This is a genomic window from Xanthomonas albilineans (genome assembly GCF_002939705.1).
GTDB lineage: Bacteria > Pseudomonadota > Gammaproteobacteria > Xanthomonadales > Xanthomonadaceae > Xanthomonas_A > Xanthomonas_A albilineans.
This window is the reverse complement of record NZ_MDCB01000010.1, coordinates 57,672-157,634: the sequence shown is the minus strand read 5'-3', so window position 1 is coordinate 157,634 and position 99,963 is coordinate 57,672. Positions and strand designations below refer to the sequence as shown.

Genomic DNA, 99,963 nt, shown 5'->3' with positions numbered 1-99,963 from the left:
TGTCCGGACAATCTGGCTTACGTCATCTACACCTCCGGTTCCACCGGCCAACCCAAGGGCACCTTGCTCACCCATGCCGGTGCCGCGCATTACCTGCAATGGGCTGTGGAACACTATCGACCAACTCCCAGCGCGGTGGTGTCTTCGTCGCTGTCCTTCGATGCCACCTTGACCAGCCTGTTCGCCCCGTTGCTATGCGGTGCGCAGGTCGAATTGCTGCCCGAACACGACACCCTCGATGCCTTGCGGCAACGCCTGTGCGATCCGACTCCGCTGGGCTTGGTCAAGCTCACCCCGGCGCATCTGGAAGTGCTCGGTCAGCAGTTGGCCGACCATCCAACACCGCTGAGCCCGTCAGTGATGGTGATCGGCGGCGAAGCGCTGCCGGCGGCCACGCTGGCCCGTTGGCAGACCCTCGCGCCCCATACCCGGCTGATCAACGAATACGGCCCGACCGAGACCGTGGTCGGTTGTGCGGTCCACACGACCACCGCAGACGATGCGCATGCGCCGAACGGGCGCGTGCCGATCGGTCAACCGATTGCGCATCTGCGCCTGTACGTCCTCGATGCCTACGGACAACACGCGCCGATCGGCGTTGCCGGTCACCTGCATATCGCAGGGCCACAGCTGGCGCGCGGGTATCTTGGCCGCCCCGATCTGACCGCCGAACGTTTCGTCCCCGACCCGTTCGCCGAACAGCCCGGCCAACGCATGTACCGCAGTGGCGATATCGCCTGCTGGCGTCCCGACGGCACGCTCGATTATGTCGGCCGCAACGACGACCAGGTCAAACTACGCGGGTTCCGCATCGAACTGGGCGAAATCGCCGCCGCGCTACGCGCCTGCGCGGGCGTGCAGGATGCCGTCGTGTTGCTGCGCGAGGACCACCCGGGCGAACCGCGATTGGTGGCCTATGTGGTTGGCGATGCCGACGTGCACAGCGCCGAGCGCCTGCGCAGTCAATTGGCCAATCGCCTGCCCGAGGCGATGTTGCCGACGGCCTATGTGCACCTGGAAACGCTCCCGTTGACTGCCAATGGCAAGCTGGATCGTCGCACCCTGCCAGCGCCGGACGCCGACGCGCGCGTAATGCAAGCATATGTGGCGCCCGAAGGCGAACGAGAAACACAACTGGCCGACCTTTGGCGCGAGTTGCTGGGTGTCGAACAGGTCGGTCGCCACGACAACTTCTTCGCCCTCGGTGGACATTCGTTGCTGGGCGTGCGGCTGATCTCGCGCATCCGCAGCGCGCTGGGATTGGAACTGCCGCTGGCCACGTTGTTCGCCCAGCCACGTCTGGCCGAATTGGCCCAGGCGCTGGACAACGCCGCCACCAGCACGCTGCCGTCCATCGTGACAACCGACCGTAGCGCGCCATTGCCACTGTCCTTCGCGCAGCAACGGCTGTGGTTCTTGAACCAGCTCGACCCACGCACCGGCACCACGTACCTGATGCATGGCGGCGTGCGCTTGAGCGGCATGCTGCATGTCCCGGCATTGCGCCGTGCATTGGATCGCATCGTCGCCCGCCACGATGCCTTGCGCACACGCTTTTCAAGCGTGGACGACGTCCCATGCCAGATCGTCGCGGCGCCATTTGCATTGGATTTGCACTTGATCGACTTGAGCAAAAAGCCAGATGCGGAAGCCGCCGCGCGTGCGCATGCACACGCCGAAGTCAGTACCGGTTTCGACCTCGCCAACGGGCCACTGATTCGTGGCCGCCTGCTGCGCCTAGCCGAACACGAGCATGTGCTGCTGCTGAGCATGCATCACATCATCTCCGATGGATGGTCCATCGGCGTGCTGATCGAGGAACTAGGCACTTTGTATACGGCGTTCGTCAGCGATTCGCCCGATCCACTGCCGCCATTGCCGATCCAATACGCGGACTACGCCGCCTGGCAACGTCGCTGGGTCGATGGCGAGCAACAACAGCGCCAACTGGAGTATTGGTGCGCCCAGTTGCGCAATGCCCCAGCGGTGCTGGAATTGCCGACGGATCGTCCACGCCCGCCAGTACAGGACACGGCTGGCGACGATGTGGAACTGGTACTGGACGAAGCCCTGAGCATGCGTGTGCATGCCTTGGCTCTGGAGCAAGGCACCACGAGCTTCGCGCTGCTGCTGTCGGCGTGGGCCGTGCTGTTGACGCGCTACAGCGGCCAAACCGACCTGGTGATCGGCACACCGTCGGCCGGCCGTCGCCGCAGCGAACTGGAACCGCTGATCGGCTTCTTCGTCAACACCTTGCCACTGCGCATCGACCTGTCGGCTCGACCAAGCTTCGTGGCATTGCTGGAGCAGGTTCAAAGCAACCTGCTGGCGGCGCAGGCCAACGAGAATATCCCTTACGAGCGCATCATCGAAGCGGTACGCCCAGTGCGCAGCCTGGCGCATGCACCGTTGTGCCAAGCGATGTTCTCGTCCGATACCACGCCGTCCCGCGCCCTCGATCTGCCAGAGCTGCAACTGCGCGCCTACCCGAACGACCATCGCGTCGCCCAATTCGACCTGTCGCTGGACATGCAGATTGCACCCTCGCGGATCGGCGGCATGCTGCGTTACGCCACGGCACTGTTCGATCGCAGCACCATGCAGGGTTATCTGGCGCATTACGCACGCTTGCTGGCCGCACTGGTCGATGCACCGACATTAGCGGTGGACCGACACCCGCTACTGGATGCGACGCAATGGCACTTGCTGCAGCAATGGAACCGCACGACATCCCCGTTGCAGGCACCGACGACGCTGCATAGCGCGTTCCAGGCGCAAGCCCACCGCACACCGGACGCGGTCGCCGTCATCGACGGCACGCACCACCTGTGTTACGCCGAACTGGACGCGTACAGCGACAGGATTGCACAACAATTAGTGCAGGCCGGCGTAAGCCCGGGCGCGTGCGTGGCGACGCTACTGCCGCGCAGTGCCGCGCTGGTGGCCGCGCAACTCGGCATCCTCAAGGCGGGCGCGGCGTATGTGCCGTTGGATCCGCAGCAACCGGCGGCCAGACACGACCAGTTGGCCGATATCTGTCAGGCGCGCGCCATCGTGCACGCACCCGGCGAGGCGCCACCATGGGCGAACGCGCCCTGTGTGCCGATCGTTCTGGACACAATGGCGGCTCTACCGTTCGCGGCGCCGCCGCTACCGGCCTGCGCGCCAGCCTATGTCATGTACACCTCCGGCTCGAGCGGTACGCCCAAAGGTGTAATGGTTCCGCATCAAGGCGTCCTCAACCTGGTGCGCGATCCGAACTACGCCAGCTGGCAGGCGAACGACCGCTTCGCGTTCGCGTCCAACCCGGCCTTCGACTCCAGCACGCTGGAAGTGTGGGCGCCGTTGTTGAGCGGTGGCAGCGTGGTCGTCGTGCCCCAGGAAGTGATGCTCGACCCGAGTGCACTGGCCAACTTCGCCCGCCACCACGCCATCACCGTGCTAATCCTGGTCGCCGGCGTGCTGCGTGCCTATGCGAGCGAACTGGCGCGCGAATTGCCGACGTTGCGCTATCTGATCACCGGTGGTGACATCGCCGATCCGCAGGCGCTCGCCACACTACTGCGCGACACTCCACCACAAACCTTGCTGCAAACCTACGGCCCGACCGAAACCACGCAGTTCGTCACCGCCGTGGCGCTGACCGACGTGGCTGACGATGGCCGGCGCATTCCGATCGGCAAACCGATCGGCAATCTGCGTGTGCATGTCCTCGACCGACATCGTCAGGCATTGCCAGTGGGGATGCAGGGCGAGCTGCATATCGCCGGCCTGGGCCTGGCGCTGGGTTATCTACGGCAACCAGGGTTGACCGCCGAACACTTCGTCCCCGACCCCTTCAGCGAGGAACCGGGAGCACGCATGTACCGAACCGGCGACCTGGGCCGCTGGCGCGTCGACGGCCTGCTCGAATGCCTGGGCCGAGGCGATGCGCAGAGCAAGATCCGCGGATTCCGGCTGGAACCCGGCGAGATCGAGGCAGCGCTGCAGCGCCATCCGGAGGTCAGTCAAGCGCTGGTGCACGTGCGCGAGGACGTGCCCGGGCAACGCCGTCTGGTGGCGTATGTGATCGGCACCCACGCCGATGCCACATCGGTGCCCGATCCGAGCGCACTGCGTCGCCACCTGGCCGCCACATTGCCCGAGTACATGTTGCCGGATGCCTACGTGGGCATGCAGGCCTGGCCACTGACCCCCAACGGCAAGGTGGATGTGCGTGCGTTAGCCATCCCCGACGACGCCCAGCGTGGCATCGCCGAGGTCGAACCACCCCAGGGCGAGAGCGAATGTGCACTGGCGCAGATCTGGTGCGAATTGCTCGGTGTCGGCAACGTCAACCGGCACGACAATTTCTTCGACATCGGCGGCCATTCGCTACTGGCAGTGCAACTGACCACGCGCATTCAAGCCAGACTCGGACGCCGACTGCCACTGTCGCGACTCTTCGCCGAGCCCACACTCGCACGCATGGCCGCGGCGATGGCCGACAGCAACGTCGCGTCCAGCGCCCCGATCGCCGCATTGGTGGACCGTAGCCGTTACTACGAATGATCCCGAAGACCCGGACACGCACTTGCTTGGCATGCATCCTATGCCAGGCAAATGCGTGTCACGTTGAGTCAAGCGCGCCCGCTCGGCAACGGAGAAAAAGCGTAATCACAATGCGCTTCGACACATCGCACGAATTCATCTACGCGAGGGGCAGCGCTGGCGCCGCTTCTTCGAACTTGGCGAATATTCGCCGACAGCGCTATGGTTGACGCTGATTGCCAATCGCCCACCACTTTTTCCATCACATGCTCGCATATCCCACTTCACGTCAGCAGGCCGATCCTCTGGTCGGCGGCACCCCCGCACGGGACAGCCATGCGCTTGCCGTCCGCTCCCAAGGGACACGTCCGCCGCTATTCGTGGTGCCGACCGACGCCGCAGATATCGCCTACGCCTTCGCGCTGGCAGATCATCTCGACGCAGACATCCCGGTCTATGCACTGCCCTGGTCAGACCCGTTACCGACCATGCTGGAAACGCTGGCTGCACAGATGGTCGACATGATCCAGGCGGTGCAGCCGCACGGACCGTATCACCTGCTCGGCTACTCCTCCGGCGGCTTGCTCGCCTATGCCATCGCCCAGCACTTGGGTATGCACGACGCACCGGTGGCCTTCCTGGGTCTGATCGATTGCGACTACCCTGACCGCGCGCCGGATCCCATGACGTTGGAGGACGCGTCCAAACAGCACCTGCTCGCACGCATGAAGCTGCTATTGCAGCGCACACCGGACCACGACGCTGCCCTCCAAGCGGCGTTCGACGACCTGCTTGCGAAAGCAGGACAGGCATCGTTGCAGGAACTGGCCGCGCATGCTCACGGGGATCGACTGTTGAACGAGCTGGCCGCTCGCGAGCAGACCAGCCTGGAGCAGCTCTTCACCACCAGCCGGATGCGCGCAACGTTCGAACGGATGTGGCCCACGTATTGGGCACAGCGGCTTGCCCCGCACTATCCACTGACGGTATTCCATGCGTCCGAGCCCTTTCCCGAGGACACGACGCTCGGCTGGACACGACTGTTACCGCCACGCCAGGTGCAATCGGTGGCCGTCCCCGGCACGCATGTCTCGCTGATCGAAGCCGAACATCTACCGGGCCTGGGTCAATGCATCTCGGCCACGCTCTGCGCGTGCGAATCCACGGTTACGACATCGGCATACGAACCCGCATTCACGCTGCAACTGGGGCGCGCGACGGCGCACGTGGTCGTCTGTGTACCGGGTGCGGGCGACAGCATGACCGGTTTCGTCGATCTGAGCAGCGCGCTGGGACAGAGCTGCCATGTGATCGGCATGCAGCCGCGCGGCACCGATGGCAGTTGCCCGCCGTTCGGCTCGGTGGAACTTGCCGCACAGCACTATCTCGATGCCTTGCCCGGCATCGCGAACAGCGCCTCTGCGCTGCATTTGATCGGTCATTCGTTCGGCGGCTGGGTGGTGTTGGAGATGGCATTGCGTCTGCATGCCCTCGGCCGCCCGCCAGCCAGCCTGACCCTGATCGACACCCGCCCCCCGCATCGCGCCCTGGCTCCGCACGACTGCAAGCGCGACATCATCGTGGACTATTTCCTCGACGCGTTGCAGATGCGTGTACGGACGCCACTGAACATCGACCGCCAGGCACTGCATCGTCTAGGCCAGGATGCATTGATTCAATCGGTGCATCGGGTCATGGTCAAACACGGCCTGATGCCGCAGCGCTCACGCAGCGAGGCCATCCGTGGCAGCCTGACCACGTTCGCCCATTGCTGCCGGACCACCTACACTCCTGCCAAACCCTATCCAGGGACCTTGCATCTGGTCCTTGTCGACAACGCCCAACACGAACAGACGCAGCTGGCCGACACGTATCAAGGCCTGAGCGAAGCCTGGGCCGCGCATGCCGCCGATCTGCGCCCTTGGCGCGGCCCAGGCAATCACATGACCGTGCTTGCCAAACCGCATAGCCAGACCTTGGCCGAGTGGTGGATGTCCAGCGTGCGCGACACGCCGAGCGCCACAACCGCCTCCACTCTCCCTAGGGCAGCCCCAGGCAGGTGATCGCATGACTGCGCACTTGGCGTTGCCGGCACGGCACATCCGCCCCCCCCCCACCGGCACAGCAGGAGATCGTGATCGCGTGAGGCAGGATGGAAACGCATCTGTGAACAGTGCAAGCATGTCCGCAACAGCTTGGCCTCCGCGATCAGGGGCAGCCACCACGTGCAGCGGCGCGGACGATGACGAAGCGACGATGCCCAAAGCATGCAATCGCCGCACAAGCGCGGTTGCCGCACGACCTTCATGACCTGGGCGTGCGGAAACCGCGAGCGCGAGCCTTGCGTCCAAGGCGACACTGCACCAGCTTCGTGGCAATCAGGTTGCCATCGGCGACTCGCGCTGACTCAATGATCGCCGCGACGATACCGCAGCGGCGAGGCGCCCATGTGCTGCTTGAACAAGCGGCTGAAATGTGGAGAACTACTGAACCCGAACGAATAGGCTATGCCGGTGATGCTCTGGTTACCAGGCCCGCGCAACTCCTGCGCGCACTGTTCGACCCGTCGTCGCCACAGATAACTGTTCAGACTCTCGCCGTCACTGCCCTTGAACGCCCGATAGACCGTGCGTTTGCTCCAGCCCAGCGCACGCGCGATGCTCTCCGGAGAAAGCTCCGGGTCACGCAAATTGCGTTCGACGAACTGCACTACCATCTCCCGCGACGGCCGGTTGGGTTCCAATTGTGGCTGCACGTCGTTGGACTCTTTGAACGTCAGTTCCAGCAACTTGGTCAGGGCTTGCGCAAGGAATTGCTCGCTGTCGGAATTGCATAAACCCGGTTCGCTGAACAGGCGCTCGATCAGACTACATGCCAGCCGCTGCATCGGCGCGGGTCCGCACAGACGCTGCAAGGCAACTTCATCGACCAGCTTCATCGCATGCCGCGGCTGCGCAAACCAGACAAAGTAGTTTTCGACATTGGCTTGACTGGCGAAACAAAACTGCCGATTGACCTGCAACACCGCCAGCTCGCCCGCGCGCAGTGCGGTCGAGACGCCATCGCACACCATCCGGCTCGCGCCTTTGTGCTGCAGGGCCACCAGGATGCGCGGCCGCTCTTCGTCGTTGTCGGCCAAAGTCAAATGGAATTCATGCCCTGTCGCCAATACCTTGGCAAGGTGCACATTTCCCAGGCGTAGCTGGTTGATACACCCGTCGAATACCGGTTGCAGAGGCGAAAAAGAAAATTTGCGCCGCGCCCGTACGCCAGGCCGATCCACGCCGATCGAGCGCGCCATCCAGTCAAGCCAGCGCGGCACGCGTTCGCCAGGATGCACTTGCGAAGTAAAAAATGAATCGAAGGGGCGCGACTTAGAAGCAGGTCGTGCTTCCACCACTCCACGAAAAGGCTCCATCTGCACTCGCTGCACTCGGCATGTCTTCGCCATCTCATCCGGCCTCAGAAGTCAGGTTCTGGGCGGCGGATGCTATACAAAAATTGCGTCTCTCTTATGACAAGTTTCGCACAAGAAATTTGTACCGAAACACAAATTTCACTATATAAATATAAATTCCATAAAAATAAAATAAATTATAAATGTTTCCGCATATCCGACTGACCCTGTCTTGCTGCTCCTGGCAGGATTTCGTCAAGCCGCGCTACGACTGACATGCGGTACGCCACCGATCCGACAATGACAGTTGCGTATGCACAGAAATCCAGGCGCACTTGTCATCGCAGCTTGACATTGGCGAAGCAGACTGGCTCAGTGAATCCCCCCGGATTTCGAGGAGGCTCCTTCGATTGAGAATGGAGCCAAGATGAGGAAGTCACCGAAGTATTCCCCCGAGGTGATCGAGCGCGCGATGTGTATGGTCTTTGACACCAAGGACCAGCACCCATCGTAGCGGTCGGCGGGCGAAGGCGAGCTCGTGCATCACAGTGACCGCGGCAGCCAGTACGTCTCCATGCGCTACAGCGAACGCCTGGCCGAGACGGACATCGAACCTTCCGTGGACAGCACAGGCGACAGCTGCGACAACGCGCTGACCGAGACAAAGACAGAACCCAAGAACCGTCAGATCATAGCGGCCTGACTCAAGCCAACAGGCCTCCTCGAATCTCGGGGCGATTCAGATGCTTATCATCGACAAGACTAAAGGGCACCCCGAACGCTTGGCCGCACGCGGGCCCAGGATCTCGCCATTGGCCAGATCAGCCCCGCCAATCCGGTGGGCCCCAGCACAACCGGCATGCTGACTTGGCAACCCAATATGCACGCAGCAGTGCTGCGTCGCACAACATCGCAACCGATAGGTTTACGTAACATAAACCTATCGAAGTCACGATGGTTGGCATGCAAGGTCGCCTACGACAAGCGACCGGCATCCAAGTAGTCGTTAGAACATGCGCGGCACGTGGCGTTGCGTAAAGGCTTTCGAAAAAACGGCTTCCCGTCATATATCGGTCAATGCATGGACTGATACTTGGCACAGTAAGCATAGTGAAAACGTCGGACGGAGTACCACTGGGGTAGCAGCGACTGGAGCCGGACACCCGATCCGGGCAGAATCTGCAACGCCGTTTTCACAACACCAAGCGTATGCACGCACAAGCCACTTTCGCTAAATGATCGAGACCCGCATGAACGATCCCCGCCTGATGTTTCAACGCCACGAATCCAACGTGCGCAGCTACTGCCATTCGTTCGATGCTCTGTTCGTCCGCGCGGCGGGAAGCCTGATGTTCGATACCCATGGGCACCGCTACATCGACTTTCTGGCCGGCTGCGGCTCGCTCAATTACGGCCACAACGACCCGGACATGGCCGAGGCGCTGATCGCGCACCTCCGCAACGGCGGCTTGGCGCTATCGCTGGATATGTACTCGCAGACCAAGCACGATTTCATCGACGCCTTCGTCGAAAGGATCCTCAAGCCGCGCGGACTTGCCCACCGCCTGCAGTTCACCGGCCCGACTGGCGCCAATGCGGTCGAAGGCGCACTCAAGCTGGCCCGCAAGATCACTGGTCGTCACAACGTCATTGCCTTCAGTAATGCCTATCATGGGCTGTCGATGGGAGCGCTGGCGGTGACCGGCAATCGCCACCATCGCATGGAACTGCCGCACGCCGGCGTTACCCGATTGCCCTACGATGGCTATCTCGGCGAGAGCGTGGATAGCGCCGCCTTGCTGGAGGGCATGCTCGACGACCCCTCCGGCGGCATCGATCCGCCCGCGGCGATCATCCTGGAACTGGTGCAAGGCGAAGGCGGGCTCAATGTGGCGTCCACGCCCTGGCTACGTCGGATATTCGCCGCTGCCCGCCGCCACGGCGCGCTGGTCATCGTCGACGATGTCCAGGCCGGTTGCGGACGCAGCGGAGGCTTCTTCAGTTTCGATGGACTGGACTTGGTCCCCGACTTGATCGTACTGTCTAAATCCCTGTCCGGCTTCGGCCTACCATTCTCTCTGCTGCTGGTCGCGCCCGAGCATGACCAATGGCGTCCCGGCCAACACAACGGCACCTTCCGCGGCAACAACCATGCAATGCTCACCGCCAGCGTCGCACTGCATAAATTCTGGGCCGACGACACATTCGCCACACAAGCGGCAGCGCGTGGCCAGCGCGTGACCGAAGCACTGACCCGGATCGCCGCACAGGTGCCGGGGGCACGCGTCAAGGGACGCGGCATGTTCATGGGGTTGGACGTCGGGACGGGGCAACTTGCAGCCTCAGCGCGCACGCATGCGTTCAAACATGGCCTGGTGATCGAAAGCGCTGGCCCGAACGACGAAGTGCTGAAAGTGATGGCTCCGCTGACCACACCAGACGCCCTGCTGGACGAGGGTCTGGACATTCTTGCGCGCGCGGTGCTACATGCATACGAGGAGTCGCAACGGCTCAAACTGAGCCGAGTTGCATAAAAGCCTCTGCGCCCCAACCTGCCAGATGGCAATGTTGCTGCGGTTGATGCCCCGGTCTTGAGCGTTATCGGGGCCACTGACCATCACGTTGGCACTGGTTTCTGCACCAGTGGTTCGTATGCATCCACACCAGCCAGCCATCGCCTACACTTTAAGACACCTTGAACACGGCCTTGTCGGTGCATGCGCCGGCTTCACCTTCACTGTGATTGACACGCGGATCCAGACAAGGCAGCTGCACGCGATCCAAGCACTGGCCCAAAATGAAAAGCCCCGCAAAGCGGGGCTTACTGGAAGAGCGGCCGAGGATCGTTTCAAAAATCCTCGCTCAAGACTAAATCACCGATTTTCAAATCCTATCAGCCCCTCCAGGACATGCCCTATAGCGGGCGGCGCCAGACAACCCCATCGCCAGCACCCAACTGATCCACAGCATTCATGGCACGCAATATCGTCGGCATGCCGAGCCCCTTCTTCGAGAGCCCGCCATTTTTCTTACTTATCAGTGACTTGGCGCTTTTTTCTGTTTTCCCTACAGAAATCCCTGCGCCCTAATTGATCCACATCAATAAACTCGCCGCAGTCTTGATTTAACCTCAACCCTACTGGGCTAGGTCGGCTGAAGCATGACGTATATCTCGCCGTGTGCTTTGGACCTTACCCATTTTTCGTTCTCTTAAAACGATGGACTAGTCATTGCATCATCTGCATCCGCCGAAGGGGCCATGAAACATCGCACTCTGCCTTTTGACCCAATGGATTTGCGTCAGCTCAAGCGCAGTTGCAGCCATTGCGCGTTAAACAAAATTTGCCTTCCGGCAGGAATCAACCAGGCCGATCTGGAACGCCTGGATATGGCTGTGCGCGACAAACGGCTACTTGAACGCGGCGACTACCTGTATCGCCAGGGCGACGTATTTCACTCACTGTATATCGTGCGATCAGGCTCGCTCAAGACCGTAGTGGAAAGCAACGAGGGCGACGTGCAGATATTGGGATTTCATTTGCCTGGCGAATTGATCGGCGTTGACGCAATGGCTAACGAATATCATCTTTGTGCCGCCGATGCCTTGGAGCGAACCAGCATCTGCGAGCTACCTTATACGCAGCTACAGAAAGTAATGGCCGAGGTTCCATCGCTGCAACACCAGCTGATACGCGCAATCAGCCGGGAGTTGGTCGCCGAACAGCATCATCTGGTGATGATGGGGCGCCCGCAGGCGCAGGAGCGTCTGGCTATTTTTCTGCGCAGCCTCTCAGGATGTCGCGCTACGACATCGCCAATTATCTCGGCCTAGCCGTTGAAACGATCAGCCGCCTATTCACCCGGATGGAAGCAGGCGGCATACTGGCGGTCAATCGTAAAACCGTGTCCATTCTCAAAGTCGATATGCTCGTGGCCATGTGTGGCACTTAGGAAAGTGGGAAAAAGGAACGGGTATCTAGAAAGGAAAAAATTACTCTGGTTTCGATCCGATAATTGGAGTACATCCATGTTCCCTCCCCTGATACTGGACTTGGCAGTCATGCTAAATACGTTTCCGGTCGTCCAATAAGCATTGGATTGAATAGCCTAACGAAGGAAGCTATATACACATCCGTCCGTTCCACCAGTAAAATCGGCAGCGCGAGCCTGAATCCATCTGTCACCTTTAACCTTGCACTCATCGATCAGATGATCTAGCAAGCAAGCGAAATCAAGTCTTGAGCTTGTCGATTATGCTAGCAAACTCGGCGCTGGCAATGTCCGGTGAGCGATGGAAAAAATCGTTGCCGCGTAAACTATTAATTAGCCGAGCACCTGGCACGACGTGGCTATCGTCGAGAAGGAAATAGTCACCGTCGATCGCGGATCCTGGCTATCGAGAGCAATGCGGAGCAGCCGCCTCGACAGCTCGTTAGGCAGCGAAGTCCAGTACTACCCTGCCCTCGATGTTGCCTTCACGCATACGTTTGAATACATCGTTGATGTTGTCCAGTCTCTCTCTAGAGACCGTGGCCACCACTTTGCCATCCTTCGCGATATCCAGCGACTCCTGTAGATCCAGGCGGGTGCCGACGATCGAACCGCGCACAGTGACTCCGTTGAGCACCATGTCGAAGATCGACAGGTCGAATTTTCCAGGCGGTAGGCCATTGAGCGACACGGTCCCGCCACGGCGCACCATGTTCATCGCCTGACTGAATGCACTAGGCGAAACGGCAGTCACCAGTGCGCCGTGCACACCGCCGATTTCCTTCTTAAGAAAAAGCGCTGGATCGATGTTCTTTGCGTTGACCGTGATCTCCGCGCCGAGCCGACGCGCCAGATCTAGCTTGGCATCGTCGACGTCCACCGCTGCAACTTTGAGTCCCATCGCCTTCGCGTACTGCACTGCCATATGGCCCAGGCCTCCAATGCCGGAAATAGCTACCCACTGGCCAGGCCGGGTGTCGGTGACCTTCAGCCCCTTGTATGTAGTGACGCCCGCACACAGCACCGGCGCGATCTCGACAAAGCTCACGTTATCCGGCAGATGGCCCACGTAATCGGCAGCAGCGAGAGCGTATTCGGCAAAAGCGCCGTTGACCGAGTAACCGGTGTTCTTCTGCGTTTCGCACAGCGTCTCCCAGCCGCCCAGACAATGCTCGCAATGACCGCAAGCCGAGTATAGCCAAGGCACGCCAACGCGGTCCCCCTCTTTCAAGTGGATGACGCCAGGCCCGAGCGCAACGATGTAGCCTACTCCCTCATGACCCGGAATGAAGGGCAATGTGGGCTTTACCGGCCAGTCGCCATGCACCGCATGCAGGTCGGTGTGGCACACGCCACAGGCCTCGATCTTCACTAGTATCTCGCCCAACCCCGGTTGCGGTACCGTTACCTCCTCGATTTCCAGTGGGCCACCGAATTTACGGACAACCGCTGCTTTCATGGTCTTGCTCATAAGTAAATTCCTCGTATCAAGATGTAGATGGTTTTGGAGACCAGGTGTAACAGTCAGGCTGATATGCCGTCGGTTTCCTCAAACACAGTTGTCGCCCTGGAAAGCCGAAGCGAAGTTTTTCGCTCTGGCATCGCTGCCACCGTTCAAAACGTGCCGTTGATGTCGGTTACGGCAATCAACTTGCGATTCACGAATTCCTTGATGCCTGAATCCACTAGCTCACGCCCATAACCAGAGCGACGTATACCGCCAAAAGGCAGATCGGCAGCTACGCCAGTGGGATGGTTGATGTAGACCATGCCGGTGGATATCTTCCGCGCTACCTCGATACCGTGCTTGATATCCGTAGTGAATACCGAGCCGCCGAGCCCATAAGGAGAGTCGTTGGCGATACGAATGGCATCAGCCTCGTCCTTGGCTCGGATCACTTGCGACACCGGGCCGAAAAACTCCCAAGCATGCGCCGGATTGTCGTTACTTATGTTGCTGAGTAGCAGTGGACGAAAAAACGCACCGGTGGACGGCACTTCCGCTCCGATGAATTCGGCTTTGGCACCATGCGCTACCGCATTTTCAACCTGCATCTTTAAGTCGTCCACAGCGCTTTGTGAAGACAACGGTGCCAACGTAGTGGAGGGATCCATCGGATCGCCCGCCTTCAACTTGGCTACACCCATCTTGTACTTTTCCAGGAAAGCGTCGTAGATCGCGTCGATCACAATGATTCGCTTGGACGAACAACACACTTGGCCTGCGTTCCAATGACGGCCGGCGACCGCCCATTGCACCGTCTTGTCCAGATCGGCGTCGGCCAGCACCACGAAAGCATCGGCGCCTCCCAGTTCCATCGTTGATTTTTTCAATGCCTGGCCAGCCTGGGAAGCGATTACCGCGCCAGCACCCTCCGAACCCGTCAAGGCTATGCCCTGCACACGCGGATCCTCGATGATGGTCTTGAGTTGATCGTGGGTGGCATAAAGGTTGGTGAAGCCGCCCTCTGGCAGACCCGCTTCGCGAAAAAGGCGCTCGAACGCTGCTGCACATTGCGGCACGTTGGAGGCGTGCTTGAGAATGATCACATTACCTGCCGCCAGTTGCGGCGCAGCGATACGTACGACCTGATAATACGGGAAGTTCCATGGCTCCACGGCCAACAGGATGCCTTCCGGCACGTATTCGACCCACGACTCGACATAGGAAGTATGCTTACTAAACAGCCTCTCCGGCGCAAGCAATTTTTCAGAATTATCGACGTAGTACTCGAGAATCTTCGCGGACAATTCCACCTCAACCTCAGCCTCACCGATCACTTTACCCATTTCGAGAGTGAGGATCTTCGCGTATTCGGCATGGCTCTTACGCAGCAGGTTTGCGGCTTTTCGAAGAATTTTTACCCGCCCGGCAACGCTGACATCTTTCCATGCATCGAACATGGCTTGCGCCCGATCCAGAGTCTTCTCGATCTTCGCATCGGTGGCATTTTGGAACGTTTTGACGACTTGGCCAGTATAGGGATTGGTGGTCATGTAAGGCATATTTGACCTCTTTGTGGTGCGCTCGCATCATCGATGATGAGAGAGGCGGAAATATTGAGTAGGAAAGTAGATGGCCTACGGCCTTGCTCAGCGGGAAGCAAGCTCCTTAACCGCTTGGACCATAGCCGTCAGCACAGCCAGCGCATCCCCGTAGACCATGTTGCAGTTGTCGCCATAGAACAGGAGGTTCTCCACACCGGCATAGCCCTTGCCCTGGCCACGCTTGATTACGTAGACCTGATGCGCCTTGTCAGCATTGAGGATGGGCATACCGTAGATAGGCGAACGCTTGTCGGTGCGCGCGGCAGGATTCACTACGTCATTGGCACCGATCACCAGTGCTACGTCTGTGCTGGCGAAACTGTCGTTTATATCTTCCATGTCGTCGATAAGGTCATAGGGCACGCCTGCTTCGGCCAACAACACGTTCATATGTCCCGGCATACGCCCGGCCACCGGATGGATGGCAAACTTCACGTCCACTCCACCGCCCTGTAGCAGCTTTACGAACTCGTAAAGCTTGGCCTGTGCCTGCGCTACAGCGAGGCCATAGCCAGGTATTACGATCACGCTGCCGGCGTAACGCATGGTCACCGCCGCATCGGATGGATCGGCGGGCTTGAGCCCGCCGGCGATGTCTCCCTGTGCCGCGGCAGTCGTTTCGCCGAAGCGGCTGAACAGCACGTTGGTCAACGAGCGGTTCATTGCCTTCGCCATCAGCACGGTCAGCAGAGTGCCGGCTGAACCGACCACCATACCGGCAATCATCAGCGCCGGATTGTGCAGGGCGTAACCCTCCAGCGCCACCGCCAAGCCGGTGAAAGCATTGTACAGCGAGATAACCACCGGCATGTCCGCACCACCGATCGGCAAGGTCATCAAGAAGCCGAAAGCCAACGCACAGAGAAAGAACAGGGCAAGCCATGTCGTGGCCTCGCTGCCGAAGTCGGTCAAAGTCAGGGCGCCGAATATCAGAGTCGTGATTAACACCAATGCATTGAAGACGCTCTGCCCCTTAAAGCGCCAAGCGCTACGCATACGTCCATCCAGCTTGGCCCAGGCGACCATCGAACCTGTCAGCGACACCGAGCCAATCAGTGCACCTAACGTAGTTACGGTCAATTGCAGAATGCTGCCGTTATGTGGTTCGGTCAGTTCCATCGCGGCCACCGCCGCCGCGGCACCACCGCCCATGCCGTTATACAGCGCCACCATCTGAGGCATGGCCGTGATCGCCACCCGCTGGCCGCGGTACCAAGCCCAACCAATGCCGATAGCCAGCGCCAGCAGCGCCAGCCCCACGTTGGCAAGCCGATGTGGTCCTGCTGCGGTGTCCACGTCGGCCAGATAACCGAAACTGGCCAGCACCGCGACTAACATGCCGAAACCCGCCAATACGATGCCGTGCCCCGCTGTCGCCGGCGACGACATCCGTTTCAGGCCCAAGATGAACAACAGGGATGCCGCAAACCCACTGACTTCGACAAGCAACTGCCACATGGGTTTACTCCTTCCCGCCCGGCGCTGGCGTGCTAGGCTTGAACATTGCAAGCATGCGATCGGTTACCACATAACCGCCAGCTGCGTTGCCGGCACCAAGCAGCACGCCAAAGAAGCCGATAACCTGATCGATTACGGTGCTGGCATTGAACAATGCATGCAGCGCACCTACCACCACGATGCCGTGAACGAAATTGGATCCGGACATCAACGGCGTATGCAGGATGGATGGCACACGACTTATTACTTCGTAGCCGGTGAACGCTGCCAGCATGAACACATAAAGCGCGATCAGCCAGCTCATCGACAAATCGATGCTCATGTTTAGACTCCTCAAGCTATGGAATCTGGGGACGAAGAGTTAATAAGTTATTAAGTGAAAGCTGGGTCACCGAATGACGGATCTCTCCGGCATGCGCCAGCAGGGTTCCCGCCACCACTTCGTCGCCCAGATCCAGTGACAGCACACCGTCCTTGATGATCAATTCGAGCAGGTTCAGCAGATTCTTCGCGTACAGCTCGCTAGCGTGCTGGGCCAGCAGTGATGGCACATTTAACGGCGCGAGGATCGTGGCAGGCCCCACCCTCGTGACCTGACCAGGCAGCGTGCCTTCGCAGTTGCCTCCACTTTCCGCCGCCAAGTCGACGATGACAGAACCAGCTTTCATGCCCTCGATCTGCGCACGCGACACAAGCTGCGGCGCGGTGCGTCCCGGCACATTAGCGGTTGTAATGACAAGATCGGCTTGCTGGATGTGCCGGGTCAATACTTCCTTGGCCTGCGCCTGCTCTTCGGCGGTAAGTTCACGTGCATAGCCACCTTTGCCACCTGCGTCCACACCCGTGTCGACAAACTTCGCACCCACCGATTGCGCTTGTTCCTTTGTCTCAGGTCGCACGTCATAGCCTTCGGTAATCGCACCTAGCCGATGTGCTGTCGCCAATGCTTGCAATCCGGCCACACCCAGCCCCATCACCAGCACATGAGCGGCGCGCAGTGAGCCGACAGCAGTGGTCATCATCGGCAGGATGCGCTGCAAGTGCACTGCACCCAACAACAGTGCGTAATAGCCAGTCAATGTTGACTGGCTGGACAGCGCGTCCAGCGCCTGTGCGCGGCTGATGCGTGGGACGCTTTCCAAGGCAAAAGCAGTGATGCAGCCATCGCGCAGAGGTTTCAGAAGATCGGCATTTTTTTGAGGATAAACGAAGCTGACAAGCACTGCGCCAGGCTTCATCGCTACGATCACCTCAGCTGGCGGCGCCTGTACCGCAAGCACGATGTCTGCATCAGCCACCATGCGCTGTGGATCGTCCATTATCTTGACGCCAACGTAATCCGCGTCGGCGAACCCCGCGGTGACACCAGCACATGTCTGCAGGGTGATGTTCGCCCCTAGCCTCATGAAACGTGCAACAAGCATAGGCACCATTGCAATACGGCGTTCATTTATGCTTGTTTCTTTTAGTACGGCAATCTTGAGCGACATCCCGCAGCTCCATGTCCATGTTGGAGAAAGAGTGTCAGTCTTACGGCAAACACCACTTGATCTGCGTCAATTTCCTCTACTAAATCGGATTCGAGCTGGAGGCCACTGGCTACGTCGAACTCACACCTGATCGGCCGATCGTCGCCGAGGTCCGCATCATGCTCTGAGGAGATTACCCATGGAAAAACGCACTGCCCGTGTCATCACGGTTGCCGTCACGCTAGGTGTACCCGCCATCGGCGCTAGCGCGCTCGTCTGTTCGGGCCTATAAAACATTGGTATCGACGATCACCACACCATGCCGCTATTTACGATGCTCCGAATTTTGCGCGCCCGCTCAATTCATTTGTGCTGGAACGATCTGATCGTGCCGAACCTCGACAACCTGCAACTGCCCCTCAGAGGCGCTGGCCAATACTGGAAGATGTGCATCACCTACCGCCTGTCCCCCGACGTCGACGAATCCGAACTGCGTGCTGGCATGTCCCCACAGCCGCCCAATCTCTCCTAGGTACATTGTCGTCCCCAAGGATGCGTTCTGGATGATCACGCACGACATCAAGATGAGCGCCATGCCGATCTGGGACAAGGCGGATCACGACGACCCCACCATCTGGATCATGGTCGTGTTCCATGAAAAACTAACCGGCATGAGGCCGGCCGAATACATGGCCATCGCGACCAAGTCGCCACCAGATAAAGACACGGACGAAGACGTCGGCCACCGTCATGAGGAGGGCGATGCACACCCCTACGGTGTAGCCGAAATGAGGAACATGGAAATGCCCAAGCAAAGACGCCGTTTCCGCAACACCGCCTGCGACGACCAGTTCGGCCGGGACAACGCCGGCCGTTGGTTTACCTGTGCATCCTTAACTGGCGCGTAGGCTAGCAGTTGCTTCATGCCCCTCAATTAGCGCCGCGCATCCTCGAAAGCGTAGATATCTCGGCGATGACCGCAGGAGCGCACGCACCGCCAACTGCAAGGCATGGCGAGGGGATTACCCTATAGTTCCGCAGTGGCTTACGCGCTAATTCGCCGCAGCCCCTCTACCGGATCTTTGCGACACAGACGAAACCATGTCGTGTACGTCAGAACGGAATGTCGTCGTCCGCGAAATCATCCATCGGCGCGGAATGCGACGGCGACGGCTGCTGGCGCCGCGGGGCGTAGTCCTGCCCGCCGCCGCCCATGTCGGAACGCTCCTGACGCGGCGGCGCCGAACGCGACGGACGGTCGCCGCCACTCATGCCCCCACCCCCGCTACCTTCGCCACGGCCGCCGAGCATCTGCATCTCATCGGCGACGATGTCGGTGGAGTACTTCTCCACGCCGTCCTGGCCGGTGTACTTGTCGTAGCGGAGCGAACCTTCGACGTAGACCGAACTGCCCTTGCGCAGGTACTCGCCGGCGATCTCGCCCAGTTTCCCGAAGAACACCACACGATGCCACTCGGTGCGCTCCTGCTGGTTGCCGTCGCGATCCTTGCGCACGCTGGTGGTGGCCAGACTGACGCGGGTGATGGCCATGCCGGACTGGGTGTACTTGGTGTCGGGATCGTTGCCGAGATTGCCGACGAGGATGACTTTATTGATGCCGCGGGCCATGAGCTGCTTCCGTCTGGGGTCTCCACGGCCAGACGGCGCGCGGAGCGGTAAAGAACACGATTAGGAACTCCTAATTCGGCAATCCTAACATTGCCGGGCTGGCCCCAGCCGCGCCGAACGCGCGCAGACGCCTCGGAAACCACCGCGCCACAAGATCGGAATGCCGGCAATGCAGCACTGGCGCGGTTCTCCAACGCCCCCCCACAAGGCCAGACCAGCCCGATCAAGCCCAGCGCAGGACGAATGTCGTCGCGCAGCCTATACTCAGCGCACGCATTCAGCCCAGTCCGCATGAGCATCGCCGAAGACCTCCCCGCCCTGGGCCTGCCCCAGATCCAGATGCTCGCCGCACCCGACATGGCGGCGGTCGATGCCTTGATCCGCCACCGCCTGGCGTCAGATGTCGTGCTGATCAACCAGATCGCCGACCACATCATCTCCGCCGGCGGCAAGCGCCTGCGGCCGATGCTGGTCATGCTGGCCGGCCGCGCCTGCGGTAGCCATGGACCGAAGCACCACCAGTTGGCGGCGATCATCGAATTCATCCACACCTCGACCCTGCTGCACGACGACGTGGTGGACGAATCGGATCTACGTCGCGGCCGCAGCACCGCCAACGCGCTATGGGGCAATGCGCCCAGCGTGCTGGTCGGGGATTTCCTGTACTCGCGCAGTTTCCAGTTGATGGTGGAGCTGGACAGCATGGCGGTGATGCGCTTGCTTGCCGACACCACCAACCGCATCGCCGAGGGCGAGGTGCTGCAACTGCTGCACGTCCACAACCCCGATACCGACGAGGCCGCCTACCTACAGGTGATCGAGCGCAAGACCGCGGTGCTGTTCGCCGCCGGCACCCGCCTGGGCGCGCTGGCCGCCGGTGCCACCGACGCGGTGCAGCAGTGCTTGTACGCATACGGCATGCACCTGGGCTACGCGTTCCAGATCGCCGACGACGTGCTCGACTACACCGCCGATGCCGCCGATCTGGGCAAAAACCTGGGCGACGATCTGGCCGAAGGCAAAGCCACGCTGCCGCTGATCCACGCCATCGCCCACGCCGACGCCAGCACCCGCGCACGCCTGCGCCAGATCGTCGAACACGGCGATGCCGACGCCATGCCGGAGGTACTGACCGCGATCCAGGCCAGCGGCGGACTCGACTACAGCCGTCGCCGCGCAGCCGAGTACGCCGCGGCGGCCGAGCGCGCGCTGGACAGTCTGCCGGACAACGATGCGGTGGCCGCATTGCGCGGGCTGGCCCGCTACGCGGTCGAACGCAAGCACTAAGCCGCGCGTGGTACGCCGCTCGGCGCGACCACCGACAGCACCGTCCCGCTGCCGGTGAAAAGCACGCCACGACCAGAGTCGCGCACGCAGGAAAATATCCGCAAGCTACCGCCCATGCGGCACGTGCCGCATCGCTGGATCAGGCGATGCCCAATCCCGCAATCGCACTGATCGCCTGCGGATCGAACCCGGCCAATTCGGCGAAATGCCGGCCACGCGCCACGTAGTCGCGATAGGCACCGAAGCTCGGCGCGCCCGGTGACAACAGCACCACGCCTCCCGCCTCGCCCAGCGCATCGCACGCCAGCGTCAACGCGTGCGCCAGATCGGCGGCGGCATGCAGGCCAAAGCCGACCTCGGCGGCCAATGCCACCAGCAACGCATGAATACGCGGCCCGTTACTCCCCATGGTCACGATCTCCAGCGGTGCGCCATGCCGCATGCGCTCGGCGAAGTCCTGCCAATCCAGCCCACGGTCATGCCCACCGACCAACAACGCGATGCGACGCCCACGAAAACACTCCAGCGCCGCCAAGGTGGCGTGCGGGGTGGTACTGATCGAGTCGTTCACGTAGGTCACACCGTCTCGCGTACCCAAGGTTTGCAGCCGGTTGGGCAATGGTCGAAACGTGGTGGCCGCTGGCGCCAACGCCGTCGCATCCAGGCCCAGCGCCTCGATCGCCGCCAGCACCGCGCACAGGTTGCCGCGGTTGTGCTGGCCCGGTAGCGGGGTCTGCGCACTGTCGTACACCACCGTGGAGCCGCGGTACACCACCTCGCCGCGCAGATGCCAGCCGTCCTCGCGGTTGAACCAGCGCACCTCGCTCTGCGGCAAATGCAACGTCGCCAACTGCGGATCGGCGGCGTTGAGCAGGGCGATGCGTGGCCGCGCCTGCGTCACCAACGTCAGCTTATCGGCGACATAGCGCGCCTGGCTGCCATGCCAATCCAAATGCTCGGGAAACAGGTTCAACACCATCGCCAAGTGTGGACGCGCACCGCTGCGGGCGACATCGCCGGTCTGGTAACTGGACAATTCGATCGCCCAATACTGCGGCGGTTGCGGCGGCGCCAACACGTCCAGCAGCGGCACGCCGATATTGCCGACCAGACCGGTGCGATGACCGCCGGCGCGCAGCAGATGCGCCAACAGTGCCGTGGTAGTGCTCTTGCCCTTGGTGCCGGTGATGCAGAGGCTGCCGGGCACAACGCCATCGGTGTCGGCATGCTCGGCGAACCACAACGCGGTGCCGCCGACAAAGCGCGTGCCACGCGCCGCCGCCGCCTGCGCCTCGGGGAGGTACGGGCTGATGCCCGGCGATTTAATCACCACTTCGAACGCCGCCAAGCGCTCGGCGCTGGCCTCGGTCTCCACGCGCAGGTGGGGATCACGCACCGCGGCGACCTCGGCGGCATCATCGGCGGAACAGAACAGCGTCAGCGGCAGGTGGGCCGTGCTGCGCGCATCGCGCAACGCGCGATACGCCGCCCGACCCTCGCGGCCCCACCCCCACAACGCGACACGGCGGCTCTCAAGCTGCGAAATTCGCACGCACACGTTCCCACAGCGCGGCCGGAATCCGGTGCTGCTCGTCCAGCGCCAACAGTGGCTCCATCCGCAGTTCGGCGGGATCGAGCTGCGGCTGGATGTCGCGGATGAAGCGCGCGACCAGCGCATCCTCCTTCCATTCCGCGCGCGTGGCCAACGTCGCCATCGCCGCGCGCGATTCGCGGCCTTCGCCGACGCATTCGAATGGTTTGTGATCCTGGAATTCCAACAACGCGTCGAAGCCCGGCGCCTGCGTCGCGTCATCGAGCAGATTGCGACCGAAGATCTGCACCAGCCGCGTCTTGGGCATGAACGGCGCCAATGCCAGGAACACGAAATGGCACTTCGGACAGATCCCGCACCAGCGGTGCGCCGGGCGCTCGCCGAGAATATGGAAATTGCGGTTGCAACTGGAAAAATGCGCGTCGTAGTGATCGTTCTTGGCGAACTGCCGCGCCACCGCCAGTTCCGACAGCGGACGCAACAACGAGTAATAGCGCAGGTCCGCGGCCACGTAGCGCTGCACGTGCGCGCCGAACGCCTGCTCGAAGGCCCAGCCCTTGGACCACTGGTGATTGACCTCACCGGTGCCGGCGATCTGGCTGCCGTAGCTGGCCGAGCGCTCGTTGGAGAACACCACCTGCCCGGCATCGTGCAACAAGGCGGCGAACACCAGGATCGCCGAGTTCACCGCCGTCACCGGGATATGTCCGTTCCACGCACCCTGCCGGTTCAGTTCGAACAGTTCCGGCGCCAGCGCACGACCAATGCTCAGGGTCGGCAGACCAGTGCGCTCGGCACAGGCACGGATCAGTTGCGAACCGCCGATCCAGGCCACGGTTTGGGCCACGCCGGCCGCACGCAGCGCTTCGATGCTGACCAAGGAGTCCTTGCCCCCGCCGATCGCCACCAGCGCACGATCGCTCAACCCCAGATCCAACGCCTCGGCGTCGCTGCTGGCCGAGGCCGGAAAGCGAATGCGCGCACGCAGGTCCAGGCCGTTGCGGTAAGCGAATTCGCCCAGCCCATGCAGATACACGCTATCCAGCAATGCAGCGGTCTCGGCGTCGATGGTGTAATCGTCGATGACGATGCGCTCCGGAACCGCCGCCTTGTAGTAGCTGATCCCCGCCACCAGATGCAACAGACGCAAAGCGCGCTGCAGCGCCTGCGCGTGCTGCGGATCGAGCGCGAACGGCGCACCGGGGACGCTGATGGTCTCCACCAACTCCGGACCATCGTCGAACGCATAGACCAGACGCGCCACGCCGCTGGCGGCATCAAAGCCACAGCGCACGAAGCGGAAAGTGGCGACCTGCTGTTTGTCGAATGCGCTCATGGACGTCCTGCCAAAACACCGGCGTGCCGCACGTCGCGGCGGCACAGGAAAAATTCGCTCATCGAACACCGCAACGCCGCGCGCAGCGGCGGCAAACCGCCACGCACGTCTGCCATCGGCAAGCGCGGCCTATGCGGGTGCATCTCAGCGTGCGGGCGCATCGATCACTTCCTCGCGGGGCAACTCGCGCTGGTTGTAGGTGCTGGCCATGACATAACCGTAGGCGCCGGCATCGGCGATCAGCATCACATCGTCCGGCACGGTCTCCGCCGGCAGGCGACGGCGATGACCGAACACGTCGCTGGACTCGCAAACCGGCCCGACCACGTCGAACACCGTGTCGGCCTCTCGCTCCAGACGGCTGAGGTTGACCACATCGTGCCAAGCGTCGTACAGCGCCGGGCGGATCAGCGTGTTCATGCCGGCATCCAAACCAACCCGGCGGATGCCGTCCTTCTCGATCACCTGGGTGGCGCGCGACAACAGCACTCCGCATTCGGCAACCAGATAGCGACCTGGCTCGATCGCCAGGCGGAATCCCGGATGCACCTGCTTGACCTCGGCCAGACCCTGCGCCCAGGCATCCAGGTCGAACGGTTCGTCGTCGGCGCTGTATGGGATCGGCAGACCGCCGCCGATGTCGATGACCTCGACACTGCCGATGCGCCGCGCGAATCCGGCCAGTTCGTCGCAGATGCGTCGCCAGTGCTCCGACGTCTCCACGCCGCTGCCCAGATGCGCGTGCACGCCGACAATGCGGATGTCCAACGCGCGCGCGGCCTCGACGAACTCGTCCACGCGGGTGGCCGACAAGCCGAACTTGGAACGCTTGCCGCCGGTGTTGACCTTCTGGTGATGACCGTCGCCGTGACCCAGATCGATCCGCAACCACAGGCTTCGGCCACGAAACAGCGCCGGCCAGCGCTGCAGCGCCTCGACGTTGTCCAAGGTCACGGTGACGCCCAGGGCGAAGGCGGCCTCGTATTCGGCCCTCGGCGCGAAACTGGGAGTGAACAACACGCGCCGCGGCGATAGCTCCGGCAGCGTCTCGAACACCCGGCGCAGCTCGCCGTGCGAGACGCATTCCAGGCCAAAGCCCTCCTCCACCAGCGTTTGCAGGATGGCCGGATGCGTATTGGCCTTGATCGCGTAATAGCGCTGATCCACCGCGGCGATCGCCTTGAGCGCGCGTGCGCGTTCGCGCAGGGTCGGCAAGTGATAGACGTAACGCGGCGTACCGGCTTCGGCCAAGCGCAGCAGATGCGCGCGCTCGCCATGCCACCAGGGCGTCGGCCGCGAGCGCACGCTGCCGGCGATCTCGCGCCAGCGCGGACCGAACACCTCGGTCTCTTCCACCGGCATCGCACCGCTGTCGATCAGCGCGGCGTGCAGGATCGGCAGCAGCCCGTCGGCGGCGGCCTCATCGATGACGAAGGTCAGGTTCAAGTCGTTGGACGACTGCGAGATCATGTGCACGCGCTCCTTGCCGAACGTGGCCCACACGTCCGAGAGCTTGTGCAGCAGCGAACGCATGCCGCGCCCGACCAGGGTGATCGCCGCGCACGGCACGATGATCTTGACCCGGCACATCTCCGCCAGATCGGCTGACAACGCCGCCAGCACATCGGTGTTGACCAGATTCTCGCTGGGGTCCAGCGACACGGTGACATTGGTTTCGGCCGAGCCAATCAAATCCACCGACAAACCGTGCTTGGCGAAACGCGCAAACACGTCGGCCAGGAAGCCGACCTGCTGCCACATGCCGATGCCTTCCATCGACACCAGCACGATGCCGTTGCGGCGACTGATCGCCTTGACCCCCGGCACAGTAAGCGCATTGCCATCGATACTGGTGCCGGGCAAGTCGGGCCGCTCGGTGTCCAGGATCGCCATCGGCACGCCGCCGTCGCGACAAGGCTTGATCGAACGCGGGTGCAGCACCTTGGCGCCGGTGGTGGCGATTTCCTGCGCCTCGTAATAATCCAGCCGGGTCAGCAGACGCGCATCCGGCACCTCGCGCGGGTTGGCGCTGAACATGCCCGGCACGTCGGTCCAGATCTCCACCCGGCTGGCCCCGAGCAGCGCGCCGAAATAGGCGGCAGAGGTGTCCGAACCACCACGACCGAGGATCGCGGTCCCGCCGTCCTGATGGCGTGCGATGAAACCCTGGGTAATCAGCATGCGCGTAGGCTGGGCAAGGAAACGCTCGCGCCAGGCCGCATCGGCCTGCCACTGGCAGGACACCGATAGGCGCCGCGACCAGGCACTCTGGTTTGGCTGCGGCGGCAGCGCATCCAGCCACTGGCGCGCGTCCATCCAGCCGATGTCCAGGCCGTTGCTGCGCAGGTAAGCCGCGCCCAGGGTCGAGGAAAGCAATTCGCCCTGACCCAGTACCTCGGCCTGCCAATCCAGCGTGCGGCTGGCCGCGCGTGGATCGTCGAGCAGGCCACGCAGCACCGCCAGACGTTCGCCAAGCACGGCATCGGCATCCAGTTCCAACTCGGCCAAGAAGGCGCGATGGCGCTGTTCCAGCGCATCCACGCGCTGCGCGCTGTCGGCGCTGCCGTCGGCGATCGCGGTCAGTTCGTTGGTAACGCCGGACAACGCCGAGACCACCACCAATACCCGCGCACCAGTCTCTTCCGCGCGCTTTTTCGCCAGCGTCCCAATCGTGTCCCAGCGATGACGACGCGACACCGATGTGCCACCGAACTTGAGAACGATCCAACGACCGGCAATAGAAGGAACTGACATGGAATGGGGTATCTAGAAATGTTGGGGGAGACGCCGGGATGACCGGGCGCAGCCATCGATTCTACTGCCAACCGGCCAGCACCAGAACGATGAGCGCGGCGCACCCGATCCAACAGGGACGCTTACCCGGCCACGCCAGCCGCGCACTCGACCTCGACAGCGACCACATCGCGCTCCAGATCGACGAGGCCGGCGAGGTTCGGATCGGGCTCCTGGTGCATGTGCCGACCGATGACTGCATCGCTTGGTAAGCTCCCCCTCTCACACCGAGATGCGGAATAGATTGCGATGAGCAAACGCCGTTTCATACAAGTTGACGTGTTCTCCCCGCGCGCCGGCAGCGGCAATCCGCTGGCCGTGGTACTCGATGCGGATGGACTGGACGAGGCCACGATGCAAGCCATCGCACGCTGGACGCGCTTGCCGGAAACCACCTTCGTCTTCGCACCGACGCGACCGGAAGCCAGCTATGGCATCCGCATGTTCAGCCCGCAGAAGGAAGTGTCGTTCGCTGGCCACCCCAGCGTCGGCACCGCGCACGTGGTGCTGGAAAACGGCATCGCCACCCCGCGCGATGGCCTGCTGGTACAGGACGGCATCGCAGGGTTATTTCCATTGCGCTTGGAAGCAGATGCCGGGGTACCCAGCATCGCCATCCGCACCCCGCGCGCGCAGGTAGCCGAAATCGCCGACCCGGCGGACGCGCGCCTGACGGACGCACTGCGCAACTGGTCGTTGGGTGCGCTGCCACCGGTGCGTATGGACGGCGGTCGCTGCTGGTGGCTGGTCGAGGTCGCCGATGAAACTGCACTGCGCCAACTAACACCCGACTGGGACGCGATCGCCGCCCTGGCCGAAAACACCGCCAGCATGGGCGTGTTCGCCTATGCACGCGCCAGCGGTCAACCCTATGCGCTGGCGGTACGTGCCTTCGTCGGCAACGGTCGGCGCTTCGAGGATGCCGCCTCGGGCGCGGCCAATGCGGTGCTGGCAGCGTGGCTGGATCACCGCGGCGCCCTGCCTGGGCGCAACGGCCGCTATGTGGCGAGTCAGGGCCGCGAAGTCGGCCACGATGCGCTGCTGACGCTGAGCGTGGATGCTGCTGGCGAGGTCTGGTCAGGCGGCCAAGTGCAGACGGTGATCCAGGGCCAGATCGACTGGCCCTGATCGCCAGGAGGGTGAGGAAAATGGACGCTGCCCTATAACGCAGGGGCCAGCGGCAAAAGAAAAGGGCGCCTGCCGAGCAGGCGCCCTGTCTCCATTTACGTGACGTAGCAATTAGTAGGGCAACACGTCCACACGCACGCGGATGCGATCACCCGGAGGCGAGGCCGTACGGGTGTGGTAGTAACGACCGCCGTACTCGTAGGTCACGTCGTAGCCGTCGACCCGGTCGTAGCTTTCGGTCCGGTAGGACACCGGCTCGCACTCCCTGACCACCCCGCCGCTGACATAACCGCCGCCATAGGAACGGGCATTGGAGTCGTAGATCGAACGTCCGGCCAAGCTGCCGAGCATGGTGCCGACAGCGGTGCCGACGAAGCGACCATTGCCGCCACCGACGCGGCTACCGAGCAACGCACCGGCGATACCACCGGCCACGGTCGAAGCCGTCCGGCCACCCTGGGTGCCGCCATAGCCGCTGACGTAGGTGTCAGGAGCCTGCCGGTCGTAACAGCGCTCGGTGGTCTCGCGTGGGCCATTGACCTGCACCATGATCGGATCGACGCGTATCACACGCGCATATTCGTAGGTGCCGAGACCGTTCTGGTAACGGGTATAACCGTAATCCTGCGCAGCGGCGGAGCCGATCACGCCGATCGTCAGCGCAGCGGTCAACAAATGGGTCGAGAGCTTGTTCATGGCGATGATTCCAAGCGCGTGGATCGCGCGAATACATGCTCGATCCTCCGCGGTGAAACCAAACTGAATTGGCACGGATCGGCCATGCGCGTTTAGCGTCGCGACAGCTGGACGCCATCGCCGGCATCTGCATCCACCGAGCCGACCAAACGGCGCTCATACAGCCGCCACCCGCCACAGCCACCATGCCGGACCACACGACAACTCCACCTCCAAAACATCTAGTGCCCTGGAAACCCCTGAGGCGCTGCATGCCTCCATCGAGCAGGACGTAGAAATGCGTAACGTCCTTTATCGGCAGCAGCGTACTGAAATTTAGCGCGAGCCATGCACTCCCAAACGGAATGCGTTGCTCGTCGACCATGCGCAATGAGGAAACCGCCCGCCTGCGCGGTGGCGATCCACGCTTCGGGATGTACCCCGTCTCGCCACCGAAGCAGCGATTGATCCGTCGGCAGTGCATCCCGGCAAATTCGTGCTGCGGGGTATTCGAGCATCTTTCGCAGGTCCTGAGATGGGCTTCCCAGCACCCGACGACACAACACGCCCCCGTTAACGAGTCGCGCCCCTCAGGACAGGCAATGCGCCTTCGCTGCGCTGCGCGACAGCATGGTCATCGCATCGCAGACGGGGCGACAAAACCCGGCATGCACCCATGTTTTTGCCATCGAGAACGCCCTTCCAGGAAAAAAATCACTACAAAGAGGGTTTTTTCCGCTTTTTTTGCCGATTACCTATTGGCGCGGCGTAACACATGCCCTACATTTCGCCATGCCGACGGGGTCGGCGCGACCCACACCACTCATTTACGGAATCAGGACATCATGGCAAAGACCGCAAAAAAGGCTGCCCCGAAGAAGGCAGCGAAGAAAACAGCAACCAAGACCGCCGTCAAACCGGCAGCCCCCAAGCCCATCAAGGACGTGCTGAGCAAGTCGGCTCTGGTCGCGCATATCGCCGAAACCAGCGGCGTGATCGCCAAGGACGTGCGCGCCGTGATGGCCTCGCTGGAGCACGCCGTGGCGGGTTCGATCAGCAAGAAGGGCGCTGGCTCGTTCACCTTGCCGGGCCTGCTGAAGATCAGCTCGGTCAGCGTGCCGGCCAAGCCGAAGCGCAAGGGCATCAACCCGTTCACCAAGGAAGAGCAGTGGTTCGCGGCCAAGCCGGCCACCACCAAGCTCAAGGTGCGCCCGCTGAAGAAGCTCAAGGACGCCGCGCTCTGAGCCGCGTCGCCTGATCCAGGCAAACGTGTACCGACGAGACGGCCCAGGCCGTCTCGTTTTTTTGTGCCGTCTGGACGAACGCAACGACAGTCAGCCACATGCGTTGCTGACACCACGGCGTCCAGCGCTGGAAACGTTGCGGCTCTACAGCTCGCAACAGCACCACCGCACGACCCGATGAGCGTTCATTCCCAAGTTGCGCGCGACGCAGCCGATTGCGCTAATGGCACATTCACCGGCAGCGGTTATGGTGAAGACCCAACTTCAAGCAAGGCGCTCATCGATGACATTTCGCCAGTGGACCCTGCGCACCACGGTGCTGTTGACCTTGATCGCCACGCCCTACGCGCAAGCCACGCCGACGATCCAAGGCCGGCAGATCAGCGTCGGTGCCGCCGATGTCCAGCACTACCTCGACGGCAGCTTCCCGCAGACGCACAAGGCGCTGGGCGGGCTCATCGAGATGACCATCCGCGATCCGAAACTGACCCTGCCACCAGGCAATCGACTGAAGATGAAGTTCGATCTGAGCATGGCCAGCGGTGGCGGTGCGCCCGCGCCATTGGGCACGGTGCTGCTGACCAGCGGGCTGCGCTACGAACAGCAGAGCCAGGCTTTCCATCTGCAATCGCCGACCATCGACGATTTCCGTCCAGCCGCCAATGGCGACAAGCTCGACGCCAACACCCGCGAGCTGCTCAACGTGTGGCTGGACGATTACGCCCGCCGGGAACCCATCTACAAACTGGACCCGCGTTTGGCCACCGCGATGGGCAAGCTGCAGATCGAATCAGCGGGAGTGGAGAACGGCGCGCTGGTGGTCCATTTCAATCAGGACATCGCCAACTTGGTGCCGGCTGGCTTGTTATCGGGCCAGTGAGACGACGGACGGCAGGGACGGCGCGTGCCCTTCCGCCACACGTCTACACGCAATAACGGCGGCCTGCGAGCCGCCGTTTTGCGTAATAGACCACAAGAGTACATCGGACTCCAGGCAGCAACTCAGCGCTTGGGTTGCAGCATCGTGCCGGTGCAGTTGATGGCGCCGCAGCGGCAGGCCCAGACCTTCTTCAGCCTTGGCGTATGCCGCTCGGCCAGGACGATGCCGTAGTTGTAGGTCAACTCCTCGCCGGGCGCGATGTCGCGCAGCGCTTCGATCACCACTTTATCCTTGCGCCGGTCCTTGCCTTCGGCCTCGACAATCACCGCCTCGCAGTTCGGCGCGCAACTGTGATTGATCCAGCGCGCATCGTTGCCTTCGTAATTGGCGTCGATCACGTATTCGTCGCTGAGAGTGAAAAGGAAGGTATGGCCGGTCTCCACGTCGCCGGCATCGTCGCGGTCAACCTCGGCATGAGTCCGCAGGCGTCCCTTGTATTCGATGATCCGCTCGCCTTGTTTGAGCGGTACCAGGGCGAAGACGCCATTACCATGGATGCGGGATTTGCGCGCGGCGATCTTGCGAGGCATACAGCAATCCAAACGGGAAAGTGCTGATTCTGAAGCACATCGGGCGCGATCCCAAGCCCACCCCCAACCGGCGGCACGAACGACACCGGCGAGGACATTGCGCCAACGCATCGCTGCGATAGAAACCATCGCACACGGCACGCTTGGACACCACGCCGTAAAAGCGTACAATTTTGGTCCGCTTTGACATCGCCGCTTCCGCCATGCTCCGCGTCACCAAGCTGACCGATTACGCCACTGTCGTGTTGACCGTGCTCGCCGCACGTCCGACCGAAGTGCTGAGCGCGACCGAACTGGCCGAACAGGCCGGTCTGGAACCGCCCACCGTCAGCAAGCTGCTCAAGCCGTTGGCGCAGGCCGGGCTGGTCGAGGGCCTGCGCGGCGTGCATGGCGGCTACAGGTTGGCGCGCCCGGCCAATGCCATCACCCTGATCGAGATCGTCGAGGCCATGGAAGGGCCACTGGCGATCACCGAATGCAGCCACCACGGCAACCAGTGCAGCATCGCCCATACCTGCGGGGTGCGTTCCAACTGGCGGCTGATCAACGACGTGGTTGCCGATGCGCTACGCGCAGTGAACCTGGCGCAAATGCTCCATCCCCTTCCTCCTCCCGGCGATCCCAAACGGCGCCCGATTGCCGTGCGCTTCGCGACCACCTGACCCTGTAGGCAGCCCCATGGCCACCGAAAACGCTGAAATCCTGGAACGGCTGGGACGTCGCTACGACGCCGGCTTTGTCACCGACATCGAATCCGACGCGTTCCTGCCCGGCCTCAACGAAGACGTTGTGCGCGCCCTGTCCGCGAAAAAAGACGAGCCGGCGTGGATGACCGAATGGCGCCTGGCAGCGTACCGGCACTGGTTGAAAATGCCGATGCCGCATTGGGCCAAGCTCGACATCGCCCCGATCGACTTCCAGGCGCTGAGCTACTACTCCGCGCCGAAAGGCCCCAAGTACGCCTCGCTGGACGAGGTGCCGAAGGAATTGCTGGACACCTACGACAAACTCGGCGTGCCGCTGCACGAACGCGCCCGGCTGGCCGGAGTGGCGGTGGACGCGGTCTTCGACTCGGTCTCGGTCGGCACCACCTTCCGCAAGGAACTGGCCGAAAAGGGCGTGATCTTCTGCTCGATGTCCGAGGCGATCAAGGAACACCCGGAGCTGGTGAAGCAGTATCTGGGCAGCGTGGTGCCGGTCGGCGACAACTTCTTCGCCGCGCTCAATTCGGCGGTGTTTTCCGATGGCAGCTTCGTCTTCATCCCCAAAGGGGTGCGCTGCCCGATGGAACTGAGCACCTACTTCCGCATCAATGCCGGCCATACCGGCCAGTTCGAGCGCACCCTCATCGTGTGCGAGGACAAGGCGTATGTGTCCTATCTGGAAGGCTGCACCGCACCGATGCGCGACGAAAACCAATTGCATGCGGCAGTGGTCGAGCTGGTCGCGCTTGAGGATGCGGAAATCAAATATTCCACCGTACAGAACTGGTACCCGGGCGACGAGGAAGGCCGCGGCGGCATCTATAATTTTGTCACCAAACGCGGCGAATGCCGTGGCGCGCGTAGCAAGATCGCCTGGACTCAGGTCGAAACCGGCTCGGCGATCACCTGGAAATACCCATCGTGCGTCCTGCTCGGCGACGACTCGGTCGGCGAGTTCCACTCGGTGGCGCTGACTCACCACCGCCAGCAGGCCGACACCGGCACCAAGATGATCCACGTCGGCAAGCGCACCAAGAGCAAGATCGTCAGCAAGGGCATCAGCGCCGGCCACGGGCAGAACACCTACCGCGGCCTGGTCAAGGTGGAGCGTAGCGCCGAGGGCGCACGCAACTACACCCAGTGCGATTCGTTGCTGATCGGCAAACGCTGCGGCGCACATACCTTCCCGTACATCGAGGTCAAGCACCCGACCGCGACGGTAGAGCACGAGGCAACCACCTCTAAGATCAGCGACGACCAACTGTTTTATTGCCGCGCCCGCGGCATCGATCAGGAGAATGCGGTATCGATGATCGTCGACGGCTTCTGCAAGCAGGTGTTCCGCGAACTGCCGATGGAGTTCGCGGTGGAAGCGAAAAAGCTGCTGGAAGTCTCGCTGGAAGGGTCGGTCGGATGAGAACGCTGCTCGCTCTGGCGCTACTGGTCAGCGTCGCCGCGCCCGCCCGGGCCGACAACGTCGGCTGCGATCCCGCAGGCGCACAGGCACAGCTCGACGCCTGCGCCGCACAGGATCTGCGCAAGGCCGATGCCAAACTGAATACGGTTTACCGGCAGATCATGGCCAAGCTGGTCAAACAACCGCTGGCGCTGGACAAGCTCAAGACTGCGCAACGGCTGTGGGTGCAACTGCGCGATGCCGACCTGGAAGCGCGCTATCCGGCCGGCAACCATCGGAGTCCACAGATGCTGTACGGCTCGATGTACCCGACGCTATACGCCAGCGCCAAAGCCGAACTGACCGCTGCGCGCACCGCCTATCTGCGCGCCACTTTCCTGGAGCGCCGCGAAGGCGACCTCTGAGTCGCACCGCGCCCCTTCTCCCAATTCGACAAGACGAACATCGCCATGCTCAAGATCGACAACCTCCACGCCCGCATCGGCGGCAACGACATCCTCAAAGGCCTGTCGCTGGACGTGCAGCCCGGCCAGGTACACGCCATCATGGGCCCCAACGGCGCCGGCAAGTCCACCCTGGGCAACGTCCTGGCCGGCCGCGACGGCTACGAGGTAAGCCAGGGCAGTGTGCGCTTCGACGGCGCCGACCTGCTCGCGCTGGAGCCGGAAACACGCGCCGCCGCCGGCCTGTTCCTGGCCTTCCAGTACCCGGTGGAAATCCCCGGCGTCAACAACACCTATTTTCTGCGCGCCGCGCTCAATGCCCAACGCAAGGCGCGCGGCGAGGCCGAACTGGATTCGATGCAATTCCTCAAACTGGTCCGGCAGAAGCTGGCCGTGCTGCATCTGAAGGACGAACTGCTGCATCGCGGTGTCAACGAAGGCTTCTCCGGCGGCGAGAAGAAGCGCAACGAAATCTTCCAACTGGCGGTACTGGAACCGAAACTGGCGATTCTCGACGAGACCGACAGTGGCCTGGACATCGACGCACTCAAGACCGTCGCCGCCGGCGTCAACGCACTACGCTCGCCCGAGCGTGCATTTGTGGTCATCACCCACTACCAGCGCCTGCTCGATTACATCAAGCCGGACGTGGTGCACGTGCTGGCCGACGGGCGCATCGTGCAGACCGGCGGCCCCGAGCTGGCGCTGGAACTGGAAGCGCACGGTTATGCCTGGCTGAAGGAGCGCGTGGCGCCCGAGGCGGCACTGCGATGAGCACCCTGCTCGACTCCCTGGCCGCGGCATTCCACGGCGACAGCGTGCGTCGCGTACCGCTGGAGCAAGCACTGCGCGATGGCCTGCCCGGTCCGCGCAGCGAGGCATGGAAATACACCTCGCTGCGGGCGCTGGAGCGGCGTCGCTTCGTCCCGGCAGCAGACGCCACAGCGGACGTGAACGCCGCCGTGATCGCCAGCATTCCGGCGCCACGGCTGGTCTTCGTCAACGGCCGCGCAAGCGATGCGCTGTCGGAGCTGAGCGGCCTGCCCTGCGGTGTGGCACTGCAACGCCTGTCGGCGCTGCTGCGCGGTGGCGAGGATGCGATGCGCTTCCTTGGCCGGCGCTTCGAGCGCGTCGACGAGGTATTCGCCCGGCTCAACGCCGCGCTCGCCGACGAAGGTTGCGTGTTGCGCGTGGATGCGGGCGTGCGTGTGGAAACGCCATTGCACCTGGTGTTCCTCTCCACTGCGGCGGCGGCCGATCTCGCCTGGCACCACCGCCATCTGATCGAACTAGGTCAGAACGCCTCGCTATCGCTCGTGGAACATCACCTGCATCTCGAAGACGCACCGCACCTGAGCAACAGCCTCGCCCACATCCACCTGGCTGCCGGCGCGCAACTGATACATGCACGGGTGCAGGAGGACGCGCCCGGCATCACCGCGCTGCTGCGCACCGACGCGGTGCTGGCACGCGAGGCGCAGTACCAACGCGTGGACCTGGAACTGGGCGGCGCGCTGGTACGGCACGAACTCAACGTCCGCCTGGAAGGCGACAACGCACGACTGAGCGCCAACGGTGTACTGCTCGGCAACGGCCGGCGTCAACTCGACACCCGACTGGGCATCGAGCACATCGCCCGCGACACTGCCTGCGAACTGCTCTGGCGGGGCATTGCCACCGCGCGCAGCCGGGTCGCATTCCACGGTGGCATCCACATCCGCCAGGGCGCCGACGGCAGCGATGCCCAGCTATCGAACAAGAACCTGCTGTTGTCCACCGATGCCGAGATCGATACCCAACCGGTGCTGGTGATCGATGCCGACGAGGTCAAGGCTGCACACGGTGCCACCGTCGGTCAACTCGACGCCAACGCACTGTTTTACCTGCGCTCGCGTGGATTGCCGCAAGAACGCGCGCAGCAACTGCTGACCGCCGCGTTCTGCCGCGAACCACTGCGGCTGCTACCGACGACATTGGGCGAATTACTGGCGACACACTTGGAACGCGCGCTCAGTGACGCAGACGTGACATGAACGGTACCGCTACGCACATCACGCCAGCGCAGGCACCGGACTGGGACAAGGTCCGCAGCGACTTCCCATTGCTGCAGCGCAACGTCCATGGCAAGCCGCTGGTGTATTTCGATAACGCCAATACCGGGCAGAAACCGCTGCCGGTCATCGCCGCAACGGACACGTTCTATCGTCGTCACAACGCCAACGTCAGCCGTGCAGTGCACGCGCTCGGCAGCGAGGCCACCGAAGCCTACGAGGGCGCGCGGTCCAAGTTGGCCCGCTTCCTCAACGTGCGCGCCGACGAACTGGTGTTATGCAGCGGCGCCACCTTTGCGTTGAATCTGGTGGCGTATTCGTGGGCGCTGCCGCGCCTGCAGGCCGGCGACAGCATCCTGGTGTCGCGCATGGAACACCATGCCAACATTGTTCCCTGGCAACTGGTCGCACAACGCACAGGCGCCACGCTCAAAGTCGCCGAGATCACCGCCGAAGGCGCACTCGACCTGGACGCACTGCGCGCGGCCATGACCGGCGAGGTGAAACTGTTGGCCCTGACCCACGTCTCCAACGTGCTGGGCACCGTCAACCCGGTTGGCGAAATTTGCCGCGAAGCGCGCAAGCGTGGCATCGTCAGCGTCATCGATGGTTCGCAGGCGGCACCGCATCGACCGCTAGACGTGGCCGCGATCGGTTGCGACTTCTATGCAATTACCGGACACAAGATGTGCGGCCCCACCGGTACCGGCGCACTGTGGGCACGCCGCGAACATCTACACGCGATGCCACCGTTCCTCGGCGGCGGCGAGATGATCAAGGAAGTCAGTTTTGACGGCACCGTGTTCAACGACCCACCGCACAAACTCGAGGCCGGCACACCGAACATTGCCGGCTTCGTCGGCCTCGGTGCGGCGGTGGATTACTTGCAGACACTAGGATTGCAGCATGTAGAAGCGCGCGAAGCCGAGTTGCTCGCGCACTTGACCGAAGAATTGCAGCAGATCGACGACCTTCGCCTGATCGGTACCGCGCCGGGCAAAGCGGCGGTGGTCTCGTTCCTGATCGAAGGCGCACATGCCCACGACCTGGCCACCCTGCTCGACCTGGAAGGCGTGGCAGTCCGTTCTGGCCAACACTGCGCACACCCGCTGCTACAGTTCTACGGTGTCGCCGCCACCTGCCGTGCTTCCATGGCGTTCTACAACACGCATGCGGAGATCGAACGCTTCGTGATCGCGTTGCGGAAAGTGCGAACACTGCTTGGGTGAAGCCAAGACGGATGAAGTTGAAAGACCAAAGCAAAAAGCACCTCGCCGTTGGACAAGCGAATAGCACAACCGGGCCCTGCGGCGTTGCCGCACCGCTTCCCGCATTGCAGCCTTACGACATAATCGCCCCATGCACGACCTCGCCTTCCGCAATGCCAGCCTCGACGATCTAGACGCCATCACCGCTCTGGTCACATCGGCCTATCGTGGCGACAGCAGCCGTCGCGGCTGGACCACCGAAGCCGATTTACTCGACGGCCCGCGCATCGACCGCGACCTGCTGCGCGCCGACATCCTGCGTCCACGCAGCACGGTGTTACTCGCCGAACACGAAGGTGCGCCGATCGCCTGCGCACACATCGCCGCCGCCGACAATGTCGGCTACTTCGGCATGTTCGCAGTGCAACCGCAGGCGCAAGGCCACGGGCTGGGTAAAGCCGTCCTGGCCGAAGCCGAGCGCATCGCCTGGAAGACGTGGCGAGCGCCCATCATACGCATGAGCGTGATCGACGTGCGCGACGAATTGATCGCGTTCTACCAACGCCGCGGCTACCGTCGCACCGGGATCAAACAGCCGTTCCCCTACGGCGATGCACGCTTCGGCCTACCCAAGCGCGATGACCTGCGTTTTGAAGTACTGGAAAAGCCGCTGGAGGGTGCAGCATGAGCGAGACTTGGACCTTCGTCTGTGCCGACGGCGAACTACTGCCCAGCGAAATGAAAACGGTGTGGGACGAAGTGACCGCCACACCGATCGTCGTGTTCAATTTCGATGGACACTTCTATGCGCTGGAAGATCGCTGCAGCCACGAAGACTACGAACTCTCACCAGGCACCTTCGACGGCGCCACGGGCAGCATCGAATGCGTGCTGCATGGCGCGCGTTTCGATGTGCGCGATGGCCGCGCGCTATGCGCCCCGGCTTACGGCCCGGTCACAAAGTTTCCAGTGAAATTCCAGCACGGCGGCGTGTGGACCCGCGACGATCGTGGCTGAGCGTTGACTCGGCGCTTTACCCCAGATCAGGCCCAGCGCATCCGTGCGCACCGGCGCCCGCGGTCAACGCATCGGCGCCGACCGCATCGCAAAGATGGAGATATTGTTGACCCAGGACTTCAGTCCGGAGCAGATCACCGGTGGCATCGGCGATTGGGTGCTGGATAGCAGCCGCTCATCGGCGCATTGCCGCTGCATTGCAGACGATGTTTACTTCGCTGATCCATATTGTGCTTGGTAGCGAGTCAACAACGAGAACGTCATCAGATTGACCCGCCAATAACTGCAACGCACACCGCTTTCAGCACCATTATCGATACACATATGCGATTAATCGAGCAAAGACTGTGCAATCGTCCGCACAAGAGACTCGGATTCAAAACGCATCTGGAAATTTTCCCCGAGCTTCCTAGACAGCATTGCGAATCGGATTTTAATCCGCCGAAATGACGCCAATGGTCATCGCGTAAATCGGCCCAACCATATCCGCACAACGCCGACGACATACCCACCTTCATACTTCACCTGAATATATCCCATACCCACGGATATAACGTATTAATGCGCACCCGAACATCGACGCCGTTAGCACACACAGCAACTCAAGCGCAATCACTTACACATGCGATGAATATCGTAAAACCCAGATGCATTCGCGCGCGGAGATGACAAGAGTGGAATGCGATACGCCCCCGCACCATGCAAACCAATCTCGGTCAATTCTTCGGAAATCACTTGCATCAGCGCTCCAAAATTGCGCAATTTTTCGCCTGGAATCGCTTTCAATAGCAATATACACGCACAAAGTGCGCGATTGCGCAACCCATCATCACACATGAAAACGCGCGCCACTGCCTCGAACAAGGCATGGCGCGCGGACAAGCTTCTTGACGGCATCGATTAACGTGGCGCTTAGTCCACTCCGCATGCAAGATATCAGCGCCCATGCCACAACCTGCGCTTTACGGGATCGATAGCGCGACGCAGAACCCCACGATGGCGCGGCGAAAGCACATTAGCGCGCACGAAATACGAATTCTTTCGTGCCGCAGCGCAACTGCGCCCACATGCAACGACACTGGTCCTCAATGACCGCGAAATAACCTAACAGCACTATTACAGCACGCAGTGGTGACGTTACCTTCGCCATCAAGCGCAGCTGCAGGAAGAGCGCCTTTTTAAATGGCTTTCCGTTAATCGTTCATCGAATATGACACTGTCTACCACGCATGCCGCAGAGCGCGGTTATGGTGTTGATGAGGTCATGCCTGCCCGCCTAGTGCCTGCACTTGCAGTGCGAGCTTCAGTTCGGGAAACGAAATGCAACACGGCATTCGATCGGACAACAACATCACCGAGCACGCATGCGAAAAATCGCATCGCGCGCGAACGTGGCAGTTTCCGATTGTGCCGCGACCGCACCGTTTCCAGATCCGTGCCGGCATGTTTCTCGGCTCGTGGCGCACATCAGCGTCGCGGCATATGCATCCCATCGCATCACCAAGCACATCCACACTTTGCAGTTATTAATCCATCCCCTTCCCCCCGCAATCGCCAAGGAGCGCCATCAATGGCACATAGCAGTTCCAATGTGTCCAACCCCCATATGAGCCAGACCCTATCCAACGACTCTCACCGTTCGCTCGGTGTCACACCCAGCGTGTTCGAGCGCGACGATCCACTCTCGATCGCGCAATCACTCAAACAATCAGCCGATCAGAATGCACGGCGTCGCACCGGCCCCTATCGATCGGCGATGTCGATGCTCACCTTCTACATCAATCGCACCGGCAATCAGTTGTCGGCGCATCGCCGTAAGATTCTCGAACAAGCCAAGGACGAACTGCGCAGCCTGTATGGGAAACCGCGCAAGGGCAGCGACAGCAACGGCTGAGCCCCTCCCCTCGCAGCGTGATGGACGCCGTTCCACACGCTGCGACACCACACATGCACCGACGTATCGCCGCACTCCAACGCATTTCCACATGATGCGAACATGTCACAGGCACCCGACACTCCGGACGAGGTCCAGCAACCCACCCCCATCGCGGCGAACGACGACGCGGTGCTGCTGTCGCGCATCATTCTGGCGCAAGGCGAGATCGCCGCCGCCGGCGCAGATCCGCTGCAGGTCGTCGACGTGGTAGCACGACGCGCACAGGAGTTGACCCGCTCCACCGGCGCCGTGGTGGAAATGTGCGACAGCAGCGACATGCTGTACTGGTCGGCAAGCGGCATCGCCGAGCCCCATCTGGGCTTGCGCCTGCCCAGCATCGGCAGTTTATCCGGCCTGTGCATGCGCAGTGGTCAGGTGCTGCAATGCGATGATTCGGAAACCGATCCACGCGTGGATCGCAGCGCCTGCCGCAAGATCGGACTGCGGTCGATGCTAGTGGTTCCACTGTGCTACGGCGAACGCGGCATCGGCGTACTCAAGGTGATGTCGCCTTACCGCTTCGCCTATACCGCACAGGATGTACGCACGCTGGAGATGCTGGCGACGCTGGTCGGCGCGACGCTGGCGCTGGCGATGGACCGCGCGGCGCTGCAAACCGATATCGAGCGCCGTCAGAATGCCGAGAAACACGCGTTTCGCGAAAAAGCGGCGATCGCCACGCGCATTCGCGAGACGGTCGCCAACGCACGTCTGCAGATCGTCACCCAACCGATCTTGGCGCTACCGTCGCAACGCATCGTCGGAGTGGAGGCGCTGTCGCGGTTTCCATCCAATCTCGCTCTGCCGCCACTGCGCTGGTTCGACGACGCGACTCGGGTCGGGCTGGCACTGGAACTGGAGTTGACCGCGGCAAGGCAGGCGCTGGAGTTGCTGGCACAGTTACCGGCGCCGCTGTACCTGGCGATCAACGTGTCCACGCAAACACTGCTGCATCCGCAACTGCAGGAGGTGTTGCATGGCCACGATCTGTCGCGGCTTGTCCTGGAGATCACCGAACAACTGCAGGCGCCGGATTATCCGCGCCTGTCCGAGCAAATCGGCACACTGCAACGCCAGGGCCTGCGTATTGCCCTGGACGATGCCGGCACCGGCTTCGCCAGCCTGCGCCATCTGCTGCATCTGGCACCGGACATCATCAAGCTGGACCTGACCCTGACCCGTGGCATCGATGCCGAGCCCCGACGTCAACGGCTCGCAATGGCGATCCTGTCCTTCGCCGCCGAAACCGCCGCCGACGTGATCATCGAGGGCATCGAGACCGAAAGCGAATTGATCACCCTGCAGGCGCTGGGCGCACGCTACGGACAGGGTTACCACCTGGCACATCCGGGTCCACTGTCGGCGCATCTGGCGCGCTATCCAACGATCGACGATGACGCACTGAACTGAGCTGCGATCAGACCGCCTGCAGCCGCTACGCGGCGATACGCACGCCGTTCCGACAATGCGCGAGCGCAACGTGATCTTACTCTGGACACCTCCTGCTGCATTCAGGACGAACGCCTGCCTCACAGCGCGCGGCCCATGAAAAAAGCGGGCCGAAGCCCGCTTTTTCTTGGAACCGCAATGGAGGTCGGCGACTTACTCGGCCGACACGCCCTCGCCTTCCTCAACCGCCTTCATCGACAGGCGAATACGGCCCTGCTTGTCGACTTCCAGCACCTTGACCTTGACCACGTCGCCTTCCTTCAGCTTGTCGCCGACCTTCTCCACGCGCTCGCTGGAGATCTGCGAAACGTGGACCAAGCCATCCTTGCCCGGCAGGATGGTGACGAATGCGCCGAAATCCATGATCTTGGCGACCTTGCCTTCGTAGATCCGGCCCGGCTCCACGTCCGAGGTGATCTGCTCGATGCGGGCCTTGGCGGCCTGCGCGGCGATCGCGTTGACCGAGGCGATGACGATGGTGCCGTCATCCTGAATATCGATCTGGGTGCCGGTTTCCTTGGTGATCGCCTGGATGGTCGAACCGCCCTTGCCGATCACTTCGCGGATCTTGTCAGGATGGATCTTGATCGTCAGCAGGCGCGGCGCGTAGTCGCTCAGTTCCGCACGCGGGCTGGTCAGCGCGCTGGCCATCTCGCCGAGAATATGCAGGCGACCCGCCTTGGCCTGCGCCAGGGCCTGTTTCATGATCTCCTCGGTGATGCCTTCGATCTTGATGTCCATCTGCAACGCGGACACGCCTTCGGCAGTACCAGCGACCTTGAAGTCCATGTCGCCCAGGTGATCTTCATCGCCCAGGATGTCCGACAGCACCACAAAGTCGTTGCCTTCCTTGACCAGGCCCATGGCGATACCGGCTACCGGCGCCTTCACCGGCACACCGGCGTCCATCAGCGCCAGCGAGCTGCCGCACACCGAGGCCATCGACGAGGAACCGTTGGATTCGGTGATTTCCGAAACCACGCGAATGGTGTACGGAAACTCTTCCATGCTCGGCATCACCGCCAGCACGCCGCGCTTGGCGAGGCGGCCGTGGCCGATTTCGCGACGCTTGGGCGCACCGAAGCGGCCGCACTCGCCCACCGAGTACGGGGGGAAGTTGTAATGGAACAGGAAGTTTTCCTTGTATTCGCCGGAGACCGCATCGATCACCTGACCGTCGCGGGCGGTGCCCAGCGTGGTGACCACGATCGCCTGCGTCTCGCCACGGGTAAACAGCGCCGATCCATGGGTACGCGGCAACACGCCGGCTTTCACGCTGATCGGACGCACGGTGTCCAGCGCACGACCATCGATACGCACCTTGGTGCTCAGTACCGAACCGCGCATGGTCTGGTATTCCAGCTCACCGAATTCCTTGGCCAGGTCGGCAGCGACCCAGTTCTCGGCGGTGGCGCGCGGCGCCAACTGCGCCAGCACGTCCTTCTTGATCGCGGCAATCGCATCGCGACGCTGCAGCTTGTCGCGCACCTGGAACGCCGCGGCCAGTTGACCGCCGACAGCCTCCTTCAGCGCGGCGATCATGGCCGCGTTCTTGGCCGGGGCGACCCAATCGGACGGCTTGGTGCCGGCTTCGGCGGTCAGTTCGTTGATCGCGTTGATGACCTTCTGCATCTCGCGGTGGCCGAAGGTGACCGCACCCAGCATCACGTCTTCCGACAGCAGCGCGGCCTCGGACTCGACCATCAACACCGCGTTGCTGGTACCGGCCACGACAAGTTCGAGTTGCGAGTCCTTCAGGTCCGACACCGTCGGGTTGAGAATGTATTCGCCATTCTTGTAGCCGACCTTGGCGGCGCCGATCGGCCCATTGAACGGGGTACCCGCGAGCGACAACGCAGCCGACGCGCCGATCAGCGCGGCAATGTCGCCGTCGATATCCGGGTTCATCGACATCACCGTGGCGATGATCTGCACTTCGTTTTTGTAGTCTTCCGGGAACAACGGCCGGATCGGGCGGTCGATCAAACGCGAAATCAGCGTCTCCTTCTCGGTCGCACGGCCCTCGCGCTTGAAGAAGCCACCGGGGATGCGGCCGCCGGCGTAGAACTTCTCCTGATAGTCGACCGTCAGCGGGAAGAAGTCCTGACCTTCGCGCGCGCTCTTGGCGGCGACGGCGGTGACCAGCAGTACGGTGTCGTCCATCTTGACGATGACGGCACCGCCAGCCTGGCGGGCGATCTCGCCGGTTTCGAGGGTGACGGTGTGCTTGCCGTACTGGAAGGTTTTGGTGATTTTTGCCACGGGGGTTCCTTGGAAGATGCTATCTGCAAATGGACCGCGAACGGCCCATGCCGTTGGCGGGTGGCCGGGGGGGTCCGGCCGGTGGCGCGGAGCATTCCCCGGACCACGGTACTACCCAAAACAAAACCGCGGCGCATCGCTGCGCCGCGGTCGGGTTTGGTTGACTCAGCGGCGCAGGCCGAGCTTCTCGATCAGCGCCTTATAGCGCTCGCCATCCTTCTTCTTCAGGTAGTCGAGCAGACTGCGGCGGCGGTTGACCATCTGCAGCAAGCCACGACGGCTGTGGTGGTCCTTCTTGTGGGTCTTGAAGTGGCCGGTCAGCAGCTCGATGCGCGCGGTCAACAGCGCGACCTGGACTTCCGGCGAACCGGTATCGGCGGCGCCGCGCTTGTTTTCTTCGATGACTTTCTGGGTGTCGATGGACATGATGCGTTTTCTCTTGAGATGCGGGGCCGGCAGGAACGTGCGGAAGACGCACCACCTGGCTCGCCGATTGCGAAGGATTGCGCCGAAGCGCGGTGTGCCTGGAAAGGCTGCGGAATTGTACCGGCCCCGGCTTTTCCGAACAAGACGTTAAGACAGCGTCATGACAGCTCGCCCCGTGACGTATCGGATTGGATCACAGATTAAACATCCGCTGCGGCGCCAACAGTCCACCGGCATCGACTTGACCCAATCCCAGCGGCTCGCCCTCAGCGTCGAACACCGCCGCCAGACCCGGCGTCCACGATGCATCGCGCAGGCGCTGCCCCATTCGAAACCGCTGCGCCGCAGCGCCATCCAGCCGCAGCGGCGGAAAATCCGCCAGACCGGCCGCCAGCGGCAATAGCAGCGCGTCCAAAGCGGCAGGATCCTGCGCGGCAAGTTGCTGCAACCGCTCCAGGGGGACCATCTGCGGCGTGCGGAACGGCTCCACCCACAAACGCCGCAGCGCGGCAATGTGTGCGCCGCAGCCCAGCGTCTCGCCCAGGTCGCGGGCCAAGCTGCGGATGTAGGTGCCGGAGCCGCATACCACATGCAATCGCAGGCGCTCGCCGACATGGGCGAGTACCTCGATGGCCTGTACCTCGACCTCGCGTTCCGGTGCCTCGATGGTTTCGCCGCGGCGCGCCTTCGCGTACAGCGGCTCACCACCCTGTTTGAGCGCCGAATAGATCGGCGCACGCTGACGGATGCGTCCGCGCAGCGGCGCCAGTGCCGCCCGCAGCGTGGCCGCGTCGAGCGGCGGCAGCGGACGGGTGCGCAACACCGCACCATCGGCATCGTCGCTGTCTGTCGTCACCCCGAGCACGATCTCGGCCTCATACGCCTTGGCCGAGCCGAGCAACAACCCGGCCAGCTTGGTCGCCTCGCCGAAGCACAGCGGCAGCAGGCCGGTGGCAAGCGGATCCAGGCTGCCGGTGTGACCACCTTTCTCCGCGCGGAACAGGCGTCGCGCCGCCTGTAGCGCCGCGTTGGAACTCATGCCGGCAGGCTTATCCAGCAGCACGATGCCGTCGAGACGGCGGAAGGCAATGCGCGGCAATCGAGGGCCGATGAGGGGCATGATGACGGGACTCGGGACTCGGGATCCGAGGACCCCGGAAAGCAGAAACTACGGCACCGGATGCGCGCGGCAGGGCAACGATGCGCGAGGCGTGTCTCTCAGCGCATAAGGACAATCCGCGCGGCTGCACAGCATGCCGCATGTAGCGGTGACGCCCTCAGTGCTTGGGGGAATCCGGCGCGTCGGTGGGGTCACTGCCTTCGGCCTCGACGCCGGATTGAAGTTCGGGCATATCGCGCAGCAAGGTGTCGATTCGCTCGCCGCGATCGACCGAATCGTCGTAATGAAAATGCAATTCGGGGACGTGGCGCAACTTCATCGCCCTCGCCAACTCGGTACGCAGTTGCGGGGCAAGTTCTTTCAGCCCCTTGACCGCCTCGCCCGAGCGTTCCGGCATCAACGCGGTGACGAACACCTTGGCATGGGCCATGTCCCGGGTGACTTCGACATCGGAGACGCTGACCGACGGCAGGCCATGATCGCGCACGGCCGCATGCACGATCGTGCCGAGATCGCGGCGGATCTGCGCGGCAACGCGGTCGGTGCGGCGGAAGGATTTGGTGGGCATGGGTCCGGAATCTCGTTATTCGGGACCCGTGACCCGGGATCGGGAACCCGGAAAAGCAAAAGCCGTTGCACTTGGCTCTCGCGTTTCCCGGACCCCGGGTCCCAGGCCCCGGGCCCCTGCTTTCAAAGCGTGCGCTGCACTTCGATGCGCTCGAAGCACTCGATCTGGTCGCCGGCCTTGACGTCGTTGTAGGCCTTCACGCCGATACCGCACTCGGTACCGTTGCGAACCTCCTCGACGTTCTCCTTGAAGCGCCGCAACGATTCCAGTTCGCCCTCGAACACCACGGTGTTATCGCGCAGCACACGGATCGGCTTGTTGCGCTTGACCACGCCCTCCACCACCATGCAACCGGCGACCGCGCCGAACTTGGAACTGCGGAACACATCGCGTACCTGCGCGATACCGATGATTTCTTCGCGGATCTCCACGCCCAGCAGACCCGATGCCACCTGCTTCACCTGGTCGATCACGTCGTAGATGATCGAGAAGTAGCGCAGGTCGATGCCGTTGGTCTCGATGATGCGCCGCGCCGAAGCATCGGCGCGCACGTTGAAACCGATCACCGTGGCTTTGGAAGCCAACGCCGAATTCGCATCGGATTCGGTGATGCCGCCCACGCCGGAGTGAATCACGTTGATGCGGATCCGCTCGTTGGACAGTGCGGTCAGCGACTGTTTCAGTGCCTCCACCGACCCCTGCACATCGGCCTTGATCACCAGGTTCAACGACAACTGGCCCTCGCCCTTGCCGAGCTGGGACATGATGTCTTCCATGCGACTGCCCGCCGAGGACACCAAGCGCGATTCACGACGCTTGGTCTCACGCTGCTGCGCCACGTCCTTGGCCAGACGCTCGTCGTCGACGACCACGAAATCGTCGCCCGCATCCGGCACACCGGACAAACCCAGCACCTGTACCGGAATCGACGGACCGGCTTCGCTCGGCTGCCGGCCGGTTTCGTCGAACAACGCGCGCACACGACCGTATTGCACGCCGCACACCAAGTAATCACCCTTCTTCAGCGCGCCCTGCTGCACCAGCACCGTCGCCACCGGGCCACGGCCCTTGTCCAGCGAAGACTCGATCACCACGCCGCTGGCGCGGCCTTCTGCCACCGCGCGCAGTTCCAACACTTCGGCCTGCAACGAAATCGCATCCAGCAGCGTGTCGATACCCTGACCGGTCTTGGCCGAGAGTTCAACGAACTGGGTGTCGCCACCGAATTCCTCGGCCACCACGTCCTGCGCCAACAGTTCGTTCTTGACCCGCAGCGGATCGGCCGCGGATTTGTCGATCTTGTTGACCGCCACGATCAACGGCACGCGAGCCGCTTTGGCGTGCTTGACGGCCTCGATCGTCTGCGGCATCACGCCGTCGTCGGCCGCGACCACCAGTACCACAATATCGGTGAGCTTGGCGCCGCGCGCGCGCATCGAGGTGAACGCGGCGTGGCCCGGAGTATCCAGGAAGCTGATGACGCCACGGCCGGTCTCGACGTGATACGCACCGATGTGCTGCGTAATGCCACCGGCTTCGCCGGTCGCGACCTTGGTGCGGCGGATGTAGTCCAGCAGGGAGGTCTTGCCGTGGTCGACGTGGCCCATGATGGTGACCACCGGCGGCCGCGGCCGCTTTTCGCCCTGATCATCCTCGGTGTGCGCCAACAGCGCGTCCTCGGCATCGGCACTGCCGGCACGCAGCGGCTTGTGGCCGAGTTCTTCGGTGACCAGCGCCGCGGTGTCGTGATCTATCGTCTGGGTGATGGTGGCCATCACGCCCATCTTGAACAACGCCTTGACCACATCGCCGCCCTTCAGCGCCAGCTTCTGCGCTAGATCGGCCACGGTAATGGTGTCGCCGATCGCCACCTCGCGCACCACCGGTGCGGTCGGACGCTCGAAGCCGTGCGAGCCCCCACCGCTGCGCGACGGTTCGCCCTGACGGCGTCCACCGGCATTGCCACCGCGCGGCTTGCTACGGACGTTGGAACGGCGCGCACGATCAGCCGCAGACAAGTGCAGCTGACCAGCGAAACGACTGGTGCTGTCGTCGTCCTCGACCCCGGCCACCATCACATGCGAACCGCGGGTCTTATGCTTATGCCCGGCAGTCCGGTCATCGCCACGCGGGGCGGATGGCTTCGGCGAATGATGCGGCGCAGGCGCCGGACGCGGCGTAGCGGCCGGACGCGGCGCGCGCGGGGCGGCAACGGTGCTCGGCGCAATGGCTGGCGTGGACGCCGCCACTTCCTCGATGTCGGCTTCCTGCTCGGCTTGAGCGGCCTTGCGCTCGGCTTCGGCACGTTCGAGCACGTCCTGCTCGGCCTTGCGCTTACGATCCAGTTCGTCGGCACGCGCACGATCCTGCTCGGCCAGACGCTGTTGCTCGGCCAGATTGCGCTGTTTGGATTCCTCCAACTTGCGCAGGATCTCGGCGCGTTCGTCGTCCACCCGTCCACCCGATGCGGCAACGCCCACCCGACCGGCCGCCAGATCCTCGGCCGACTTCACGTAGGTACGCTTCTGCCGGACCTCGACATTGACCGTGGTCTTGCTGCGCCCGGCGCTGACCGTCACTTCCTGCAGCTTGCGGCGGTTCAGGGTGATCTTCTTCGGCGCCGCCTGGGCCTCTTCCTCGACCGGCTTATCGGTCTTGCCGTGGGTACGGCGCAGGAAGCCCAGCAGCTTCATCTTTTCGGTACTGGTAACGACCTGGTCAGGCCCGCTGAATTTCATCCCGGCCTCGGCCAGTTGAACCAGCAGTTTTTCGACCGGCGTATTCACCAGTTCGGCCAACTTACGGATGGTGGTTTGCTGCGACATTCGGATCCTATGATCTGGTTGGCGCCCCCTCGACGCGTGCGAAGGTAGCGCGGATTCTAAGCCCTGATCGGGTCAGGGCGGTGGTCATCGCTGACTCATTCGCCGCGCTCCAAACGGGCGATCTCCTCGGCGCGAGCAGCCAGGATCAGCACCGCGGCGCGCTCGTGATCCATGTCCTCGATACCGAACTCGAGGATTTCGTCGGCCGCCAGATCCGACAGATCCTCGCTGGTGCGCACACCATGGCCAGCCAGCGCATAGGCGGTGGCTTCGTCCATGCCCGGCAACGACAGCAGATCGGCCGCCGGCACGCCACCGTCGTCGCTCTCTTCGGCGGCCAGCGCCTCGTTGAGCAGCGCATCGCGCGCGCGCGCGCGCAGTTCCTCGACGATGTCCTCGTCGAAGCCTTCCACCGCCAGCAGCTCGCCGACCGGCACGTAGGCGATTTCCTCGACCGAGTTGAAGCCTTCGGCGACCAGGATCGCGGCGATTTCCTCGTCCACTTCCAGTTTGTCCATGAACAACTGGCGGGCGACGGCCTGTTCGGCCTCGGACTTGGCCGCGACCTGCTCGGCAGTCATCACGTTGAGCTGCCACCCGGTCAAGCGGCTTGCCAGACGCACGTTCTGGCCGCCTTTGCCGATCGCCTGAGCCAAGCGATCTTCCGCCACCGCCAGGTCCATCGAGTGTTTCTCTTCGTCGACGATGATCGACTGCACCTCGGCCGGCGCCATCGCATTGATGACGAAGTTGGCCGGGTTGTCGTTCCACAGCACGATGTCCACACGCTCGCCGTTGAGCTCGTTGGAGACCGCCTGCACACGCGAACCGCGCATGCCGATGCAGGCGCCGATCGGATCGGTGCGGGTGTCGTGGGCGAGCACCGCGATCTTGGCGCGGTCGCCCGGATCGCGTGCGCACGCCTTGATCTCGACCAGGCCCTGACCCACTTCCGGCACTTCCAGCTTGAACAGCTCGATCATGAACTCCGGCGCGGCGCGACTAATGAACAGCTGCGGGCCACGCGGCTCCGAACGCACTTCGGCCAGGTAGCCGCGCACGCGGTCGCCAGCGCGCAATACGTCGCGCGGAATGCCCTTGTCCTTGGGAATGAACGCCTCGGCATTGCCGCCCAAGTCCACGTAGATGTTGCCGCGCTCGGCACGCTTGACCACACCTGTGACCAGTTCGCCGACACGATCTTTCCAGGCATCCACCACCTGTTGGCGCTCGGCCTCGCGCACGCGCTGCACAATCACCTGCTTGGCGGCCTGTGCAGCGATACGACCGAAATCCGGGTTCTCGATCTGCTCTTCGATGTAGTCGCCGACATCCACGCCTTCGGCTTCGTCGACCGCATCCATCAGACGGATCTGCCGATCCGGCGATTCCATCACCACATCGTCAGCCACCACTTCCCAGCGACGAAAGGTCTCGTAGCTGCCTTCCTTGTGATCGATGGTGACACGCGTCAGCACGTCCTGATCGGGGTAGCGTTTTTTCGCCGCCGAGGCCAGCGCAGCCTCGATCGCATCGAAGATCACCTCGCGTGGCACGCCCTTCTCGTTAGCGACCGCATCGACTACCAGCAACAGTTCCTTACTCATTCTTTCGCTCCGCGCGCAGCCGTATCGGCCGCCGGTTCGTTGGATGGTTTCTTATTGGATTTTGCGTTTTTGCCGGCAGGCTTTGGCCCCTTGCCCGGCTTGGTCGGCGCTAGGCCCAGTGCTGCCCAGTCGGGCAGAATCCGCGCCTTATCGATATTGTCGAAATCCACCGTCAGCTCGGCGCCGTCGACCTCGAACACGATCCGACCGGCGTCCAGCTCGACCTGGACGATACGCCCCTGCAGACGCCTGCGACCCTGCTGCGGCAGTTTCAGCACCACTTTCACCGATTCGTCGCGATGGCGCGCAAACTGCTCGGCGGTGAACAACGGGCGATCCACACCCGGCGAGGACACTTCCAGCGTGTAATTGCCGCTGATGGGATCCTCCACGTCCAGTTGCGCCGACACTTCGCGGCTGACCCGTTCGCAGTCGTCGATGTTGACCATGCGCTCGGGCTGTTCGCCCAACGGCACGTCGATATACAAGCGCAACGTGGCACCACCGGACGCTGGCAGATACTCCGCGCCCAGCAACTCCAGACCCAATGCATCCACGGTCGGACCCAGCAAATTCGCGATTTCGTTTGCTTTGTCGCTCACAGACTGCCTTGCATCAGAATGAAAAAGAATCGGTTTAACGCAGTTCCCACTCCCCGGAAACGACAAAGGGCCCGCTGGGCCCCTTGTCCGGTAAGACTCCGGTCACGCTGGATTCCGGTTGCGACGACGGGAACATACGTCATCGCGAAGCCCAAACTTATCTCTTACAAACAACCGTTGTGCTGATTGTTGCAGAAAACAAATATGGTAGCGGGGGCAGGATTTGAACCTGCGACCTTCGGGTTATGAGCCCGACGAGCTGCCAGACTGCTCCACCCCGCAGCAGAAGCGGAATTATGAAGACTTAGCGACGCACTTGCAAGCCCTGATCGCATTTTGATGTGACCTAGATTCCAGCCGACCGCAGGGCACATACCAAACACCTGCGCTCGCAGGCGAAACAGCGCTCACATCGCCGTATGCGTAAAACGACAACGCCGCCTTTCGGCGGCGGCGTCGCGAACAGTTTTGAAAACCGGGGCCGCTGCCCTCTCAAGCCAAATGCGCAAAGGCGCGCTGGCACCATGCCATCAACGGGCTCCACGCCATACCGAACGCCAACAAGCCCAGCGCATTGACGCACAGCGCAACCCCCAGCACACGGTCGTCGTTGGCCGGCAACGGCGCGCCGACCGGCTCGTCGAAATACATCACCTTGATCACGCGCAGGTAGTAGAACGCGCCGATCACCGCGCACAGCACCGACAGCACGGCCAAGCCAGTCCACCACAGGGTTTGGTCGGGCACCGCGACCACCGCGCCCAGCACAGCCATTTTGGCCCAGAAACCCAGGAATGGCGGCACACCGGCCAACGAGACCATGATGCACAGCACCAGCAACGCCATCCACGGGTTACGCGCGTTCAAGCCCTTGAAATCGTCGATCTGCTCAGCCTCGAAGCCCTTGCGCGACATCGCGATGATCGCGCCGAACGCCGCAGTGGACATCACCGCATAACAAATCGCGTAGAACAGCCCCGCGGCATAACCACGCTCGCCACCACCGGCCACACCCAGCAGCAAGAAACCGATATGCGACACCGTGGAGTAGGCCAGCATACGCTTGAGGTTGCTCTGCGCCACCGCCATCAAATTGCCGACCACCAGCGACAACGCCGCCAGGCCACCAATCACCCAGTGCCATTGCGTTGACAGCGGACCGACGCCCACTTCCAGCAAACGGTAAGCCATACCGAACGCCGCGACTTTCGAGGCGGAACTGATGAACAGCGCGACCGGCGCGGGCGCGCCTTGGTACACATCGGGCAACCACATGTGGAAGGGTGCGGCACCGAGCTTGAAGGCAATGCCGGCGATCAGGAACACCGTACCGGTGAGCAGCAAAGTGCGCTCGTGACCGCTGCCGATCGCGTCATGGATGGCACTCAAACTCAACGTACCGGTCGCACCGTAGATCAGCGACATACCGTAGAGCAGCAGGCCGGAGGCCAGCGAACCGAGCACGATGTACTTCATCGCCGCTTCGGCGGCCATGCCGTTGTCGCGACTGGAGGCGACCAGCGCATAGGAACACAGCGCCAGCAACTCCAGTCCCAGGTAGACCATCAGCAGGCTACCGGCCGAGACCAGGATCATCATGCCGACCGTGGCGAACAGCACCAACACCGGGATCTCGCCCTGGTAAAGCTTGCGCTCGCGCAGGTAGCTCCAACCGTAGATCAAGGTCAGCGTACTGAGACCGACGATCACCGTCTTCATCACATCGGCAGCGGCATCGCGCACGAACATACCGTTGAATACCGTGCCCTGCCCGCCAACGCCGGCCAGCAACATGGCGAACACCGCAAGCAGGATCGCCACCGAGACGATGTGGGTCCAGGCCTTGTTACGCTCACTGATGAACAGATCGAGCATCAGCAGGGCGAAAGCACCGGCCGTCAACGCCAACTCAGGGAGCAAGGGCGGCAGGTCAACGGTAGTCAGGGGCAGCAGCGCAGGGGTGGTCATCATCAAGTCTCTGGAATCAATACGCTCGACAGCCGCTTACAACTTGCTGGTGGCAATCTGCGCCGCCAGCTTCGCGATCGAGGGCTCCATCAGGTCGGTCAACGGCTTCGGATACAGGCCAAGGGCGAGCACGCCGAGCGCAAACACGCCCAGCACCAGCGCCTCGCGGCCATTGATGTCCTTCAACTCGGCCACGTGTGCGTTGGCAACCTCGCCAAAGAACACGCGGCGATACAGCCACAGGGTGTAGGCAGCGGTGATCACCAGCGTGGTCGCAGCCCCAAAGGCCAGCAGCGGATGCGTCTGGAAGCTGGCCATGATCACCATGAACTCGCCGACGAAACCGCTGGTGCCGGGCAGGCCCGCGTTGGCCATGAAGAACAGCATGGCGAAGGTGGCGAACCACGGCATCACGTTGACCACGCCGCCGTAGTCGGCGATGCGACGACTGTGCATGCGGTCGTACAGCACACCGACGCAGGAGAACATCGCGCCGGACACGAAACCGTGCGAGATCATCTGCACCATCGCGCCTTGCAAGCCCAACCGCGCGGCATCCACGCTCCCGAACCCGACCAGGGCGAAGGCGACGAACGCGCCCAGGGTGACGAAGCCCATGTGCGCAATCGACGAATACGCGATCAGCTTCTTCATGTCGTCCTGAACCAATGCGACCAAACCGACATAGACCACCGCGATCAACGACAGCGCGATCACCAGCCACGCCCACTCGTTGCTGGCGTCGGGCAGGATCGGCAGATTGAAGCGTAGGAACCCGTAACCGCCGATCTTCAGCGCGATCGCCGCCAGGATCACCGAACCGGCGGTCGGCGCCTCGACGTGCGCGTCCGGCAACCAGGTGTGCACCGGGAACATCGGCACCTTCACCGCGAAGGCGATCAGGAAGGCAAAGAACAGCCAAGTCTGCTCCTTGGCCGTCAATGACAGATGATACAGGTCGGCGAGCTGGAAGCTGCCGCCCTTCAGGTACAGGTAGATCAACCCGACCAGCATCAGCACAGAGCCGAGGAAGGTGTAGAGGAAGAACTTGACCGCCGCATAGATGCGACGCGGGCCGCCCCAGATGCCGATGATCAGGAACATCGGGATCAGCATCGCCTCGAAGAACACGTAGAACAGCATCGCATCGGTGGCAGAGAAGATACCGACGGTGACGCCTTCCAGGATCAGGAATGCGGCCACGTACTGGTTGACCCGCTTGTCGATCGAAGTCCAGGCACCGATCAGCGCCAGCACCGTCACCAGCGTGGTCAGCACGATCAACGCCACCGCGATGCCGTCGGCGCCGAGGTTGTAGCCGATGTTGTAGGCCGGGATCCAGGCGTGGGTCTCGACGAACTGCAACGCATCGCTGGCGTAATCAAAGCCGGTGAGCAGCGGAACGCTGAGCGCGAAGGTCAGCAACGCCACCAGCAGCGACGCCCAACGCGCCGCGTGCGCATCACGCAAGGCGAGGATCAGCGCGCCGCCGACGATCGGCAGCCAGATCAAAAGAGAGAGTAGAGGCCAGTTCGACACGTGATCTTATTCCGTACAGGTCAACGCCAGAAATGCATCAGCACGCCCAACAGGGCAATGAGACCGATGATCATCGCGAAGGCATAGTGATAGAGGAACCCGGACTGCGTGCGGCGCAGCAGATTGGCCGCCAGGTCGACCACGCGCGCGGCGCCGTTGACCATGACGCCGTCCACGAGATGGGTATCGACCGCGCGCGACAGCTTGCCCAGGCGCAGGCCGCCACCGGCGAAACCGCCGATCCAGAGCTTGTCGAAGCCGTATTTGTTCTCAAGGATCCGCACCGGCAACGCAAAGCTCTTGCGCGCCTTTGCCGCCAGCTCGGGCTTCCACAGGTACAGGCCCCAAGCCAGGAAGAAACCGGCCACGGTCAACCAGAACGGAGGCTGGGCCAGCCCCGCCAATGCGGACGCGACCGGCCCATGAAACTCCTCGGCCAGCGCGCCGATGGTGTCGCGCGCCGGATCATAAAAATCGACAATGCCGGTGAAAAAGCTGACCGTCTGGCCCTGGATCGCCTCCACGGCCGGATGCCCCGCCCAGTCGGTGCCGTACAGCATGGGGCCGATGGTGAAGAAACCGATCGCGATCGACGGGATCGCCAGCAATACCAGCGGCAGCGTCACCACCCACGGCGACTCGTGCGGCTCATGTGCGCCGTGATGACCATGCCCATGATCGTCGTGCGCATCGTGTGCATGTGCATCATGCGCGCTGCCGTGATGCGCGTGATCGTCGTGTGCCGCATGCGCGTCGCGGAAACGCTCCTGGCCGTGAAAGGTCAGGAATAGCAGGCGGAAGCTGTAGAAGCTGGTGATCAACACGCCACCGAGCACGGCCCAGTAACCGTAGCTGGCGATGCTCCAGAACGCAGCGCCCTCGGCATGATGCTTGGCGGCTTCGATGATCGTGTCCTTGGAGTAAAAACCGGCGAAGAACGGCGTGCCGACCAAGGCCAGGGTGCCGATCACGCTGGTCCAGTAGGTGATCGGCATGTATTTGCGCAGGCCACCCATTTTGCGCATGTCCTGTTCGTGGTGCATACCGATAATCACCGAGCCGGCAGCCAGGAACAGCAGGGCCTTGAAGAAGGCATGGGTCATCAGGTGGAACACCGCCGCCGAATACGCCGACACACCCAGCGCCACGGTCATGTAACCCAGTTGCGACAGCGTCGAATAAGCGACCACGCGCTTGATGTCGTTCTGCACGATACCGATCAGACCGGTGAAGAACGCCGTGGTGGCGCCGATGCACAACACGAAGTTCAACGCGGTCTGCGACAATTCGAACAGCGGCGACATCCGCGCCACCATGAAGATGCCGGCGGTCACCATAGTCGCGGCGTGGATCAGCGCCGAAATCGGCGTCGGGCCTTCCATCGAGTCAGGCAACCACACGTGCAATGGCACCTGCGCCGACTTGCCCATCGCGCCGATGAACAGGCAGATGCAAATGATGGTGGCCACGTTCCATGGGTGGCCCTGCAACAGTTGCACATTGGCCATGCCACCAGCAGCATCGCTGCCGAGCACGGCGGTGGCATTGGCGAACACGGTGGCGTAGTCCAGCGTACCGAACCACAGCAGCACGCCGGCAATGCCGAGGATGAAGCCGAAGTCGCCGACGCGGTTGACCAGGAACGCCTTCATATTGGCGAACACCGCGGTCGGGCGCTTGAACCAGAAGCCGATCAACAGGTACGAAACCAGACCCACCGCTTCCCAGCCGAAGAACAGCTGCAGGAAGTTGTTGCTCATCACCAGGCTCAACATCGAGAAGGTGAACAAGGAGATGTAGCTGAAGAAACGCTGGTAACCCGGATCGTCGGCCATGTAGCCGATGGTGTAGACGTGCACCAGCAACGACACAAAGGTCACCACTACCATCATCATCGCGGTCAGGCGGTCGACCATGAAGCCGACATGCGCCGAATAGTGGCCCACCTCGAAGAAGGTGTAGAGGTTCTGATTGAACGGCGCGGCGCCCTGCCCGACCAGCTGATACAACGTCCAGCACGACAGCGCGCAGCTGATCGCCACGCCGAGGATGGTCGCAACCTGGGCACCCTTGCGGCCGACCTGACGGCCGAACAGGCCGGCGACGATGCTGCCCACGAGCGGTGCGAGCACCACTGCGATCAACAAACTCTTGGAGAGAGTGATATCCATCTGCGGGTCAGCCCTTCAACGAATCGACTTCGGCCACGTTGATCGTGTGGCGGGTACGGAACAGCGTCACCAGGATCGCGAGGCCGATGGCGGCTTCGGCCGCGGCCACGGTCAAGATGAAGAACACGAACAACTGGCCGGCGGCGTCGCCGAGTTCGCGCGAAAACGCGACGAAGTTGATATTGACCGACAACAGCATCAATTCGATCGACATCAGCAGCACGATGACGTTCTTGCGATTGAGGAAGATGCCGGCCAGGCTGATGCAGAACAACACCGCGCCAAGCGCCAGCAGATGGCCTAGGGAGATCATGGCTGGCCCTCCTGCGATGCCGGTGCCGGGGTGTGGAGCGTGGGCTTCTCCGCGTCCATCTTGACCATGCGCAGACGATCGCCGGCCTTGACGCGGGATTGCTCGCCCGGGTTCTGGGTCTTGATACCAGTGCGCTTGCGCAGGGTCAGCATCACCGCCGCGACCACCGCCACGGTCAGGATGATGGCCGCGAACTCGAACGGCAGCAGGAACTGGGTGAACAATGTCTTGGCCAGCCAAGCGATGTTCGAGGTATCAGCCGCCTGCGCCGCGGCGTTATCGGCCGGGAACGGCGCCACAGTGCGCGCCTTGACCCCGATCAGGGTGACCATCTGCACCAGCATCGCCACCGCCACCACCAACCCGACCGGCAGGTAGCGCACCCACCCCTCGCGCAGGCGGACGCTATCGATGTCGAGCATCATCACCACGAACAGGAACAGCACCATCACCGCGCCGACATAGACCAGCACCAGGGTCACGCCGAGGAACTCGGCGCCCACCAGCAGCCACACGCAGGCGATGGAGAAGAAGGTCAGGATCAGACACAACACTGCGTACACGGGGTTGCGCACGCTGATCACCGCGCCGGCGGCAACCGCGGCGATGGTGGCGAAGATCCAGAAAGCGATATTGACCCAATCCATGTCGGAACCTCAGCGGAAGGGAGCGTCGGCGGCGCGGCGCTCGGCGATCTCGGCCTCAAGCCGGTCTCCGATCGCCAGCAACTGCGGCTTGGTGACGATGTTCTCGCCGCGCTTTTCGAAGTGGTATTCCAGCACCTGGGTTTCCACGATCGAATCCACCGGGCAGCTTTCCTCGCAGAAACCGCAGTAGATGCACTTGAACAGATCGATATCGTAGCGGGTGGTGCGGCGGGTGCCGTCCTCGCGCTTGGTCGAGTCGATGGTGATCGCCAGCGCCGGACACACCGCTTCACACAGCTTGCAGGCGATACAGCGCTCCTCGCCGTTGGGATAGCGACGCAGCGCGTGCAGGCCGCGGAAGCGCGGCGATTGCGGGAACTTTTCCATCGGGTACAGCACGGTGTACTTGGGACGGAAGGTGTACTTCAAGGTCAGCCACAGGCCGCCGAGCAATTCCAGCAGCAACAGACTCTTGAAGTAATGGGTGATTTTATTCATCGCTTACACGCCCTTGTGGATCACGCCATAGAACACCATCAACGCCGTCACCGCGATCCACACGATCGTCAGCGGGATGAACACCTTCCAGCCCAGGCGCATGATCTGGTCATAGCGGTAGCGGGGAAAACTGGCGCGGAACCAGATGTACGCGCTTGCGAAGAACAGCACCTTGCCCAACAGCCAAGGCCAGCCGCCCTTCCAGATCCAGTCGATCCACGGCGAGATGTCGGCCTGCACCCAACCCTGGATTGGGCTCAACCAGCCGCCCAAGAAGAAGATCGAGACCAGGAAGCTGACCAGGATCATGTTGGCGTATTCGGCCAGGAAGAACAGCGCGAACGCACCACCGGAGTATTCGACCATGTGCCCGGCAACGATTTCCGATTCGCCTTCGACCACGTCGAACGGCGCGCGGTTGGTCTCGGCCACGCCAGACACCCAGTACACGATGAACAGCGGGAACAGCGGGATCAAGAACCAGTCGAAGAAGCCAGAATTGCCAACCTGGGCCTGCACGATCGTGCTGAGATTCAAGCTGCCGGCTGCGATCATCACCCCGACCAGGGCAAAACCCATCGCGATCTCGTAGCTGACCACCTGCGCCGCCGAGCGCATCGCGCCGAGGAACGCGTACTTGGAATTGGACGCCCAGCCGGCCAGGATGATGCCGTACACGCCGAGCGAGGTCATCGCCAGCAGATACAGCAAGCCGGCATTGGCGTTGGACAAGACCAGCTTGGCGTCGAACGGCACCACCGCCCAGGCCGCGAACGCCGGGGCCAGGGTGATCAGCGGCGCGATCACGAACATCGCCTTGTGCGAACTGCTGGGCTGGATGATTTCCTTGAACAGCAGTTTGAACACGTCGGCAAAGGCCTGGAAGATGCCCATGCCCACGTACATCGGACCGTGGCGCACGTGCATCCAACCGATCAGCTTGCGCTCCCAGACCACGTAGAACGCCACCGCCGTGATCACCGGCACGGCGATCACTAGGATCTTCAACACGATCCACAGCACCACGCCGAGGGCGCCCAGGCCAAGGAACCACTGATGCAGCGGATCGACCACGTTCAACAGCATCTCGTTCATGCAGCCACCACCGTCACCCGACCGGCACCCAGCGGCGCGGTCGCGCCATGCCCCGTTTCGATCCAGGCCGCGCCCGACGCGACCCGCTTATCCGTTTCCAGCGGCAACGTGGCGCTGCCCGCGGCAGTCCCGACCTTGACCATCTGCCCCGGGTTCAGACCCAGTCGCGCCGCGTCCTGCGGATGCAGAGTCACGCTGGGCGCACGATTGAGCGGGTGCTGCTGCAACGCCTGCGCGCGACGCACCACCGCGTCGGTACGGTAGATCGCCGGACTTGCGGCCAGTTCCAGGCCATCGTCCTGCCGTACCGGCTGCGCCGAGGTCGCCGCGGCGACCTCGCGCGGCTGCAAGCTGTCGCGCAGCCCGGCCAGATCGATGAATTCAAAACCAGGCAGCCCCAACTCGCCACCGAGCGCACGCAGCACACGCCAACCTTCGCGGGCCTCGCCCGGCAAGGTGCCACCAGCGCGGGTGCGCTGGTCGTTGCCATCGAGGTTGGTCAGCGTCGCTTCGATTTCCGGCAACGCGCCGATTGGCAGGATCACATCGGCCACATCGCGGGTGGAGGCGCAGGCGAAGTGGCTGAAGGCGACCACCTTGGCGCCTGCCAGCGCGCGACGCGCCGCCGCCGCGTCGGCGAAGTCCAATCCCGGCTCCAGGCCGTACAGCACATACGCGCTGCGCGGCTGGTCGAGCATCGCCGCGACGTTGCGGCCACGCGGCAGCACACCATAACGGGCCAGGCCGAGCGCGTTGGCACCCTGCGGAATGCGGCACAGCGCAGCACCGGTGGCAGCGGCGAAGTCGCGCGCGGCGGCACGCAACGCGGCGGCCTGCGGATGGTTCTCGACCAATGCACCGACGATCAGCACCGCGCGTGCGGCGCCCTGCACCGCCTGACGCAGCGCGCCATCGGCCAGTGCCTCGGCAAAGCGCGACGGCGCCACGATCTGGCGACCCGCCAGATCGAAGGCGAACTCGAAGTCGACCGGATTGATCGCATACACCTTGGTCTGGCGCTGCATCTGCGCCTTGCGGATGCGCGCGTGCAGCAGCGGCAGTTCATGGCGCAGATTGCTGCCCAGGATCACCACCACATCAGCCTGTTCGATCTGCGCCAGCGGCAGCGCGAACGGTTCGGCGAGCGCGGCATCGGAAAAATCGCGGTTATACACCCGGTGATCGAGATTACCGCTGTCCAGGCCATCGGCCAGACGCGCCAGCAGCGCGCCTTCTTCGTTGGAGGTGGACGGATGCGCCAGCACGCCCAGCGCATCGCCACGGTTGGCCTTGAGGATGTCGCCAGCGGCGGCAAGTCCTTCGGACCACGACACTTCGCGCCACTGTCCATCGACCTTGCGCAACGGCCGCAGTGCGCGATCCTCGGCGTACAGGCCCTGGTGCGAATAGCGGTCGCGGTCGGACAGCCAGCACTCGTTGACCGCTTCGTTGTCGCGCGGCACGGTACGCAGCACTTCGCCACGACGCACGTGCAGGAACAGGTTCGAGCCCATCGCGTCGTGGTAACCCAGCGACTCGCGCGCGGTGAGTTCCCATGGGCGGGCGCGGAACTGGAACACCTTGTTGGTCAGCGCGCCGACCGGACACACGTCGATGACATTACCGGACAACTCGGTGGTCAGCGGCTTGCCATCGTAGGTGCCGATCTGCAGGTTCTCGCCGCGGTACATGCCGCCCAGCTCGTAGGTGCCGGCGATGTCCGCGGTGAAACGCACGCAGCGGGTGCACTGGATGCAGCGGGTCATCTCGGTGGCGACCAACGGACCGATGTCCTCGTCCGCCACCACGCGCTTGCGCTCGTTGAAGCGGCTGACCGAACGACCATAGCCCAGCGACACGTCCTGTAGTTCGCACTCGCCGCCCTGATCGCAGATCGGGCAGTCCAACGGATGGTTGATCAGCAGAAATTCCATGACACTGCGCTGGTACTTGAGCGCCTTGTCGCTGCGGGTCTGCACCTTCATGCCGTCCATCACCGGCGTGGCGCAGGCCGGCGATGGCTTGGGCGACTTCTCCACGTCGACCAGGCACATGCGACAGTTGGCCGCGATCGGCAACTTCTCGTGGTAGCAGAAGCGCGGAATCGGGATACCGGCCTTGTCGGCGGCCTGGATGATCATCGCGCCTTTCGGCACGACCAAGGACTGGCCGTCGATCTCGACGGTGACGTGTCCCTCCGGCACCACCGCGGGAGTTGCGCCGGGATTGCTGGGTTGTGCGCTCATGCGGCGGCTGCCTCCACCTTTTTGCCATCGACCATCGAATGACCGTTGACGATGTAGTACTCGAATTCGTCCCAGAACTGGCGCAGGAAGCCTTGAATCGGCCAGGCCGCCGCTTCGCCGAAGGCGCAGATGGTGTGGCCTTCGATCTGCCCGGCGACGGTGCGCAGTTGATGCAGGTCTTCCATGGTTGCCTTGCCGGCGACGATGCGCTCCAGCACCCGGTGCATCCAGCCGGTGCCTTCGCGGCACGGAGTGCATTGACCGCAGGATTCCTTGTGGAAGAACTGCGAGATGCGGCAGGCGAACTTCACGCAGCACACGCTGTCGTCCAGCACCACGATCGCGCCAGAGCCCAGGCCTGTGCCCAGCGCGCGCAGGGTGTCGTAATCCATCTGCAGGCCCTTGAGCTCCTCGGCCTTGAGCACCGGCATCGACACGCCGCCCGGGATCGCGCCCTTGAGGGTGCGGCCCGGCTTCAGCCCGCCAGCCATCTCCAACAATTCGTCGAAGGTGGTGCCCAGCGGCACCTCGAAGTTGCCGCCCTTCTGCACGCAGCCGGAGACCGAGAAGATCTTCGGCCCGCCGTTCTTGGTCTTGCTCAGCCCCAGGAACCATTCCGGGCCGTTGCGAATGATCGCCGGCACCGAGGCGTAGGTCTCGGTGTTGTTGATCGTCGAGGGCTTGCCGTACAGACCGAAGTTGGCCGGGAACGGCGGCTTGTAGCGCGGTTGGCCCTTCTTGCCTTCCAGCGACTCCATCAGCGCGGTTTCTTCGCCGCAGATGTAAGCGCCGGCGCCCAGCGCACCGTAGATGTCGATATCCACGCCGCTACCAAGGATGTTTTTGCCCAGCCAGCCGTTGGCGTAGGCATCGGCTAGCGCCTGCTCGAAGTGCTCGAACGGCTCGTGGTGGAACTCGCCGCGCAAGTAGTTGTAGCCCACGGTCGAGCCGGTGGCGTAGCAGGCGATGGCCATGCCCTCCACCACCGAATGCGGGTTGTAGCGCAGGATGTCACGGTCCTTGCAGGTGCCTGGCTCGGACTCGTCCGAATTACACAGAATGTACTTCTGCGGCGCGTTCTTGGGCATGAACGACCATTTCAGCCCGGTCGGAAAGCCGGCACCGCCACGGCCACGCAGGTTCGACTGCTTGACCATCTCGATCACCTGCTCCGGCGGGATCTTCTCGTCGAGGATCTTGCGCAGCGCGGCGTAGCCACCGGTTTTCAGATAGCTCTCGTACGACCACGGGGTGTCGTAGTGCAACGTGGTGTAGACCACTTGGTGCGGCAGTGGAGCAGGGCCGACCGGACCTGTGGGGGCGTGGGGATGCTGTGCCATGACCGTTACTCCAACCCATCCAGCAATGCGTCGACCTTGTCCTTGGTCAAATGCTCATGGTAATGGCCGTTGATGACCATCATCGGCGCGCCGGCACAACCGGCCAGACATTCTTCCTCGCGCTTGAGGTAGACGCGACCATCGGCGGTGGACTGACCCAGCTTGCAACCGAGTTTCTTCTCGGCATGGGCGACCAGATCTTCGGCACCGTTGAGCCAGCAACTGATGTTGGTGCAGAACGCGACGTTGTGACGACCGACCTTCTCGGTTTCGAACATCGAGTAGAAACTGGCCACTTCGTAGGCCCACACAGGCGGCAATTCCAGGTACTTGGCCACACCGACGATCAACTCGTCGGTCAACCACCCCTGATTCTGTTCCTGCGCGGCATGCAACCCTTGCAGCACGGCCGAACGCTTGCGCTCCGGCGGGAACTTGCTCAACCAGTGATCGATGTGCGCGCGCGTCTTATCGCTCAGCACCACCATCGGATCGACGTCGCGCGCCGTTTCGAAATTACCTGTCGCTTTCATGCCAAAACCTCCGGGACTCGGAACCCGGGACCCGGGACCCGTGAAAGTCCTCTCCCGCTCACCGCTGCCGCATCAAAATTTGCAGTTCTACTTGCCGGTACGGCCGCCACAGGCCCGCTCTTGGCGGGCCGCGGACCCAGGGCTCCGAGTCGCGGCCTCATCGATCCACCTCGCCGAACACCAGGTCGTAGGTGCCGATCATCGCCACCACATCGGCCAGCATGTGACCACGCACGATCGCATCCATCGACGACAGATGGACAAAACCCGGCGCGCGCAAATGCACGCGGAACGGCTTGTTGGCGCCGTCGGACATCAGGTAACAGCCGAACTCGCCCTTCGGCGCTTCGACCGCACAATAGGTCTCGCCGGCTGGCACGCAGTAGCCTTCGCTGAACAATTTGAAGTGATGAATCAACGCTTCCATGTCGTCCTTCATGTCGGCGCGCTTGGGCGGCGCCACCTTGAAGTTCTCGACCATCACCGGCCCGGGATTGGCTTTGAGCCACTGCACGCACTGCTTGATGATGCGGTTGGACTCGCGCATCTCCGCGACACGGACAAGATAACGGTCGTAGCAATCACCGTTGCTACCGACCGGAATGTCGAACTGGACGCTGTCGTACTTGGCGTAAGGCTGCTTCTTGCGCAGATCCCAGGCGATGCCCGACCCACGCAGCATGACGCCGGTCATGCCCCAGGCATAGGCCTTCTCCGGCGTGACCACGCCGATGCCGACGGTGCGCTGCTTCCAGATGCGGTTGTCGGTGAGCAAGGTTTCGTACTCGTCGACCCGGCCTGGGAAGGTGTTGGTGAAGTCTTCCAGAAAGTCCAGCAACGAGCCTTCGCGCGCGGCATTGAGCCGCTTCAGCGCATTGCCCTTGTGCCAGCGCGATTCCTGATACTTGGGCATGCGGTCAGGCAGATCGCGGTAGACGCCACCGGGACGGTAGTAGGTCGCGTGCATGCGCGCGCCGGATACCGCCTCGTAGGCGTCCATCAGCTCTTCGCGCTCGCGGAACGCGTATAGCATCACCGCCATCGCGCCCAGATCCAGGCCATTGGAGCCGACCCACATCAGGTGATTCAGAATGCGGGTGATTTCGTCGAACATGGTGCGGATGTACTGCGCACGCTCCGGCGCCTCGATGCCCATCAGGGTCTCGATCGCGCGCACGTAGGCGTGCTCGTTGCACATCATCGACACGTAGTCGAGGCGGTCCATGTAACCGATCGACTGGTTGAACGGCTTGGACTCGGCCAGCTTCTCGGTGCCGCGATGCAACAGGCCGATATGCGGATCGGCGCGGACCACGGTCTCCCCGTCCATTTCCAAGATCAGGCGCAGCACGCCGTGCGCGGCCGGATGCTGCGGGCCGAAATTCATCGTGTAGTTGCGGATCTCCTGCCTGGCTTCGGCAGGATTGCTGGCGAACCCGTCGTGCGCCTGCTGGTACTCGCTCACTTGGCGGACTCCTTCTGTGCTTCGCCCGCCGCGGTCTGGTAGCGCGCATCGTCGCGGATCACCCGCGGCACGCCCACGCGCGGCTCGACCGAGGTCACCGGCTCGTAGATCACGCGCTGCTTCGCTTCGTCGTAGCGCACTTCGACATTGCCGATCAACGGGAAGTCCTTGCGGAACGGATGGCCGACGAAGCCGTAGTCGGTGAGAATACGCCGCAAGTCGGGATGGCCGGCGAAGACCACGCCGAACAAGTCAAACGCCTCGCGCTCGAACCAGTTGGCGCCGGGCCAGATATCGGTGACCGAGGCCACCACCGGCAAATCCTCGTTGGGCGCATAGCAGCGCACCCGCAGACGCTGGTTATGGCGGTAGGACATCAGTTGCGCCAGCACCGCGTAGCGCTGCTGCGGCACCGGCAACGGCTGAGCGCCGCCATCGGCCTCGCCGCTGGGGAACTCGCCCCAGGCGAAACGTCCCACGGCCTTGCCTTCGACCCCGCGACTGAAGCCATGCGAGGACACGTCCGAGGTATCCCACTCGTCGCTGCCGTACCCCAGATAGTCGACGCCGCACAAGTCGGTCAATTGTTCGAAACCGAACTCGTCGCGCAGCACCAGACAGGTGGCGTGCCAGGCATCGGCCGCCACTTCCAGGGTGACTTCGCCGCGCGGAAAGGCCACAAACACCCGGCTGCCCGGGAAACGGGCACCGAGTCGGTCGCTAAAGGAAGATGCTTGCTCTGCCATGGGGACTTGGCGTGCTCTCGAAGAAATGAGGAATCAGCGCGCGATGGTCTGGGTTCGCCAGATCTTCTTCTGCAGCTGCAAGATGCCGTAGACCAGCGCCTCGGCGGTCGGCGGGCAGCCCGGGACGTAGACGTCCACCGGCACAATGCGATCGCAGCCACGCACCACCGAATACGAATAGTGGTAGTAGCCGCCGCCATTGGCGCAACTGCCCATCGAGATGACCCACTTCGGGTCCGGCATCTGGTCATAGACCTTGCGCAGCGCCGGGGCCATCTTGTTGACCAGGGTGCCGGCGACGATCATCACGTCGGACTGGCGCGGCGAGGGACGGAACACCACGCCATAGCGATCCAGATCCAGGCGCGCGGCGCCAGCGTGCATCATCTCTACCGCGCAGCACGCCAGACCGAAGGTCATCGGCCACATCGAGCCGGTCCGCGCCCAGTTCAGCAGCGCATCGACACTGGTGGTGACGTAGCCCTTTTCCAGCAGCGGGTTCTCGCCTTCGGGGCGCAGGATGTCGTCCACCCGCCCTTCCGGAATCGGGTTGGTCATCAGCCGATCCAGGGTCTGAATCACTCCCATTCCAGCGCTCCCTTCTTCCACACGTATACAAAACCGAGGAACAACATGCCGACGAACAGGCCCATGGTGACCAGGGAGCGAGCGCCCAGGTCCATGAACACCTGCGTCCACGGCACGATGAAGATGATCTCCAGATCGAAGACGATGAACTGGATTGCGATCAGGTAGTAGCGCACGTCGAACTTCATGCGCGCGTCCTCGAACGCCTCGAAGCCGCACTCGTAGGGCGAGAGCTTCTTCAGGTCAGGACGCCGGGGACCGAGGAACCGCCCTATCAACATCAGCGCAACGCCGATACCGGTAGCCACGATCAGAAACAGCAGGGTCGGCAAATATTCGGCCAGCACTCGCGATTCTCTCTTGCCTTTGCCCACGCGCATAACGCGCAAGCATGGGGTAGACGATTTCCTGGGCAAAGGCGCAACGCCCCTTCGCACAAAAAACCGCAGCCAAACAATGGTGCCCAAGAGGGGACTCGAACCCCTACGACCTAAGTCGCTACCACCTCAAGGTAGTGCGTCTACCAATTCCGCCACCTGGGCCTGCATCACATGCGCGGCAATCCCGCCGCGCAGCATAGTGTAACCGTCTTCAGTGTTTCTGCGATGGGGCGGGCGACTTTTCTTGCACCTTCCCCGCTGCCGGGGCGGCGGGCGGCGCCACGGCCGGCGCCGACGATGGCGCCTGCGGAATCTGCAATTCGCCGGCCGGCGCGGCCGGCACCGGGGACGCGCCCTGCGACATCACGCCCAGGTTGGCGTCGGCCGGTTGCGCGCTGTGAGCAGCGTACCAAGCCATGAACAGACTGATGGCAAAGAACGCCACCGCCAGCCACTTGGTCGTCTTGGACAAGAAGTTGGACGCACCACGCGACCCGAACACGGTGCCGGACGCACCCGAACCGAACCCCGAGCCCGCCGCCGCACCGGCACCGCGCTGCATCAGGATCAGCGCGATCATAGCGATCGCCACCAACACGTACACCACATTGAGGATGACAATCAGCATTTCGAGATCCGTCCAGACAGTACGACTAGAAGTACGAGCGACAGCCAGCGGCGACAGCTCGGTTAACAGGCGGCCGCCGCTTGCACGATGGCCAGGAATTGCGCGGCAACCAGCGAGGCGCCGCCGACCAGCCCACCATCCACATCGGGCTGCGCGAACAGCTCCGCGGCGTTGTCGGGCTTGACGCTGCCGCCATACAGGATGGGCAACGAATCTGCGATTCTAGCATCGCGGGCAGCCACTTCGCCACGAATGAAGGCATGTACCGCCTGTGCCTGCGCCGGGCTGGCGGTGCGCCCGGTACCGATCGCCCACACCGGCTCGTAGGAGATCACCGCGTTGGCGAAGCCCTCCCCGCCGACCAGGGCCAGCACCGGCGTCAGTTGCGCGGCGATGGCCGCCTCGGTCTGCCCGGCCTGACGCTGCTCCAGGGTCTCGCCCACGCACAGGATCGGGCGCAGCCCGGCAGCAATGGCCGCGGCGAACTTGCGCGCCACCAGCTCACTGCTCTCGTGTTGATACTGGCGCCGCTCCGAATGCCCGACCAACCCATAGTCGGCACCGACATCAACCAGCATCGCCGCCGACACCTCGCCCGTATAGGCACCCTGCACGTTGCAGCCGACATCCTGGGCTCCGAAACGCAACTCGCGACGCTGGAACGCCTCGATCAGGCCAGCCAGATACGGCAATGGCGGCAGAATCACCACCTCCACCGCATCACCGGACAAGCCTGCGACCACCGCCTGCAGCAGCGCGTGAGCGCCCTGGCGAGTGCCATGCAATTTCCAATTTGCAGCTACGATCTTGCGTCGCATCGGCGCATTTCTCGGCTAAAAGTGCCCAGAGAATAGCCGATGCGGCACCAAGGTCAGCCATCCTCCCGTCCCCGCCCCGAGACCGCCATGCCCACGCCTCCCGGCTACGCCCTGATTACCGGCGCATCCAGCGGCATCGGCCGCGAAATCGCCCGCGAATACGCCAGACGTGGCATCCCGCTGATCCTGAGCGCACGCAGGGAGGCACGGCTACAGGCGCTGGCCGAGGAACTGCGGCCACAGGTGCCGGTGGCAGTCCTGGTCGCCGACCTCGCCGACCCGACAACGCCAGCTGCGCTCGTCGCGGAACTGGAACGACGCCGGCTGCCGGTACGGATCCTAGTCAACAATGCCGGCTATGGCGTACCGGGACGCTTCCCCAATCAGGACTGGACGGTACACGCCGCATTCCTGCAGGTGATGATCGCTGCGGTCTGCGAACTGACTTGGCGCCTGTTGCCGACACTGCGCGCCAGCGGTCATGGCCGCATCCTCAATGTGGCCTCGTTCGCCGCCCTGGTCCCCGGCGCCGACGGCCACACCCTGTACGCGGCAGCGAAGAGCTTCATGCTGCGCTTCAGCGAATCGCTGGCGCTGGAGAACGCCGACCGCGGGGTCAAGGTCTGCGCGCTGTGCCCAGGCTTCACCTGGTCCGCGTTCCACGACGTCACCGGCACCCGCGAACTTATGGACAAACTGCCACGCTGGGTCTGGCTGCAGACCGCGACCGTGGCCCGTGCCGGGATCGATGGCGCCGAACACGGCAAGGTCCGCGTGGTGCCGGGCACGCTCTATCGCGCACTGCTCGGCATGACCGCGCTGCTGCCCAACGCCCTGCTGCTGCGCCTGATGCGCCGCGGCTCGCGGCGCATCAGATCGGTGGAATAGCGCACGGCCTGCCCGTGCGGCGGCGGCCGCCACCGAATACTGCGCCGGGCAGCGGGAAGCCCGGCACGACCCTAGGGCTGGTTGACGATATCGCCGTGCAGCGGCGCCAGCCTTGCTAGCAGCCGGTTCTGGGTGCGGCGTGGGATGCCGCGCTGGTCCATCGCCCACACTAGGTCCTCGACCAGCGCGTTGAAGTCCGCCTCGTGGATCGACAGATGCTGGTGCGCCTGCTTCATCGGCTTGGCAGTGTCGGCGCACGGGCCGTCGCTGAGGTAGCAGAACTTCTGTACCAGGCGCTGGTTCAGCATCACGATGTTGACCCGAGCGAAGTGCTGGACGATCCGCGGGTCGTCGGCGATGCGCGACAGCAGCGTCTCCACCAGCGCATCAATGCCAGGCTGGCCGCCCAGGTCGGCGTACAGCGTGCGCGGCGGCGGCGGAGCGCTGGCGCAGCCAACCAACAGCGCCGCCGTCGCCAGCAGGATCGGGATCAGTACACGCATCGGCCGGACCATGTCAGAACGCCACCTGCAGGGAGAGATAGGGCCCGCGCTGATCGCGCAGGGTGGCCACGTCCCCGAGCTCGGCCCAGGCGCCGACCACGGACACGCGCTTGTTCGGGAACCATGCCACAAACGCGTCCGCCCAGGCGTGCTCGCGGGCGAATCCGAGGTTGTCCGGCTTCTGTCGGTATTCCAGACCCAGCACCCAGGACGGATCCAGCACTACCGCAACGCTGGCCTCGGCCATCAGCCGGTACGCATTGCCGCGGTCGCCGCCGAAACCGAGCAATCCGGTCTGGTTGGCGCGGGTGGCGCGCACCGTGCCGTTGACCAGCAACTGGTAGCCGCCGGCCGCGTCCAGCCACAGCTTGGCGGCGCTGAGATAGACGTCGGTGCCATGGTCGGCGCGCGCGCCGATCGCCAGCGGCAGCGTGCCGTCGCGCAGCCGCTTGTACTGCACGCCCAGCGCCACCTGCGGCGCGGCCCCGTAGACCAGGTCACCGCCAAGCCGCAGCTTGGCGCCGACCACGTCCTGGCCGAGCGCGTTCCACGGCAGCGCCAGGCGCCGCTGCAACGTGCCCAGGTCCAGGCGCTGCCGGGCCAGCGACAGTTCCAGGCGGTTGCCCAGGGTCAGCGCCGCACCCTGCACGTCCAGCCGGTAATCGCCGCTGTCCACATGCGTGGCGAACAGCACCGCACCATCCTGATCGCGCGTGCCGTAGCCGGACAAGGTCGCCCACGGCACGATGCCGCCGCCGCCGCTGCCCTCCACGGTGGAGGCGCCGCCGGTGGCCAGCAGGCGTCCCTGCCCGGCCCAGGCCAGCCCCGGCAACAAAGCCGCAACCGCAAGCAACACGCTTCGTGGAGGTCGGGTTCGGGTCATCGGGACATCTCCATGATAGGAGCCGGCGTTACCGCGCCCGCCTCCGCGCGCTGCGCGCACCAGGCCAGCAACGCGGCCTGGTCGAGCGGCTTAGCATACAGATAGCCCTGCGCTACGTCGCAGCCGTAGCTGCGCAGCAAGGCCTCGGCCGCGGCATGCTCCACGCCTTCGGCAACCACTTTCATACCCATGTTGTGTCCCAGGTCGATGGTACTGCGCACGATCACCGCGTCGTCGCTGCCCGCAGCCAGCTGCAACACGAAACTCTTGTCAATCTTCAGCTCCTGGACCGGCATGCGCTTGAGCTGCGCCAGCGACGAATAGCCGGTGCCGAAGTCGTCGATGGACAGGCGCACGCCGCAGCGGCGCAGTTGCTGCATCATATGCAGGGCGTGCTCGACATCGCGCATCAGCGCGCTTTCGGTCAACTCCAAGGTCAGGCGCGGCGCGGGCAGACCGTGCCGCGCCAGGCAGCCGCTGACGAAGGCCGGCAGGCCCGGATCGTTGAGGTCCAACGCCGACAGGTTCACCGCCAGGCCAAGATCCAGGCCCTGGCCACGCCACAGCGCCTGCTGGCGCATCGCCTCGTCGAGCACGAACTGGGTGAGCTGCTGGATCATCCCGGAGTGCTCGGCCAACGCAATGAACTCGTCCGGCCCGATCAGGCCGAGCAGCGGATGCTGCCAGCGCAACAACACCTCCACTTGTTCGACCTCGCCGCGCGCCAGGCCGATCTTCGGCTGGAAGCGCAGCGACATCTCGCCGCGCGCGATCGCCTGGTGCAGGTCGCCGGTCAGGCGCAGGCGGCGCAGGTGCTGCTCGTCCTGCCCGTCGCGGTACACGGATGCGCCACTGCCGAATTGCCGCGCCTGCTGGCGGGCGATGTCGGCGCGGCGCATCAGTGTGTCGGCATCGGCGCCATGCGCGGGAATCAGTGCGATGCCGATGCTGGCATCAGCCAGAATCCCCGCCTGCGGCAGACTCAGCGGTTGCCGCAGTTGCGCCAGCAACTCGGCGGCGTAGGCGTCCACCACGGTGGCATCGCAGCGCGCCAGCACCACCATGAATTCGTCGCTACCGAGCCGGCCGACCCGGTCCGGCGCACGCACCGCCTGTTCCAGCCGGCGCCCGGTGTGGACCAGCACCTGGTCGGCGAAATCGTGGCCGAAGCTGTCGTTGAGTTCCTTGAAGCGTTCCATGTCCAGCACCAGCACGGCCGCAGTGGTGCCGTCGGCCTGGCACGCCTCGACCACGCTCTGCAGGTGTTGTAACAGCGCCGTGCGGTTGGGCAGTCCGGTCAGCGCATCGTGCCGCGCCTGGTGCAGGATGTCCTGTTCGCGGCTGGCGATGCGGCGCTGCATGGCGCCGAAGCTGCTGGCCAGTTCGGTCAACTCGGCGCTGGCGTGCAGCGGCAGCAGCGTCTGGTAGTCGCCGTGCTGGATGCGCCGCGTCGCCGCGACCAGTTGCGCGACCGGGCGGCTGACCCCGCGCGCCAGGAAGATCGCCGCCACCAGCGCGGCCAGCGTGGCCACGCCGGCCAGGATCAAGATGCGCAGCTTCAGCAGGCGGTATGGCGCATCGGCACGGTCCAGCGAGGCCTGCAGCGCAACCATGACGCGGCCGTCGTCAGACGCCGGCCGCACCCGCACGAGGTACCGCGCCTGCCCGAGCAACAGTGGCTGCGCGGCCGCCGGCGCCAGCGCCGTGTGCCGCAACTGCTGCTGGAACTGCGCGGCCCGCAGCGGATCCAGGGTCGAGGCTAGCACCTGCTGCGCGCCCTGGGTGGTGAAGAAGGTCGCGTCCAGCCCGGTGGTGCTAATGAAGTCCTGGCCGAGCTCGGCACCGGATTCCCCGCCAATCGCGACCCAGCCGACCCGTTGCGGCGCCAACACCTGCACCACCGCCAGACGCATGAGGCGCCGGTCCAGCACCACGAAGCCGACCGCGCTGCCGTTGCGCTGCGCCTGCCGCAGCAGCGGCTGCACGGTACGCAGTTGTTGCGCCTGCGGTAGCGCCGACAGCCCAGCCAGGAACTGGCCGTCGGCCGACAGCAGCAGGGCACTGGGCGCGCGCACGCGCGCGGCATGGTTGCGCAGCGCCGACTGCATGGTCGGCACGTCGCCGCTGGTCACCGCGGCGCGGAAACCGAAATCGTCGGCGAGCACCGAGGCGGCCTGCAGCAGTTGCTCGTCGCGGCGCTGGTCGATGCGCTGCCACACACGCTCGCCGGTGCGCAGTTCGTCGTCCAGTTGCGCGGCGACGCTGCGCTGGGTCGCCACGTGTACGGCCAGGAACGTCAGCGCCTGTGCCGCCAGCACCACCAGCACCAGCAGCGCGGCGATGCGGGTGTGCAACCGCAAAGGCTTCATCGCGTCGGCGCCGTCTGGCTGCGACGAAACTTGTCCTGCAGCGCGCGAATGCGCGGATCCTCCGGGACGACCGGCGCCGGCCCGTGCGTGGACAGCAGCACGGCTTGGCGCAGCGGCGCGCGCGCCACCTGCAGCGGCTGCGAATAGCTGGCGCCGCTCAGGCGCGGATGCCACACCCGCAGTTCGTATGCGCCGGGCGGCACATCCAGTCGCACCTGCGCATCGGCGCCGGTCACCGCGAAATACGGGGTATCGAGCACCATCACGTAGCCGACCATCCAGTCATGGATGTTGCAGCCCACCGTGACCAAACCCGGTTGCTCGAAGCGCACCGGCTTGGCAGTGCTGCCCTGGTACAGCGGCAGCTCGAAGCGCTTGGCCGGCGAGAAGGAATAAACCTGGTGGCGGATCTGATCGCGGTTGGGAAAGCGCACCAAGCTACCGACCTGCACCGCCAGCACCGCGGGTACGAACTGCGAGTTGACCTGATCCATCGTCGCCGTCACCGACGCCGCCGGCGAGGCCTGGCGTACCGGCGCGGCCGGTTGCAGGCTGACCACGGCGTCGGCCAGCGGCCCGGCGGCATCGGCTACGACCACCGTGACCGGCGTGGCCGCTGCCGGCAACGCGGCCAGCCCAAGCACAACTGCGAGCCAGCAGCGGCGGCCCTGCCGCCAGAAGGATCCCGTCCGCCTTGTCATCGTAGCCTCTCTACGTGCCCGGCTGGCAGCGCCCGGACCACCCGGACGGCGCATCGAGGGCGACCTGCAAGCGATATCGGCATTGACCGGACCCGGCTTGAGGCCGTTTCCGGCCGGCGGGCGTCCCGACAGCGGCACGGAGCGTTGCGGGCGGGGTTACTTCAACTTGATCTCGCATAAGCGCTCTTCCAAATAGCCCTGCGCGGTGATCGGCTCAGGATAGCGATTGGGATTGTCGGCACTGACGCACGCAGGCAGCACGTCGATCAGGAAGTCTGGGTTAGGATGCAGGAAAAACGGGACCGAGTAACGCGGCGTGCGTGCCTGCTCCCCCGGCGGATTGACGACGCGATGTGTGGTTGAGGGATACACATGATTGGTCAGCCGCTGCAACATGTCGCCGATGTTGACCACGATGGTATCGGCATCGGAGGTGAACGGCACCCATTCGCCCTGCCTGGACTTCACCTCCAGACCGGCGGCACTGGCGCCGACCAACAGCGTGATCAGATTGATGTCTTCATGCGCGCCAGCGCGCACGTTGGGGATGTCGTCGGCGGTGATCGGCGGATAATGGATCGGGCGCAGGATCGAATTGCCCGAGTCGGTCTTGTCCACGAAATAGTGCTCGGGCAGGCCGATATGCAGCGCCAGCGCGGACAGCACCCGCGCGCCGAGCCGATCCAGCGCCTGGTACAAGCCATACCCATGTGCGCGGAACCCCGGCACTTCGCTCGGCCACAGGTTGGGCGGCATCACCAGACGATGCTTGGAATCGTCAGCGATCTCGCGACCGATATGCCAGAACTCCTTAAGGTCGAAATGCTGGGCACCCTTGGCGGTCTCCACGCCAAAAGGGGTGTAGCCGCGAGCGCCGCCAGCACCAGGCACTTGGTATTTGCGCTTGACCGCTTCGGGCAAAGCAAAGAACGCCTTGAATACAGCATAGGCGGCATCGATCTGCGCCTGTGCGATGCCGTGGTTGCGGATGCCTGCAAACCCCCACTCGCGATACGCCGCGCCCAGTTCGGCGACGAAGGCGTCGCGGTCGCTGTCCAGACGGGTGATGTCCAAGATGGGAATGCGTGCGGTCATGGCAGCAATGGTCATCGTCGCAAAATTAAGGAGACAAACACCGCCATCAACGCAATAGGCGATACAGCAAGTAAAACGTGGCCGCCTTGGCGATCACCACGACGATGGCGATGAGGATCAACTCACGCCGCGTCACGGACCGCCTCGACGAGCGCATCCAAGGTGTGGCGCATCAACCCGACATCGTCGGCTTCGACCGTGACCCGCACCACCGGCTCGGTGCCGGAAGCGCGCAGGAAGGCACGTCCATGCCCCTGCACTGCCGCCTGCGCCGCCGCCAGCGCCGCCTGCACGCTAACCGCCTCCAGCGGGCGCGCCCCCGGCTGCAGGCGTACGTTGATCGTCTGCTGCGGCACTTTGCGTAAATTCTCCAGCGCCTGGCGCAAGGTCTGGCCGGAGCGCTTGAGCACTTCCAACACCTGCAGTGCACTCACGATGGCATCGCCGGTGGTGGCCCGATCCAGACACAGCATGTGCCCGGACGTTTCGCCACCGAGGATGCCGCTGTGTTCGACCAGCGCCTGATGCACGTGACGGTCGCCGACCTTGGCGCGCAGGAACGGCAACTGCAACTGCGCCAGCGCCTTCTCCAGTCCATAGTTGGTCATCAGCGTACCAACCACCGGTCCGCGCAAGCGACCACTGGCGTGCCAGCCGCACGCCAGCACATACAGCAGATCGTCGCCATCGACCGGATTGCCCTGGTCGTCGGCCATCAGCACGCGGTCGCCATCACCGTCGAAGGCGATGCCCAGGTGTGCGCCGTGAGCGCGTACATTGTCGGCGAGGGTGTCGATGTGCATCGAGCCGACGCCGGCGTTGATGTTGAGACCGTCCGGCGCCGCGCCAATGGCGATCACCTCCGCGCCCAGTTCGCTAAACAACAGCGGCGCGATGTGGTAAGTCGCGCCATGCGCGCAGTCCAGCACCAGCTTCAGCCCGCGCAAGTCAAAACCGCGCGACACGCTGGCCTTGCAGAATTCGATGTAGCGGCCGATCGTATCGCGTGCGCGCACCGCCTTGCCCAGACGCTCGGATTCCACCGTGGCGAACGGCGCGTCGAGCGCCGCTTCGATCGCCTGCTCGGTCGCATCGTCGAGCTTCTCGCCCTCGGCGGAAAAGAACTTGATGCCGTTGTCGTAGTGCGGGTTGTGCGAGGCGCTAATCACGATGCCGGCATCGGCGCCGAGCGTGCGGGTCAGGAACGCCACGGCCGGCGTCGGCATCGGACCGAACAACTGCACGTTGGTGCCTGCCGCGACCAGGCCAGCCTCCAGCGCCGACTCGAACATGTACCCGGAAATACGCGTGTCCTTGCCGATCACCACGGTCGGCTGCGCATTGCCCGCGGCCACCAATACCCTGCCCAGCGCGTTGCCCAGGCGCATCACGAAATCGGCAGAAATCGCCCCTTGCCCAACCCGACCACGGATGCCATCGGTGCCGAAATACTTGCGCACGCTCATAAAGCCGGGACTCGGGACTCGGAACTGGAGACCCAGCGGGAAAAGCGCACAGCGCTGCTAGCGATGAACGCGCGTGCGCTGTTTGTGCGATGCATCCGCTGCGAGAAACCGCCGCCCCCGGGACCCGGGTCTCGGGTCCCCACCTTCATGCGGCCTCCGTCTTCGCCGGCGCCGGTTGACGCATCAGCATCGCCAGCAGTTCGGCCAGGCGGTCGCGCAGTTCACGGCGGTCGCAGATCTGGTCGATCGCGCCATGGTCGAGCAGGAACTCCGCACGCTGGAAGCCTTCGGGCAAGGTCTCGCGCACAGTCTGCTCGATCACTCGCGGGCCGGCGAAGCCGATCAACGCATGCGGTTCGGCGATATTGATGTCGCCCAACATGGCGAAACTGGCCGACACGCCACCGGTAGTCGGATGGGTCAGCACCGACACATACGGCAGACCTGCCTCGCGCAGGCGCCCCAGCGCAGCGGAGGTCTTAGCCATCTGCATCAGCGAAAACAGCCCTTCTTGCATGCGCGCACCGCCACTGGCGGAGAAGCACACGAACGGCGCACCGATCTTCAATGCGGTCTCGGCGGCCAGCGCGAACCGCTCGCCCACCACCGAGCCCATCGAGCCGCCCATGAAGGCGAAATCGAACGAAGCGGCGACCAACGGCTGCGACTTGAGCAGGCCCTGCATCGCGACCAGCGCATCGTATTCGCCAGTGCTCTTCTGCGAGGCCTTGATGCGCTCGCCGTACTTCTTCTGGTCCTTGAACTTCAGTGCATCGGTCGGCCCAAGACGGGCGCCGATCTCGATGGGCGCGGTGTCGGCATCGAATAACGCCGCCAGGCGCGCACGCGCGCGGATCGGCAGGTGGTGGTCGCACTTGGGACACACCTCCAGATTCTCTTCCAGCTCCGGCCGGTACAGCGCAGCGCCGCAGTTGGGGCACTTCTCCCACAGACCTTCGGGAACACTGCGTTTTTTGCCGGGCGTGTTATCGGTACGGATGCCCGAAGGCATCAATTTGCTGAGCCAACTCATGCGGAATGACGATCCAGTCGCGCGGCCCGTCGGGCCGCCAAGGGGCGACAGTCTAGCGCAGGGCGCGGACCTGGGTGGCACGCCCCCCGGCCGGACCCGCACGGATCCGGCGGTAATACGGCGGTCTAGCCGTGCGCGTCCAACGCCTGTCGCAAGGGCGCCAGGAACGCCAGGGCGGCGGCGCGCGCCGCCTGCGGAGTCGCGGCCTCGGCCAGGGCGGCAACCAGGGCGCTGCCGACCACCACACCATCGGCATCGCTCGCCATGGCCTTGGCGCTGGCGGCGTCCTTGATGCCGAAGCCGGCCACCACCGGCACCGGACAACGCGCCCGCAACTGGCGCAACCGATCGCCGGCGGCATGCGTATCCAGCCGGTCGGCCCCGGTCACGCCGGCGAAACTGACGTAGTAAAGATAGCCACGCGCCTTATCGCACAACAGCTTCAGGCGCGCATCGCTGGTGGTTGGCGAGGCCAGCACGATCAAATCCAGACCGGCATCGGCGAACACCGCCAGGGTCTCGACCGACTCTTCCGGCGGCAAATCGACCAACAGCACGCCATCCACGCCAGCAGCGACCGCCTCCTCGGCAAAACGCGCAGTGCCGTGAATTTCGACCGGGTTGAGATAGCCCATCAGCACCACTGGCGTGACCATGTCGTCACGGCGGAATGTACTGACCGTATCCAGCACGTAGCGCAGCCCGGCACCGCGCGCCAACGCGCGCTCGGAACTGCGTTGGATGGTCGGACCATCGGCCATCGGATCGGAAAACGGCACGCCCAATTCGATCACGTCGGCACCGGCCTCGACCAAGGCATGCATCGCCGGCACGGTCGCCTCCAGCGACGGGTCACCGGCGGTCACGAACGGAATCAACGCCTTGCGCCCAGCCTGACGCAACACCTCCAACCGCGCGGCGATGCGCCCCACCGCGACGCTCACGGACGGCCTCCGACGCACGCCACAACGTCCTCAATGCTGCAACACCTCGTTTCCACGTTGCCTTCTCCCGGCATGTTCTCGTTCTCCGCACCATCGCCAATGATCGACCACGCGGCACAGTGCGGCATCGCGGCAAGCGCGCTCACAGCGTCAACCCTTCGCGCGCGGCGATGGTGTGCACATCCTTGTCGCCGCGACCGGACAGGTTGCACAGCACCAGCGCGTCTTTAGGCAACTCCCGCGCCAGCTTGATCGCTTGTGCAACCGCGTGGCTGGACTCCAGTGCAGCGAGGATGCCCTCCGTATGCGCCAGCAGATGGAACGCGGCCAGTGCCTCGTCGTCGGTGATGCCCTGATAGGTGGCACGACCGCTGTCGGCCAGAAAGGCATGCTCAGGACCGACGCCCGGATAGTCCAGGCCGGCGGACACCGAATGGGTCTCGATGATCTGCCCATCGTCGTCGCAGATCACGTAAGTGCGATTGCCATGCAGCACACCGGGACGCCCAGCCGCGATCGAGGCGGCATGGCGACCGCTGGCGATGCCGTCGCCAGCGGCTTCGGCACCGTAAATTTTCACCGAAGCATCGTTGAGGAAGGCGTGGAACAGACCGATGGCATTGCTGCCGCCACCGACGCAGGCGCTGATCGCATCCGGCAGGCGACCGTAGTCCTGCAACATTTGCGCGCGCGCTTCGCGCCCGACGATGGCGTTGAAATCGCGCACCATGCGCGGATACGGATCGGGACCGGCGACGGTACCGATGATGTAGAAGGTGTCCTGCACGTTGGTCACCCAGTCGCGCATCGCCTCGTTGAGCGCGTCCTTGAGCGTGGCCGAACCGGAAGTCACCGGCACCACCGTGGCGCCAAGCAACTTCATCCGGTAGACGTTGATCTTCTGCCGCTCGATATCGGTGGCCCCCATGTACACCACGCACTCCAGCCCCAGCCGCGCGGCCACGGTGGCGCTGGCCACACCGTGTTGGCCGGCGCCGGTCTCGGCGATGATGCGGGTCTTGCCCATGCGACTGGCCAGCAGGGCCTGGCCGATGGTGTTGTTGATCTTGTGCGCGCCAGTGTGATTGAGGTCTTCGCGTTTGAGCAGGATCCGCGCACCGCCAACTTCGCGACTGAGCCGCTCGGCATGGTAGATCGGGCTGGGCCGGCCGACGTAATGGGCCAGATCCTTGTCGTAGGCGGCGATGAACGCGGGATCCTGGCGCGCGGCATCGTAGGCCGCGGCCAACTCCTGCAGCGGGCCGATCAGGGTCTCGGCGACGAAACGACCGCCATAGCGACCGAAATGGCCGGCGGCATCGGGATAGGCGTGGAAGTCACTGACGGGAACAGAGGCCATGGCAGTAGCTGGGCAGCGGGAGCAAGCGAACACTTTAACGCACATTTCAATGCACAAAAACCTATAAAATCTGACCATATATGTCAGGAAAATTCACATGAATACCCCGCGCCGCCTGCCCTCGCTCAACGCCCTTCGCGCATTCGAGGCGACCGCAAGACTGTGCAGCGTCGGTGCCGCGGCGACAGAACTGCACGTCACCCATGGCGCGGTAAGCCGCCAGGTGCGCTTGCTGGAGGAGGACCTGGGACTGGCACTGCTGCGCCGCGAGGGGCGCGGTATTCGCCCGACCGCCGCCGGCGAACGCCTATGCGAAGCAGTCGGCACCGCTTTCGCCCATTTGCACGACACCGTGGCCGAACTGCGCCAGCCGAGCCGGCCGTCGGCGCTGGTGCTGGGCTGTCCAGGCAGCATCCTGGCCCGCTGGATGATCCCGCGCCTGCAGGCACTGCAGCGCGACTTGCCCGCTCTCACCCTGCACTTGTCCGCACACGAAGGCGAATTCGCCACCGATCTGGAGGGACTGGATGCAGTGCTGTTGCTGGGTCAGGCACCATGGCCGCAGGATTGGCAGGTTCACGTACTGGCGCCGGAACGGATCGGTCCGGTGCTGAGCCCGGCGCTGCCGCAGGCACAGACGCTGTGTGCAGCGACACCGACGGCACTGCTGCAGTGGCCGCTGCTGCATACCGCGTCGCGGCCACAGGCCTGGCCGGCCTGGGCTCAAGCGCAAGGCATGAGCGCGGCGCAGTTGCGCTACGGCACCGGCTTCGAGCATCTGTACTACCTGCTCGAAGCGGCATTGGCCGGGATCGGCGTGGCAATCGCGCCACAACCACTGGTCGCCGACGACTTGGCCAACGGACGCCTGCTGGCACCATGGGGCTTCGTCGAAACCGCTGGACAATGGGCGCTGTGCACGCGACACGAACGGCAAGACCCCAGAGTGGAAGCATTGGCCGGCTGGCTGACCGCCGAACTGCGAAGGTGAAGCGCCAACACCAACGCGTCGCACTGCAAATTTACGACGCGAACCAAGCGGCCGCGTGACGCGTCCGCCGCGTCACGCGGCGGACGCTGTCGCACTCAGCGACTCTGAGCCAATTCGTAGCAGTCGGCGCGGCGGACCTCCTCGACGAAACGGCGCATCTTGTTCCCGTCCTTGATCCCGGGCTGACTTTCGATACCACTGGAGACATCTACACCCCACGGCAACGTGGAGACGATCGCATCGAAGACGTTGTCGCCGGTAATGCCACCAGCGAGCAGCAACGGCCGATGCAGCCCGGTCGGCAGCCGCGCCCAATCGAATGTCTTGCCCGACCCGCCGCTTTCGCCGGGGGCATGGCTGTCGAACAGAAACCCGGCAGCGTTGGGAAACTGCAACTGCAGCGTGCGCGCATTGAACTCGCCGCCACCCATCGGCACCGCTTTCAAGTACGGCAGGTTGAAACTGCGGCAAAAACCATCGTCTTCAACGCCGTGGAACTGCAACAGAGTCGGACGTAGCGTGCGCAGCACCTCGCGCACCTCATCCTTGGTGTTGTCGCGAAAAAGTGCAACAACATCCACCATCGGCGCAGCCGCCTGGCGCATCGCCCGCGCCTCGGTCGGCGCGACACGCCGCGAACTCCCATGGGCGAACACAAACCCGACCGAATCCACGCCCAATTCGCCTGCAAGGCGGATGTCGCCGGCACGGGTCATGCCGCAGAACTTGATGCGAGTGCGATATAAGGTTCGATTCATAGGGTGACCTCATCCGGAAGCGTCCAATGGGCGGGATAGAGGGGACCGACGAAGACCAGCCCCTGCGGCGACGCGGTCGGACCGGCGATACGGCGATTGCGTCCGGATAGAAGTTCGCCAATCCAGGACACCGGCTTTTCGCCCGTTCCGACCATGACAAGCGACCCAACGATATTGCGCACCATGTGATGAAGGAATGCATTGGCCTGGAGCTGGAACTCGACGAGTTCACCGTTGCGAGTGACCACGATCGACTGCAATTCGCGACGCGCATGCAGTGCCTGACACTGTACGCTGCGGAACGCGCTGAAGTCTTGCTCGCCCAGCAACGCCTGCGCGGCGATATGCATCGCCTCGACCTGCAGTGGCCGCCGCTCCCAGCTCAGCGTCTGCCGGTACAAGGCTGGACGCACCTGGCGGTTGAGCAGACGGTAGCGGTAACGACGCGCACGCGCGGAAAACCGCGCATGGAAATCGTCTGCGACCGGCACGCACCAGCGCACGCACACCGAAGGCGGTAAGCGCGCCGTAGCACCCAACATCCAGCCACGTGGGGGCCGCAGCGCAGCGCAATCGAAATGCACAACCTGGCACTCGCCATGCACACCGGCATCGGTACGACCGGCGCACACCACACTCACCGGTACATCGGCCACAGACGACAGTGCCCCCTGCAGCGTCGCCTGGACGCTCGGGCCACCGGATTCGCCAAGTTGCTGCCACCCCTGGAACGCACTGCCGTCGTATTCCACGCCTAACGCGTAGCGCATGGCGGCCTCCCTGCCAACGCTGGCCAATCGCCGAACGCTGTCGACGCGCATCGCACATGGACCGGCCCAACCAAGCCATCCGGATCCACACCAACGACAGCGGCAAGCTGCCGTCTCGCCACGGAATGACGCAAGCCGCTAGCCGGCATACAAAAAAATGAGCGCATTGCCACCGTCCCGATGTCATCAGGACGGCGCCGCGCGCCGTCTGCATGCATCAACCCAGACGCTCCAGCAACTGCCGAGCTTCCGTTTGCGCGGTGGGATCGCCGTTGGCGGCCACCTCGATCAGCAAAGTGCGCGCAGTCTCGTGATCGCCCAGATCCATGTATGCCACCGCCAATTCCAGTCGCTCGCGACCGACCGGCGGATACGGCGATTCCGGCACAGCGACCACCGGCGCCTCGGGCGGATGCCAGGTCGGTTCCTGCCGGCCGACTGCGGTCGGCGCGGGCGACGGGGACCAAGGCGCCTCGGCAGCGGGCAGCGGCGTTTGCGCCGATACCGGCTCGAGCGCAGTAGCAGCATCGGCGCGATGGAGATCGATAGGCGGCGCAAACGGCGCAGGCTCCACCGCATCGTGCCGATACGCGTGTTGCGCCATCTCGCGCTCGAATGCATCCATGGCATCTTCTTGCTGTGCGCGGTGGTGATCGTCTGCAACCGGAGCCGGACTCGGCTCGTGCAGGCCTAAGGAACCGTGCGATTCGATACCCTCGACATGATCCAGCGGCGGCAGTTCCAGTGCATCCACCTCGTGGTGCGCGACCACAGGTGCCGATGCCGTCAGCGCCACCGCTTCGTCGTCGTATTCCGACAAGGGCGGCAACGGTGAGGGCTTACGCCGGCGCGAAAGCCACCAAGCGCCAACGCACAATACCAACAGACTCAATCCAGCCCATAGCCACAGCGACGACCCAGCCGCTCCCTGGACAGGTACCGGCTGCGCCTGTCCGGCTTGCGCCAGACGCTTCTGCGCCACAGCCAGGTCACTGTCCTTGAGCGCGAGCAGTTGCTGCTGCCGCGTCTTGAGCTTTTCCAGTTGTTCGACCCGCGAACGCAGTTCCTGAACCTCGGCATCGCGCACTGCGAGATCTTCGCGCGCCTGCTGCAATTGTTGCGTCGCCACTATGTCTCCTTCATTGCCAGCACCAGTGCCGGACTTAGCTCCCGCCCCACGGCGCGACGCCGGTACTGCCGGCGCGATTTCAAGGTGTGCGCCGGACGCGGCGGTAGACGTCGCGGCGACTGGCTTGGTCGCTGACGCCGCGCGGCCCTGCTGCGCCTGCGCAGGCTGCGGCACCGATGCCCGAACATCGCGCCACTGTGCGGCCTGCTCGCGCACCAACGCGGCCGCTGCGGCGGCATCCAGGCTAGCCAGATCTTCCTGACGCGGCATACGCAACACGGCGCCCCGCTTGAGCAGGTTGAGATTGCCACGAATGAAGGCGTCCGGGTTCGCGCGCAGCAAAGCGACCATGGTCTGGTCAAGCGAATGGCCATTTCCCCGCGCCAGTTGCCCGGCAATCTGCGACAAAGTTTGCCCGGCACGCACCGGCGCCAGCGCGTCGCCAGACGCGGCCACTGGCACGGCAGCTGGCGCCACCGCCCGGTTCGCCTGTGCCGGCGCCTGAGCAGCCGCCCCCGCCGACGGCGGCACCGATGAGGATGCGTGGCGGGTAATGCGATCGGACGGCGCTGCAACCGGAGCCTTGATTGCCGGCGCATCGACCACCGGGGCGGTGTTAGGCGTGTCAATTAACGCGGAATATTCCCTGACCAACCGGCCCTGCCCCCAATCGACCTCGATCAGAAAGTTCAACGACGGCGCCGCGACCGGCGTGCGGCTACTGACACGGATCACCGCGCGCCCCTGTTTGGTCTGCGCGAAACGGAACTGCAGCTCGCTGACCAAACCTTGCGGACGCTCCAGGCCGACTCGCGCGAAGGTTGCCGGCGAGGCCAGCGCCACCTGCGCTTGCTCGAGTTCGCCCGGCTGATTGGAGATCACCGGGATCTCGGCCAGAAATGGTTCGCCTGGCCTGGACAACACGCGGATATCGCCAAGACCCAGCGCAAACGCCGCCTGGCTGCATGTCAGCAACAGCAGCGCGCACAGCGCCCACCAGGCACGACCGGCACCAAGCGCGATCGACGCATCGCCGCCGACAAGGCGGGAATACAACAAGCGTAGTCCTCGGCGCATCCCGTCATTGCCCGTTGGTGTCATGGGAGCAAATATATATGAAAGCCGGGACGCGGGGCTCCAGACCCGAAAAGACGCAAGGCCAGGACCGATGCCCTGACCTTGGTAATACGTCATCTCAACGGACACACCCTGCGGGCACGCAAACGATCAAATCCGAGTGCGCCCCCAGGCATTTAGTTCTCTTGCGCCACCAACTCCGCCAACTGCACCGCGTTGAGCGCAGCGCCCTTGCGGATGTTGTCGGAAACGATCCACAGATTGAGGCCGCGCGGATGCGAAATATCCTCGCGGATGCGCCCGACGTAGACCGCATCCTTGCCGGAGGCATGGGTCACCGGTGTCGGGTAACCACCGGGTTTGCGCTCGTCGACCACCTCCACACCCGGCGCGGCGGCCAGCAACGCACGCGCCTGCTCCAGCGTGACCTTGCGCGTGGTTTCGATCGCCACCGCTTCGGAGTGACCATAGAACACCGGCACACGTACCGCGGTCGGATTCACTTGAATGCTGTCGTCACCGAGGATCTTGCGCGTCTCCCAGACCAGCTTCATCTCTTCCTTGGTGAAGCCGTTGTCCAGGAACTCATCGATATGCGGGATCAGGTTGAAGGCGATCTGCGCCTGGAATTTCTGCGGCTCGATGTCCTGGAAGGCCAGCAACTGCGCGGTCTGCTTGCCCAACTCTTCCATGCCCGAACGGCCGGCGCCGGAGACCGATTGGTAAGTGGCCACGTTGATGCGCTCGATGTTGAATGCGCGGTGCAGCGGCGCCAGCGCCACCATCATTTGCATGGTCGAGCAGTTGGGGTTGGCGACGATGCCGCGCGGGCGTTGCTTGAGCGCGTCCGGATTCACTTCCGACACCACCAGCGGCACATCGTCGTCGTAGCGGAAAGCCGAGGAATTATCGATCACCACCGCACCGGCCGCAGCGAATTTCGGCGCGTATTGCTTGGAGATATCGCCGCCGGCGGAGAACAGCGCGATGTCCACGCCAGTGGGATCGAAGGTTGCCAGGTCGAGCACCGTGACCTTCTGGCCCTTGAACTCGATCTGGCCGCCGGCGGAGCGCTCGGACGCCAGCGGGAACAACGTGGCCACAGGGAAATCGCGCTCGGCGAGGATACTCAGCATGGTGTCGCCGACAGCACCGGTGGCGCCGACGACAGCGACATTGAAACGACGAGTTGGGTTGCTCATGGAGGTGTTGGATTCACAGGAAAAAGTTGAGAAAAAACCGCCGTACTGTCAGAAGGATTCGCGGAACCTGCCATGCGCATCGCACGGACCGCCGCAGGTTCCCTATCGTTTTTTGTCCACTATCGCAGACGCTGCGTCGACCGAAACCGCAGTCGCGATCGCATCCAGGTTCAATGCATTGGGCGGACGTCCCGCGTTGGCACCGATGCCCAACGCGGCGAGCAAATTGTCTACCGCCAGCGCCACCATCGCGCGACGGGTCACCGCGCTGGCGCTGCCGATATGCGGGGTCAGCACCACATTGCGCAGCGCCAGCAACTCCGGGCGCACCGTCGGCTCGCCTTCGAACACATCCAGTCCAGCTGCGGCCAGACGCCCCTGCGCCAAGGCATCGGCCAACGCCAGCTCATCGACCAGACCACCGCGCGCGATGTTCACCAAGGTCGCAGTCGGCTTCATTTTGGCTAACGCGGTGGCATCGACAATGTGGTGCGACTGCACGCTGTATGGCAATACCAGCAGCAGGTGGTCGGCACGCGCTAGCAGCGCGTCAAAGCCGACGTACTCGGCGCGATGCGCGTGTTCCAACGGCTCCGGCAGGCGGCGGCGGTTGTGGTAGAGCACGCGCATCGAGAAGCCGGCGGCGCGGCGCGCGATGGCCTGGCCAATGCGGCCCATGCCGAGGATGCCGAGGGTGCTGCCATGGAGATCGGCGCCGAGCATGGTCTGGAACGACCATTGCCCCCAGTGCCCCTCGCGCAACCAGCGCTCGGCCTCGGTGATCCGCCGCGCCGCGGCCATCAGCAGCGCGAAGCCGAGATCGGCGGTGGTTTCGGTGAGCACATCGGGGGTATTGGTGGCGACGATGCCGGCCGCGCTGAGCGCGTCCAGGTCCAGGTTGTTGTAGCCCACGCCAACGTTGGCGATGGCGCGCAAGCGCGGTGCGTCGGCGATCTCGGCGGCACCGATGCGCTCATTGAGGGTGACCAGTGCGCCATCCAGCGGCGCCAGTGCCGCGGCCAGTTGCGCCGGGGTGTACGCGGTCACCGTCGTGGTGGTGGTCAGCACGCAATGCGCGTCCAGCCGTGCGACGACATCGTCGAACAGCGGCTGGCTGACCCACACCCGCGGACGCGGGTCAGCCATCGCCAGCGCCGGGAATGCGCGGCCCGACCACGCCGACATCGCCGCACTGCGCGCGGTGACGCAGCGCCTGATCCATCAGCACCAGCGCCATCATCGCCTCGGCGATCGGCGTGGCGCGGATGCCGACACAGGGATCGTGACGGCCGGTGGTGATGACGTCCACCGTCTGCCCGTCCACATCCACTGTGGCGCCGGGCAAACGCAAACTGGACGTGGGCTTGAACGCCAACGACGCCACGATCGGCTGGCCAGTGGCGATGCCGCCCAGCACGCCGCCGGCATGATTGGATTGGAAACCCTCCGGTGCGATCAGATCGCGATGCTCGGTGCCCTTCTGGGTCACCACCGCGAAGCCGTCACCGATCTCCACCCCCTTGACCGCATTGATGCTCATGAACGCGCCGGCCAATTCGCCATCAAGCTTGCCGTAAATCGGCTCGCCCCAGCCCGGCGGCACGCCATCGGCGACCACAGCGATCCGCGCGCCGATCGAATCGCCGGACTTGCGCAGCGCATCCATGTACGCCTCCAGCGCCGGCACCTGCGGGGCGTGCGGCCAGAAGAAATCGTTGCCCTCCACCGCGTCCCAGGCAAAGCCCTGCGGCAGCAGCTCTCCCAACTGGGCCAGATACCCGCGCACGCGCACGCCGTAGCGCTGTGCCAGCCACTTCTTCGCGATCACGCCTGCGGCCACGCGCATCGTGGTTTCGCGTGCCGAAGAGCGGCCGCCGCCGCGTGGATCGCGGATGCCATATTTTTGCCAGTAGCTGTAGTCCGCATGCCCCGGACGGAACTGGCGCCCGATGTGCGTGTAGTCCTTGCTGCGATGGTCGGTGTTGCGGATCAGCAGACCGATCGGGGTGCCGGTGGTGCGTCCCTCGTAGACACCGGACAGAATTTCGATCTCATCGGCCTCGCGCCGTGCCGAGGTATGCCGGCTCTTACCGCTGGCACGACGTTGCAGATCGTGGGTAAATTCGCTGGCATCCAGTTCCAACCCGGGCGGACAACCATCGACCACGCAGCCGATCGCCGGCCCGTGCGATTCACCGAAGGTGGTCACGGTCAACAGGGTACCGAAGCTGTTCGCGCTCATGACTGTGGCATCACCGATGCGCGGCCAGCGCGGCGATGCGCGCGTGGTGCGCGACCAACGCGCTGCGCTCCACCGCGAAAATACCCATCTGCCCGACCTTGAACTCGATCCAGGCGAAGTCCACCTCCGGCAGCAACTGCACCAGCACGCGCTCGGATTCGCCGACTTCGCAGATCAACAGCCCATCCTCGCTCAGGTGCGCCGGCGCGTCGCGCAGGATCTTGAGCGCCAGATCCAGGCCATCCTCGCCGGCACGCAGGCCCAGTTCCGGCTCGTGCGCGTACTCCGGCGGCAATGCGTCGGTTTCGGCATGGGTGACGTAAGGCGGATTGGTGACAATCAATTCGTAGCGGCGCCCGCCCAGCCCGGCGAACAGATCGGACTTGACCAGCGCGACATTGTCGGCCAGCAAGCGCTGTTTGTTTTCCGCGGCCAGCGCCAGTGCCTCGTCGCTGATGTCGACCGCATCCACCTGCCAGTTCGGGTTGTAATGGCCCATCGCGATGGCGATGCAACCCGAGCCGGTGCACAAGTCCAGCGCGCGGCTCACCCTACGCCCGGCCAGCCACGGCTCGAAACCGGCCTCGATCAGCTCGGCGATCGGAGAACGCGGCACCAGCGCGCGCGCATCGCTCTTGAAACTCAGCCCGGCGAACCAGGCTTCGCCGGTCAGGTAGGCGGCCGGGATGCGCTCGGCGATGCGGCGCTCGAACAGCGCCAGCACCTGCGCCTTCTCCGGCGTGGTGACCCGCGCGCTGCCGTAGGCCGGCCCCAGATCGTGCGGCAGATGCAGCGCGTTCAGCACCAGATGCGTGGCTTCGTCCAGCGCGTTGTCGTAGCTGTGACCGAAGCTCAACTCGGCGGCGTTGAAACGGCTGGTGCCGTAGCGGATCAGGTCGATGAGCGTGTGGAGTTCGGCAGCCGCGTCGGCAGTCATGGCAACAAGCAAGGCGATTCGGACCCCGATTATAGAGGCCAGAACGCTATGATGAGCGTTCGTTGCATGGGAAATCAGCATTCGTATGTTCAACCGCACCTTCGGCATCGTCCTGGTGGTTGCCCTGGCCGCGGGCCTGGGGTTGCTGCTGGCGCAGAGGTTCTTCATCGGCAGTCCTGTCCCGGCCTGGCCGGAAACCCGCACCGTGCGCCTGTACCCACAACCGCGCGCCCTGCCCGACGTCCATCTGCGCCAATCCGATGGCAGCGCGCTGACGCCAAGCGCGCTCAAGGGCCATTGGACGCTGGTGTTCCTCGGTTTCACCGCCTGTCCGGATGTGTGCCCCACCACCCTGGCCACCCTGGCCCGCGCGCAGGCGCAATGGCAGACGATTCCGGACAACCTGCGCCCACGGGTGCTGTTCGTCTCGGTCGATCCGCAGCGCGATACGCTGGCGCGGCTGGGCCAGTACGTGCGCGCCTTCCACAAGGACACCCTCGCTGCCACCGCCGACATGCCCGAACTGGAACGCTTCGCCACCGCGCTGGGCTTCGTGTTCCAAAAAGTACCCGGCACGCATTTCGCGCAGAATCCCAACGATTACAGCATGGACCACTCCGCCGCGATCGCGGTGCTCGATCCGCAGGGCCGGCAGGCTGGATTGATCCGCCCACCGTTCGACGCGGCGGCGATCGCCGCCGATCTGCAAGCGCTGACCAAGACCACCACGCCATGAGCCTCATAACCCGATTGACTTACGTGCTGCCGCACCGGCTGCTGTCGTCGCTGGCGCGGCGCCTGGCCTATTCGTCGCAACCAACGCTGAAACAATGGCTGATCGACACCGTGGTGCGCCGCTTCGACGTGGACCTGAGCGAGGCCGCGCAGCCCGATGCGCGCGCCTACCCCACCTTCAACGCCTTTTTCACCCGCGCGCTGAAGCCCGGCGCACGTGTCGCCGATGCCAATCCACAGGCGCTGCTGATGCCGGCGGACGGCCGCATCAGTCAACTCGGCCAGATCGAGGATGGGCGCATTTTTCAGGCCAAAGGCCAGTCGTTCACCGCTGCGGAATTACTCGGCGACGCTGCGGCAGCAACACCCTTCGCCAATGGCTTGTATGCCACCGTGTACCTGTCGCCACGCGACTACCACCGCGTGCACATGCCCTGGACCGGCACCCTGCGCGAGACCGTGCACGTGCCGGGGCGGTTGTTCAGCGTCGGCACCGATGCGGTGCGCAGCGTACCGCGGCTGTTCGCGCGCAACGAGCGCTTGGTCTGCCATTTCGATACCGACTTCGGGCCGATGGTCTCGGTCATGGTCGGCGCGCTATTGGTGTCGGGCGTGGAAACGGTGTGGAGCGGCGTGGAGATCCCGCGCTACGCAAACCGCATCACCCGCAAGGACTGGCGGGGCAAGGGAATCAAAGTGCAACGATTCGAGGAGATGGCGCGCTTCAACTATGGCTCTACGGTCATCGTGCTGCTCCCGCCCGGCGTAGCCGCGTTCGACCCGACGCTGAAAGCGGAATCACCGGTGCGGCTCGGCCAAGCGCTGGCACGGCGACTGCACGGCTGACGGGCGGCAGCGATAAACCGCCTGATGCTACGTCGAGAAATCCACCTCACCCACATAGCATCGAAGCAAATCGCCCGAGACTGCCGCCTCACCGCCATGTGCCGAACGAGGCACTCGAAAAGGCAATTGCTGCCAGCCGCCTGGCACACGCGTTAGCGTGCGTCCCCAGCCAGCGGCATCCACGTCAACGGCCATTTTCAGCGACTATTTTTCACAGCCGGACAGTTTCAACGACTGCCCCGGCTTCACCGCATAGCTAGGCGCGCGCAAACCGTTGGCCTTGGCAAGCTCCTTGACGTCGCAGTCGTGATGGTCGGCGATCTTGCCCAACGTGTCGCCCTTGGCGACGCGGTAGCTTCGCACCGGCTTTTGCTTCTCTTTGGGCTTGACCGAGGCCGGATGACCGGTGGCAACCGTGGTCCGCACACCAGCAACCTGCCTGACATCGCCCACTGCAACATTACCGGTGAAATCGGCAGCCGGCGCACCGCGGCCGCTGCGCACGGCGGCATTGACGTCGGCGGTGATCAGCGCGCGGGCCAGATCGGCGCGCGGGCCACTCACGCAGTAACGGCTGTACAAGCCGACGATCTTGGTGGTGGCGTTGAGAGCCACCCCGGCTGGAATCCAGCCATCGGGCTCGTAGCGCGGGTTGAGATTGCGCAACACACGCATGTAGCCATCGCGCGTGCCATCGCTGCCCAGGCAGATAGTCAGCTCGTAGATGGTGGTGGTCTTGACCAGACGCAGGATGGCCGGTTGCGCATTGACCTTGGGGAACGCCACGCCGTATTGCTGCGGATGCATAAAGATCCACGCAGCGGCGATCACCATCGGCACATAATCCTTGGTCTCTGGCGGAAACTGGTTGTAAACCGCCGCATCCCAAAAACTATTCCCCTGCATCTGGTTGAACACCCGTGCAGCGCGGCCTTCGCCGCCGTTATAACCGGCCAGCGCCAGTTCGACGTTGCGATTGAGTTCGGCCATGCGCTCATTGATGTAGGTGGCGCTGGCCTCGGCGGCGCTACGCGCGTCGTAACGGGTATCGAAGCCGGTGCCATCTGGCCCCAGACCGAAACGGCGTCCGGTTGCCGGCATGAATTGCATCAACCCGGCAGCACCCACGCGCGAACTGGCATGCACGCGACCGTTGGACTCCTTGGCGATAATGCCGAACAGCAGCGCCTCGGGCAGGTTGCGCTTCTCCCATTCCGGCCACATGACCGCGCGCAGGTTCTCGTAGTTCTCATAACTACTCATCAGCGCAGGGCGCATGTCGGTGAGCCAGCGGCGGATACCGGCCTGCACCGCCGGGTTGTATTCCACCATCGAATCGAAAGCATGACGCTTATCGCTGAGCAGACGCGCTGCACGTAACGCCTCCGGCACGTCGGCGGCCAGCGGACTGATGTGATCCGGATCGGCCTGCAACGGCGGTGCGTCATCCGTGGCGACATCGGCATCGCTGGCCGCGCCTTGCGCATCGGTTTTGGCTTTCAGCAGACGCTTGTATGCACCCAGGTAGGTACCGACCTGGCAATTGCGCTGCTTGATGCAGGCTTCGATCACGTCCTCGATATCCTGCAGCGCAGCATCGCTCTCCTGAGTGCCCTTGGGGTCGTTGTTGCCGAGCAGCACCATGGCATCGTTGTAGCGCTTCTCGGCCGCAACAAGACGCTGATCGAGAACGGCAATGGCGGCCTGATCGCGGGCGGAGACGCGGGCAGCATGGGCAGAGGGGACGGCACAGATCAGCGCCATGGCGGCCCCGACGGACCACACGTTGGAGAGGCGGAACGTAAGGGGCATGGCGGAACGCGGCGACGGAAAGGCCGCAGAGTAGCCCCCACCATCGCATTGCGGCAAGCCGGCGGCCATGGCGGTACTGTTTGCGGGGTGACATCGTTCACATCGCCACCGCCGGGCCGGCACTGGCCTAGCGCACGCGGGTGCGCACGCCCGACGCACACGCTAGCATCGCCCTCCGCTTGACCGTGATTGTGTCCCGATGAGCCGCTGGCGCCCCCCTGCCGAAAAAAGCACAGCCCTGATCACCCCGGAAGGCCATGCCCGGCTCAAGGCCGAACTGGACGAGCTGTGGCGCCTGCGCCGCCCGGAGGTAGTCAGGGCGCTGGCCGCCGCCGCCGCCGAGGGTGATCGCTCGGAGAACGCCGAATACACCTACCGCAAAAAGCAATTGGGCGAAATCGACCGCCGCGTGCGCTACCTGAGCAAACGCCTGGAAGCGCTGCGCGTGGTCGCCGACGCTCCGTCGGACCCGCAGGCGGTGTTCTTCGGCGCGCGCATCGCACTGGAGGATGCCAACAGCGGCGAACTGCGCCGCTACCGCATCGTCGGCCCGGACGAGACCGACGCCGCGCGCGGCTGGATCAGCATCGATTCGCCACTGGCGCGTGCATTACTGAAAAAACGCATCGACGACGAGGTGGAAGCACAATTGCCCGGTGGCCGCCACAGTTTCGTGGTGGTGGCGGTGGAATACGGCGCGCCTTGAACCTGCGAGGGCCACGCGCCGCATGTGCCGATCCAACCGACCTCAGAGCACCCGCAAATCCAGCGACCACGACGGTGCCTGATGCGCCGGCAAGGCATCGCCGAACAGATCGTGTTCGTCGCTGTCGGTGATTTCCACCTGGACCAGATCGCCTGGTTTGAGGCCGCTTTCGGCGCCATTTTGCATATGCACAAGGCCATCGATCTCGGGCGCATCGGCCTTGGAACGCGCCACCGCAATGCCGTCTTCCAGCAAATCCACCAGGCATTCCTGCACGCTGCCGATCTTGGCGTCCAAGCGTGCCGCAGAAATTTCCGCCTGCCGCGCCATGAAGCGCGCCAACCGTTCCTGCTTGAGCGCCTCCGGCACCGGATCCGGCAAGGCGTTGGCACTGGCGCCTTCCACTGGCGAGTAGGCGAAGGCGCCGACACGGTCGAGTTGGGCGGCGTCCAAGAACTCCAGCAACTGTTCGAACTCGGCGTCGGTCTCGCCTGGGAAGCCAACGATGAAGGTCGAGCGCAAGATGATGTCCGGGCACAACGCGCGCCGGCCTGCACGCGTTCCAGTGTGCGCTCGACCGCGCCCGGCCGCTTCATCAGTTTGAGAATGCGCGGGCTGGCGTGTTGAAACGGGATGTCCAGATATGGCAGCAACTTGCCTTCGGCCATCAACGGGATCACGTCATCCACATGCGGATACGGATACACGTAATGCAGCCGCGTCCATGCGCCCAGTTCCGCCAATCCCTCGCACAGCGCCGTCATCCGCGTCTGATAGGCGCGACCGCGCCACTCACGCTCTGCGTACTTCAGATCCACGCCATAAGCAGAGGTATCCTGCGAGACGATCAGCAATTCGCGCACCCCGCCTTTGACCAGACGCTCGGCCTCGCGTAACACCTCATCGACCGGGCGCGACACCAGATCGCCCCGCATCGACGGAATGATGCAGAAGCTGCAACGGTGATTGCAGCCTTCGGAGATCTTCAGATACGCGTAATGGCGCGGGGTCAGCTTGACCCCGATGTCGTCCTCGCTGCTGCCGCGACCGCGCGGCAGCAGGTCCACGAACGGATCGTGACGCGGCGGCAGCGCCGCATGCACCGCCTCCATCACGCTCTGATAGTCCTGCGGTCCGGACACCGCCAGCACATCCGGGTACGCCGCGCGAATCTGCTCCGAGCGCTTGCCAAGGCAACCGGTGACAATCACCTTGCCGTTCTCGGCCATGGCCTCGCCGATCGCCTCCATCGACTCGGTCACCGCCGCATCGATGAAGCCACAGGTATTGACCACCACCACATCGGCCGCGTCGTAGCTGGGCACGATTGCATAACCCTCCGCGCGCAACTGGGTGAGGATGCGTTCGGAGTCGACCAGGGCCTTCGGTCAGCCGAGGCTGACGAAGCCGACTTTGGGGTTCGCAAGAGACATGGGGCCGGGTTCCGGGGCCGGGAAGAAAAAGCACGCGGATCATAGCGGGCCAAGGTGGCTTGCGCGGCATGCCAGCACCCAGCCCTTCACCCGTTCCCCCGCCTTGGTCGCAGCCATGGATAATCCACCGCATCTTCCGCCACAGGAGCGCACCATGGGCCACTGGATCACCCTCTCCACCGCGCACGGCCAGGTCTCCGCCTGGCACGCTCAGCCAGACGGCATCCCGCGCGCCGGGCTGGTGATCATCCAGGAAATCTTCGGCGTCACCGCCTACATCCGCGAAGTCGCCGAGCGCTATGCCGCCCAGGGCTACGCGGTGCTGGCGCCGGCGCTGTTCGATCCGATCGAGAAAGACGTGCAACTGACATACGACCAGGACGGCGTGCACAAGGGCCTGGAGCTGGTCGGTGCGCTCGGCTTCGAGCGGGCCTTGGACATCGTGCAGGCCGCCGCACAGACGCTGGCCCCGGCCGGCAAGGTCGGCACCCTCGGCTACTGCTGGGGCGGTAGCGTCGCACTGCTGGCGGCACTGCGCTTGGGCCTGCCCTCGGTGAGCTACTACGGCGGGCGCAACACCCAGTTTCTGGACGAGACGCCGAAGGCGCCGGTGCTGTTCCACTTCGGCGCGCACGACAACAGCATCCCCGCCGAAGCGGTGCAGCAGCACCGCGAAAAACTGCCGCAGATGCAGACCTTCGTGTATCCGGCCGGACACGGCTTCGACCGCCACGTCGATCCGCATCACCACGACCCGGACAGCGCCGAGCGCGCACGCGAACGCAGCCTGGCCTTCCTCGCCGAGCACCTGGGTTGAGTCACGGCCATGGCCGAGTTCATGCTCGATCCACGCCTGCACGCCGACAGTGCGTTCGTCGCCGACGGACCACTGTCGCAAGTCCGGCTGATGGACGATGCCCGCTTCCCGTGGCTGCTGCTGGTACCGCGGGTAGCCGATGCCAGCGAATGGATCGACCTGGACGGCAACCAGCAGCGCCTGCTATTGGCCGAGATCAATCAGCTCTCGCAGTTGCTGCGCCAGGAGCCGGACGTGCGCAAGCTCAATATCGGCGCACTAGGCAACGTGGTGGCGCAATTGCACGTGCATGTCTTGGGACGGCATCCGGGCGATGCGGCCTGGCCCGGACCGGCGTGGGGCAGCGGCCCAGCCCAGCGGCTGCCCGCCGATCTGCTCCAGGCGCGTGTCGCGGCCTGGCGCCAGCGGCTACGATAAGCAACCTTAAATTTGCGGAAGCCGCACTCCAATGAAATCCAATGCGATCGCCGCCATCGTGCTGATCCTGATCGGCCTGGTGTTCCTGGCCAACAACCTGGGCTGGACCCATCTGAGCCTGGGCCGATTGATCGCGACCTGGTGGCCGGCAATTCTGGTCGCGGTCGGCGTCGGCATGTTGTTCGGCCGCGGCAAATAACCGCCGACACCGACACATGGCGGCGGCGTGGCGGATCAACGACGGACGTTGAACACCCCGGCGCCAGCGCTCGGATCGTGCCAGCAGCGCTTGTCTGGGGGGCCCTCGTGATCGAAAGGGAAACTCAGGTTCTGGGCAAGGTCACGCCGGTCTGGCCCTGGTACTTGCCACCGCGGTCCTTGTAGCTGGTTTCGCAGATCTCGTCGGACTCGAAGAACAGCATCTGCGCGACACCTTCATTGGCATAGATGCGCGCTGGCAGGGGTGTGGTATTGCTGAACTCCAGGGTCACGTGCCCCTCCCACTCCGGCTCCAGCGGGGTCACGTTGACAATGATGCCGCAGCGCGCGTAGGTGCTCTTGCCCAGGCAAACCACCAGCGTACTGCGCGGAATGCGGAAGTACTCCACCGTCCGTGCCAAGGCAAAACTGTTGGGCGGGATGATGCAGACATCCGATTCGATGTCGACGAAACTCCCGTTGTCGAAGTGCTTGGGATCGACGATGGTCGAGTTGATGTTGGTGAACACCTTGAATTCGCGCGAACAACGCACGTCATAGCCGTAACTCGAAGTGCCATAACTGACGATGCGCTCGCCATTGACCTGTTTGACCTGGCCCGGTTCGTACGGCGCGATCATGCCGTGCTGTTCGGACATGCGGCGGATCCAACGGTCGCTCTTGATGCTCATGGGTAGTCCTGATGCCGATGGCGGCAGGCCACGGCCTGCACGCCGGAAACGCGACCGACGCCGAAAACGGGCCGCAACAGCCGGCGATTCTAGCTGGTCGTGGGCCATTCGCCGAGCGGCTCCGGCCCTCAACGCAACGCCGCGGCAATCGGGATGGCCGCACGCGGCCGCTTGCGCAACTCCTCGACCAAGCGCTGCGCCGTGGCCATATAGGCTTGTGCCGCAACCGACTCCGGCGCCGCCACCACGATCGGCGTGCCGGCATCGCCTTGCTCCCGGATCGCAATCGCCAGCGGCAGCGCCCCCAACAGCGGCACTCCATACTCCTGCGCCATGCGCTGGCCGCCGCCCGCACCGAACACATGCTCAACATGGCCGCACTGGCTGCACGTGTGCATCGCCATGTTCTCGACGATGCCCAGCACCGGCACTTCGACCTTCTCGAACATCTTCAGCGCCTTTTTTGCGTCCAGCGTGGCGATATCCTGCGGAGTGGTGACGATCACCGCACCGGCCACCGGGATCTTCTGCGCCAGGGTCAACTGGATGTCGCCGGTACCCGGCGGCAGATCGATCAGCAGGCAGTCCAAGTCGTCCCACAGCGTGTCGGCGAACAACTGCGTCAACGCCGAGGTCGCCATCGGCCCGCGCCAGATCATCGGCGTGTCCTGGTCCACCAGCAGGCCGATCGACATCGCCTCGATGCCAAAAGCGCGCATCGGTTCGATCGTCTTATCGTCCGGGCTGTCCGGCCGACCGCTCAACCCGAGCATCGCCGGCACGCTGGGCCCATAGACATCGGCATCCAGCACCCCGACCCGTGCCCCCTGACGCTGCAGGGCCAGGGCCAGATTCACTGCCGTGGTGGACTTGCCCACCCCGCCCTTACCGGAACCGACGGCGATGACATTACGGATACGGGGATGCGGCGCGAGTTTGGGCTGGACGGCGTGGGCGGGAAGGCGGAGATGTTCGGTCATTGGGAAACTCATCGAATGAAATGAAACGCTTGCACGCAGGGCACTGCGCGGCAAGCGGGAGACGGGGACAGGACCGCACCGCGACCATGGCTGTTGACCCAGCGGTCGCGACGCGAGGGATCAGATGGACATACGACTATACAAGTGCGAGGCATTCGCCATCCTCGGCCATGTGCCTCTGTACCCACGCCTGCCGCGCAAATTTGCGCAATCGGCACCCGAACGCCCCGTGTACGGACGCGATGGCCCGACGCGGGCACGCCAATCGAAGCGCACCGGCAACGGCGCGCAAGGCACGCATCGTGACCGTCACTCGCCGCTCCCGCCCCATCCGGGAGAAACAGAATCACCGATCTGGTGCGAGCCGTGCGTCGCCCGCGGACACCAGCGCCACCTCCAGACATGCATTCGTTAGGCACCGCACGTCGTTCGCCTGCTCGCCCAACGCATCCATTCAGCATCATGTACATACAACGCCCCAACATGATGCGAATCGGTCATCCGCTGCACGTAATCGGCTGTTTCACCGATGTTTGCCATTGAATCCAGACATATGCAGTCCGTAGACAAAAAAAGAGACAGGCTCATAAAGTCAACCGTTAAGTCCGTGTTACGTTTGGTCACATCGCGGGAAGCGATCCAACTTTCGACACACATGTCGTGGCACGAGGCCGAGTCCCCCCTCTCATCGATTGATTTTCGGGAACAGAAAAATCATGACTGCTCGTCACACTCGTTATTTCATGCATCGCCAACTCAGTGCCGCACTTGTCTCGGCCATGTTGCTCCCAACAGCGTTCAACGCCCTTGCGCAGGACAGCGCATCCGATGGCAAGTCAACCGACAAGACGACGAACCTAAGCAAGATCACCGTCACCGGCTCGCTGATTCCGCAAAGCCAGATCGAGATCGCCACCCCGGTCACCACGATCGATGCCGAGGAAATCAAGGCTCGCGGCTTCAGCAGCGTCGCCGAAGTGCTGCAGAAGAGCTCCTTCGCCACCGGCGGAGTGGAAGGCGGGCAAAGCTCCAACACCTTCACCCAGGGCGCGAAGTCCGTCAGCCTGTTCGGCCTGCCGCAGGGGTACGTGAAATACCTGATCGACGGCCGTCCGATGTCGAACTACCCCGCGCTGTACGACGGCACCGATACCTTCAACAACATCAGCGGCATTCCGATCGACCTGATCGACCGCATCGAGATTCTGCCGGGCGGCCAATCGGCCCTGTATGGCTCCGACGCCATCGCCGGCGTCATCAACGTGATCCTCAAGAAGAAGCTGGACGGCGCGGTGTTCAGCATCCGTGGCGGCCGCTACTTCGAAGGCGGCGGCAACAACTTCCGCGCGACCTTCGCCGATGGCTGGACCTCCTCCGATGGCCGCACCAGCTTACTGGGAGGCGTGCAGTACGAGGAAAAGGACCCGATCTGGGCCTACCAGCGCGACCTGACCAAGCAGTTCAACACCCAGGGGTATTCCCCACAATTGGTTGGACGCAACTTTCTGGTCTACGGTAAGAAAACAAGCTACCACTTCCTGGATCCAGCGCGATGCCAGAACGTCTCCCGCCTGTTCGATGGCACCGAAGCTTTGCAGCGCCGGGTCGGTTTTGGCGATGAATATTACTGCGGTTCGGCCTACATGCCGGGTTATCGAACCCTCAACAGCAGCCTCAAATCCGCGCAAGTCTACCTGCACGGCACCCACGACATAAATGATAACGTGCAACTCTACGGCGACACGCTCTACAACCACGAACAAACCAAGTACCACCCTGGGGCAAGCTTGATTTGGTGGAACACAGCGTCAGACTTCGGCTATTACTACGACCCGAAAATAAAAGATCTGGTCAACCTGCAACGCAGTTTTGCGCCAGAGGAAATGGGCGTCAATGGCATCAAGGACACCATGGCTCACGACAAGAGCGAGTCGGTGCGCGTCACGTTTGGTGCCAAAGGCACACTCGGCCAATCGACCTGGGACTACGATGCCGGCGTCACCTACACGCAGTACAAACTCCAAGAAAACATTTTCGTCCGCTACAAAGCAGCAATCGATCAATTTTTCATCGACAAGGTGCTCGGACCGCAACTCGGCGTGGACCCGATCTATGGCACCTACCCGGTCTATTCGCCGAATTACGCGGCGTTCTACCAGCCGATTAGTCAACAGGAATTCGCCAGCTTCACCGGTTATGCCACCAACAAGAGCAAAACCTCCGACGGCATGATTCGTCTGCAAGCGACCAACGCCAAGCTATTCAGCCTGCCCGGTGGCGATGCTGGCTTAGCCGTCGTCGGGGAATACGGCAAGCAGAAATGGTACTACGACCCGGATCCTGCGATCCTCAACGGTGATATCTGGGGCCTGACGTCGGTGTCCGGCGGTGGTCAGCGCGACCGCTACGCGCTGACCTCGGAACTGCGGATGCCGGTCTTCGACCCACTGACCATCACCCTGGCAGGCCGCTACGACGCGTTCAAGGCCAGCGGCCGCACCATCGACAAGCCGACCTACAGCGTCGCACTGGAGTACCGTCCGTTCGAATCGCTGCTGCTGCGTGGCAAATACGGCACCGCGTTCCGTGCACCGACCCTGTCCGATCTTTACCAAGGCAAGAGCGGCTATTACAACACCGTGACCGACTACTACCAGTGCGCACAGCGCGGCTACCTGCCAGGCAACACCGATAATTGCCCACAACAGTATTCCAGCGCCCAGTTCTTCGGCACGCAGTCCGGCAACTTGGGGCTGAAGCCGATCAACGCCACGGTTTGGAGCGCAGGCTTCGTGTGGTCGCCGGTGGAGCGCATGGCCCTGACCGTCGACTATCTCAACTGGGATATCAGCGATGAAGTCACCCTGCAAAGCTCCGATGCGCTGAGCCTGCAGGACTACCGCTGCCGCGCCGGCATCGACTCCCCCAGCTCGGCACTGTGCCAAGCCGCCGAATCACAGGTCACCCGCGATTCGACGGGCCAACTCGCCACCATCTATACGCCGAAGATCAACATCTCCAACCAGAAACTGGAAACAGTCATCGCCTCCTTACGTTATGGCTACGACCTGGGACGCTGGGGTGACCTGAGCAGTATTGTCAGCTACACCCAGAACCTGCGCCACAAGTACGTGCGCTACGCCGGAGACACCCCAGTGGATCTGCTCAACGATCCATACTGGAGTACCGATCCCAAGCGCAAGGCCGATGCGGCGCTCACCTGGGATATCGGCGATTTCTCGACCACCTGGTATGCCAACTGGTTCGACAAGACGCCCAACTATGCCGCGACATTGAACGCCGATGGCTATGCCGGAACGCGAGGCGGGAAACTTCCTTCGCACATCACCCACAACGCCAGCA

The 99,963-nt window shown here is 63.5% G+C and carries 87 protein-coding genes, 2 tRNA genes and 3 pseudogenes (1 of these 92 cut by a window edge); 33 read left to right on the top strand and 59 right to left on the bottom strand.

The features are described from left to right. Together XalbCFBP2523_RS10675 and XalbCFBP2523_RS10670 are read left to right on the top strand one after the other, a co-directional pair. A partial coding sequence (locus tag XalbCFBP2523_RS10675) for a non-ribosomal peptide synthetase (RefSeq protein ID WP_146084073.1) occupies positions 1 to 4,551 on the top strand: 4,551 nt, incomplete at its 5' end. A 245-nt stretch (positions 4,552 to 4,796) separates the two neighbouring features. Continuing rightward, on the top strand, positions 4,797 to 6,593 hold the full coding sequence (locus XalbCFBP2523_RS10670) for a thioesterase domain-containing protein (protein ID WP_045765519.1): 1,797 nt from the start codon (positions 4,797 to 4,799) through the stop codon (positions 6,591 to 6,593). 344 nt (positions 6,594 to 6,937) lie between these two features. Here XalbCFBP2523_RS10670 and XalbCFBP2523_RS10665 read toward each other — a convergent pair whose 3' ends face one another. Continuing rightward, positions 6,938 to 7,870, bottom strand: coding sequence for a helix-turn-helix domain-containing protein (locus XalbCFBP2523_RS10665; protein ID WP_249027723.1), 933 nt, complete (start codon positions 7,868 to 7,870; stop codon positions 6,938 to 6,940). Positions 7,871 to 8,456: 586 nt separating this feature from the next. On the opposite strand from XalbCFBP2523_RS10665, the pseudogene XalbCFBP2523_RS10660 reads away from it, so the two are divergent. Next, positions 8,457 to 8,591 (top strand): annotated as a pseudogene (locus tag XalbCFBP2523_RS10660) (IS3 family transposase); the annotation flags it as partial. Between the two features lie 98 nt (positions 8,592 to 8,689). Here the strand turns inward: XalbCFBP2523_RS10660 and XalbCFBP2523_RS17165 are convergent. Continuing rightward, positions 8,690 to 8,863 carry a hypothetical protein gene (locus XalbCFBP2523_RS17165; RefSeq protein WP_080928063.1) on the bottom strand — a complete coding sequence of 58 codons (174 nt, stop codon included), beginning with the start codon at positions 8,861 to 8,863 and terminating at the stop codon, positions 8,690 to 8,692. A 314-nt stretch (positions 8,864 to 9,177) separates the two neighbouring features. Between XalbCFBP2523_RS17165 and ectB the strand changes: the two genes are divergently transcribed. From ectB to XalbCFBP2523_RS17160, 3 genes are all read left to right on the top strand, one after another. Continuing rightward, a complete protein-coding gene (ectB, locus tag XalbCFBP2523_RS10650) occupies positions 9,178 to 10,461 on the top strand; it encodes a diaminobutyrate--2-oxoglutarate transaminase (RefSeq protein ID WP_045766668.1) in 1,284 nt (427 codons plus the stop codon). Positions 10,462 to 11,186: 725 nt separating this feature from the next. Then, complete coding sequence (locus tag XalbCFBP2523_RS10645) at positions 11,187 to 11,759, top strand: cyclic nucleotide-binding domain-containing protein (RefSeq protein ID WP_230599037.1); 573 nt, start codon at positions 11,187 to 11,189, stop codon at positions 11,757 to 11,759. Then, positions 11,723 to 11,878 (top strand): helix-turn-helix domain-containing protein, encoded by a 156-nt coding sequence (locus tag XalbCFBP2523_RS17160; protein ID WP_230599035.1) that lies wholly within the window; start codon positions 11,723 to 11,725, stop codon positions 11,876 to 11,878. Before XalbCFBP2523_RS10645 ends, XalbCFBP2523_RS17160 begins: the two co-directional genes overlap by 37 nt. A gap of 481 nt (positions 11,879 to 12,359) precedes the next feature. On the opposite strand, the gene adhP is transcribed toward XalbCFBP2523_RS17160, so the two are convergent. The 5 genes from adhP to XalbCFBP2523_RS10620 form a co-directional block, all read right to left on the bottom strand. Further along, positions 12,360 to 13,388, bottom strand: coding sequence for an alcohol dehydrogenase AdhP (gene adhP / locus XalbCFBP2523_RS10640; protein ID WP_045765518.1), 1,029 nt, complete (start codon positions 13,386 to 13,388; stop codon positions 12,360 to 12,362). A 143-nt stretch (positions 13,389 to 13,531) separates the two neighbouring features. Next, positions 13,532 to 14,923 (bottom strand): NAD-dependent succinate-semialdehyde dehydrogenase, encoded by a 1,392-nt coding sequence (locus XalbCFBP2523_RS10635; protein ID WP_045765517.1) that lies wholly within the window; start codon positions 14,921 to 14,923, stop codon positions 13,532 to 13,534. Positions 14,924 to 15,010: 87 nt separating this feature from the next. Then, positions 15,011 to 16,423: an NAD(P)(+) transhydrogenase (Re/Si-specific) subunit beta gene (locus XalbCFBP2523_RS10630; RefSeq protein ID WP_045765516.1), complete on the bottom strand. Its 1,413-nt coding sequence runs from the start codon at positions 16,421 to 16,423 to the stop codon at positions 15,011 to 15,013. Positions 16,424 to 16,427: 4 nt separating this feature from the next. Further along, on the bottom strand, positions 16,428 to 16,745 hold the full coding sequence (locus tag XalbCFBP2523_RS10625) for an NAD(P) transhydrogenase subunit alpha part 2 (protein WP_012915569.1): 318 nt from the start codon (positions 16,743 to 16,745) through the stop codon (positions 16,428 to 16,430). Positions 16,746 to 16,761: 16 nt separating this feature from the next. Next, positions 16,762 to 17,913 (bottom strand): NAD(P) transhydrogenase subunit alpha, encoded by a 1,152-nt coding sequence (locus XalbCFBP2523_RS10620; RefSeq protein WP_045765515.1) that lies wholly within the window; start codon positions 17,911 to 17,913, stop codon positions 16,762 to 16,764. A 313-nt stretch (positions 17,914 to 18,226) separates the two neighbouring features. Between XalbCFBP2523_RS10620 and XalbCFBP2523_RS16825 the strand changes: the two genes are divergently transcribed. Together XalbCFBP2523_RS16825 and XalbCFBP2523_RS16820 are read left to right on the top strand one after the other, a co-directional pair. Next, positions 18,227 to 18,424: a hypothetical protein gene (locus XalbCFBP2523_RS16825; protein ID WP_196296861.1), complete on the top strand. Its 198-nt coding sequence runs from the start codon at positions 18,227 to 18,229 to the stop codon at positions 18,422 to 18,424. Positions 18,425 to 18,455: 31 nt separating this feature from the next. Continuing rightward, entirely contained in the window at positions 18,456 to 18,800 is a 345-nt protein-coding gene (locus XalbCFBP2523_RS16820) for a hypothetical protein (protein ID WP_052687923.1), read from the top strand. Between the two features lie 205 nt (positions 18,801 to 19,005). Here XalbCFBP2523_RS16820 and XalbCFBP2523_RS10610 read toward each other — a convergent pair whose 3' ends face one another. After that, a complete protein-coding gene (locus tag XalbCFBP2523_RS10610; RefSeq protein ID WP_012915565.1) occupies positions 19,006 to 19,521 on the bottom strand; it encodes a single-stranded DNA-binding protein in 516 nt (171 codons plus the stop codon). Between the two features lie 291 nt (positions 19,522 to 19,812). On the opposite strand from XalbCFBP2523_RS10610, the gene XalbCFBP2523_RS10605 reads away from it, so the two are divergent. After that, a complete protein-coding gene (locus XalbCFBP2523_RS10605) occupies positions 19,813 to 20,808 on the top strand; it encodes a polyprenyl synthetase family protein (RefSeq protein ID WP_045764356.1) in 996 nt (331 codons plus the stop codon). A 139-nt stretch (positions 20,809 to 20,947) separates the two neighbouring features. Here the strand turns inward: XalbCFBP2523_RS10605 and murD are convergent, their stop codons facing one another. The 3 genes from murD to XalbCFBP2523_RS10590 form a co-directional block, all read right to left on the bottom strand. Beyond that, a complete protein-coding gene (murD, locus tag XalbCFBP2523_RS10600; RefSeq protein WP_045765514.1) occupies positions 20,948 to 22,360 on the bottom strand; it encodes a UDP-N-acetylmuramoyl-L-alanine--D-glutamate ligase in 1,413 nt (470 codons plus the stop codon). Next, a complete protein-coding gene (gene murL, locus XalbCFBP2523_RS10595; RefSeq protein WP_045765513.1) occupies positions 22,341 to 23,696 on the bottom strand; it encodes a UDP-N-acetyl-alpha-D-muramoyl-L-alanyl-L-glutamate epimerase in 1,356 nt (451 codons plus the stop codon). The genes murD and murL overlap by 20 nt, the downstream gene beginning before the upstream one ends. 144 nt (positions 23,697 to 23,840) lie before the next feature. Then, a complete protein-coding gene (locus XalbCFBP2523_RS10590) occupies positions 23,841 to 26,450 on the bottom strand; it encodes a bifunctional aspartate kinase/diaminopimelate decarboxylase (protein ID WP_045765512.1) in 2,610 nt (869 codons plus the stop codon). A gap of 38 nt (positions 26,451 to 26,488) precedes the next feature. On the opposite strand from XalbCFBP2523_RS10590, the gene XalbCFBP2523_RS16380 reads away from it, so the two are divergent. Continuing rightward, positions 26,489 to 26,701 carry a hypothetical protein gene (locus XalbCFBP2523_RS16380; protein ID WP_146084072.1) on the top strand — a complete coding sequence of 71 codons (213 nt, stop codon included), beginning with the start codon at positions 26,489 to 26,491 and terminating at the stop codon, positions 26,699 to 26,701. 37 nt (positions 26,702 to 26,738) lie between these two features. Then, the gene (locus XalbCFBP2523_RS10585) at positions 26,739 to 27,617 is read left to right on the top strand and encodes a PhzF family phenazine biosynthesis protein (RefSeq protein WP_045765511.1); all 879 of its coding nucleotides are present in this window, start codon (positions 26,739 to 26,741) and stop codon (positions 27,615 to 27,617) included. 111 nt (positions 27,618 to 27,728) lie between these two features. Here the strand turns inward: XalbCFBP2523_RS10585 and XalbCFBP2523_RS10580 are convergent, their stop codons facing one another. Beyond that, entirely contained in the window at positions 27,729 to 28,313 is a 585-nt protein-coding gene (locus tag XalbCFBP2523_RS10580; RefSeq protein ID WP_045727203.1) for a glycine zipper 2TM domain-containing protein, read from the bottom strand. Between the two features lie 824 nt (positions 28,314 to 29,137). Here XalbCFBP2523_RS10580 and XalbCFBP2523_RS10575 point away from each other — a divergent pair. Then, complete coding sequence (locus XalbCFBP2523_RS10575) at positions 29,138 to 29,536, top strand: HU family DNA-binding protein (RefSeq protein WP_045765510.1); 399 nt, start codon at positions 29,138 to 29,140, stop codon at positions 29,534 to 29,536. 283 nt (positions 29,537 to 29,819) lie between these two features. After that, a complete protein-coding gene (locus XalbCFBP2523_RS10570; protein WP_045765509.1) occupies positions 29,820 to 30,416 on the top strand; it encodes a DUF1439 domain-containing protein in 597 nt (198 codons plus the stop codon). A 122-nt stretch (positions 30,417 to 30,538) separates the two neighbouring features. Here the strand turns inward: XalbCFBP2523_RS10570 and XalbCFBP2523_RS10565 are convergent, their stop codons facing one another. Next, positions 30,539 to 31,006: an SET domain-containing protein gene (locus XalbCFBP2523_RS10565; protein ID WP_045765508.1), complete on the bottom strand. Its 468-nt coding sequence runs from the start codon at positions 31,004 to 31,006 to the stop codon at positions 30,539 to 30,541. Positions 31,007 to 31,209: 203 nt separating this feature from the next. Between XalbCFBP2523_RS10565 and XalbCFBP2523_RS10560 the strand changes: the two genes are divergently transcribed. The 9 genes and pseudogenes from XalbCFBP2523_RS10560 to XalbCFBP2523_RS17155 all read left to right on the top strand — a co-directional run. Then, positions 31,210 to 31,668: an SUF system Fe-S cluster assembly regulator gene (locus XalbCFBP2523_RS10560; RefSeq protein WP_045765507.1), complete on the top strand. Its 459-nt coding sequence runs from the start codon at positions 31,210 to 31,212 to the stop codon at positions 31,666 to 31,668. A 16-nt stretch (positions 31,669 to 31,684) separates the two neighbouring features. Next, the gene (gene sufB / locus XalbCFBP2523_RS10555) at positions 31,685 to 33,127 is read left to right on the top strand and encodes a Fe-S cluster assembly protein SufB (protein ID WP_012915554.1); all 1,443 of its coding nucleotides are present in this window, start codon (positions 31,685 to 31,687) and stop codon (positions 33,125 to 33,127) included. Continuing rightward, positions 33,124 to 33,531, top strand: a complete 408-nt coding sequence (locus XalbCFBP2523_RS10550) for a lysozyme inhibitor LprI family protein (RefSeq protein WP_045765506.1) — start codon at positions 33,124 to 33,126, stop codon at positions 33,529 to 33,531. The genes sufB and XalbCFBP2523_RS10550 overlap by 4 nt, the downstream gene beginning before the upstream one ends. Before the next feature lie 45 nt (positions 33,532 to 33,576). After that, positions 33,577 to 34,344, top strand: a complete 768-nt coding sequence (gene sufC / locus XalbCFBP2523_RS10545; protein WP_045765505.1) for a Fe-S cluster assembly ATPase SufC — start codon at positions 33,577 to 33,579, stop codon at positions 34,342 to 34,344. Continuing rightward, positions 34,341 to 35,603 (top strand): Fe-S cluster assembly protein SufD, encoded by a 1,263-nt coding sequence (gene sufD / locus XalbCFBP2523_RS10540; protein ID WP_045765504.1) that lies wholly within the window; start codon positions 34,341 to 34,343, stop codon positions 35,601 to 35,603. The genes sufC and sufD overlap by 4 nt, the downstream gene beginning before the upstream one ends. After that, a complete protein-coding gene (locus XalbCFBP2523_RS10535; RefSeq protein WP_045765503.1) occupies positions 35,600 to 36,850 on the top strand; it encodes a cysteine desulfurase in 1,251 nt (416 codons plus the stop codon). Before sufD ends, XalbCFBP2523_RS10535 begins: the two co-directional genes overlap by 4 nt. Before the next feature lie 130 nt (positions 36,851 to 36,980). Continuing rightward, positions 36,981 to 37,517: a GNAT family N-acetyltransferase gene (locus XalbCFBP2523_RS10530; RefSeq protein ID WP_045765502.1), complete on the top strand. Its 537-nt coding sequence runs from the start codon at positions 36,981 to 36,983 to the stop codon at positions 37,515 to 37,517. Next, positions 37,514 to 37,846: a non-heme iron oxygenase ferredoxin subunit gene (locus tag XalbCFBP2523_RS10525; RefSeq protein WP_012915548.1), complete on the top strand. Its 333-nt coding sequence runs from the start codon at positions 37,514 to 37,516 to the stop codon at positions 37,844 to 37,846. Before XalbCFBP2523_RS10530 ends, XalbCFBP2523_RS10525 begins: the two co-directional genes overlap by 4 nt. A gap of 170 nt (positions 37,847 to 38,016) precedes the next feature. Then, positions 38,017 to 38,296 (top strand): annotated as a pseudogene (locus tag XalbCFBP2523_RS17155) (hypothetical protein); the annotation flags it as partial. 162 nt (positions 38,297 to 38,458) lie between these two features. Here XalbCFBP2523_RS17155 and XalbCFBP2523_RS16375 read toward each other — a convergent pair. Beyond that, positions 38,459 to 38,728: a hypothetical protein gene (locus tag XalbCFBP2523_RS16375; protein ID WP_146084071.1), complete on the bottom strand. Its 270-nt coding sequence runs from the start codon at positions 38,726 to 38,728 to the stop codon at positions 38,459 to 38,461. 724 nt (positions 38,729 to 39,452) lie between these two features. Between XalbCFBP2523_RS16375 and XalbCFBP2523_RS10515 the strand changes: the two genes are divergently transcribed. Together XalbCFBP2523_RS10515 and XalbCFBP2523_RS10510 are read left to right on the top strand one after the other, a co-directional pair. Beyond that, positions 39,453 to 39,740, top strand: a complete 288-nt coding sequence (locus tag XalbCFBP2523_RS10515) for a DUF3175 domain-containing protein (RefSeq protein WP_230598051.1) — start codon at positions 39,453 to 39,455, stop codon at positions 39,738 to 39,740. A gap of 102 nt (positions 39,741 to 39,842) precedes the next feature. Further along, a complete protein-coding gene (locus tag XalbCFBP2523_RS10510) occupies positions 39,843 to 41,192 on the top strand; it encodes a sensor domain-containing phosphodiesterase (protein ID WP_045765500.1) in 1,350 nt (449 codons plus the stop codon). Between the two features lie 192 nt (positions 41,193 to 41,384). Here the strand turns inward: XalbCFBP2523_RS10510 and pnp are convergent, their stop codons facing one another. The 25 genes from pnp to tpiA all read right to left on the bottom strand — a co-directional run bounded on the left by pnp (position 41,385) and on the right by tpiA (position 67,616). Continuing rightward, complete coding sequence (gene pnp / locus XalbCFBP2523_RS10505; RefSeq protein WP_045765499.1) at positions 41,385 to 43,493, bottom strand: polyribonucleotide nucleotidyltransferase; 2,109 nt, start codon at positions 43,491 to 43,493, stop codon at positions 41,385 to 41,387. Positions 43,494 to 43,658: 165 nt separating this feature from the next. Further along, complete coding sequence (gene rpsO / locus XalbCFBP2523_RS10500) at positions 43,659 to 43,919, bottom strand: 30S ribosomal protein S15 (RefSeq protein ID WP_003467392.1); 261 nt, start codon at positions 43,917 to 43,919, stop codon at positions 43,659 to 43,661. A gap of 193 nt (positions 43,920 to 44,112) precedes the next feature. Further along, positions 44,113 to 45,039, bottom strand: a complete 927-nt coding sequence (truB, locus tag XalbCFBP2523_RS10495) for a tRNA pseudouridine(55) synthase TruB (RefSeq protein WP_045765498.1) — start codon at positions 45,037 to 45,039, stop codon at positions 44,113 to 44,115. 157 nt (positions 45,040 to 45,196) lie between these two features. Continuing rightward, positions 45,197 to 45,607, bottom strand: coding sequence for a 30S ribosome-binding factor RbfA (gene rbfA / locus XalbCFBP2523_RS10490; protein ID WP_045760539.1), 411 nt, complete (start codon positions 45,605 to 45,607; stop codon positions 45,197 to 45,199). A gap of 122 nt (positions 45,608 to 45,729) precedes the next feature. Further along, positions 45,730 to 48,432, bottom strand: coding sequence for a translation initiation factor IF-2 (infB, locus tag XalbCFBP2523_RS10485; RefSeq protein WP_045765497.1), 2,703 nt, complete (start codon positions 48,430 to 48,432; stop codon positions 45,730 to 45,732). A gap of 95 nt (positions 48,433 to 48,527) precedes the next feature. Further along, entirely contained in the window at positions 48,528 to 50,039 is a 1,512-nt protein-coding gene (nusA, locus tag XalbCFBP2523_RS10480) for a transcription termination factor NusA (RefSeq protein ID WP_012915539.1), read from the bottom strand. Next, the gene (gene rimP, locus XalbCFBP2523_RS10475; protein WP_045760537.1) at positions 50,036 to 50,641 is read right to left on the bottom strand and encodes a ribosome maturation factor RimP; all 606 of its coding nucleotides are present in this window, start codon (positions 50,639 to 50,641) and stop codon (positions 50,036 to 50,038) included. The genes nusA and rimP overlap by 4 nt, the downstream gene beginning before the upstream one ends. A 205-nt stretch (positions 50,642 to 50,846) precedes the next feature. Further along, positions 50,847 to 50,923: transfer RNA gene (locus tag XalbCFBP2523_RS10470), tRNA-Met, on the bottom strand. A gap of 210 nt (positions 50,924 to 51,133) precedes the next feature. Then, positions 51,134 to 52,609: an NADH-quinone oxidoreductase subunit NuoN gene (nuoN, locus tag XalbCFBP2523_RS10465; RefSeq protein WP_045766667.1), complete on the bottom strand. Its 1,476-nt coding sequence runs from the start codon at positions 52,607 to 52,609 to the stop codon at positions 51,134 to 51,136. A 36-nt stretch (positions 52,610 to 52,645) separates the two neighbouring features. Continuing rightward, the gene (locus XalbCFBP2523_RS10460; protein WP_012915536.1) at positions 52,646 to 54,148 is read right to left on the bottom strand and encodes an NADH-quinone oxidoreductase subunit M; all 1,503 of its coding nucleotides are present in this window, start codon (positions 54,146 to 54,148) and stop codon (positions 52,646 to 52,648) included. 20 nt (positions 54,149 to 54,168) lie between these two features. Further along, the gene (gene nuoL, locus XalbCFBP2523_RS10455) at positions 54,169 to 56,319 is read right to left on the bottom strand and encodes an NADH-quinone oxidoreductase subunit L (protein ID WP_045765496.1); all 2,151 of its coding nucleotides are present in this window, start codon (positions 56,317 to 56,319) and stop codon (positions 54,169 to 54,171) included. Positions 56,320 to 56,326: 7 nt separating this feature from the next. After that, a complete protein-coding gene (gene nuoK, locus XalbCFBP2523_RS10450) occupies positions 56,327 to 56,632 on the bottom strand; it encodes an NADH-quinone oxidoreductase subunit NuoK (RefSeq protein WP_012915534.1) in 306 nt (101 codons plus the stop codon). Then, positions 56,629 to 57,279, bottom strand: a complete 651-nt coding sequence (locus tag XalbCFBP2523_RS10445) for an NADH-quinone oxidoreductase subunit J (RefSeq protein WP_045765495.1) — start codon at positions 57,277 to 57,279, stop codon at positions 56,629 to 56,631. The genes nuoK and XalbCFBP2523_RS10445 overlap by 4 nt, the downstream gene beginning before the upstream one ends. A 9-nt stretch (positions 57,280 to 57,288) precedes the next feature. Continuing rightward, entirely contained in the window at positions 57,289 to 57,777 is a 489-nt protein-coding gene (nuoI, locus tag XalbCFBP2523_RS10440) for an NADH-quinone oxidoreductase subunit NuoI (RefSeq protein ID WP_012915532.1), read from the bottom strand. Positions 57,778 to 57,780: 3 nt separating this feature from the next. Next, positions 57,781 to 58,872 carry an NADH-quinone oxidoreductase subunit NuoH gene (gene nuoH, locus XalbCFBP2523_RS10435; protein ID WP_012915531.1) on the bottom strand — a complete coding sequence of 364 codons (1,092 nt, stop codon included), beginning with the start codon at positions 58,870 to 58,872 and terminating at the stop codon, positions 57,781 to 57,783. Next, complete coding sequence (gene nuoG / locus XalbCFBP2523_RS10430) at positions 58,869 to 61,118, bottom strand: NADH-quinone oxidoreductase subunit NuoG (RefSeq protein ID WP_045765494.1); 2,250 nt, start codon at positions 61,116 to 61,118, stop codon at positions 58,869 to 58,871. Before nuoG ends, nuoH begins: the two co-directional genes overlap by 4 nt. Then, positions 61,115 to 62,458, bottom strand: a complete 1,344-nt coding sequence (nuoF, locus tag XalbCFBP2523_RS10425) for an NADH-quinone oxidoreductase subunit NuoF (protein ID WP_012915529.1) — start codon at positions 62,456 to 62,458, stop codon at positions 61,115 to 61,117. Before nuoF ends, nuoG begins: the two co-directional genes overlap by 4 nt. 5 nt (positions 62,459 to 62,463) lie before the next feature. Continuing rightward, positions 62,464 to 62,991 (bottom strand): NADH-quinone oxidoreductase subunit NuoE, encoded by a 528-nt coding sequence (gene nuoE, locus XalbCFBP2523_RS10420; protein WP_012915528.1) that lies wholly within the window; start codon positions 62,989 to 62,991, stop codon positions 62,464 to 62,466. Between the two features lie 157 nt (positions 62,992 to 63,148). Then, complete coding sequence (locus XalbCFBP2523_RS10415) at positions 63,149 to 64,456, bottom strand: NADH-quinone oxidoreductase subunit D (protein ID WP_045765493.1); 1,308 nt, start codon at positions 64,454 to 64,456, stop codon at positions 63,149 to 63,151. Further along, on the bottom strand, positions 64,453 to 65,202 hold the full coding sequence (locus XalbCFBP2523_RS10410) for an NADH-quinone oxidoreductase subunit C (RefSeq protein ID WP_045756763.1): 750 nt from the start codon (positions 65,200 to 65,202) through the stop codon (positions 64,453 to 64,455). Before XalbCFBP2523_RS10410 ends, XalbCFBP2523_RS10415 begins: the two co-directional genes overlap by 4 nt. 33 nt (positions 65,203 to 65,235) lie before the next feature. Further along, the gene (locus XalbCFBP2523_RS10405) at positions 65,236 to 65,790 is read right to left on the bottom strand and encodes a NuoB/complex I 20 kDa subunit family protein (RefSeq protein ID WP_010343006.1); all 555 of its coding nucleotides are present in this window, start codon (positions 65,788 to 65,790) and stop codon (positions 65,236 to 65,238) included. Beyond that, positions 65,781 to 66,137, bottom strand: a complete 357-nt coding sequence (locus XalbCFBP2523_RS10400) for an NADH-quinone oxidoreductase subunit A (RefSeq protein ID WP_012915525.1) — start codon at positions 66,135 to 66,137, stop codon at positions 65,781 to 65,783. The genes XalbCFBP2523_RS10405 and XalbCFBP2523_RS10400 overlap by 10 nt, the downstream gene beginning before the upstream one ends. A 110-nt stretch (positions 66,138 to 66,247) precedes the next feature. After that, a tRNA-Leu gene (locus XalbCFBP2523_RS10395) sits at positions 66,248 to 66,332 on the bottom strand. 49 nt (positions 66,333 to 66,381) lie between these two features. Next, positions 66,382 to 66,798, bottom strand: coding sequence for a preprotein translocase subunit SecG (secG, locus tag XalbCFBP2523_RS10390; protein WP_012915524.1), 417 nt, complete (start codon positions 66,796 to 66,798; stop codon positions 66,382 to 66,384). A gap of 62 nt (positions 66,799 to 66,860) precedes the next feature. Next, on the bottom strand, positions 66,861 to 67,616 hold the full coding sequence (gene tpiA, locus XalbCFBP2523_RS10385; RefSeq protein ID WP_045765492.1) for a triose-phosphate isomerase: 756 nt from the start codon (positions 67,614 to 67,616) through the stop codon (positions 66,861 to 66,863). Positions 67,617 to 67,703: 87 nt separating this feature from the next. Here tpiA and XalbCFBP2523_RS10380 point away from each other — a divergent pair, with 87 nt between their 5' ends. Continuing rightward, complete coding sequence (locus XalbCFBP2523_RS10380) at positions 67,704 to 68,504, top strand: SDR family NAD(P)-dependent oxidoreductase (RefSeq protein ID WP_045765491.1); 801 nt, start codon at positions 67,704 to 67,706, stop codon at positions 68,502 to 68,504. A 71-nt stretch (positions 68,505 to 68,575) separates the two neighbouring features. On the opposite strand, the gene XalbCFBP2523_RS10375 is transcribed toward XalbCFBP2523_RS10380, so the two are convergent. From XalbCFBP2523_RS10375 to trpB, 9 genes are all read right to left on the bottom strand, one after another. Beyond that, positions 68,576 to 69,007 carry a group 1 truncated hemoglobin gene (locus tag XalbCFBP2523_RS10375; protein ID WP_104629952.1) on the bottom strand — a complete coding sequence of 144 codons (432 nt, stop codon included), beginning with the start codon at positions 69,005 to 69,007 and terminating at the stop codon, positions 68,576 to 68,578. A 13-nt stretch (positions 69,008 to 69,020) separates the two neighbouring features. Continuing rightward, the gene (locus XalbCFBP2523_RS10370; protein WP_045765489.1) at positions 69,021 to 69,890 is read right to left on the bottom strand and encodes a DUF3034 family protein; all 870 of its coding nucleotides are present in this window, start codon (positions 69,888 to 69,890) and stop codon (positions 69,021 to 69,023) included. Further along, positions 69,887 to 72,259: a putative bifunctional diguanylate cyclase/phosphodiesterase gene (locus tag XalbCFBP2523_RS10365; protein WP_012915519.1), complete on the bottom strand. Its 2,373-nt coding sequence runs from the start codon at positions 72,257 to 72,259 to the stop codon at positions 69,887 to 69,889. Before XalbCFBP2523_RS10365 ends, XalbCFBP2523_RS10370 begins: the two co-directional genes overlap by 4 nt. Continuing rightward, on the bottom strand, positions 72,256 to 72,960 hold the full coding sequence (locus XalbCFBP2523_RS10360; protein WP_196297579.1) for a methylamine utilization protein: 705 nt from the start codon (positions 72,958 to 72,960) through the stop codon (positions 72,256 to 72,258). The genes XalbCFBP2523_RS10365 and XalbCFBP2523_RS10360 overlap by 4 nt, the downstream gene beginning before the upstream one ends. Positions 72,961 to 73,116: 156 nt before the next feature. Beyond that, positions 73,117 to 74,055, bottom strand: coding sequence for an isopenicillin N synthase family dioxygenase (locus tag XalbCFBP2523_RS10355; protein WP_045765488.1), 939 nt, complete (start codon positions 74,053 to 74,055; stop codon positions 73,117 to 73,119). A 122-nt stretch (positions 74,056 to 74,177) separates the two neighbouring features. Next, complete coding sequence (glmM, locus tag XalbCFBP2523_RS10350) at positions 74,178 to 75,521, bottom strand: phosphoglucosamine mutase (RefSeq protein ID WP_045765487.1); 1,344 nt, start codon at positions 75,519 to 75,521, stop codon at positions 74,178 to 74,180. Between the two features lie 145 nt (positions 75,522 to 75,666). Further along, positions 75,667 to 76,554: an acetyl-CoA carboxylase, carboxyltransferase subunit beta gene (accD, locus tag XalbCFBP2523_RS10345; protein ID WP_045765486.1), complete on the bottom strand. Its 888-nt coding sequence runs from the start codon at positions 76,552 to 76,554 to the stop codon at positions 75,667 to 75,669. Positions 76,555 to 76,679: 125 nt separating this feature from the next. Beyond that, the gene (trpA, locus tag XalbCFBP2523_RS10340; protein WP_104629950.1) at positions 76,680 to 77,498 is read right to left on the bottom strand and encodes a tryptophan synthase subunit alpha; all 819 of its coding nucleotides are present in this window, start codon (positions 77,496 to 77,498) and stop codon (positions 76,680 to 76,682) included. A gap of 142 nt (positions 77,499 to 77,640) precedes the next feature. Further along, positions 77,641 to 78,858: a tryptophan synthase subunit beta gene (trpB, locus tag XalbCFBP2523_RS10335; protein WP_012915513.1), complete on the bottom strand. Its 1,218-nt coding sequence runs from the start codon at positions 78,856 to 78,858 to the stop codon at positions 77,641 to 77,643. A 97-nt stretch (positions 78,859 to 78,955) separates the two neighbouring features. Between trpB and XalbCFBP2523_RS10330 the strand changes: the two genes are divergently transcribed. After that, on the top strand, positions 78,956 to 79,849 hold the full coding sequence (locus XalbCFBP2523_RS10330) for a LysR family transcriptional regulator (protein WP_045765485.1): 894 nt from the start codon (positions 78,956 to 78,958) through the stop codon (positions 79,847 to 79,849). Between the two features lie 95 nt (positions 79,850 to 79,944). Here the strand turns inward: XalbCFBP2523_RS10330 and XalbCFBP2523_RS10325 are convergent, their stop codons facing one another. The 7 genes from XalbCFBP2523_RS10325 to prmB all read right to left on the bottom strand — a co-directional run bounded on the left by XalbCFBP2523_RS10325 (position 79,945) and on the right by prmB (position 87,964). Beyond that, positions 79,945 to 80,607 (bottom strand): phosphoribosylanthranilate isomerase, encoded by a 663-nt coding sequence (locus tag XalbCFBP2523_RS10325; protein WP_012915511.1) that lies wholly within the window; start codon positions 80,605 to 80,607, stop codon positions 79,945 to 79,947. Further along, positions 80,604 to 81,377 carry a tRNA pseudouridine(38-40) synthase TruA gene (gene truA, locus XalbCFBP2523_RS10320; protein WP_012915510.1) on the bottom strand — a complete coding sequence of 258 codons (774 nt, stop codon included), beginning with the start codon at positions 81,375 to 81,377 and terminating at the stop codon, positions 80,604 to 80,606. The genes XalbCFBP2523_RS10325 and truA overlap by 4 nt, the downstream gene beginning before the upstream one ends. Positions 81,378 to 81,594: 217 nt before the next feature. Continuing rightward, the gene (locus XalbCFBP2523_RS10315) at positions 81,595 to 83,565 is read right to left on the bottom strand and encodes a motility hub landmark protein FimV (RefSeq protein ID WP_343251075.1); all 1,971 of its coding nucleotides are present in this window, start codon (positions 83,563 to 83,565) and stop codon (positions 81,595 to 81,597) included. Positions 83,566 to 83,759: 194 nt separating this feature from the next. Further along, positions 83,760 to 84,785: an aspartate-semialdehyde dehydrogenase gene (locus tag XalbCFBP2523_RS10310; RefSeq protein WP_045764344.1), complete on the bottom strand. Its 1,026-nt coding sequence runs from the start codon at positions 84,783 to 84,785 to the stop codon at positions 83,760 to 83,762. Positions 84,786 to 84,887: 102 nt separating this feature from the next. Next, positions 84,888 to 85,931: a 2-hydroxyacid dehydrogenase gene (locus XalbCFBP2523_RS10305; RefSeq protein ID WP_045766663.1), complete on the bottom strand. Its 1,044-nt coding sequence runs from the start codon at positions 85,929 to 85,931 to the stop codon at positions 84,888 to 84,890. Further along, the gene (gene aroC, locus XalbCFBP2523_RS10300; RefSeq protein ID WP_012915506.1) at positions 85,924 to 87,027 is read right to left on the bottom strand and encodes a chorismate synthase; all 1,104 of its coding nucleotides are present in this window, start codon (positions 87,025 to 87,027) and stop codon (positions 85,924 to 85,926) included. The genes XalbCFBP2523_RS10305 and aroC overlap by 8 nt, the downstream gene beginning before the upstream one ends. Before the next feature lie 10 nt (positions 87,028 to 87,037). After that, on the bottom strand, positions 87,038 to 87,964 hold the full coding sequence (prmB, locus tag XalbCFBP2523_RS10295) for a 50S ribosomal protein L3 N(5)-glutamine methyltransferase (RefSeq protein ID WP_045765484.1): 927 nt from the start codon (positions 87,962 to 87,964) through the stop codon (positions 87,038 to 87,040). A gap of 85 nt (positions 87,965 to 88,049) precedes the next feature. On the opposite strand from prmB, the gene XalbCFBP2523_RS10290 reads away from it, so the two are divergent. Further along, the gene (locus XalbCFBP2523_RS10290) at positions 88,050 to 88,700 is read left to right on the top strand and encodes an SCO family protein (protein ID WP_045765483.1); all 651 of its coding nucleotides are present in this window, start codon (positions 88,050 to 88,052) and stop codon (positions 88,698 to 88,700) included. After that, positions 88,697 to 89,545, top strand: coding sequence for an archaetidylserine decarboxylase (gene asd, locus XalbCFBP2523_RS10285; RefSeq protein WP_045765482.1), 849 nt, complete (start codon positions 88,697 to 88,699; stop codon positions 89,543 to 89,545). The genes XalbCFBP2523_RS10290 and asd overlap by 4 nt, the downstream gene beginning before the upstream one ends. A 204-nt stretch (positions 89,546 to 89,749) precedes the next feature. On the opposite strand, the gene XalbCFBP2523_RS10280 is transcribed toward asd, so the two are convergent. Next, positions 89,750 to 91,357, bottom strand: coding sequence for a transglycosylase SLT domain-containing protein (locus tag XalbCFBP2523_RS10280; protein WP_045766662.1), 1,608 nt, complete (start codon positions 91,355 to 91,357; stop codon positions 89,750 to 89,752). 199 nt (positions 91,358 to 91,556) lie between these two features. Between XalbCFBP2523_RS10280 and greB the strand changes: the two genes are divergently transcribed. Next, positions 91,557 to 92,063, top strand: a complete 507-nt coding sequence (greB, locus tag XalbCFBP2523_RS10275) for a transcription elongation factor GreB (RefSeq protein ID WP_045765481.1) — start codon at positions 91,557 to 91,559, stop codon at positions 92,061 to 92,063. Positions 92,064 to 92,105: 42 nt separating this feature from the next. Here greB and rimO read toward each other — a convergent pair. After that, a pseudogene (gene rimO / locus XalbCFBP2523_RS10270) lies at positions 92,106 to 93,442 on the bottom strand (30S ribosomal protein S12 methylthiotransferase RimO). Positions 93,443 to 93,650: 208 nt separating this feature from the next. On the opposite strand from rimO, the gene XalbCFBP2523_RS10265 reads away from it, so the two are divergent. The 3 genes from XalbCFBP2523_RS10265 to XalbCFBP2523_RS10255 are packed head-to-tail and all read left to right on the top strand — an operon-like array spanning position 93,651 to position 94,929. Continuing rightward, positions 93,651 to 94,313 carry a dienelactone hydrolase family protein gene (locus XalbCFBP2523_RS10265; RefSeq protein ID WP_045766661.1) on the top strand — a complete coding sequence of 221 codons (663 nt, stop codon included), beginning with the start codon at positions 93,651 to 93,653 and terminating at the stop codon, positions 94,311 to 94,313. Positions 94,314 to 94,322: 9 nt separating this feature from the next. Then, positions 94,323 to 94,730 carry an HIT domain-containing protein gene (locus XalbCFBP2523_RS10260; RefSeq protein WP_045765480.1) on the top strand — a complete coding sequence of 136 codons (408 nt, stop codon included), beginning with the start codon at positions 94,323 to 94,325 and terminating at the stop codon, positions 94,728 to 94,730. A 31-nt stretch (positions 94,731 to 94,761) separates the two neighbouring features. Then, positions 94,762 to 94,929, top strand: a complete 168-nt coding sequence (locus XalbCFBP2523_RS10255) for a LiaI-LiaF-like domain-containing protein (protein WP_012915497.1) — start codon at positions 94,762 to 94,764, stop codon at positions 94,927 to 94,929. A 124-nt stretch (positions 94,930 to 95,053) separates the two neighbouring features. Here XalbCFBP2523_RS10255 and dcd read toward each other — a convergent pair whose 3' ends face one another. Together dcd and apbC are read right to left on the bottom strand one after the other, a co-directional pair. Continuing rightward, positions 95,054 to 95,620: a dCTP deaminase gene (gene dcd, locus XalbCFBP2523_RS10250; protein ID WP_012915496.1), complete on the bottom strand. Its 567-nt coding sequence runs from the start codon at positions 95,618 to 95,620 to the stop codon at positions 95,054 to 95,056. Between the two features lie 128 nt (positions 95,621 to 95,748). Beyond that, positions 95,749 to 96,600, bottom strand: a complete 852-nt coding sequence (apbC, locus tag XalbCFBP2523_RS10245; RefSeq protein WP_045765479.1) for an iron-sulfur cluster carrier protein ApbC — start codon at positions 96,598 to 96,600, stop codon at positions 95,749 to 95,751. 779 nt (positions 96,601 to 97,379) lie between these two features. On the opposite strand from apbC, the gene XalbCFBP2523_RS10240 reads away from it, so the two are divergent. Then, on the top strand, positions 97,380 to 99,963 hold the 5' portion of the coding sequence (locus XalbCFBP2523_RS10240) for a TonB-dependent receptor plug domain-containing protein (protein WP_045765478.1). 179 nt of this gene lie beyond the right edge of the window; only the first 2,584 of its 2,763 coding nucleotides appear in the window; it begins with the start codon at positions 97,380 to 97,382; its stop codon lies beyond the right edge, outside the window.

What these genes read in the sequence shown, in the direction of transcription:
- XalbCFBP2523_RS10265 (WP_045766661.1), top strand. Translation starts at nt 93,651, where the DNA reads ATGGGCCACTGGATCACCCTCTCCACCGCGCACGGCCAGGTCTCCGCC.
- XalbCFBP2523_RS10670 (WP_045765519.1), top strand. Translation starts at nt 4,797, where the DNA reads ATGCTCGCATATCCCACTTCACGTCAGCAGGCCGATCCTCTGGTCGGC.
- XalbCFBP2523_RS10530 (WP_045765502.1), top strand. Translation starts at nt 36,981, where the DNA reads ATGCACGACCTCGCCTTCCGCAATGCCAGCCTCGACGATCTAGACGCC.
- XalbCFBP2523_RS10405 (WP_010343006.1), bottom strand. Translation starts at nt 65,790, where the DNA reads ATGGGAGTGATTCAGACCCTGGATCGGCTGATGACCAACCCGATTCCG.
- sufC (WP_045765505.1), top strand. Translation starts at nt 33,577, where the DNA reads ATGCTCAAGATCGACAACCTCCACGCCCGCATCGGCGGCAACGACATC.
- trpB (WP_012915513.1), bottom strand. Translation starts at nt 78,858, where the DNA reads ATGGCCTCTGTTCCCGTCAGTGACTTCCACGCCTATCCCGATGCCGCC.
- XalbCFBP2523_RS10620 (WP_045765515.1), bottom strand. Translation starts at nt 17,913, where the DNA reads ATGTCGCTCAAGATTGCCGTACTAAAAGAAACAAGCATAAATGAACGC.
- nuoK (WP_012915534.1), bottom strand. Translation starts at nt 56,632, where the DNA reads ATGATCTCCCTAGGCCATCTGCTGGCGCTTGGCGCGGTGTTGTTCTGC.
- XalbCFBP2523_RS10355 (WP_045765488.1), bottom strand. Translation starts at nt 74,055, where the DNA reads ATGACCGCACGCATTCCCATCTTGGACATCACCCGTCTGGACAGCGAC.
- XalbCFBP2523_RS10370 (WP_045765489.1), bottom strand. Translation starts at nt 69,890, where the DNA reads ATGACCCGAACCCGACCTCCACGAAGCGTGTTGCTTGCGGTTGCGGCT.
- XalbCFBP2523_RS10590 (WP_045765512.1), bottom strand. Translation starts at nt 26,450, where the DNA reads ATGTCAGTTCCTTCTATTGCCGGTCGTTGGATCGTTCTCAAGTTCGGT.
- XalbCFBP2523_RS10645 (WP_230599037.1), top strand. Translation starts at nt 11,187, where the DNA reads ATGAAACATCGCACTCTGCCTTTTGACCCAATGGATTTGCGTCAGCTC.
- XalbCFBP2523_RS10550 (WP_045765506.1), top strand. Translation starts at nt 33,124, where the DNA reads ATGAGAACGCTGCTCGCTCTGGCGCTACTGGTCAGCGTCGCCGCGCCC.
- tpiA (WP_045765492.1), bottom strand. Translation starts at nt 67,616, where the DNA reads ATGCGACGCAAGATCGTAGCTGCAAATTGGAAATTGCATGGCACTCGC.
- XalbCFBP2523_RS10585 (WP_045765511.1), top strand. Translation starts at nt 26,739, where the DNA reads ATGAGCAAACGCCGTTTCATACAAGTTGACGTGTTCTCCCCGCGCGCC.
- murL (WP_045765513.1), bottom strand. Translation starts at nt 23,696, where the DNA reads ATGAGCGCATTCGACAAACAGCAGGTCGCCACTTTCCGCTTCGTGCGC.
- XalbCFBP2523_RS10365 (WP_012915519.1), bottom strand. Translation starts at nt 72,259, where the DNA reads ATGAAGCCTTTGCGGTTGCACACCCGCATCGCCGCGCTGCTGGTGCTG.
- prmB (WP_045765484.1), bottom strand. Translation starts at nt 87,964, where the DNA reads ATGACTGCCGACGCGGCTGCCGAACTCCACACGCTCATCGACCTGATC.
- XalbCFBP2523_RS10575 (WP_045765510.1), top strand. Translation starts at nt 29,138, where the DNA reads ATGGCAAAGACCGCAAAAAAGGCTGCCCCGAAGAAGGCAGCGAAGAAA.
- XalbCFBP2523_RS10565 (WP_045765508.1), bottom strand. Translation starts at nt 31,006, where the DNA reads ATGCCTCGCAAGATCGCCGCGCGCAAATCCCGCATCCATGGTAATGGC.
- nuoG (WP_045765494.1), bottom strand. Translation starts at nt 61,118, where the DNA reads ATGAGCGCACAACCCAGCAATCCCGGCGCAACTCCCGCGGTGGTGCCG.
- nuoF (WP_012915529.1), bottom strand. Translation starts at nt 62,458, where the DNA reads ATGGCACAGCATCCCCACGCCCCCACAGGTCCGGTCGGCCCTGCTCCA.
- greB (WP_045765481.1), top strand. Translation starts at nt 91,557, where the DNA reads ATGAGCCGCTGGCGCCCCCCTGCCGAAAAAAGCACAGCCCTGATCACC.
- truB (WP_045765498.1), bottom strand. Translation starts at nt 45,039, where the DNA reads ATGCCCCTCATCGGCCCTCGATTGCCGCGCATTGCCTTCCGCCGTCTC.
- rpsO (WP_003467392.1), bottom strand. Translation starts at nt 43,919, where the DNA reads ATGTCCATCGACACCCAGAAAGTCATCGAAGAAAACAAGCGCGGCGCC.
- nusA (WP_012915539.1), bottom strand. Translation starts at nt 50,039, where the DNA reads ATGAGTAAGGAACTGTTGCTGGTAGTCGATGCGGTCGCTAACGAGAAG.
- aroC (WP_012915506.1), bottom strand. Translation starts at nt 87,027, where the DNA reads ATGAGCGCGAACAGCTTCGGTACCCTGTTGACCGTGACCACCTTCGGT.
- XalbCFBP2523_RS10515 (WP_230598051.1), top strand. Translation starts at nt 39,453, where the DNA reads ATGAGCCAGACCCTATCCAACGACTCTCACCGTTCGCTCGGTGTCACA.
- XalbCFBP2523_RS10535 (WP_045765503.1), top strand. Translation starts at nt 35,600, where the DNA reads ATGAACGGTACCGCTACGCACATCACGCCAGCGCAGGCACCGGACTGG.
- sufB (WP_012915554.1), top strand. Translation starts at nt 31,685, where the DNA reads ATGGCCACCGAAAACGCTGAAATCCTGGAACGGCTGGGACGTCGCTAC.
- infB (WP_045765497.1), bottom strand. Translation starts at nt 48,432, where the DNA reads ATGTCGCAGCAAACCACCATCCGTAAGTTGGCCGAACTGGTGAATACG.
- nuoL (WP_045765496.1), bottom strand. Translation starts at nt 56,319, where the DNA reads ATGGATATCACTCTCTCCAAGAGTTTGTTGATCGCAGTGGTGCTCGCA.
- XalbCFBP2523_RS10280 (WP_045766662.1), bottom strand. Translation starts at nt 91,357, where the DNA reads ATGCCCCTTACGTTCCGCCTCTCCAACGTGTGGTCCGTCGGGGCCGCC.
- XalbCFBP2523_RS10445 (WP_045765495.1), bottom strand. Translation starts at nt 57,279, where the DNA reads ATGGATTGGGTCAATATCGCTTTCTGGATCTTCGCCACCATCGCCGCG.
- XalbCFBP2523_RS10360 (WP_196297579.1), bottom strand. Translation starts at nt 72,960, where the DNA reads ATGACAAGGCGGACGGGATCCTTCTGGCGGCAGGGCCGCCGCTGCTGG.
- XalbCFBP2523_RS16820 (WP_052687923.1), top strand. Translation starts at nt 18,456, where the DNA reads ATGATCACGCACGACATCAAGATGAGCGCCATGCCGATCTGGGACAAG.
- XalbCFBP2523_RS17160 (WP_230599035.1), top strand. Translation starts at nt 11,723, where the DNA reads ATGTCGCGCTACGACATCGCCAATTATCTCGGCCTAGCCGTTGAAACG.
- XalbCFBP2523_RS10635 (WP_045765517.1), bottom strand. Translation starts at nt 14,923, where the DNA reads ATGCCTTACATGACCACCAATCCCTATACTGGCCAAGTCGTCAAAACG.
- rbfA (WP_045760539.1), bottom strand. Translation starts at nt 45,607, where the DNA reads ATGCCCACCAAATCCTTCCGCCGCACCGACCGCGTTGCCGCGCAGATC.
- apbC (WP_045765479.1), bottom strand. Translation starts at nt 96,600, where the DNA reads ATGACCGAACATCTCCGCCTTCCCGCCCACGCCGTCCAGCCCAAACTC.
- XalbCFBP2523_RS10525 (WP_012915548.1), top strand. Translation starts at nt 37,514, where the DNA reads ATGAGCGAGACTTGGACCTTCGTCTGTGCCGACGGCGAACTACTGCCC.
- adhP (WP_045765518.1), bottom strand. Translation starts at nt 13,388, where the DNA reads ATGAGCAAGACCATGAAAGCAGCGGTTGTCCGTAAATTCGGTGGCCCA.
- XalbCFBP2523_RS17165 (WP_080928063.1), bottom strand. Translation starts at nt 8,863, where the DNA reads ATGTTACGTAAACCTATCGGTTGCGATGTTGTGCGACGCAGCACTGCT.
- sufD (WP_045765504.1), top strand. Translation starts at nt 34,341, where the DNA reads ATGAGCACCCTGCTCGACTCCCTGGCCGCGGCATTCCACGGCGACAGC.
- XalbCFBP2523_RS10375 (WP_104629952.1), bottom strand. Translation starts at nt 69,007, where the DNA reads ATGCGTGTACTGATCCCGATCCTGCTGGCGACGGCGGCGCTGTTGGTT.
- XalbCFBP2523_RS16825 (WP_196296861.1), top strand. Translation starts at nt 18,227, where the DNA reads ATGCTCCGAATTTTGCGCGCCCGCTCAATTCATTTGTGCTGGAACGAT.
- XalbCFBP2523_RS10290 (WP_045765483.1), top strand. Translation starts at nt 88,050, where the DNA reads ATGTTCAACCGCACCTTCGGCATCGTCCTGGTGGTTGCCCTGGCCGCG.
- XalbCFBP2523_RS10255 (WP_012915497.1), top strand. Translation starts at nt 94,762, where the DNA reads ATGAAATCCAATGCGATCGCCGCCATCGTGCTGATCCTGATCGGCCTG.
- ectB (WP_045766668.1), top strand. Translation starts at nt 9,178, where the DNA reads ATGAACGATCCCCGCCTGATGTTTCAACGCCACGAATCCAACGTGCGC.
- nuoH (WP_012915531.1), bottom strand. Translation starts at nt 58,872, where the DNA reads ATGAACGAGATGCTGTTGAACGTGGTCGATCCGCTGCATCAGTGGTTC.
- dcd (WP_012915496.1), bottom strand. Translation starts at nt 95,620, where the DNA reads ATGAGCATCAAGAGCGACCGTTGGATCCGCCGCATGTCCGAACAGCAC.
- XalbCFBP2523_RS10570 (WP_045765509.1), top strand. Translation starts at nt 29,820, where the DNA reads ATGACATTTCGCCAGTGGACCCTGCGCACCACGGTGCTGTTGACCTTG.
- asd (WP_045765482.1), top strand. Translation starts at nt 88,697, where the DNA reads ATGAGCCTCATAACCCGATTGACTTACGTGCTGCCGCACCGGCTGCTG.
- XalbCFBP2523_RS10330 (WP_045765485.1), top strand. Translation starts at nt 78,956, where the DNA reads ATGAATACCCCGCGCCGCCTGCCCTCGCTCAACGCCCTTCGCGCATTC.
- XalbCFBP2523_RS10610 (WP_012915565.1), bottom strand. Translation starts at nt 19,521, where the DNA reads ATGGCCCGCGGCATCAATAAAGTCATCCTCGTCGGCAATCTCGGCAAC.
- glmM (WP_045765487.1), bottom strand. Translation starts at nt 75,521, where the DNA reads ATGAGCGTGCGCAAGTATTTCGGCACCGATGGCATCCGTGGTCGGGTT.
- nuoN (WP_045766667.1), bottom strand. Translation starts at nt 52,609, where the DNA reads ATGACCACCCCTGCGCTGCTGCCCCTGACTACCGTTGACCTGCCGCCC.
- XalbCFBP2523_RS10305 (WP_045766663.1), bottom strand. Translation starts at nt 85,931, where the DNA reads ATGGCTGACCCGCGTCCGCGGGTGTGGGTCAGCCAGCCGCTGTTCGAC.
- XalbCFBP2523_RS10310 (WP_045764344.1), bottom strand. Translation starts at nt 84,785, where the DNA reads ATGAGCAACCCAACTCGTCGTTTCAATGTCGCTGTCGTCGGCGCCACC.
- XalbCFBP2523_RS10510 (WP_045765500.1), top strand. Translation starts at nt 39,843, where the DNA reads ATGTCACAGGCACCCGACACTCCGGACGAGGTCCAGCAACCCACCCCC.
- XalbCFBP2523_RS10605 (WP_045764356.1), top strand. Translation starts at nt 19,813, where the DNA reads ATGAGCATCGCCGAAGACCTCCCCGCCCTGGGCCTGCCCCAGATCCAG.
- XalbCFBP2523_RS10260 (WP_045765480.1), top strand. Translation starts at nt 94,323, where the DNA reads ATGGCCGAGTTCATGCTCGATCCACGCCTGCACGCCGACAGTGCGTTC.
- accD (WP_045765486.1), bottom strand. Translation starts at nt 76,554, where the DNA reads ATGAGTTGGCTCAGCAAATTGATGCCTTCGGGCATCCGTACCGATAAC.
- XalbCFBP2523_RS10560 (WP_045765507.1), top strand. Translation starts at nt 31,210, where the DNA reads ATGCTCCGCGTCACCAAGCTGACCGATTACGCCACTGTCGTGTTGACC.
- nuoE (WP_012915528.1), bottom strand. Translation starts at nt 62,991, where the DNA reads ATGAAAGCGACAGGTAATTTCGAAACGGCGCGCGACGTCGATCCGATG.
- XalbCFBP2523_RS10630 (WP_045765516.1), bottom strand. Translation starts at nt 16,423, where the DNA reads ATGTGGCAGTTGCTTGTCGAAGTCAGTGGGTTTGCGGCATCCCTGTTG.
- XalbCFBP2523_RS10410 (WP_045756763.1), bottom strand. Translation starts at nt 65,202, where the DNA reads ATGGCAGAGCAAGCATCTTCCTTTAGCGACCGACTCGGTGCCCGTTTC.
- XalbCFBP2523_RS10380 (WP_045765491.1), top strand. Translation starts at nt 67,704, where the DNA reads ATGCCCACGCCTCCCGGCTACGCCCTGATTACCGGCGCATCCAGCGGC.
- XalbCFBP2523_RS10625 (WP_012915569.1), bottom strand. Translation starts at nt 16,745, where the DNA reads ATGAGCATCGATTTGTCGATGAGCTGGCTGATCGCGCTTTATGTGTTC.
- secG (WP_012915524.1), bottom strand. Translation starts at nt 66,798, where the DNA reads ATGCTGATTGTCATCCTCAATGTGGTGTACGTGTTGGTGGCGATCGCT.
- truA (WP_012915510.1), bottom strand. Translation starts at nt 81,377, where the DNA reads ATGCGCTACGCGTTAGGCGTGGAATACGACGGCAGTGCGTTCCAGGGG.
- XalbCFBP2523_RS16380 (WP_146084072.1), top strand. Translation starts at nt 26,489, where the DNA reads ATGACCGGGCGCAGCCATCGATTCTACTGCCAACCGGCCAGCACCAGA.
- XalbCFBP2523_RS10325 (WP_012915511.1), bottom strand. Translation starts at nt 80,607, where the DNA reads ATGAATCGAACCTTATATCGCACTCGCATCAAGTTCTGCGGCATGACC.
- nuoI (WP_012915532.1), bottom strand. Translation starts at nt 57,777, where the DNA reads ATGAATAAAATCACCCATTACTTCAAGAGTCTGTTGCTGCTGGAATTG.
- XalbCFBP2523_RS10580 (WP_045727203.1), bottom strand. Translation starts at nt 28,313, where the DNA reads ATGAACAAGCTCTCGACCCATTTGTTGACCGCTGCGCTGACGATCGGC.